Here is a 115,343-nt window from a genome sequence, read left to right as displayed (position 1 = left end):
TGGCGCGCATCGACTTGCAGCAAGGCCAGTGCGCCTTCGTCCCAGCCCAGTTGTTCGAGGTTGAACATGCCGGTGGCGGAGGCGATCGAGTAATCCACCAGCCATTCTCCGAACAGGCGGAACAAGACATATTCCTTGATGCCGACGAAGCGCGCAGCCTGCTTGAAGATGTCGGCTTTTTCGTGGCGCATCCACATCAGCTTGCACAGCGGCGACATCGGATGGATGGGCGTACCGGTGCGGCGGTAGATGGCCTGGCCGTCGAACTCGTTCTTGATGCGTTCGGCCCAGACGCTGGCGCGGATGTCGCCCCAGGTGATGCTGTTGCTGAGCAGGCAGTTGTCGCCGTCGAGCGCGATCAGGCTGTGCATGGCGGCGCTGAAGGAGACCAGCTCGATGTCGCCGGGCGCAGCCTTGGCGGCCGCGACGGCGCCGGCGATCGAGCCCAGCACGGCGTCGAACATCTGCAGCGGATCCTGTTCGGACATGCCCGGCTCGGTGCACAGCACCGGATATTCGACGGCATGCTGGGCCACCACCTGGCCGTCCAGCGTGAACACCACGGTCTTGGTGCTGGTGGTGCCGATATCGACGCCGAGCATGAAGTGCGACATGAGTATTTCCTTTACTGCGGGTCAGAACGTTACGCCGTTCAGACCACCAGATTGAGCAACATGATGAATACGAGGGCCACCACCGAGATGATGGTTTCCATCGCCGTCCAGGTCTTGAATGTTTCGCCGACGCTCATGTTGAAGTATTCCTTGACCAGCCAGAAGCCGGCGTCATTGACGTGCGACAGGATCAGCGATCCGGCCCCGGTCGCCAGCACCAGCAGCTCGCGATTGGTGCCCGGGATCAGCGTCACCAGCGGCGCCACGATGCCGGCGCCGGTGATCGTCGCCACCGTCGCCGAACCGGTCGCCACGCGGATCACGCCCGCCACGAACCAGGCCAGCAACAACGGCGAAATCTGCGCATGCACTGCCAGTTGGCCGATCGCGGTGCCGACGCCGCTGTTGACCAGCATCTGCTTGAAGCCGCCGCCGGCGCCGATGATCAGCACGATGGCGGCAGTCGGCGCCAGACTCTGATCAACGAACTTCAACACTTGCTGGCGCGTGAAACCGCGCGCCACGCCAAAAGTGTACAGCGACAGCAGCAGCGCCGCCAGCAAGGCCACGATCGGGTTGCCGATGAAGTCCATCAGGTCGCGCATGGCGTTGCCTTCCGGCAGGGTGACGTCGACGAAGGTTTTCAGCAGCATCAGGAACACCGGCGACAGCACCGTCACCAGCGTGATCGCAAAGCCGGGCAAGTCCTTGGTTTGCGGTTCGCGCGCCAGTTGCTCCATCAGCTCGTCCGATGGCTTGATGTCGACATACTTGGCGATGAAGGCGCCGAACATCGGACCGGCGATGATCACCGTCGGCAAGCCGACCACCAGGCCGTAGAAAATGGTCTTGCCGATATCGGCGCCGAAGATGCCGATCGCCAGCAACGGACCCGGATGCGGCGGCACCAGGCCGTGCATGACGGACAGGCTGGCCAGCATCGGCATGCCGATCTTGAACAGCGGCACGCCCGAGCGGCGCGAGACGATGAACACCAGCGGGATCAGCAGCACGAAGCCGATTTCAAAGAACAGCGGGATGCCGACCAGGAAGGCGCCGATCATCATGGCCCAGTGCACGCGCTGCTTGCCGAAGGCGCGCACCAGCGTTTGCGCGATCTGGTCGGCGCCGCCCGATTCGGCCATCATCTTGCCGAGCATGGTGCCCAGCCCCAGGACGATGCCGACGAAACCGAGCACGCCGCCGAAGCCGTCCTGGAACGATTTGACGATCTTGACCAGGGGCATGCCGGAGATCAGGCCGAGGAAGCCCGAGGTGATGATCAGTGCGATGAAGGGGTGGATGCGCAGGCGGGTGATCATGACGATCAGCACCACAATCGCCAGGAAGGCGTTCAACAACAGGCTTGCTTCGTTACTCAATCCGAACATGTGGATGTCTCCAGGGTCGATAGCGCACACAGCATGCGGCGGAAGGAAACCGCATCGCCGCGCCGTCAACACCATGCCTGCCATCCGTTGCGGAGTCTTTACATTGTCTCGACGAGGCGTCCCGGTGCATGCAGAACATTGCAAACAAGATTGCATATGCGGCTGCTTCGGGACTGCCGTGCCCACTATCTGCGTAGTGTTTATGAAAGGGAATTTTTGTTTTACGCCAAAATGTTAGCGTTAACATCGGCAGCGATGATAACGCTACCAAATTTTGCGTGTCAAATCATTTGTATGAATATCTCGGGCATGGAAAACCCCGGGGAGGCCGATGCGGCGGCGCAGCATGGTTTTGTATGCGTGATTATCCGGGCGCTGAGGGTATGATGTCGGCAATCGAAATTTCCGTCCCGCCATGAGCAAAACCGTCGCCGCCGAAAAAACCGCCAAGCCAGTCAGATCCGCCGCCAAAACGGCCAAGGGAAGCCGCGCCACCGGCCGCGTCACCATCGTCGACGTGGCCGCTGAAGCACGTGTCAGTCCGATGACGGTATCGCGCGCGCTGAAGTCGCCGGAGCTGGTCCAGCAGGAGGCGCGCGACCGCATTGCGGCGGCCATCGGCAAGCTCGGCTACGTGCCCAACCAGGCCGCCAGCACCCTGGCGTCGGCGCGCTCGCAGGTGATCGGCGTGCTGGTGCCGTCGCTGACCAACGCGGTGTTCATCGAGACCCTGAGCGGCATCCGCGACTACCTGTCGCAAGCCGGCTATCAGTTCCTGATCGGTGAAACCGGTTACTCGAAGGAAAAGGAAAGCCGGCTGATTTCCACCTACCTGGCGCACGCGCCCGACGGCTTCCTGCTGTCGAGCTCGGACCAGCACGACATCCTGCGGCGACAGCTGGCGGCTGCGAATATCCCGGCCGTGCGCATGTTCGATCTGGGCAAGAGCAACAGCGACATGTCGGTCGGCTTCTCGCAGACCAAGGCCGGCTACGCGGCGGCGCGCCACCTGATCGAGCGAGGTTATCGCCGCCCCGCTTTCCTGGCGGCGCAGCTCGATCCGCGCATGATGAAACGGCGCGAAGGCTTCCGCAAGGGACTCAGCGAAGCCGGTCTCGATCCGGACGTGGAAGTGCTGCTGCCGGCGCCGACCACGGTCGACATGGGCGCGCAATTGCTGGCGCGCGTGCTGGAAATCGCGCCCGACTGCGACGCCGTGTTCTGCTGCAACGACGACCTCGCGCTGGGCGCCCTGTTCGAATGCCAGCGGCGCGGCATCAAGGTGCCGCAGCAGATGGCGATCGCCGGCTTCAATGATCTGTCGTGGGCCGCCTGCGCCACGCCGTCGATCACCACCATTGTCACGCCGCGTTACGACATCGGCTACAAGGCGGCGGAGATGTTGATTCGTCAACTCAAGGGCGAACCCGTGGAGAAGGCGCGGCTCGATCTGGGCTTTGAGCTGGCGGTGCGCGAGAGCACCTGAATCCCTGGCGGTACAGCGTATTTCACCAATACGCCGGACTACCCTGCGATTGATGAAGCGCCCTCGACGCCCCGCTCGCAAGCCGGAAATGGGGGAGCAGATTTCTGGATTTTTCTATGGACATCGAACTTCCAGGGACTACAATCGTCTGATGCGAAAGCATGCGTTTCACCATAATTACAGACAACCTCAGGAGAACCCCCATGCGGAAAATCAACGGCTTGTTCAAGCCGGCTTCCATGGCATTGCTGCCGCTCTGCACTTCCCTCGCCTTCCTGCCTGCCCATGCACAGACTGCCGCACCTGCAGCTACACCCGCAGCTGCGCCGGTGGTCAAGTACGACCTGACCTACGACATCATCAGCCCGGTGCAAGCCAGGAACGGCATGGTCGCGTCAGAACAGGAACTGGCGACGCAAGTCGGCCTCGACATCCTGAAACGCGGCGGCAACGCGGTTGACGCCGGCGTCGCGGTCGGCTTCGCACTGGCGGTGGTGCTGCCGAATGCAGGCAACATCGGCGGCGGCGGTTTCATGATGATCCACGATGCCAAGACCGGCAAGAACGTCGCGCTGGACTTCCGCGAGATGGCGCCGGCCAAGGCCAGCCGCGACATGTACCTGGACGACAAGGGCAACGTCGCACCGGGCCGCTCGCTGTACACCCACCTCGCGGTCGGCGTTCCCGGCACGGTCGCGGGCCTGACGCATGCGCTGCAAAAATACGGCACGATGAAGCTGTCCGACGTCATCGCGCCCGCCGTCAAGCTGGCGGAAAAAGGTTATGAAGTCAGCCCCAGCCTGGCACTGATCCTGGCTGCGGAACGCGACCACCTGGGCCAATGGGATTCGAGCAAGGCGATCTTCTTCAAGGACGGCCGTCCGTTGCAGGCCGGCGAAAAGCTGGTGCAGAAGGACCTCGCCAAATCGCTCAAGCTGATCGGCAAGAAAGGCCCTTCGGTATTTTACGAAGGCGAGATCGGCAAGAAGATCGTCGCCGAAATGGACAAGCACAACGGCCTGATCACCGCCGCCGACCTGAAGAACTACAAGGTCGTCGAACGTGAACCGGTGGTCGGCAATTACCGCGGCTACCAGGTCATGTCGATGCCGCCGCCAAGCTCTGGCGGCATCCACATCATCCAGATGATGAACATCCTGGAGCGCTATCCGCTGAAGCAATACGGCGCCGACAGCGCGCAGACGATTCATCTGATGGCTGAAGCGATGAAGCTGGCGTATGCCGACCGCGCCGAATATCTGGGCGATCCGGATTTCAACAAGGTGCCGGTCAAGGGCCTGACCTCGCGCGCGTATGCCGACGAGCTGGCGAAGAAGATCAATCCTGATCGCGCCACGCCGTCTGCGGAAATCAAGCCGGGCAAGCCGCAGCCTTACGAAAGCGACCAGACCACGCACTTCTCGGTCGCCGACAACAAGGGCAACCTGATCGCCACGACCTACACGCTGAACCTGAACTTCGGCAGCGGCATCGTCGCCGGCGGCACCGGCATCACGCTCAACAACGAGATGGACGACTTCTCGGCCAAGCCGGGCGTGCCGAACGCCTTCGGCCTGGTGGGCGGCGAGGCCAATGCCGTCGGTCCGGCCAAGCGTCCGTTGAGCTCGATGTCGCCAACCTTCGTGCTCAAGGACGGCAAGCCCTTCCTGGTGACCGGCAGCCCTGGTGGGAGCCGCATCATCACGACCACGATGCAGACCATCCTGAACGTGATCGAGCACGACATGAACGTGGCCGAAGCAACCGTCACGCCGCGCGTCCATCATCAATGGGCGCCGGACCAGTTGCGCATCGAAAAAGGCATCAGCGCCGATACGATCAAGATCCTGCAGGACAAGGGTCAGAAGATCAGCGTGCAGCCTTCGATGGGACGCACGCAGACCATCCAGATCAAGGATGGCATGTTCTACGGGTATTCGGATCCGCGTAATCCGGACGGACGTACGCTGGGGTTCTGATGCGCGTCTAGCAGCGCTTCATCGTTTCAGACGAAAGGCCAATGCAAAATGCATTGGCCTTTTTCATTGCGCGGTCCGGAACGGTGAATAGCTAAACCTGCGATGTCAGCCGAGACGCTGCATCTTGTCGCGCGCGCCGTTGACATGCGTCACCAATGCGTCGATGCAAGCGAGGAAATCATTGGAGAATCTTGGTTCATGCCGGATGCGATCAAGAAAATCGTCGGCGAGTCCCAACGCGCGAACCCAGGTGCCGGCATCCACGCAAGCGCGCAGATTGGCCGGCGCCAGCGTATCCGGCAAACCGCCCCCGGAACGCGGCGCAAAAGCCATCGGCAACATGTCGTAAGCTGGCGCCAGGCCGTAAGGACGGCCGTGCTCGCTGGTAAAGGACAGATTGCCGTTATGCATGTCGGTGTTGCCGACCAGCGTCCCGAACGCATACAGCAGCGCGGCGCCGTCGGCAGCCTCGCGTGTGATGTGTCCGTCGGCTGCCAGTCGCGTGGCGATCACCGGCCATGGAGAGCTTGCATCACCGACGAACTCGGCCTCGACTGCCGTCAGCGAAAACATGCCGCGTCGACCCAGTGCGCCAACGCGATCGAACCGCTCGACTTCAAGGAAGCGCTGCCCTCCATGGTCGATGACGGACGAGCCTGCGGCGTCGACTCCCGCTGCGGCAAGTGTATTGAGGGCGTGATGCTCGGCCAGCAGCAGATCGCGCCAACGGGCGGTCACGGGATTGACGTCGGGCAGTGAAAACTTGACCAGAACATGCCGCGGACCGTCCGGCGTTTCAGCGAAGGTAAGGAATTTTGGCTGTTCGCCCCCGGCGGAGGATCCGGGAATATCTCCTCTGGCGGCGTCTTGCGCCATCCGCGCGTAGGCCGCGCCTTTGGCATGCATCGCAACCGGTTCGGGCGCCGGCGTTTCCATGAAGCGATCACGCGCTGCATCGCCAAGCAACAGATTGCCCACGGCATCATGGCCATGCGCCATCAGCGCTCGCAATACGTCCGTGTCGCTCCATTCGGCAAGTTGAACAGGCAGGCCCAATGTGTTGGCATACCTGGCGGCATAAGCACGTCCGATGAATCCTTGCGGACGCATGTCCAGCAACCACCAGGGCAGGCTATCGCTGTGCAGCATGACGCCATCCGCCTGACGCATCACGAATCCATCCTGGCAAACCGGGATGAGTATTCCCAAATCCCTTATTTTGCCGTCGGCACCAACGCGATATATGGGAACATCGCCCAATCCGCGTCGGCCGTCTCGCAAGGCATATTGAATAGATCTTGCGGCACCAAGGCGTATGATTTCATTGCCCATTGCCGAGATGGAACGAGACAGAGTCGGCTGGCTAATCTCAATATTTTCAATGAGTTGCCGAGCATTTTTAACACCTTGAGCCAGCTGGAGCCGGACTTGATCAGTGTGATCCGCCATGAACTTGAATAGATACTTGAATAGATATATGAATAATTAAATATAGCATGAAATTATCAACATCCACGACTCTTCCTCTACTCCAGCTTCCGTGTTGCTCAACAGGCAGATTCCCTCAGGACTTGTCGTCCTTGCTTATTGGGCGTCGGCGTCAGGCCGCTCCACAATCTTCCTCAACACAAACCCCGCCGCCACCAGTCCAAACGATGCCGTCACCACCATCGCCGATCCGAATCCGGCGCAATTGAGTCCGGTCACGCCGGCATCCTGCTTGCGTCCATCGGCGTCGACGGTGTCCAGCCCATCCGCAGCGTCGTCCGTATCGACCTCGCACACCTCCCCCTCGGGAAAGCGCAGCGGCTCGGTCGAAAACACCGCATCGATGCCGAACTTGTTCTTGGTCCCGCGCGGAAACTTGTGCCACGCGCGCAGGCGCTTGCGCACCTTGGCCAGCAAGGGTTCCTGCTCGGTGCGGCACAGATCGCGGATCTCGATCCTGGTCGGATCGATCTGGCCGCCGGCGCCGCCGCTGGTCAGCAGAGGCACCTTGTGCTCGCGGCAATAGGCGATCAGCGCCACCTTGGCGCGCACGTTGTCGATGGCGTCGACGACGTAGTCGAAACGTCCCTCGCCTATCATTTCGGCCACATTGTCGGGTGTCAGGAAGTCTTCGATCTCGGTGACCTGGCAATACGGATTGATCTGCATGATGCGCTCGTGCAGGGCGGTGACCTTGGCCTTGCCCAGCGTGTCGGTCAATGCGTGGATCTGGCGGTTGACGTTGGATTCGGCCAGGTTGTCGAGGTCGATCATGGTGATCTTGCCGATGGCGCTGCGGGCCAGTGCTTCGACGATCCAGGAGCCGACGCCGCCGACGCCGACCACGCAGACATGCGCCGCGCGAAAGCGCGCCAGGCCTTGTGCGCCGTACAGGCGGGCGATGCCGCCGAAACGGCGGTCGAAATCGATATCGGCGTCGTTGGCAGCAACGACAGGTTCAAGCTTGGACATGATGGTTATCCAGATAACAAAATAAAACAGGCTGTTTCCTGGGAAACAGCCTGCGGCAGTACAAACCTTACGCGTGGAAAACTTATACCACGGCGCCGTCGGTTTCGTCTTTTGGCTTGGCCGGCTTGATCAGGTCTTCGCGCTTGACGCCCAGCCACATGGCGATGGCGGCGGCGACGAACACCGACGAATAGATACCGAACAAGATGCCGATGGTCAGCGCGACGGCAAAGTAATGCAGCGTCGGGCCGCCGAAGATCAGCATCGACAAGACCATCATTTCAGTGCTGCCGTGGGTGATGATGGTGCGCGAAATGGTGCTGGTGATCGCGTGGTTCAAGACTTCCGGCGCGCTCAGCTTGCCGTAGCGGCGGTCGCGGAATGCTTCGCGCACCCGGTCGAACACCACCACCGATTCATTGACCGAATAGCCCAGCACGGCCAGCACCGCCGCCAGCACCGTGAGCGAGAACTCCCACTGGAAGAAGGCGAAGAAGCCGAGGATGATCACCACGTCATGCAAGTTCGCGATGACGGCGGCGACCGCGAATTTCCATTCGAAGCGGAAGGCCAGGTAGATCACGATGCCGATCACCACCATGCCCAGCGCCATCAGGCCGTCGTGCGCAAGTTCGTCGCCGACCTGCGGGCCGACGAATTCGACACGCTGCAACTGGACGTCAGGATCCTGCGCCTTGAGCGCGGAGATTACCTTCTCGCTTTGCTGTGCCGAGTTGACGCCGTGCTGCGCCGGCAGGCGAATCATCACGTCCTGCGCAGTGCCGAAGCTCTGCACCTGCGTATCGGTGAAGCCGAGGCCTTCGACCGACTTGCGGATGTTCTCGATGTTGGCCGCCTTCGGATAGGCGACTTCCATCACCGTGCCGCCGGTGAATTCAATCGAGAAATGCAAGCCGCGCGACAGCAGGAAGAACACTGCCAGCACGAATGTCAGCGCCGAGATGACGTTGAATATCAGCGCATGGCGCATGAAGGGGATATCTTTTTTGATGCGGAAAAATTCCATCACATACCTTTCTGTTCTGCGCCTTGTCCGGTCATCCGGTCAAGGCGCATTGGATCATGTCGATCGCTCTTGTTGGTTCTGCTGCGCTTATTTGGCGTCGGCCGCTTTGCTGTCGGTCTTGGCGCCAGGCTTGCTGCCGGCATCGCCCTGCGGCTTCCAGATCTGGCCGATGGCCAGGCTGGTCAGCTTCTTCTTGCGGCCGTACCACAGGTTGGCCAGGCCGCGCGAGAAGAACACGGCCGAGAACATCGACGTCAGGATGCCCAGGCAGTGAACCACCGCGAAACCGCGGATCGCACCGGAACCGAAGATCAGCAGCGCCAGGCCGGCGATCAGCGTCGTCACGTTGGAGTCGAGGATGGTTGCCCATGCGCGGTCGAAACCAATCGAGATCGCCGCCTGCGGCGAATTGCCGTTGCGCAGTTCTTCGCGGATGCGCTCATTGATCAGCACGTTGGAGTCGATCGCCATACCCAGCGCCAGGGCGATCGCCGCGATCCCGGGCAAGGTCAGCGTGGCTTGCAGCGTCGACAGCACCGCGACCAGCAGCAACACGTTGACCGACAGCGCCAGTGCGCTGAACAGGCCGAACAGCTGGTAGTACACGATCATGAAGACGGCCATCGCGGCGAACCCGTACAGCGTCGCGTCGAAGCCCTTGCGGATGTTTTCAGCACCGAGTTGCGGGCCGATGGTGCGTTCTTCGATGATGTCCATCGGTGCGGCCAGCGAACCGGCGCGCAGCAGCAGCGCCAGGTCGCTCGACGATTCGGCCGAACCCATGCCGGTGATCTGGAAGCGCGAGCCGAGTTCGGAGCGGATGGTTGCCACGGTCAGGACTTCGCCCTTGCCTTTTTCGAACAGCACGATGGCCATGGCCTTGCCGACTTTTTCACGGGTGGCGTCGCGCATCTTGCGGCCGCCGTCGCCGTTGAGGTCGATGCTGACCGAAGGCTGGTGGTTTTCGTCGAAGCTGGCGGAGGCGTTGGAGATGTAGTCGCCGGTCAGGACCGGTTCCTTGTACAGCACCACCGGAGCGCCCTTGCCGATCTTGAACAGTTCGGAGCCGAACGGCACGGCGGCGGTTTCTTCGGTGCCGCGGGCAACCGAGTCGTCGACCATGCGCACTTCCAGCGTGGCGGTGCGGCCGATGATGTCCTTGGCGCGCGAGACGTCCTGCACGCCCGGCAATTGGACCACGATGCGGTCGGCGCCCTGGCGCTGGATGATCGGCTCGGCCACGCCGAGTTCGTTGACGCGCTTGGACAGGGTCGAGATGTTTTGCTTGACGCCGTCTTCCTGGGTCTGCTTGAGTGCTTCCGGACGCAGTGTCGCGATCACCTTGAGGTCGTCGCCGCTGCCGCTGTCCGCCAGCGCCAGTTCGGACACGTCGGCAGCCAGGGCGCTCTTGGCCTTGTCGCGGGTGTCGGCGTCGCGGAACAGGATTTCGATACGGTCGCCGTTGCGGTTGATGCCGTTATGGCGGATGTTCTTGTCGCGCAGCACGCTGCGCACACTTGATTGCAGGCCTTGCAGGCGCTTGTTCAGCACCGCCTTGACGTCAACCTGCATCAGAAAGTGCACGCCGCCGCGCAAGTCCAGGCCGAGGTACATCGGGAAGGCGTGCAGGCTTTGCAGCCATTGCGGCGTGTTCGGCAGCAGGTTGAAGGCGACGATGTAAGTCGGATCGACGGGATCGGTGTTCAGGTCTTTTTCCAGCAGGGCCTTGGCCTTGAACTGGGTATCGGTATTAGCGAACCGGGCGCGCACGGAAGGCGCGCTGCTGTTGTCGAATGCGACGCTCTCTGGCGCAAGGCTGCCTTGTTGCAGGATCTGTTGCACGCGCTCGGCGACGGCGCTGTCGACCTTGATGGTGGACTTGGCGCTGCTGATCTGCACGGCAGGCGATTCACCGAAGAAGTTGGGCAGCGTATAGAGCGTGCCGAACAGCAAGGCGATGACGATTAAGACGTACTTCCAGAGAGGATAACGATTCATAGTGATTCAGCGTTGATGATGAACGTCCGGATGGACAGGTTCAAAACAAGGGCGCATCCGCTCGCGGCAAGATGCGGCAGAATGCGCCCTGTCAGCCGTAGGGCCGTATTACGGAATTACAGACCCTTGAGGGTGCCCTTGGGCAGCAGCGTGGTGATCGCGGCTTTTTGCACGACGACTTCATTGCCTTCGGATACTTCAACGGTGATGTAGGCATCGCTGACCTTGACGATCTTGCCCAGCAGGCCGCCGGAGGTCACGACTTCGTCACCCTTGGCGAGTGCTTCCATCATGGCCTTTTGTTCTTTTTGACGCTTCATCTGAGGACGGATCATCAGGAAGTACAACACAACGAACATCAGGATGATAGGCAGGAAGCTGGTCAGATTGCCCATCAGGCCGCCTGGGCCTGCAGCAGTAGTTTGTGCAATTGCATCGGTAATAAACACGTGGCGCTCCAAATGGTTGTTTAAAAAATAGCCCCGCATTTTAGCATTGCGCCGGGCGCATACCCCATTCCGCAGCGGCCGAAACAGGTGAAAGCGCCTTCAACAGGGAGAAATAGGCTTGCCGCAAGGAAAAAATTGCCATAACGGCATCGCCAACATGGGGGCGTGGCGTTACATTAACAAGCAAACTTACAAAAATCAGGAGACTGCCTCATACCATGCTGCCCATCAATCCACGTCCCTATCAGGACATCTGCAACGCCTTTCGCTGGGACATTCCCGAGCACTACAATATCGGCATCGACGTCTGCGACAAATGGGCTCTGCGCGAACCCGGCAAATTGGCGCTGATCCACGTCGGCGCCGATGGCGCCAGCCGCGATTACAGCTTCGGCGAAATCAAGGACAGCTCGGACCGCCTCGCCAACCTGCTGCTGTCGGCCGGCGCCAGCGTCGGCGACCGCATCGGCATCCTGCTGCCGCAAGCGCCCGAAACCGCCATCGCGCACGTCGCCGCCTACAAGATCGGTGCGATTGCGATCCCGCTGTTTGCGCTGTTCGGCGCCGAAGCGCTCGAATACCGGCTGCACAACAGCGGCGCGCGCGTGGTGGTCACCAACGCCGTGGGCGCCGCCAAGCTGGCTGGCATCCGTGACCGCTTGCCGGCGCTGAAAACCATCTTCACGATCGACGGCGCCTTCGACGGCACGGTCGATCTGCATCAGGCGCTGAAGCACGCCAGCAGCGATCTGACGCCGGTGCTGACCAAAGCCGACGATCCGGCCGTCATCATCTACACCTCCGGCACCACCGGCCAGCCCAAGGGCGCGCTGCATGCGCATCGCGTGCTGCTCGGCCATCTGCCGGGCGTGGAGATGTCGCACAATCTGTTCCCGCTGGAAGGCGACCGCATCTGGACGCCGGCCGACTGGGCCTGGATCGGCGGCCTGCTCGACGTGCTGCTGCCGGCCTGGCATCACGGCGTCGCCGTGGTGGCGCATCGCTTTGAAAAATTCACCGGCGAAGCGGCGTTCCAGTTGCTGCAGGATCAGGGCGTGCGCAACACCTTCCTGCCGCCGACTGCGCTGAAGATGATGCGCACCGTCGCCGATCCGGAAACGCGCTGGCGCTTCCAGTTGCGTTCGGTCGCCAGCGGCGGCGAATCGCTCGGCGTCGAGTTGCTCGACTGGGGTCGCAAGACGTTCGGCCTCACCATCAATGAGTTCTACGGCCAGACCGAATGCAACATGACGGTCTCGTCGAACGCCGCCGTCATGGCATGCCGCCCCGGCGCCATCGGCCGCGCCGCACCCGGACATACGCTGGCCATCGTGGACGCCGACGGCCGGGTGCTGCCGCCGGGCAGCGACGGCAACATCGCGGTGCAGCGGCCCGATCCTGTGATGTTCCTGCAGTACTGGAACAACCCGCAAGCCACCGCCGCCAAGTTCATCGGCGACTGGCTCCTGACCGGCGACACCGGCTGCATGGACGACGAGGGTTATATCCGTTTCGTCGGCCGCGACGACGACGTCATCACCTCAGCCGGCTACCGCATCGGCCCCGGCGAAATCGAAGACAACATCCTGCAGCACGCTGCCGTCAAGATGGTCGCGGTGATCGGCTCGCCCGATCCGCAGCGCACCGAAATCGTGGTGGCCGTGATCGTGCTCAACGACGGCGTCACCGGCGACGACAGGCTCAAGCGCGAAATCCAGGATCACGTCAAGGTGAAGCTGGCCGCACACGAATATCCGCGGGAAATTTTCTTCGTGGATGAATTGCCGATGACGACCACCGGCAAGGTGATCCGGCGCGAGCTGCGAGCGCAGGTCGGGGAATGGCGCAAGCTGGGCGATGCGGCATAAAAAAACATCCGGCGGGCAGGACCCGGCCGGATGTTAACCTCAAGCTTCAGGGGATGTTGACCTACAAAAAATCTACTGAGGACTCGGCGTCGAATCCAGCTTAGAACAGGTGACGGAAACCAACCATCAGCACAGTCTGGTTGCGTCCCGACGATGGCGAACCGTTTTGCGAATCGCCGACCACGGCCACGGCATCGACGATGCTGCCGGCCGTTTTACCCAGGGTCTTGCCGCGCGCCAGCTGATACGCTTCCAGCAGGTAGATCGCCGAACGCTTGGAGAACGAGTAGGTCTGCTCCAGCGCGACCTGATGGTATTTCGCCGCATCGCTGATGCCGTTGGCCGACTTCTCGAAGGTGTAGCTGTAACCGCCGGCCAACGCCACTTGCGGCGTCAGCTGATAGGTCGTGATCAGGCCCAGCGTCTGGAACGTTGCCTTCTGCGTGAACAGCGATCCGTTACCCGGCTTGTATTGCGCGTTGGCGTAGTTGGCGCCGAACATCCATTTGTCGATGGTGTAGCGCATCGCGCCGGCGATCATCTGCACGTTGTCCGAAGACACATAGCCGTTGTTGACCGCCGAGGTCGAGAAGCTGCCGGAGGCCGTGGAGTTCCACGCGTTGGCAGGACCGGAACCGTTCTTCAGGCGTTGATAGCCCAAGGCGAAGTTCCAGGCGCCGACGTCGTATTTGGCTGCAAGGCTGTAGGTATTCCCGGTCGATGTGCTGCCTGCTGTTTCGCCGAAACCGTACAAGGCGCTGACTTGCGCGCCACCGAACACCGGCGACGAGTAGGTCACCGAATTGCTGATGCGCACCGTGGTGTCGAGGCCGTCAACGTCGCCCGGGTGAGCGCCGGTGGCGCCGGTCAGGACGCTGGTCGGGCCGATCGCGCCGACATACAGGAAGTAAGGCGTGTACTGGCGACCGGTTGTAACGGTGCCGTAGCTGCTGTTGGTCAGGCCGACGAAGGACTGGCGGTTGAACAGCGTGTTGGCCGAACTCATGGCGCCGGTGTTGATGTCAAAACCGTTTTCCAGCGTGAAGATCGCCTGCGAACCACCGCCCAGGTCCTCAGCGCCCTTGAAGCCGATCTTGCTGGCCGCCAGGTTGCCGGTGCGCAGGTACAGATTGTGCAAGCCGCCCTGATTGTTGGTGTAGACCAGCGCGTTATCGAGCGCGCCGTAAATCGTCACGCTACTCTGTGCGGATGCCTGCATCGAAGCGCCGGCGGCGGCGATGACCAGTCCTCCCATTACCCAACTGCGTCGTAATTTCATTTCCTCTCCTCTTCTTGGATGATTGCGGTATTGCTCCGCCCTAAATTGATTCCGGCCTGCGGGGCGAGACCGGATTCAAAACTGTTGCGCGGCCCGACACACAGGGCCGCAAACGTCGATCGCAGACGCACAAACTCCCCCTTGCGGCAGGGGCGAACCTGCTGCAATGCTTGCGTAGTCAAAGGGGAACGCCGCTGGCGCGGCGCTGATCAGTTCAGGCCGCGTCCTATGTGAAGGGCGGGAATGCGCACAAGGCTGTGCAGATGCTGATTGTTTTCATCGCTGTCTCCGTCATGTGTGACGTCCTCTGCGGGACGCTGCGTCAACATGGCGATGAAACAGGTTCTATCGCCATGCTTTCTTGAATTCGTTCATCACCCGTTCCAGGTGCTCGCGCATCGCATCGCGCGCGGCCACCGGATCGCGCGCCACCAGCGCATCGAACACCTTCTGATGTTCTTCGAGCGAGGCTTCGCGCAATTGCGGCGTGTGGAAATGTTCTTCCAGCTTCTTCCACAACACGCCGCGCAACTGGTCCCACAATGCCGTGACGACTTGCGCCATCACGCTGTTGCCGCTGGCTTCGGCGATGCGGATGTGGAACAGCCGGTCATCCGCTTCATTGGCCAGCTTGTCGTTGAAGTTGCGCCCCATCGCCGCCAGCTGCGCATAAATCCTGTCGATGTCGGCGTCGGTGCGGTTCTGCGCCGCCAATGCCGCCACTTCCGATTCGATCACCCAGCGCGCGCGCAACAATTCGAACGGGCCGGCGCCGCCATCGGGAATGAAGCCGACCGGCTTGGTCGCCGCGTCGCACACATAGATCCCCGAACCGCCGCGCACTTCCACCAGTCCCTGCACTTCCAGCGCGATGATCGCTTCGCGCACCGAGGTGCGGCTGATTTCAAACCGCTCCGCCAGGCTGCGCTCGGAAGGCAGGCGTTCGCCGACCTTGAACTCGCCCTGCAGGATCAGATCTGCAATCTGCTCCGCCAGCCGCTGATACGAGCGCTCCGGCGCTGAAACTGGTTCCAACAATTCTGAACGCGCTGCTTTTTTAACTGCCTTTACTGCCGTATCCACATTTGCGGCTGATGATCGACTCTGACGATCTGCCATAAACACCCTCTTTTTTTACTTTAAATTGGTCTATCCACTGTATAGAAAAGCAGCGTTCAAAGCAAACAGTGGCTTACCAATTTCAGCGATACTCTCATTTTGGTCTAACCATGTCAACGATTATGCAGACCAATCTGTGGCTTAAAAACAAACGCCGGCGGGCGATCCCACTGACACCGGTATTGCAACAAGCAAATTGGAATGCCATAATCAATATTGGTTAGACCAAATTTATTTTTCACCCAGAACAGCGGGGCGCCCGGCACACACCGGACCGTTCCACACCGAGACAAGGAAATCGCATCCATGAAGATCCTCAGCGCCAAGGTCATCGTGACCTGCCCGGGCCGCAACTTCGTCACACTCAAAATAGAAACCGACCAGGGCATTTACGGTATTGGCGACGCCACCCTCAATGGACGCGAACTCGCGGTCAAATCCTATCTTGAAGACCACATCATTCCCTGCCTGATCGGTCGCGATGCCTCGCGCATCGAAGACACCTGGCAATACCTGTATCGCGGCGGCTACTGGCGCCGCGGCCCGGTCACCATGACCGCGATCGCCGCGGTCGACATGGCGCTGTGGGACATCAAGGGCAAGGCCGCCAACCTGCCGGTCTACCAGCTGCTGGGCGGCAAGAGCCGCGACGCCGTGATGGTCTACGGCCACGCCAACGGCCGCGACCATGCCGAGGCGCTGGACGCCGTCGGCCACTACATCGACATGGGTTACAAGGCGATCCGCGTGCAATCGGGCGTACCAGGGCTGGACAAGGCCTACGGCGTCGGCAAGGGCAACATGTACTACGAGCCGGCCGACAAGGGCCTGCCCGACGAAGAAATCTGGGACACGCCGCTGTACCTGCGCCACACGCCCGACCTGTTCGAGAAGGTGCGCGTCAAGTACGGCAGCGATCACCATCTGCTGCACGATTGCCATCATCGCCTCAAGCCGATCGAAGCGGCGCAGCTGGGCAAATCGCTGGAGCAGTTCAAGCTGTTCTGGATGGAAGACGCCACCCCGGCCGAGAATCAGGAAGCGTTCAAACTGATCCGCCAGCACACCAGCACACCGCTGGCCGTGGGCGAGATCATGAGCTCGATCTGGGATTGCAAGGACCTGATCCAGAACCAGCTGATCGACTACATCCGCACTACCGTGGTTCACGCCGGCGGCATCACGCATCTGCGTCGCATCGCCGATCTGGCCTCGCTGTACCAGGTGCATACCGGCTGCCACGGCGCCACCGATCTGTCGCCGGTGAGCATGGCGGCGGCGCTCAACTTCAATATGTGGGTGCCGAATTTCGGCATCCAGGAGTACATGCGCCATACGCCGGAAACCGACGCCGTGTTCCCGCACGGCTACTACTTCGACAAGGGTTACCTGGTGCTGCCGGATGCGCCGGGCCTGGGCGTGGACATCGACGAATCGGCTGCGCTCAAATTCCCGTATGAACGCGCCTATCTGCCGACCTGCCGCCTGCGCGACGGCACGGTGTGGAACTGGTAAGCACGATTTGCTCCCTGCAATGCCGCACGCCGTGCGGCATTTTTATTGTCCTGAAAGATCAACATGACGACACCGCAAGCCTGGTTCATCGGCGAATGCATGATCGAACTGCGACCCACCCACCTCCTGCAGCCGCCGCATGATGCACAACACATGCCGCGCGCGATGGCGCAATCGTTTTCCGGCGATGTCTACAACACGGCCGTGTATTTCCGTCGTCGCAGTCGGCAAATCGGGAGCCAATTCATTTCGGCCGCAGGCAACGACAGCATCAGCGCCTCGTTGCGCGACGAGGTAACGCGACAAGGCATCGGCGTCAGCCTGATGGCTGTCCATCCCGACGCCCTGCCCGGCTTGTACTGGATCGAAACCAATGCCGCCGGTGAACGCTCCTTCCTGTATTGGCGCCAGCAATCCGCTGCGCGCCACATGCTCGACGAAGCCCATGCCGATGCATTGATGCAGCAGGCGGCCCACTGCAGCTTGTTGTATTTCTCAGGCATCACACTGGCCATCCTCGACCGCGCGCGCCGCCGGCGCCTGCTTGATCTGGCGCAGGCGGTGCGGGCTCACGGCGGCTGGGTGGCGTTCGACAGCAACTACCGTCCGCGCCTGTGGGAGTCGCGCGACGAAGCCTTGCACTGGACCCGGCTGGCGCTGGCGCAGGCCAGCCACGCGCTGGTCACGCTCGATGACGAAAGCGCCCTGCACGGCGACGCCGACGCGCAAGCCTGCCTGCAGCGCACGCGCGCCGCCGGCGTCGGCGAAGTGGTGGTGAAGCTGGGGGAGCAAGGCTGCCTGGTGCAGGCGGTCGGCATGGACGCGGCACAAGCGGTGACTACGCAAAAAGTGACGGCGATCGATACGACTGCGGCCGGGGATTCCTTCAACGCCGCTTATCTGGCGGCGCGCCGACAGGGCGCCACCGCCATCGCTGCAGCCGAGGCGGGTTGCGCGCTGGCGGGCTGCGTGGTGATGCATCCCGGCGCGATCATGCCGCCGGAAGCAATGCCACCGTTGTGATTACGCGCCGCGCGCGCGATCTTCCTTGAACTTGACGACGAACTGCGCGAACTGTCCGACCTCGATGGCGGCACGGATTTCCTTCATGATCTGCAGGTAGTAATGCAGGTTGTGAATCGTGTTCAGGCGCGCGCCGAGGATTTCGCCGGTGCGGTGCAAGTGATGCAGGTAGGCACGCGAGAAGTTCTTGCAGGCGTAGCAATCGCAGGTTTCATCGAGCGGCTTGGTGTCTTCCTTGTAGCGCGCGTTCTTGATCTTGATGTCGCCGAAACGCGTGAACAGCCAGCCGTTGCGCGCATTGCGCGTCGGCATCACGCAGTCGAACATGTCGACGCCGCTGGCCACGCCCGCGACCAGATCTTCCGGCGTGCCGACGCCCATCAGGTAATGCGGCTTGTCGGCCGGCAGGCGCGGGCCGATGTGTTCCAGCACGCGCATCATGTCTTCCTTCGGCTCGCCGACCGACAAGCCGCCGATGGCGATGCCGTCGAAATCGAGTTCGTTCAGGCCAGCCAGCGATTCGTCGCGCAGGGTTTCGAACATGCCTCCCTGGACGATGCCGAACAGCGCGTTGGGATTCTCGCCCTTCTGGAATTCATCGCGCGAACGCTTGGCCCAGCGCAGCGACATGCGCATCGACTGCGCCGCCTCCACTTGCGTGGCAGGACGACCGTCGATTTCATACGGCGTGCATTCGTCGAACTGCATGACGATGTCGGAATTGAGCACGCGCTGGATCTGCATCGACACCTCCGGCGACAGGAACAGCTTGTCGCCGTTGATCGGCGAGGCGAAGTGCACGCCCTCTTCCGTGATCTTGCGCATGTCGCCCAGCGAGAACACCTGGAAGCCGCCCGAGTCGGTCAGGATCGGTTTGTCCCAACCCATGAACCCGTGCAAGCCACCGAACTTGGCCATCACCTCCAGCCCCGGGCGCAGCCACAGGTGGAAGGTGTTGCCGAGGATGATGTGGGCGTCAATCTCTTTCAATTCCAGCGGCGACATCGCCTTGACCGAACCGTAGGTGCCGACCGGCATGAAGATCGGCGTCTCGACCACGCCGTGGTTCAGTTTGACGCGACCGCGACGGGCGTTGCCGTCGGTTTTAAGGAGGGTAAATTCAAGCATAGTTAGGCGTTAAAAGCGTCACAAGTTAAAAGCATGGCGTCGCCATAGCTGAAGAAACGATATTGCTGCGCGATGGCGTGCGCGTAGGCAGCACGGATATTGTCGTAGCCGGCGAAGGCCGAGACCAGCATCAGCAGCGTCGACTTGGGCAGGTGGAAGTTGGTGATCAGGCGATCCACCGTCTTGAAGGTGTAGCCCGGCGTGATGAACAGCTTCGTGTCGGCGCTGCCGGCTTCCAGCGCTCCTGCCTGCGATGCCGACTCCAGCGCACGCATGCTGGTGGTGCCGACGGCGACGATCTTGCCGCCCGCCGCCTTCACCGCGCGCACCTTGTCCACCGTCTCTTGCGCGATGGTGTACCACTCGCTGTGCATCTTGTGTTCGGACAGGTCTTCCACGCGCACCGGCTGGAAGGTGCCGGCGCCGACGTGCAGCGTGACGAAGGCGGTATCGATGCCTTTCGCCTGCAACTGCGCCAGCAAGGCTTCATCGAAATGCAGGCCCGCTGTCGGCGCGGCGACCGCGCCCGGTTCCTTGGCGTAGACGGTCTGGTAGCGCGTTTCGTCGAACTCGTCGGCTGCGTGCTCGATGTAGGGCGGCAACGGCAAGCTGCCGTATTGCTCCAGCAGCGCGAACACGTCGGATGGAAACTGCAGCGTATAGAACTCGCCGTAGCGCTCGCCGACGATCACATCGAACGCATCGGCCAGATGAATGCGCGACCCCGGCGGCGGCGATTTGGAGGCGCGCACCTGCGCATGCACGCTGCGGTTGTCGAGCACGCGCTCGACCAGCACCTCGACCTTGCCGCCGGTTTCCTTGATGCCGAAGAAGCGCGCCTTGAGCACGCGGGTATTGTTGAAGACAAGCAGGTCGCCGGGCGCCAGCAGGTCGACCACGTCGGCGAAGCGGCGGTCGGTCAAGGTCGCGCCGTCAACCTGCAACAAGCGCGAGGCGCTGCGCTCGGCCAGTGGAAGCTGCGCGATCAAGCCGGGCGGCAAGTCGAAATCAAAATCGGAAAGTGAATACATAAAAATAGCCAATGAAAGCGGCAAAGCAGAAATACTGTGAAAAATACTGTAAATAAGCACAGTAAAAGCACAGTAAAATAGCGCCGAACCCTCTATTTTACGCTTTCTCGACATAGAAACCCTCTGCATGCCAGCACCGAAGAAGAAAGCTTCTGCCGACAGCACGAAGACGGCGACGGCAACGGCGACCGCGGCCAAGGCCGCCAAGAGCGCGCCGCCGTTGAGCAACGCCCAGAAAGCCCTGAACAAACTGGCCAAACTGGGTCTGCGTTCGGACATGGACCTGGCGCTGCACCTGCCGCTGCGCTACGAGGACGAGACCCAGGTCATGAGCATCCACGACGCCAGCCTGCGTGGCACGCAAGTGGTGCAGGTGGAGGGCGTGGTCAGCAAGAGCGACGTCCAGTTCCGCCCGCGCCGCCAATTGGTGGTGACGATTACCGACGACAGCGGTCCGCTGGTGATGCGCTTCCTCAACTTCTACGGCAGCCAGGCCACGCAACTTGCCGAAGGCGTGCGCGTGCGCGTGCGCGGAGAACTGCGCCACGGCTTCTTCGGCGCCGAGATGGTCCATCCTGCTTATAAAGTCGTGCTGGAAGGCGCGCCGTTGCCGACCGCGCTGACGCCGGTCTATCCGGCCGGCGAAGGCCTGTCGCAGGCCTACCTGCGCAAGGCCATCGGCGGCGCGCTGTCGCGCCTCGACTGGCGCGACACGCTGCCGCCGGCGATACTGGCCGAACTCAAGCTGGATGGTTTCGAAGCCTCGGTGCGCCAGCTGCACAACCCGCCGACCGACGTCGATGAGTACGCGCTGGAAGAGCGCTCGCATCCGGCCTGGATCCGCATGAAGTTCGACGAACTGCTGGCGCAGCAGTTGTCTCTCAAGCGCGCCCAGGCTGCGCGGCGCGCGCGCAACGCCAGTGCGTTGCCGACCATCGGCAAGATTTCCAAAGCCTTCGTCAAACAACTGCCGTTCAAGCTGACCGCTGCCCAGCAACGCGTGCTGGAAGAGATCCGCCACGACCTGCAGGAGTCCTTCCCGATGCAGCGGCTGCTGCAAGGCGACGTCGGCAGCGGCAAGACCGTGGTCGCCGCCATCGCGGCCGCGCAGGCCATCGACAGCGGCTTCCAGGCGGTGCTGATGGCGCCGACCGAAATCCTGGCCGACCAGCATTTCCGCAAGATCGCCGCGTGGATGGAGCCGCTCGGCGTCAAGGTCGCCTGGCTCACCGGCAGCCTCAAGAAGAAAGAAAAAGCCGCCGCCAATGCCCTCATCGAATCCGGCGAAGCGCGCCTGGTGATCGGCACGCATGCGCTGATCCAGGACAACGTGCAGTTCCGGAAACTCGGGCTGGTGATCGTCGACGAGCAACATCGCTTCGGCGTCGGCCAGCGGCTGGCGTTGCGCAACAAGGCGCGGGATAACACTGCGGGCGATGCCGACATCGACGCCGCGCCGCAAACCGTCCCGCATCAGCTGATGATGTCGGCCACGCCGATCCCGCGCACGCTGGCGATGACCTATTACGCCGATCTGGAAGTGTCGGTGATCGATGAACTGCCGCCCGGCCGCACGCCGATCGTCACGCGCACCATCGACCAGAACCGCCGCGACGAAGTGATCGCGCGCGTCCATGCGGCGGCGCAGGAAGGCCGCCAGGTTTACTGGGTCTGTCCGCTGATCGAAGAGTCCGAAGCCCTGCAGTTGCAGACCGCCACCGATACCTATTCCATGCTGGCCGAAGCGCTGCCCGACCTGCGCATCGGCCTGGTCCACGGCCGCCTCAAGCAAGCGGAAAAGCAGGACGTGATGGACGCCTTCAGCCGCGGCGAGATCCATGTGCTGGTCGCCACCACCGTGATCGAAGTCGGCGTCGACGTGCCGAACGCCTCGTTGATGGTGATCGAACACGCCGAACGATTCGGCCTGTCGCAGTTGCACCAGTTGCGCGGCCGCGTGGGTCGCGGCGCCGCCGCCAGCGCCTGCATCCTGCTGTACCAGAGCCCGCTCGGCGGCACCGCCAAGCAGCGCCTGATGACCATGCGCGAAACCGCCGACGGTTTTGAAATCGCCCGCCGCGACCTCGAAATCCGCGGCCCCGGCGAATTCCTCGGCGCGCGCCAGTGGGGCGAAGCGTTGCTGCGTTTCGCCGATCTCGCCACCGATCAGTGGCTGGTGGAAAAGGCGCGCAACCTGGCGCAGACGCTGCTGCAAAATGACGACGCCATCGTCGATGCGCATTTGCAGCGCTGGCTGGGCGGCAAGGAAGACTTCCTCAAAGTTTGACGATATCAGGCGTTTTTCCATCGGGCCCTCCGCCGACGCATTTACAAGCCGGTCGACTTCAACGACATTAGCGTTTTCCAACGGAGCCATCATGTCCACTGCCCTGCCCAACAACGCACCGCCGGATGACAACGACGTCCTGCACTCTCCGGCAAGCATCCTGTCCGGCCGCCTGCGCGTCGCGCTGGGTGTGGCGCAAGGCGTGCTGCTGTATGCACTGTATTCAAGCTGGAATGCCAAGACCGGCCTGGCGACGCAGCCGCTGCTGTTCGTTCCCGCGCTGATGCTGGCGGGATTCCTGCCGATCATCGCGGTGTCCGGCATCGGCCATCTGTCGCGACGCAATCTGCTGATCTGGCTGGCCGCGCTGGCCGTCATCCTGTCCGGCCTGGGCGTCTACGATGCCTGGCGCGCCGACCTGTCGTCGCTGCTGCCATCGGCATCCACCGGCAGTGGCATGGACGGCCGGCCGGAGCTCCTGCCTTCCGCCACGCTGTTCCTGCTCGCCGTGGCCGGCCTGTTCATCGCGCAAGCCATGATGCTGGCCGGCGATGCCGACGGCAGGCGCATCGCGACCTACCGCAGCTATTTTGAAATGGCGTGGAAGCTGCTGGTGCAGCTGCTGTTCGCGACGCTGTTCACTGGCCTGTTCTGGCTGGTGCTGGAAACCGGCAACGCGCTGTTTTCGCTGATCAAGCTCGACTTCCTCGGCAAGCTGCTGGAAAGAAGCTGGTTCAACATCCCCGTCACCACGCTGGCGTTCTCCTCGGCGCTGCACCTGAGCGACGTCCGCCCGCAGATCGTCGCCGGCATCCGCAAGCTGCTGCTGACCTTGCTGTCGTGGCTGCTGCCGATCGCGACCATCGTGATCGGCGCCTTCCTGCTGAGCATTCTTGCCACCGGCCTGGAACCACTATGGCAGACACGGCGCGCCACGCACGTGCTGCTTGGCGCCGCCGCACTGCTGGTAGTGCTGATCAACACGGTCTATCAGGACGGCAATCACCTGACGACACGCTCGCATCGGTTCTTCACGGCGTGCCTGCGCGTCGCTTGCCTGCTGCCGGCGCCACTGGTCTTGCTGGCGGTGTATTCGCTGGGATTGCGCGTGGCCGAATACGGCTGGACCGTAAGCCGCGTGGCGGCGGCGACGTGCGCGCTCGTGGCCGCCATGTATGCCGCCGGCTATGCGCTTGCGGCCCTGAGCGCGCGTGACAAGCTGCAGCGCATCGCCTCGACCAATGTGCTGGCGAGTTTCGCCATCCTCATTGTGTTCCTCGCGCTGCTGTCGCCGCTGGCCGATCCGGCGCGCATCGCCGTGGCCGACCAGCTGCATCGCCTGGCAATCGGGAAAACCGTTCCGCAACGTTTCGACTTCCACTTCCTGCGTTTCGACGGCGCACGTTTCGGCGTGCAGGAACTGAAACGCTTGAGCGAACAAAAGAACGGCGCCTATCCCGTTGCGGTGGAAGAAAAAGCAAGGTCGGCGCTGGCCGGCACCAACCGCTGGGACAGGGAGGAGTTCGACGAAATCGCGCCCGACGCGGCGAAGAACATTCGCGTACATCCCGCCGGCAGGCAATTGCCTAAAGAATTCATCGCGCAAGACTGGCGCAGCGACAAGCAAAGATGGAGTTTGCCGGCCTGCATGACGCGCGGTGATCGCCAGTGCGATGCCTACCTGGTCAAACCCGATCCGTCCGGCACGGAACAGGTGCTGGTGTTCGACGGCAACAGCATGCCGGCTCTGTTCGCATGGTCCGGCGTCGGCGCCTGGCAATTGGCCGGCAAGCTGATGGCGACGCCCTCCTGCATCGATGAATTGAAGAAGACGGCAGAACGTGGCTCCCTGAACTGGCAGCCGCCGTTACAGCACGACATCGACATCAATGGCGTGCACCTGCGCATGCAGGTCGAGCAGACGGTGACGAAATGCGCGCCTGACGAACTCAAGAAATAGACGTCAGGGGAAGCTTTTCATGTATGCCAGCAGGTTGTTCAGCTCCTGCGCGTTGCTGATGCCCCAAAAGCGCATCCTGGTCCCCGGCACCACGTCGCCGGGGGATTTCATGAAGGCCCGCAGCTTGTCTTCGGTCCAGACGATGTGTGAATTCTGCATCGCCGGCGAGTATCGATAATCTTTGGTCGCCGCCGCAGGACGGCCGACGATACCGTTGAGTTGCGGTCCGAAGCCGGCGCGCGCCGACGGTCCGATCTGATGACAACTGGCGCATTTGGCGAAGGCCGCCTTGCCGGCGGCGACATCACCTGTGACGGCGTGCGCTGGTCCGGATATTCCCATCCAGACAGCCGTCGCCAGCAATGCCAAGGCGGCTGCCTTACCTGCGTCATTGCCTTGTTTGTGATCTTCTTTGTTACCCGATTTCATCCCTGCAAATCCCATGATTGCCTCTGTCATTGGCGGCAACTTTAGCACGCGGCGCCTACCCTGCATGCGGCCCGCAAATGAGCTATAGTCTGCGGATACCAGCTCGCAGAAATCGTATGACACTCACCGAACTCAAATACATCGTCGCCGTCGCCCGGCAAAAGCATTTCGGTCATGCCGCCGAAGCCTGTTTCGTGGCGCAGCCGACCTTGTCGGTCGCCATCAAGAAACTGGAAGATGAGCTCGGCGTGGTCATCTTCGAACGCGGCGGCACCGAAGTATCCGTCACGCCGCTCGGCGCCCAGATCGTCGCCCAGGCCGAACGCGTGCTGGAACAGACCGCCGCCATCAAGGAAATCGCCAGCCAGAACAAGGATCCGCTGTCCGGCCCGCTGCGCCTGGGCATCATCTACACCATCGGCCCCTATCTGCTGCCCTCGCTGGTCAAGACCATGATCGAGACCGTGCCGCAGATGCCGCTGATCCTGCAAGAGAATTTCACCACGCGCCTGATCGAATTGCTGCGCCAGGGCGAACTGGACGCCGCCATCATGGCGCTGCCGTTTCCCGAGCACGGCCTGATCGTGCAACCGCTGTACGATGAAGAATTCGTCATTGCGCTGCCCAGGAACCACAAGTGGGCCGAGCGCAAGGAGATCACCGCGCAGGATCTCAAGACCGAAACCATGCTGCTGCTCGGCAACGGCCATTGCTTCCGCGACCAGGTGCTGGAAGTCTGCCCCGAAATGTCGCGCTTCTCGACCGCCGGCGACGGCATCGCGCGCACCTTCGAAGGCTCGTCGCTGGAAACCATCCGCCACATGGTCGCCTCCGGAATCGGCATCACCGTGCTGCCGCGCGCCTCGGTAACCGACATGCACACCAAGGACGGCACCGTGCGCTATGTGCCGTTCACCAAGCCGGTGCCGTCGCGCCGCGTGGTCATCGCCTGGCGCAAGAGCTTCACGCGCCACACCGCCATCGATGCCGTGCGCAAGGCGGTGTTGTCGTGCGCCCTGCCGGGCGTCGACATGCTGCATGAGGCCGAATTGACCGAAGGCTGATCCGTCGGGGCCCGCAAAGGAGCAAGCGCCGCGCACACCGTGCAGTGGATCGTCTGCGGGGCCCGTGATTTTTGCCGGCAAATGCATACGCAATAAACCATCGCAGGAGAATTCGTTTGAGCCAGTCGCCCTTCGCGCTGTACGTCGACGCGCAATTCATCAGCCCTTACGCCATGTCGGCCTTCGTTGCGCTGACCGAAAAACAGATCGACTTCACGCTGCACACCGTCGACCTGACGCTGCAGCACAACCATCTGCCGCAATACGCGCAATGCTCGCAGACGCGCCGGGTACCGACATTGGGCGATGGCGATTTCCACCTGTCGGAATCGTCTGCAATCGCCGAGTATCTGGAAGAGCGTTTCCCCGCGCCCGGCCATGTCTCGTTGTATCCCGCCGCCCTCCAGCACAAAGCCAAGGCGCGCGAAATCCAGGCCTGGCTACGCAGCGACCTGATGCCGATCCGGCAGGAACGTCCGACCGAAGTGGTGTTCCTCGGCGAAAAGCGCGCGCCGCTGTCGACCGCCGGCCAGTTCGCCGCCAACAAGCTGATCGCCGCCGTCGACATCTGGCTGAGCGAAGGCGCAGAACACCTGTTCGGCACCTGGAGCATCGCCGACCTCGACCTCGCCGTCATGCTCAACCGCCTCGCGCTGCATGGCGACGCGCTACCGTCCAAGCTGTCCGACTACGCTGCGCGCCAGTGGCAACGGCCGTCAACGCAACAGTGGCTTGCCTTGCAACAGGCGGCGCGCTGAACCTGCATTGATTTGCTTCAACAACATAACTACATCTCAGGGAACGCCATGAACATTGCTGGATTTTTCACTCTTCGCCGCACGGCATTCGCCGCTATTGCCGCAACGCTGCTGGCCGCCGCGCCGGCCTTCGCGCAAACCGCCTCGCTGCACCTGATCAATGAATATCCGGCGACGTCCGTCACCGCCAGCGCCGACCTGCAATTCGCCGCCGCCGTGAACAAGCTGTCGGGCGGCGACGTCGTCGTGGCAACCCTGCAGGAAGCCGCCAATCCCTACAAGGGCAAGGACCAGGTCAGCGCCGTGCGCGACGGCAAAGCCGAAATCGGCACCCTGTTCGCCGGCATACTGGGCGGCGCCGATTCGTTCTTCCTGCTGTCTTCGCTGCCGTTCGTGGTCGACGATTTCGAGCAGGCGCAAAACCTGTTTACCTGTACCCGTCCCGAACTGGAACGCCATCTGGCGGCGCTCAACATGCGCTTGCTGTACGCCACGCCGTGGCCGCCATCCGGCATCTGGTCGGCCAAACCGGTGGCCGGGGTCGGCGACGTCAAGGCGCTCAGCATCCGCACCTATGACGACAACAGCCGCGGCGTCTTCCAGCGCGTCGGTGCGCAAAGCGTCAACCTGCCGTTCTCGGCCGTCGGCGCCAAGCTGACTTCCGGCGAACTCAACGCCGTACTGTCGTCAGGCGACGGCGGCGCCGGCAATCGCCTGTGGGATTACCTGCCCAATTTCACCGCAATCAGCTACGCCATCCCGCTGAGCTACACGGTCATCAACAACGAAGCCTGGAACAAGCTGACGCCGGCGCAGCAGAGCACGCTGACGCAAGCGGCGAAGCAGACCAATGAGGCCAGCTGGGCCACCGTCAAGAGTCGCATCCAGGACAACTACACCCGCATGAGCGAGCACGGCATGCGCCTGAACCTGCAACCGGCCGCAGCGGTCCGCGTGGCGTTGCGCCAGGCCGGCCAGGAACAGGCCGACAGCTGGTGGCAGCAAGATAAAAATAATGAAATCCGCGCGCGCTGCGTGCCGCCGGTGCAGGCAAAATAGGCGTTGAGCAGTACACACCGAACACACTGAGGAGACCGCCATGCCCACCAAGGAAACCCTGGAAAAATTCATCGCCCGCGTCGAAGCCAACGCGCACATCGAGGCGGTGGAAGAGTTTTATACCGAAGATTCGACCATGCAGGAAAACACCGAGCCGCCGCGTTTCGGCCGCGACGCCCACGTCGCCAATGAACGCAAGGTCATGGCGCGTGTGAAGTCGTTGAAATCGAAATGCGTGCGCCCGGTATTCGTCGAGGGCGACAAGGTGGTGGTGCGCTGGATTTTTCGTTTCGAATGGCTGGACGGCACCGTCACGAACATGGAAGAGCTGGCCTACCAGCGCTGGGAAGGCGAACGCATCGCCGAAGAGACGTTCTTCTACGACCCGGCGCAACGCCTGCCGCGCGTAGAAGAAAAATACTGACCAAACCTGTTCACGATCTGTAGCGAGAGGCCATCAGCCGGTGTCGAGCACTGATCGGCGCCGGATCATGGCCTCGCAGTATGATCGTGGACAAGTTTCAGAACAGATCGATTTCGCCGCCTACAGGTTTCTTTGCGAGTTTGCCGGCGTAATCGCGTTCCTTCATTTCCGTTGCGGCGTCGGTCGACTTCAGCTTCTTGACCAGCACCTTGCCCGAACGCGGGAAGTAGTGCACCTTGCGCGGCCAGATGTCGTTGAGGTCTTCGGCGACCACGCGAATGCCTTCGGTGCGCAGGTACGTGCGGACGAAGGCGGCGTTTCGTTCACCCACGTTGATGGCGTTGAAGCCGCGCAGCACGGCGCCGCCGCCGAACACCTTCGACTCCAGATTTTCGCGCTTGGCGCCGGACTTCAAGATTTCATTGATCAGGATTTCCATGGCGTAGGTGCCGTAGCGCATCGACGAGGAAATCGGGCTGTCGGCGTCGTTGCCGCCGTCAGGCAGCATGAAATGGTTCATCCCGCCGATGCCGCTGACACGGTCGCGGATGCAGGCCGATACACATGATCCCAGTACCGTGACGATCATCATGTCGTGATGCGTGTGGTAATACTCGCCGGGAAGAATTTTTGCCGTATCGCAATTGAAGTTGCGGTCGTGATACACGTGGGAGGCAAACTGCTCGATATTCTGGCTCATTGTTTTTGTCCATTTCTGGCGTGGGGGCCGCCTTTACCGACCGCGATCTCATGATCACATCTTCTCCGGTATGTTGAAACGATTTTAGATAAACCGGACCGGCCGCGATATAAGGGAATACCTTATAGGCCTGTGGAAACGGCGCGTCTCGCTGCCGCTGTGTTCCATACTCCGCAAGGCTTTGCGGAGCACGTTGAGATTGGATTTGCCGGGATGCAAGAGACTGGTAGAAATACGCTGTGCTGACGATACAACAATAATTTTCGCAAACGGACGTCGATCTTGCCAGTTCAGCCGATGACGCCATTCCAGAACTGCCGGTCCGCTTCGCATTCCTGCAGCAACCAGTTGGAGAAGGCGGCGATATTGCCGGCGGTTTCCCCTTCCTGCGGATGGACCAGCCAGTACGCCTGCGCAAGCGGCAGGCTCAGCGACACCGGTGCGACCAGACGACCTTGCTGCAACTCGCGCACCACCAGCGACGAACGCGCCAGGGCCACGCCTTGTCCGGCCAGCGCAGCGTCGACGGCGGCGCTTTCCTGATTGAAGACAATGCCGGGGCGCTCGTTCAGCGACAGTCCGTGCGAGGCAAACCAGTCGCGCCAGGATTGCCGGTCATGGCTATGCAGCAGCGGCGCGGTGCACAGCGCCGCGATGCTGTCGACATCCAGCGCCGGCGCGCACACCGGCAACAGGAATTCGTCACCCAGCCGCGTACACGACAAACCGGACCACGGGCCGTCACCGTAACGGATCGCCAGATCGATGTTCTCGCGCAGGAAATTGACCTGGCGCTCGCTTTGTTCGACATGCAGGTCGAGGTCAGCATGGCGCGCAGAAAACCCGCCCAGACGCGGCGCCAGCCATTTGGCGCTGAAATTGGGCGAGGTGGAAATAGTCAGGCGCGCGCGCTGCGGCCGCTCCAGCAATTGGCGGGTGCCGCTTTCAATGCGATCGAAAGCCTCGCCGGCGACGACCAGGTAGCGCTGCCCTGCCGCAGTCAGCCGCAGCTGATTGGACAGCCGCTCGAACAACGGCACACCAAGTTCTTCCTCCAGCGCCTTGACCTGGTGGCTGACGGCGCCTTGCGTGACGTGCAATTCCTGCGCGGCCAGCGTGAAACTCTGGTGCCGCGCGGCCGCCTCGAAGGCGCGCAAGGCGTTGAGCGACGGAAGTGTGCGAGCGGTCATGGCGATATGAGGAACGGGCTGAGAAACGGGCTGAGAAACGGATCGAAAAATACTGGGGCTGGCCTGAGAAAAGATGCTTTGCCGCGCAGGCAGACGGGAATTTATTATAGACCCCATCCCCGGCAACTCCGCCCAACCATGACAAGGAAGCTCCATGAATCTCGACCAACGCCTGACCGAATTAGGTATCGTGCTGCCCGCCTCCGCCGCACCCGGCGCCCAATATGCAACCGGCGTCGTGCATCAGGGCCTGGCCTGGATCGCCGGCCAGTTGCCGCGCGACGGCGACCGCGTGCTGGTGTCGGGCAAGCTGGGCCGCGAAGTCTCGATCGAGGACGCCAGGATGGGCGCCCGCGCTGCATTGATCCGCGCATTGGCGGCCTTGCGCGACACCGTCGGCGACCTGCAGCGCATCGACAAGATCCTGCGCCTGAACGTCTACGTCAACAGCACCGAAGACTTCAGCCAGCAGAGTGCGGTGGCCGATGGCGCCTCGGCGCTGATCTATGAATTGTTCGGACCGGAACAGGGCCGCCACGCGCGCACCAGCGTCGGCGTCGCTCAATTGCCGCGCAATGCGGCGGTCGAGCTGGATATCGTGGTGGCGCTGGAGAGCTGAACCCTGCGGACAAAAAAACAGCCGGCAACGATATGCCGGCTGTTTTTGTTTGCAACGTAAGGGTCGATATCAGTCGATACGATGCGTGGTCTGCGGATCGAACCAGTGCAGCAGGTTCGCATCGACGCCGGCCGTGACCTGCTGGCCCATCGCCACTTCGGTGCCGGCCGCGCAGCGGATCACCATGGACTGGCCGCCGCAACGTGTATGCACCAGCAGTTCCGCGCCCAGCGCTTCCACCAGTTCGACTTCCATGTTCAGGCCGGGACGTCCCAGTTGCAGATGTTCCGGACGAATGCCGAGGATGCGCGCGCCGCCGCCGATCTTGGCCGGCGTCGACAGATCGAAAACGGAGCCGTCGTCGAAAGTGAAACGCGCGCCGTCGTCGCCGAGCTTGCCGTTGAGCAGGTTCATCGGCGGCGAGCCGATGAAGCTGGCGACGAAGGTGGTGGCCGGCTTGCCGTAGACTTCCGCAGGCGTGCCGATCTGTTCGGCGCGGCCCTTGTTCATCACGATCATGCGTTGGCCCAGGGTCATCGCTTCGACCTGGTCATGCGTCACATACAGGCTGGTGGTGCGCAACGAGGCGTGCAGCTTCTGGATTTCCAGGCGCATCTGCACGCGCAGCTTGGCGTCGAGGTTCGAGAGCGGTTCGTCGAACAGGAACACTGCCGGCTTGCGCACGATCGCGCGCCCCATCGCCACACGCTGGCGCTGGCCGCCGGACAATTGACGCGGCGTACGGTCCAGCAATGCGCCCAGTTCCAGGATCTCGGCCGCGCGCTGCACGCGGGTGTCGATCTCGGCTTTCGGCAAGCCCTGGATCTTGAGGCCGTAGGCCATGTTTTCGTACACGCTCATGTGCGGATACAGCGCGTAGTTCTGGAACACCATCGCGATGTCGCGTTCTTTCGGCTCCAGGTTGTTGACCACGCGGTCGCCGATCATGATGTCGCCGGAACTGATTTCTTCCAGTCCCGCCACCATGCGCAGCAATGTCGACTTGCCGCAGCCGGACGGACCGACCATGACGATGAACTCGCCGTCGGCGATGTCGATGTCGATGCCGTGGATGACGTCGACTGCTTTCGGCGCTTTGCCGTAGGTCTTCTTGACTTGCTTGAGATGAATTTTTGCCATGTTATTTCTCGGAATCGACCAGACCTTTAACAAACCATTTTTGCATGACCACGACGACCAGCCCCGGCGGCAACATTGCCAGGATCATCGTTGCCATCACCATATTCCATTCCACCGCCGAGTCACCGCCCGAAATCAGCGTCTTGATGCCGATGCCGATCGGGTACATGGTTTGCTCGGTGGCGATCATCAGCGGCCACAGGTACTGGTTCCAGCCGTAGATGAACATGATCACGAACAGCGCAATCACGTTGGTGCGCGACAGCGGCCACAGCACGTCCTTGAGGAAGCGCAGCGGCCCGGCGCCGTCGATGCGCGCCGCTTCAGCCAGCTCGTCGGGCACCGTCAGGAAGAATTGCCGGAACAGGAAAGTGGCCGTGGCCGAGGCGATCAGCGGCACCGTCAGGCCGGCATAGGTATTGAGCATGCCGAAGTCGGACACCACCTGGTAGGTCGGCGTGATGCGCACCTCCACCGGCAACATCAGCGTCACGAAAATCATCCAGAAGAACAGGTTGCGTCCGCGGAAGCGGAAGTACACCATCGCGAAGGCCGACAGCATGGAAATCGAGATCTTGCCGATCGCGATCACCAGCGCCGTCACCAGGCTGATCCACAGCATGCGCGACACCGGCGGCGACGAGACGTTGCCGGAAGCGCCCTGGGTCAGGACGGTCTTGTAGTTGGCGACCAGCTCGGTGCCGGGCAGCAGCGACAGCGGCGACATGGCCGATTGCTCGGCGGTCTGGGTGCTGGCGATGAAGGCGACGTACAACGGGAAGATCACGATGATCGCGCCGATGATCAGCACCAGATGGCTGACGGCGTCGAGGATGGGGCGACGTTCAATCATGCCGGCGCTCCCTTCTGCATTGATGAAGCCTTGTGCGACTTAAGCATATTGCACCTTCTTTTCCACGTACTTGAACTGGACCACGGTCAGCAGGATCACGATCACCATCAGCACCACCGACTGCGCCGCGGCGCTACCGAGATCGCCGCCCTTGAAGCCATCGCTGAAGACCTTGTAGACCAGGATCTCGGTGTCCTTGCCGGGACCGCCGTGGGTGGTCGCCTCCACGATCGCAAACGTATCGAAGAACGCGTACACGATGTTGACCACCATCAGGAAGAACGTCGTCGGCGAAATCATCGGGAAGATGATGGTGAAGAAGCGCTTGACCGGACCGGCGCCATCAATGGCGGCCGCTTCGATCAGCGATTTCGGAATCGATTGCAGGCCGGCCAGGAAGAACAGGAAGTTGTAGCTGATCTGTTTCCAGATCGCCGCGATGACAATCAGCGTCATGGCCTGGTTGCCGTTGACCATGTAGTTCCAGTTGATGCCGAGCCATGCCAGCACATGCGAGAGCAGGCCCAGCGAAGGACTCAGCAGGAACATCCACAGCACGCCGACCACCACCGGCGACACGGCATACGGCCAGATCAGGAAGGTCTTGTAGATCGCCGCGCCCTTGACGACGCGATCGGCGAACACCGCCAGGATCAGCGACAGCACCATGCCGCCCACCGCCACCAGCACCGAGAAGATGGCCGTGGTGCCGAACGCCGCCAGATAGCTCGGGTCGCCGAACAAGGCGGCGAAATTGTCGAACCAGACGAATTCCGAATAACCGCCGAAGGCGTCCTGCAGCAGCACCGACTGGTACAGGGCCTGCACCGCAGGCCAGAAGAAAAACAATATCGTGATCAGGATCTGCGGTGCGACCAGCGCATACGGCAGCCATGATGAAGTGAAGCGAGCGCGTTTTTCCACGATAGCTTATGTCCCTAAAAGCGGTGTTTGAGAGGATGCGTGATAACGATTACATCCGGCACCGGTGAGTTTTCCGAGCAGCTGAAAAATACATCGCCCCGGAGAACCGGGGCCAAGTGTCTTGCACAGGTCTTTCCTGAAGCGGCAGCACGGCAAATCGATCTTGCCGCGCTGCGTTCAGCAGACTTCTTATTTGTTTGCTTTTTCGAAGCGGGCGAGCAGTTCGTCGCCACGTTTCACGGCGCTGTCGAGCGCTTCTTTCGGCGCCTTCTTGCCGGTCCAGACGTTTTCCAGTTCTTCGTCAATCACGGTGCGGATCTGTGCGTAGTTGCCCAGGCGGATGCCGCGCGACTTGTCTGTGGTCTTGACGATCATCTGCTTGACGGCGACGTCGGTGCCCGGATTGCGCTCATAGAAACCGGACTTCTGGGTGATTTCGTAAGCCGCCTTGGTGACCGGCAGGTAACCGGTTTCCTGATGCCACTTGGCTTGCACTTCAGGCTTGGAAAGGTAAGTGAAGAACTTCGCCACGCCCTTGTATTCGTCAGCCTTCTTGCCGCCCATGACCCACAGCGAAGCGCCGCCGATCACGGTGTTTTGCGGTGCGCCCTGCACATCGCTGTAGTAAGGCAGCGGCGCCACGCCGAACTTGAACTTGGCGTTCTTGCGGATATCGGCGTACGCGGACGAGGAACCGGTGATGATGGCGCACTCGCCTGCGTTGAACTTGGCGTTGGCTTCATCCTTGCGGCCGGCGTAGATGAAGTAGCCTTGCTTGGCCCAGTTGGACATGTTTTCGATATGGCGCACTTGCAGCGGGCCGTTGATCTTCAGGCGTGCGTCGAGGCCGCCGAAGCCGTTGCTCTTGGTTGCCGTCTCGGTGTTGTGCCAGGCCGAGAACGATTCCAGGTGCACCCACGATTGCCATGTGGTGGTGTAAGGACAGGTGATGCCGCTGGCCTTCATCTTGGCGGCCATGCCGACGAAATCCTGCCAGGTTGCCGGCGGCTTGTTCGGATCCAGGCCGGCCTTGGCGAACAGGTCCTTGTTATAGAACATGATCGTGGTCGAGCTGTTGAACGGGAAGGACATCATGCCCTTCGCGGTCGAGTAGTAACCGGAGACTGCCGGCACATACGCGTTCTGGTCGAACTTCTCGCCGGCTTGCTGCATCACTTCATAGACCGGTTTGATGGCGCCCTTGGAATACACCATGGTGGCGGTGCCGACTTCAAAAATCTGCAGGATGTTGGGAGCGTTCCCTGCGCGATAGGCGGCGATCGCAGCGGCCATCGATTCGTCGTAAGTACCCTTGTAGACCGGCGTCACTTTGTAATCGGACTGGCTCTTGTTGAATTCGTCGGCCATGGCGTTGACGCGTTCGCCCAGGGCGCCGGTCATGGAATGCCACCAGGCGATGTCGGTAACCGCGAAGGCCGAAGTTGTCATTGTCGCCAGCAAAGCCGCAGCGGCAAAGGTTTTCACAGGGTATTTCATTAGGCAAATCCTCCCAAAAAGGTGACCGATGTTATCAAGTCATTGTGACTGTCTCGTTACACCGGTCGTACATTAGCGTCTAATGCCCGCCACGGCAAATAATTTCGCCTTTTTGAGCAAAAATTCACAAGGCATGTTACATCCGTTCACGGAGATGCAAATTGCATGAAAAAAAATTCTGCAAAAGAGCGCGTCAATTCCGTCAAAAATATCCCATTCATCCACCCAGGCGAGTTTTTTGAGCGCGCCTTTATAATGGCGCTTTCCTTTTTGTCCGCCTGACATGAATCGCCTTAATCTCTATTTCCACCTTGTGCGCCTGCACAAACCGATCGGCATCCAGCTGTTGCTGTGGCCGACGCTGATGGCGCTGTGGTTTGCCGCCGACGGCCGGCCGGACTGGCATATCGTGGCGATCTTCGTGCTGGGTACGGTGCTGATGCGCTCGGCCGGTTGCGCCATCAATGATTACGCCGATCGCGATTTCGACAAGCACGTCAAGCGCACCGTCGACCGTCCGCTCACGGCCGGCAAGATCCACGGCTGGGAGGCGCTGATGGTGGCGGGGGTGCTGGCGCTGGCGTCTTTCCTGCTGATCCTGCCGCTTAATACACTGACCAAGCAGATGTCGGTGCCGGCGCTGATCGTGGCGGCCAGCTATCCGTACTTCAAGCGCTTCTTCGCGATTCCGCAGGCGTACCTGGGCATCGCCTTCGGCTTCGGCATCCCGATGGGTTTTGCTGCGGTACAGGGCCAGGTGCCGGCGGCGGCGTGGCTGATGCTGCTGGGGAATGTGTTCTGGTCGGTGGCCTACGACACCGCCTACGCCATGGTCGATCGCGACGACGACATCAAGCTCGGGATGAAGACCTCGGCGATCACCTTCGGCCGCTTCGACGTGCTGGCGATCATGCTGTGCTACGTGGCGGCGCTGGGAATTTTCTGGGCGGTGGGCTGGCATTTCGGCCTGCGCACCTGGTTCACGCTGGGCATGCTGGCCGCAGCGGGCTGCGCTATATATCACTACACCCTGATCCGCACGCGCGACCGCGCCGGTTGTTTCAAGGCGTTCGTGCACAACAACTGGCTGGGCGCACTGATGTTCGCAGGCGTCGCCGTGGATTACGCGCTGCGCTAGTCTGCTAGTCTTTTAGCTGCGTGGCTTCGGCAGCAGCGGCACCGGGTTGAGCGCCTTGCCGTTGCTGCGGATTTCGAAATACAGCTTGACCGTGCGGCTGTCGGTGTCGCCCATCTCGGCGATCTGCTGCCCGCGGTTCACGGTCTGCCCTTCCTTGACCATGATCGATTTGTTGTGCGCATAGACCGACAACAGCGTGCGGCTGTGCTTGACGATGATCATGTTGCCGTAGCCGCGGATGCCGCGCCCGGCGTAAGTCACCTTGCCGGCTTCGGCCGCCCACACCGGCTGGCCCGGAGTGCCGGTGATGTCGATGCCCTTCAGGTTGCGGTCGGTGGTGGCGGTGAGCTTGCCTTGCGCAGGCCACATCCAGTCGAGGCGTTCGGCCTCAGTCGCTGACGGCGCTGCCGCTTCACGCTCTGTCTTCGGCTCCGCCTTGCGTTCATGCACTGCAGCTGCCGGCTTCGCGCGCGAGACGGGGGCTGCTGCTACAGCGGCGGTCGCCGGCGGCTTCAGGCGCAAGACGTCGCCGGGATAGATTTCATTCGCGTCGGAAAGCTTGTTCCATGCGGCGATGTCGTGATGATCCTTTCCGACCGTGCGGGAAATGCTCATCAGCGTGTCGCCCTTCCTTACCGTATAGGAGTCGCCCTGATACGGCGCACTCGCGCACGCCGTCAGCGCTGCAACGCCAACAGCCGTGGCGACAATCGAAATATAACGCAGCACTTGCAAACTAATCCTTGCCAAACTCCTCCCCCAATTCTTTCCCTCTTGCGGCGGCAGCCTTGACTGCCGTCACGATGTGTTCAGCCACGCCGGCGCCTTGCATTGACGTCAAGGCGGCATAAGTGGTTCCGCCCTTCGATGTCACCCGTTCACGCAACAGCGACAGCGGCTCCGGCGAACGGATCGCCAGCTCAACCGCGCCGGCAAAGGTCGCCTTGGCCAACTCGACGCCTTGTTCGGCGCTCAGTCCCAGTTCGACGGCCGCCTTTTGCATGGCTTCCATGAAATAAAACACGTAGGCCGGGCCGCTGCCCGACACCGCCGTCACCGGATCGATCAGGTCTTCGCTATCAAGCCACACGGTGGCGCCGACGGCGCGCAGAATGGCGTCGGCAGCGGCGCGCTGCCCGGCGCTCACGCCGTCCAGCGCCACCATGCCCGAGATGCCCTTGCCGATCAGCGCCGGCGTGTTCGGCATCGAGCGCACGATGGCCGGATGATTACCGAGCCAGCGCGACAGGTCGGCGCTGCGGATGCCGGCGGCGATCGACAGCACCAGTTGGGCGCCGATGAACGGCTTGAGGCTGTCGGCCACCTGGCGCATCTGCTGCGGCTTGACCGCCAGCACGATGACGTCAACCTTGGCCAGCATCTCGTCGACTTGCAGCGCGGTGGTGACGCCGAAGCGCTGGTTGAGTTTTTCCAGCGACTCGGGATTGAGGTCGACCACGTGGATGTTCTTGCCGTCGGTGAGCTTGCCTGCCAGACCGCCGATCAGTGCCGCGGCCATGTTGCCGCCGCCGATGAAACCTATCTTCAACATATGTTTTCTTCCTGTAGAGGACTACGGATAAAGCAAAAATCAGTGCGTCCGACGTTGTCCGAAAATGGCCGTACCGACGCGCACGATCGTGGCGCCTTCAGCGATGGCGGCGTCCATGTCGGCCGACATGCCCATCGACAAAGTGTCGCAGGCAATGCCGCCCTTGGTCAGCTGTTCCGCCAGTTCGCGCAAGCGCCGGAACGCTGCGCGCTGTTCTTCTTCCACCTCGGTCGGCGCCGGAATCGCCATCAGTCCGCGCAAGCGCAGACCGGGCAAGGCGGCAACCGCCCGCGCCACCGGCAGCAATTCGTCCGGCGACAAGCCGCTCTTGCTGTCTTCGCCGCTGATGTTGACTTGCAGGCAGATGTTCAGCGGCGGCAGCCCGGGCGGACGTTGTTCGGCCAGGCGGCGAGCGATCTTTTCGCGATCGACCGAATGCACCCAGTCGAAATTTTCCGCGATCTGGCGCGTCTTGTTGCTCTGTATCGGTCCGATGAAATGCCATGCGACCTGCGCTTCGGGCGCCGCCAGCTTCAGCGCGGCGATCTTGTCGAGCGCTTCCTGCAGGTAGTTTTCGCCGAAAGCGGTCTGCCCGGCGCGCACGGCGTCCAACACCGACGCCGCGTCAAAGAACTTCGACACCGCCAGCAGCAGGATGTCTTGCGGATTGCGGCCGACGGCTTGCGCGGCGGCCGCAATGCGCGCGTTAACAACTTGCAACTGTTTTGCGATTGACGACATAATTCTTTGGTTCAGGGAGGGACAACGCTGTTTTTTCAGTCAGAGATTATAAATGGACATTCCCGACCTGCTCGCCTTTTCCGTCAAGAATCAGGCTTCGGACCTGCATCTTTCCACCGGTTTGCCGCCCATGCTGCGACTGCGCGGCGATATGCGGCGCGTCAACTTGCCGGTATTGCTGGCGCAAGACGTCGACGACATGCTCAACGCGATCATGGAACCGGCCCAGGCCGAGGCGTATCGGCGCGACCTGGAGTGCGACTTCGCGATCGATATCGCAGGACTGGCGCGCTTCCGCATCAATGCCTTCCAGCAGGCGCGCGGCCCGGCGGCGGTCATCCGTACGATTCCCCACAGCATCCGCAGTCTGGCCGACCTCGACGCACCGCCGGTGCTGGTCGAACTGGCGCTGCGCCGGCAAGGCCTGATCCTGGTCACCGGCCCCACCGGCTCGGGCAAATCGACCACGCTGGCGGCCATGATCCGGCATATCAACGAGCAGCGCCCGGCCCACATCCTGACCATCGAAGATCCCATCGAATTCATCCACGCGCCGGACAAGAGCCTGATCAGCCAGCGCGCCGTCGGCGCCCATACGCACTCGTTCGCCAATGCGTTGCGCTCGGCGCTGCGGGAGGATCCGGACGTCATCCTGATCGGTGAATTGCGCGACCTCGACAGCATCCGCCTGGCGCTGACGGCGGCGGAAACCGGCCACCTGGTGCTGGCGACGCTGCATACGTCCTCGGCCGCCAAAAGCATAGACCGCATCGCAGTTAGGTAGTGAGGCAGTGTATGTATGTAACCAATGCGCAACTTATCATGGCTCGCTCACGTTATCGCGAGAATGAATGTTAGCTCTGCTAGACGATCAAACTAATGATTTCCCCCCGTACCATATGTTCGATAGTGCTCCTGACATGGCAGTAGGATCATCAAGACTGCTGTAGTCACATCTCCATGGTGAGAAAAATGGTTGGCTGTTTATGACCATCAGCATCTCTCGAAACGTTTTTCCACTGAGATGATCTGCAGCTAAAGTCAGCAACGCTGTCGCACCTATTACATTTGCTGACGGCATCCGAACTCTTGTATGAAGATTAGGAATCGGCAAAATTTCTGGAATTCCCGTATTAAAAACTTTCACGGCGTCGCCGTTCAAAGTTCCTGCTTCTAACTGAGCGTGAAAGATTGGATGTGCCTCATAGGCCTTTGCGTAGTCATAGCGAACGCATAAAAGCGTTTGCCATTTATCCTTTATTCTTTGGTAGTAGCCGACCCTAACCGTCGATTTCCATAAAAAACTAGTATCAGCACTAACTTTTCCACTAAATTTAAAAATTTCTTCTGAATTCAGTAGTACAGAAATTCCTCGATCCTGCGCAGCCGAATTCTCATCCCTCCGTCGATACGGAAGACGATCTATTATTAAGCCACCTCGTATTTCAACTGAATTCTTATGAGGAGCTGGACTTTGATTGACCGAAAAATACTCACCGCTCAATGCCGGCTTCAAGGCCACACTTTCTAAAAGAGCCTTACGATAAAAGTTCTCATATACGTTTTTATGCGCGAGTTTTGCACGGTCCATGAAGACCTCAATTGCAGTGCGTTTAGCCATTTCAGGCCCCAATCCATGGAGCCAATTTTCGATAAGTCTTTTTAGTTAGCCGAGCCAAATCTGCACCAGGTGGAAACCAACTAACCCGCCCTGATGAATTTTCCGCACTTATCGGAGCATCTGTCGCCATGCAGTAATATCCCGCGTGGAGTTTGTCATCCACAGAGCATGGGCAAAAGCGAAGTCTTTTGATACCTTTTGAAGAACACAACTCCAGCCCAGAAGTCACACCAACCTCATTAATGAGGTCATCCAAACTGTGTCTCCACCACATTGGTTGTTGTGGATTGGCAAATGGAAGATTTTTGTATTCGGCTTCTTTGAAGATATTCCGGACAGCTTCTTTTCTAAAATCCGTTGGATGTATGTCCAAATAGCTTGCTGCAGCAATTTCATTTAACAGAACACCGGGATATTGCATAACAAGATCGGCAATCCAAACACCTAGTGCAACAATTAGCACTCGTTGATCGTTCTTATTGAATTGCGCTTTGTCCTCGGCAGACATTGTCAGTATCTCAGCAATAGCTCCTTGGTCACCGCAGGCATAAGTGTCAAAATGACTGGCGGCCTCTGGATGCTGCAGTATTTCTGCGAGCAACATACCTGGCGACTGATGATCTGCAATTGCAACCTTACTCCCCTTCTTCCCTGTTTTCGGGCGCAAACGTAGCATGTCTTCAAGCTGCACAAATCCTTCGGCTAGAAGCACTACCTGACGAGCCAGTTCTTCCTGATCGTTTATTGGCAATTCGATGCGACCATCGCCTGGAATTCGTCGCAAGCGTTCTTCTGGTACAAGTTTAGCCTGACGATAGCATGCAACAGGCAGACCAAACTCCTGAGCGGCTCTTGTGACAGCTGCCTCCGAAAGACCACCCCATTGCTGAGTCGACAAATCGCGGTCTGTCACGATAAGGACAACGTTCTTGTAGACGTCATCACGCATGGCTGACACCAAGCGATCCTCGAAAGGACCACTATTTTTTTTCGGTTTTTCGTTCAAAGGAAACACCAAAAGCTCAAACGTCGCGCCAAGATTTTTCTCAATCTTAGCGCTCAAGTTTCTGATAACGGTCTCGTCATCCTCAAACAGTAAGATCGATTTTTTATTTGTATTATTTTTCATTGGAGCCCCTGGGTATAGCAATACGAATTGAAGTTGAAAAAGGTGTCGGAGATTCGATGATCTCAGCACGACCGCCAACTCTTTGTACTAAATCTTTTACAAGTGAGAGGCCTAATCCCATTCCGGTTCCTAAAGGACTATTCACTCGAGATGTCGTCGTGAAAAATGGGTCCCAAATACGGCGACGTAATTGAGGAGGAATCCCGACACCGGTATCGTGGACCGTTAGATAGTGAAAGCGACCATCATTCTTAGCAGCGATAAGAATTTGTGGAGGGACTCGGTCGTCCCCTCGCGCAATGATTGCTTTAGTTGCATTGCTGTATAAATTTAAAAGTACCGCGCTATACATTGCGACAGGAATAGAGGGCGCCAACAACTCATCATCGCAGTCAATATTTGTCTTGATCCCTCGACTTTCTGCGATTCGTCCAAAGTTATCGATTACCCATTCGATCTGTCCCAACGCAGAGAATGATCTAAGCTCATCACTCCGCAAAGAATCTGTATAAAGTCTCGTATAGCGAATGTAACCATCCAATCTATCTCGAGCCTCCTGGATTTCACTGATGTCTGAGTGAAGCGCCTTTTCAGTTGAGGCTTTGAGTTTCAGTTTCTTGATAACAGAGTCAAGTGCCAAGAATAGTTTTTCAGCTTCATGGGTCATGAAGCCCGCGACCACGCCTAATCCGGCAGCAATCTCAAGACGTTGCCGCGCATTTCGGTCGTATTCTTCTTGTTCGACGACCCTGACAGCCAGTTGACTGTAATGATTGACTAACGCAGCCTTTTCTTCTGAGGCAAGTCTAGGATCATTTTCGATTGCATCGACGGTCTCGGCCAAATCCTCTCGTAACTCCGCGCGATTCTGAATTGCCAGCGTTTCCTCGATTTTTAGCAGGCGCTCTTTGTCAGCTTTCGCTAGAAATTCAATGCCACCCCGAACAATTTCTACCATCTGATGGTACGCGAGATTGATAAGAAAACCCTCACGATCCATAGCGGGAATCAAATCTATCTCATGCTGCTCGGCTGGCGCTCGCGACGATACATTTACCGCACCAATAACTTGATAGCTCGTTGGAACATTCAAGGCAGGATTTAGTCCTGGCCGTGCTTGTTCCATTTCGCTTAACGAGAAGTTTTCTTCAGCAATGAGTGAACGCCATGTACGGCGATTGTGAGCGCCATCCTGATTAAGATAGAGCCAATCGTCATCGGTAAATCCATATGGTCGAATTCGGAACCCGTTGTCGATAATACCAATGCCAGAATTCTTACGAATCCAAGTCCAGACTTCTCTTCGATCTACTGCTATGCCGTGAAATGCGTCTTTTCTTTTAGGCGCGAAAACGATGTCGGCATATAAGCCGCTTTTAATTTCATTCGGATAATCGAATTCCAATTCGACCTTCTCCGGATCGTCACGAAAGGTGACGATATACTTTACTTTGGAATTAGTAGCCTTAATCTTTAAACGAGCCCATGCATGTCCAATTACTGCCTTGGCTAAGTCAGGTTCGTCATCAGATTGAGGGAAACCATAGAAATTGACAGAGAATCCCGGATCGCTTTCTTCACCGTTACCAGCAAGTCGCGCAAATGGGCCTGCATCAAACGCAGAGATAGGAGAGACAATCTGCAAGACGCGGGTCAAAAGAGCCTTACTAAATACACCACCCAAGTCTCCCTTGAGTCTGGTGACCGTAAGTTTGGTTCCTGTAACGGAATCGGATGGAGCAATGGTGACTCTAAAAGGGACCTTCGCATCTCGCAAATTAACGTTACGATCCAACCGCCGCCAGTCAAAAATTGCTTCCAGTTTTTGCTTTTGGCCTGTGGCTGGATCAACGCTTATTGAATCCAAGCGGACAGCTGCCCCCAAAAACCGGATCGCAAATCGACCAATTCCTTTCTGGCCAGTTACCGCTCGACCGTATTTTTTCGTAGTCGGATTCCGTTTGCTATCCGCGGCAATTCTCATCCACCGTGTACGAAAGTCGTCCTCACTCATCCCCGCGCCATTGTCAGCGATGACTAGGGCAGCCCGGCCTTTCTCGGAAGTGAGCGACACTCGACACTCAGGTGCATCAGCATCGCTCGCATTTTTTACTAATTCAAGTATGGCGACTTCGGGGGAGGCAACAAGCCGCTCACCAAGCTCTTGTAATAGACGCGCCTCCACATCAAATACGACGCTACCTTGAGAGAGAACCGTACGTGCGGCCCATGTCTGCATCGCGGTCATACAAATTCCTTTGTTTTTGCTTATATATTTTTGGAGCAACCAATCACGTCGACGCCACTTATAGCTAAATTAAGTATTTACGGGTGCATATATTTAATTACGAGGATCAAGCGATAATCGACCTAAGCAAGCCATTCATCTGATTCACCTCAATTTTTGTAAAGCCTCTAGAAAGGGCGACCACCTTCGTCTGCAATTCCGTCGCTAATAAAGATTTCAAGACATGTGATGCCTTAACTGCAGTTGGCGTGTAAATTCCACATACAGAACCAACTGCAATTGCTCCGATAGTATTTAGCATTAGCTTGGGCCTGGGCCCGCGAAACCCCGACGCATATAAAATTCTAGGGGCCACTGGCAACTCATATTTCCACCACACAGCACGCTTACTACACGTAGAGTTATTTTTGCATCGACCACCTACGTCGTTCAGATAAGACATAAGAGATTTACTCGGTGTGTCTGTAGGTCTAACCAACCAGCAAGATTCCCCTGCGTCGACGAAATTGCGTTTGAAGAAAGCTTCCGTCAAATTACTATTTTCAAGACTCACCTCTCGCAACGAGGAAACCGCCGCGACGACATCCTCACCAATTTCCAGTCCGTGATGCAATCTCTGACTTTCTGTCAAAAGAAATACTGTTTGATCCCCCGAGCTAAAGCCTCGCTGCGCGTACACATCGGCATCCTTACGCACATACTCAAGCGGCGGGTTAGATGAGAGAGTTGGGTTATCTATCCGAACCGCGTCGCCATTGTCAGGCAACCGATAATATTGAATAGATTTTCTTTTTTTCTGCTTATCAACGATGACAATACAAGCAGTAGTTAACACGCCTGGGAATGGCTCTGTATCAAATCTATAGATATCTAATTGCCATTCATTATTCGCGATAAATTCCCTCAATGTTCTTGCAGCGGGGCGTGTTACCCAGTCGAACGGTACTAAGTAAGCGACAAGTCCGTCGTTCTTTGTAGTGATAAGCGCCAACCAAAGAAAATAAAGATAAGCATTCGACCATCCATTGGGGGTAACGCCGGTTTGTTCTTTGATCCATTTAGAGATACGTTCACGCCATGTATCACTTAAGTCATGATGCCTTACATAAGGAGGGTTTCCGATCGCCAAATCAAATGCCTTTGGCAAAGCTTGCGCGAATGCGCAAGCCCTCAATATCGTGGCATTTTCTGGCAAAGGTGCAATAGGAATGCGCTTAGAATCCAGCTCATAGCCAATGTACTGGTCATATACGCCACCCACAGAAAAACGGCCATCGCCTGCTCCGGCATCAAATACGTTTTTACTTTTTGTTCGATACTTGCGAACTATTTCCCACACACGCTTCACGATTTCCGGAGGTGTATCCACCTGACATTTCTCAAGATAGTTACTGTTTGCTGCAAGACCATAACCATCAATTCGATGCGTGGCCGTCCTGACTGCGGATGCCGCATCAGTGAGTTCGCGTATAAGTACTTGGATTAAGTCGGTGGGAGTTGATGTAACCGCGCGTTTATTAGCTGCTTTTTTGTCGGCTCGCATCATTTTTTTCACTTCACGTTAGCTCTGGACCACTTCATTGGCTGGCTGCGCATGACGCGCCAACTACAATGTTTAGGTTGGTTTATTACTTTTTGCCTCAGCTGAAGGCTCTACATACGACCCTGCAGCGTTCTTAGGAAAGAGCTGGATCCCCCCAGCCGTTCGCCACTACTCCCCCTCTCTTGGCAAGTTCAGAAACTAATTACAAGAGCTTTTTTGCCTTTGCAAAAGAGAAAGATTTTGCAGAATACCATAAAAAAACTCCCGTTAAATGTGGGCAGGCCTTGTAGGCCTTGACATTTCAGGCAATCAAAACAATAATCCGTATTACACCTACGAAAATAAAAATAGAGTTCCATCAATCATCTAATTTCAGTTATGGCCACAAGTACCCAACAGCGGATTAAAAAACAAAGAGAAGCTCGATTTAAAGAGGGGTGGGCCGAAGTCCGAGTATGGGTGCCCACTAAAGAAGACGCGGAAAAGGTTCAGCAATTTGCAGAATCGCTTCGCAAACACGTAATGGAGCTAGAAGGGTTTAACGAACTTAAAGGGGTTAAAAAAATGCCGTTTAATAACCGAGAGAAAATTAAGGAGGCCATTGCTATGCAAGGTTCCGCAGCCTTTTCCACTCCCTCTGGCGCTGTTCAGACACTTTTGTCCGATTTCGCCCGGGATGGATACCTAGAGGATTTTTCGAAAGCCTTCACTATATTTGCTAGGGCTTATCCGAGCAATGCCGTTTACGTTGAAGAAAGCGTGCCGGCCAAGATCATGAATCACTACTGGATCCGTAATCAGGATATTGAGGTGAACAAATTCAGCGCTTGGGAAAAGAAGAATCCAAATTGGGGAGATGTCTTAAAAGACACTCTTCGCGATGCAGATGCATTTGAACGGCAAGTGAAACACATGTGCCAGCAAATGAAGGCGTAGAACCTTGAAGCGGAGCACCTTTTTCCATCGAAATCCGCCTTGGAAACTACGCCAGATTCTTTCTGCCAGGCAGCCATGTTAACTATCGAGTCTTCTCTTTTTTTGAGACAGTAGGATATGTGGATGCTGTCGATCGAAGCACTCGAATCGTTTTACTGGAATTTTTAGCACGAGATATCCGTGAAGAAAAAATTCGGCCGAGCCATACTTTTTTCGGCACCGACGTGACAGTGATTGCGCCGCCTTGCACGGTGAAAAAGACTCGCTGCCCGGTCTTCCAAGAATTCATCGGGCTAGGAATCATGACTATTCCTCGTCTCAACAATGTACTACTTATCGATGCCGGCTGTTTTCTTTTTAAGTTCATATACTTGTCGACGCAAAACACCCAGTCGCCTGTTTTTCCGTAATAGATAGTTTATTTTTGGATCTTAAGTTCTAGCTTCTTTCTCAATGCTATGACCTCGGCATTTAATTCGATGCATACTCCAAGCAGCGCTTGATATTTCTCCTCAGTTTCTTTTAACTTCTGAGTGACATCATCATTGCCATGGACTTTCTTCTTCCGCTCCTTCGCCTCTGCATTCCTTCCAATTGCCTGCCGTAATTCACTAATCAATTCGGGATGACTAGAATAGAGATTTGCACGATTGATCCCTGCCGTCCGACACACTTCGGCAATGGAAAGTGAGTGCAGGCCTTGCTCACTCATTCGAATTCTAACGGCGGCCCGGAACTTTTCCGTTACTGTTAGCAGGTCTTGAGGATTTTCCTTCTTCATGTTGCATCAGTTGAGAGCTTAACTATCAACGTAGCCAGAACCTGATGAGATTTTTTTAATCGCTCTTTTGCTAAAATTTTGGCTTGTTCCGAAACCTGCGGATTAAGTATAAATCGCTCTTCTCTCTTTACTCGCTCTTCCCACCATGGCCGATGTTCCACGGTTGCTACAAAATTCTTGCAGCTCGAACATACGCCGGGAGAACGAGCGACTTCGTTGGGCCCAGTTTGGTCGCCCCCACATGCTGAATATACTTTGGAGTAAATGCAATATCCCCAATCGCACGGAGCCAGCATTACTCCCTGTCCAATTAATTTGTCGACCAGACTTTTAAGAGCATTTTTACCTTTAAAAGACGACACATCGTTGCGAATCTTTTGAATAGTCGGTGCTGCAGCACCGCCGATATTGGCACATTCCAAAAGGTGCCTCAATCTTATCGCTAACTCCTTTCTATCTGCGATTGCCAACATCCTCGACAACTCATGGTCGCTCCCGACATAGCGATCATCGGTAAATTGCTTGTAAGCGTGGCCAAACTGAGCGGCAACAGGGCCCAGCATACTTTTATTACGGAGAACTGCCAGCTGAGCAAAAGACTTCCGTGTCATATGAGGATGAAATTTATCAATATAGACGTCACCCTTTCTATATTGGGAGGAAACGAACTTCCGAAGCTTGCTTCTCAGCGATTTTTGCGACCATCGAATTGCACAGGATTCTTCCGGAAAAAAAGCTCCGGACTGCCGCAGCAACAGTAATGGTCTATCCGAACCTTCTTTGTAACCATCAGTCGTGGCTATGGAAGCTACTTCTTTGAGAAATTCCACAACTTTCACTAGCATCTTACCGGCAACCCATTTTCTTTCTTCTCCGTTTCGTTTCGCTGCGATCCCGCATATAAAAGTCTGCACTTCTCCAGGCTCTTGCTCGACGTACTCTGTGCAATTCACATTGAGCGACAACAGTTCGCTAACTCGCATACCAGACAATATCAGTACTAGATAAGCACAAGCCCCTTCCAGCACCGTAAATCCTGCTGTTAAAACTTTTTTAATCGATCGTGAATCCCGTAGTTTCAGTTCAGCTTTAAGTCCTAGATAGAGATCGCTCTTCTCAGCTTCCCTGTAGAGCCCAACTAACGCCTTATTTCTAGTCCCATATGATCTGCCGTTGACAGTGCCGCATTCTCGATCGGATCGGATCAAGCGGAGATAAGATGGACCATAATGCTCTAACCAATTGATTGCCTGACCAATCAATTGAATAGCCTTCTTCTCATCAATTCCCACCCACGGACGATCTTGCCTCGTGCGCACGAACAGTTTAAGTTCTTCAAAATGCGCGCCTATATTGAATCGTATAGGTCGCTCATATCTGGCACGCGAATCCCAAAGTAATTGAAAGAGAGTATATAAATTATGGAAGTGCTTCTGCGAAATTGCTTTTCCAGATGCACTTCGAGGGCGTCTAGACTTGAAAAACTCTAAGACATCCTCAATCAAGAGATCCGAAAAATTCCAAAGCTGACGTGCGGTCATCCAACGACAAATCGAACCAAGCATTTCAAAAGCCACCCTCATTGCATTCGGAGAGAGGCACCATGCTTGGTCAGTTCTCTCTCCCCAATTGGCTAGAAAGAAGTTTTGCGCCGACAAAGTGAGATTCCTTCTTTCCTCCTCACATCCCAATGTAGGGTGAAGTAACTTCGTCCAGTCTAATTTGAATTCTTTATCTGGATATAAACGACTAGTATTTAAACTCCATGTTCGTACGCCGACATAGTTCGAGCTGTAATCCATAGTCGTCACTCTAGCTCTAATGTTGGGTAACGCATCGCAAGGTCTCGCGCCTTTACAACGACGCTCTCCGGAACAAACGGAAGAATAGAATTATTTATAGTTAGTAAAGTGTCCGCATAAAGGGCCTGAAAGCGCGCGCCCCAACCTTCAATATCCGCACTATTTTTTGCTTTTTCTAGCGTAGTTTTTGCGCTCAGAATTCGAGCAATAACATGTACATCATCCAGAGTAATCACCGCACCAGGACAAGTGCAACACTTTGTAAAACTCAAACAGCGCTGACCGGATTCTGTAATGCCGTCTAATCCAGAAAAAGGATCTCTACACGAAAATCCGAATACTGTTTCTTGACGTCCTTTTCCTGAAATTTCTTTATGCAGTTCTTTATCTGGAGATGTCCCCCTCGCTTTCTTCTCCAAGCTTCCCTGAAACCAATGAAGAGCTCGATATTCAGTTTCACTGAATTCCTTCGAGCTAATATAGCGAGAAGTTGTTTTTACAGACTGATGATTAAGGCGTTGTTGAGAAACTTTTACATTTCCAGTTTTTTTAAAATGCAATTCCGCATTGGTATGACGCCAGTCCGCGAAGTCAAAGTCTGATAGATGGCTTTCTGAAATAAAATCTGCCAACGCATTGTGCAGTGTCTGCCTGCTCGGTACAGCAGCAACTTGGCTTATTGATCCGAGCGCAAGAAATGCCTTACTTTGTTCACTTGACTCTGCCAATGAACATAAATTCTCATTGAGCTGAATTAGCTTCCTAAGCACATTCGGAGCTGACCAATGTTTATCTTTGGGAAAATCAACTCGTTGTTCTCTTCTGACTTTTAATTTATTCCAGTCCAAAAACTCTAGGTCATCGCGCAAAGGATGCTGCCGAATACTATCCCTGTCCATGCTGATGATAGACGCGGCATTTCCTGCGGATTGAATGAGTACAACCAGATAGAACGGCAATATGTCTTCCAAACAAATTGCAAATAGTTTTCTATACCTTTTTAATCCTCCGGTATTTCGGACCAACCCTAGTAGCTTAATACCCGGCCTATTAATATCGTCGATTTGGGGAACCAACCCTGAGCCCACCCTCAATAGGGATTTAAATATATAAGATATTTTTTGATCTTCTTCGGAAAGATCAGATCTTTCTAGAAGTGCTCTGCCGTATAAAATGCGGATTTCTATGGCTTCTATTTTTTGGTAGCAAATAGCAAGAACCTGTTTAACAAAGATTTCATCCAGGCGTTTCCGATGACTAATCGAGTCTTTATTTAAACTAATTTCAGGTACTTTAAAATCCATATCAAGTGCCACTATCCTTGAGAAATTTCTATGGCACCAACGCAATACTGCTAATACTTCATTTTGAATCGCTCTCTGCGTCGTATTCATTAGATGTGTTTTACAGAGCCATCTATGAAATTCATGCATAACATCATTGGGAAGAGACTCGCGGGAAGACAAGCCTGATTTTTCTAAGAACGAAACAAAATAGCGCAATCGATATAGAGTCGCGACCTGGGACTTAACCGTAGAGTGTCCGTGCAACGCGGCTATAGCTCTTAAAAATCCGGTAGCTAAATTTGATGAAAGCAGAGTATTTGATAAATCAATTTTTGCGACAGTCCTCCCACTTTTATCGACAAGAAGGTCACACCTATTTTCGCTTACTCGGATTATGGAAGAAATCACAATGACGCTCCATAGAGGTAGTCCAACGCAGCGACAACAGTAGGACTGGTTATCTTCATCGAGGACAAATAGATTTCTGTTGTAGCCGAATTTGAATGACCGAGCAACATCTGTAAGGTCTTCAAACTATTTATTTTTTCTTCGGATGAATCTGCACTCTCATTTTCTAAAAATCGTAGAACATTTGTGGCATAAGTGTGGCGCAGATGGTGCAAAGTCGCCTTGCTTCCGATGCTGTCAGCAGCTTTACGAAACTTATTACTCATTGACCATTTTGAGATCGGTCTTCCGTCTCTATTGAGAAAGATGAAATCTGAAAATTTTTCTTCGGCCGGCTTCGGTCGTATTGAAAACAAATACCACTGTGTTTCTTCAATAAGCGGAACTGGAACATATACTGAGACCTCCTTTCCTCCTTTACGTCTTATGACCATATCAATCAGACCGCTCTCGTTAAACGCAACAGTTTCGGGAGAAGGAAGGTCCGTGCGGCGTAGAGATGCAACCTCCATTCTCCGCATGCCTGTAGCTATTGCCCATCGAAAGGCGAGTCGATATGGATCTTTGACATATTTAAACAGGCACGATATTTCCTCCCCGCTCAACACTTTTGGATGTCGCTTCACTACTCGTACGGAAAACACTCGTGGGCACTTGCGCTCTGTGAGAAATCGCCCCAACGATGAGACTTCTCCATGACGCTGACACCAGTTATAAAATTGCTTCACGACAGTAACGCGTAAATTTACAGTTGCACTGGAAATCGGTTCTCCGCTTTCAGTCAATCCGTGATTTTGGCTTGAACGATATAGTTGCAGAATTTCCTCATCCGCCCTATCAGCATCAACAGAAGAATCAGCTAAAAATCGAAACCAAGAAACAAGGCTTTCACCGTATGTCCTCTGTGTATCCGCCGTATAGCCTTTATTAACAATCGCTACATATATTAAAAATCTTGTGGCGGTCCAAATTGGAGTTCCGTCGCGTCCCACCAGTACATACAGCATAAGATTTTGAAACTTACGCAAAGAGCTAAATTGGTAACGTTCGACGTCAGCAATACGAATCAGATCCTCGGAAGTTAATCCTTGAATTTTCGCCAACGAAATTAATTTGATGCCAGTTGCTTGGGATGAGAGCATATGATTCACTCCACTAATAGATAGGCCGTGATCGGGGAAACATAGAGGACTTTATCTACTACTGATACATACATACAGTTTTCATCACCTAATCATCGACGTGTTCCCCGGCGACGAGAAGGACATGGTGCGCAGCATGCTGTCCGAGTCGCTCAGCGCGGTGGTCTCGCAAATCCTGCTGAAAACCAAAGCCGGCGACGAGCGCATCGCCGCCCACGAAATCATGCTCGGCACGCCCGCCATCCGCAACCTGATCCGCGAAGGGAAAGTGGCGCAGATGGTCTCGGTCATGCAGACCTCCGGCGGCGCCGGCATGCAGACGCTGGATCATTGCCTCGGCGACTTGCTGCGCAGGGATCTGATCACGTCGGAGACCGCACGCGCAGCATCCCGCACGCCCGGCCAGTTCGCCTGAAGCATGGGCTATGATGGATGCCATTCCCATCCACTTCGACGAGGCCATCATGCCCAGCATCTACGACTTCCATCCTGCCCTGCCCGACAACACGCCGGCGGCGCTCGACCAATACCGCGGCAAGGTCGTCCTGATCGTCAACACCGCCAGCAAATGCGGCTTCACGCCGCAGTACCAGGGGCTGGAAAAGATTTATCGCGAGTTCAAGGACAAGGGCGTGGAAGTGCTCGGTTTCCCCTGCAACCAGTTCGGCGGCCAGGAGCCCGGCACGGCGGAAGAGATCGGCGCCTTCTGCGAAAAGAATTACGGCGTCAGCTTCCCGCTGTTCGCCAAGATCGACGTCAACGGCGACCAGGCCGATCCGCTGTTTGCCTACATCAAGGCGGAAGCCCCCGGCCTGCTCGGCAGCAAGGCGATCAAATGGAATTTCACCAAATTCCTGGTGCGTAAAAACGGCAGCGTGTTCAAACGCTACGCACCGGCCACCAAGCCGGAAGACATGGTGGCCGATATCGAGAAATTGCTGGCGGAGTAAGCTGGGTTCAGTGCACGTTGCAAATGCCGTCGCCATACGGTGCGGCGGCAAATTCGGGCAACTTTTCGGCCGCTGCCGACAAGGCCGCCAGCGCCGGATAACGATCTGCCGGGACTACGTCGGCCACCAGTTGCCGGCTGAAATACCAGGCTACCGCCGTCGTCAGCGTGGCCTGGTCGATAGTTGCACTGGTCACACCGGTCACGACTTTCGGCCGCTTGACGAACTCTTCTTCCAGCGCCTTGTAAGCCTCCAGCAATTGACCCGACACGCGCGCCAGCCAAGGTTCATGCAACTTCTCGGCCGGACGCAGCTTATGCTCATAGACAATCTGCACACTCTTCTCACAGGCCGTCATCGCCAGCCCGATGATGCGCAGCGCGCGCTGCAACTCACCCAGGTCGGTCGGCAGCAGACTGCGCTTCTTCTGTGGGAACGCTTCGGCGTATTGCGTGATCAGTATCGAATCCATCAGCACCGTGCCGTCGTCGCAGATCAGCGACGGCGCCTTGACCAGCGGATTGATTTCGCGGAAACGATCAAAGGCGCTGAACACCGAGATCGACTGGTGTTCGAACGGCAGGCCGAGCAATTGCAGGGAAATGGCGGCGCGGCGGACATAGGGCGAATCGAGCATGCCGATGAGTTGCACTGGGTTCTCCTTGATGGGCGAAGTGGCGGCGGTGAAGCCTCGGGACGTAAACATACCGCGAAATAAAAAAGGACGCCTTGGCGTCCTTTTTGTCATCGACAAATAGTCGATTAGTTCTTGGTCTGATCGACCAGCTTGTTGGCCTTGATCCAAGGCAGGCTGGACGGGGTTTCGCAAAGCAACGCTTTGCGCCGTCCTGCCCAGGGCACGCATGCTTGCGTGTCCTGTGATGATGCCTACGATCGCGGTTCGTGGTCGTATTAGTTCTTCGACTGGTCCACAAGTTTGTTGGCTTTAATCCACGGCATCATCGCGCGCAGCTTCTCGCCGACGATTTCGATCTGGTGTTCGGCATTGATGCGACGACGCGACAGCAAGGTCGGTGCGCCGGCCTTGTTTTCCAGGATGAAGCTCTTGGCGTATTCGCCGGTCTGGATGTCGTTCAACACCTGCTTCATGACCTTCTTGCTCTCTTCGTTGATGATGCGCGGGCCGGTGACGTATTCGCCGTATTCCGCATTGTTCGAGATCGAGTAGTTCATGTTGGCGATGCCGCCTTCATAGATCAGGTCGACGATCAGTTTCAGTTCGTGCAGGCATTCGAAGTATGCCATTTCAGGCGCGTAGCCGGCTTCCACCAGGGTTTCGAAACCGGCCTTGATCAGTTCGACGGCGCCGCCGCACAGCACTGCCTGCTCGCCGAACAGGTCGGTTTCGGTTTCTTCGCGGAAGTTGGTTTCGATGATGCCGGCACGGCCGCCGCCGTTGGCGGTAGCGTACGACAGAGCAACGTCACGCGCAGTGCCGGACTTGTCCTGGTACACCGCGATCAGATGCGGCACGCCGCCGCCTTGGGTGTAGGTCGAACGCACTGTGTGGCCCGGGGCCTTCGGCGCGATCATGATGATGTCCAGGTCGGCGCGCGGCACGACCTGGCCGTAGTGGATGTTGAAGCCGTGGGCGAAAGCGACTGTCGCGCCTTGCTTGGCGTGCGGCGCGACGTTTTCTGCATAGACCTGGCCGATGTTTTCATCCGGCAGCAGGATCATGATGACGTCGGCGCCCTTGACCGCTTCGTTGACTTCGGCAACGTTCAGGCCGGCGTTCTTGGCCTTGTTCCACGAAGCGCCGTCCTTGCGCAGCGCAACGGTGACCTTGCAGCCGGAGTCGTTCAGGTTTTGCGCGTGGGCGTGGCCTTGCGAACCGTAACCGATGATGGTCACGTTCTTGTTCTTGATCAGGGACAGGTCTGCGTCTTTGTCGTAAAAAACTTTCATGGTCTTCCTAAATTCCTCAATGTGAGCGGAGCTCTTTTATTTTGTCATGGGCGCCGCCCGAAAGCGGCACGATGGGTTTCGATCAGGCCGCGTACGACGCGAAATGCGTCGGCATGGCCTGGTCGCGCACGTGCGGAATATCCAGCTGGCGCAATTTGCGATACAGCGAGGCGCGGCACATTCCCAGTTGCCGCGAAGCGGCGGAAATGTTCCAGCGACTGCCGACCAGCGCATCGATAACGCGCGTGCGCTCGTCCCCGAGCGGGCCGCCTGATGGGCGCGGGAGGATATCGGCAGCACCGGCTTGTGGCACGATGCTGCGGACGTTGGAGGCCGGAGAAATAGCCGGCCCCTCGTAGTGAATGGCGTGCGAAGTTGATGACGCGAACGTCTCCATCAGCTCCTCCGGCAGATCGCCGGCTTCGATGCGATCACCGTTCATGACGGCGCAGCAGTAGCGGATCACGGCGTGCATCTGGCGCAAATTGCCGGGCCAGGAATAGGCCAGCATCTGCTGCAGAGCGGCCGGCGCAATGATGCCGTCGTCAACATCTGCGCCGGACATTTCGTCGGCGATCATCTGCATGATCAACGCGCGGCGGTCGGTACGGCTGCGCAGCGACGGCAAACGCAGCACGCCGCCGGCGATGCGGTAATACAAATCTTCGCGGAAGCGCCCTTGCGCCACCAGCGTTTTCAGATCCTGGTGCGTGGCGCAGATCAGATGCACGTCGACCGGCACCGGATGCGCCGCGCCCAGCGGAATCACTTCGCGCTCGGACAGCACGCGCAGCAGGCGCGTCTGCAACGCGAACGGCATGTCGCCGATTTCATCGAGGAACAGCGTGCCGCCGTCGGCCTGCTGCACCTTGCCTTTCATGCCGCCCGGCAGCGCGCCGGAAAACGCGCCCTTGCAATAGCCGAACAGTTCGCTCTCGGCCAGGCTCTCAGGAATCGAAGCGCAGTTGACGGCCACCCAGTTGGCGGCGCGGCGTTCGCTGTAGGCGTGCAGCGCGCGCGACAGGTATTCCTTGCCGGTGCCGGTTTCGCCGAGGATCAGAATGGGGATGTTGCGGTCGATCAGGCGCTTGCCGCGCGCGATCAGGTCTTGCATCTGCGGATCGCCGCCACAGAGTTCATCGAGTGAGCGATAGCGTGCGCTGCTGACATATCTGCGCGCCGTAGCGAGGTCTACCGTGGATGTCGGCATGATTTGTCTCCTGTCCATGAACTGCTTTTTCTTATGTGGCGGCGAGGCCGGCTCGTGGCCGGATTGCCTGGGAGTCAGTCGCAAGTAAGCTGACTCTGCGGCAAAGAATAGCCAGCTTGTTTGATAACTTCCAATACAATATAGGCACACAATTAATACCTTAAAGGTATCAAATGATCGAACTGCGCCATCTCACTTATTTCCGCACCGTAGCAGAAACCCTCCATTTCGGCCGTGCCGCCGACTTGTTGCATATCTCGCAACCGCCGCTCACGCGCCAGATTGCGGCCTTGGAAAAGGAGCTCGGCGTGCAGTTGTTCGACCGCAGCAAACGCAGCGTGCAGCTGACCGAAGCGGGCAAACATTTCTACCGGGACACTGCTGAAATTTTTCATGCGCTGGAGCGCGCCCGGCGCAATGCCGTCAGCACCGGGGCCGGCAACAGCGGCGCGCTGCTGGTGGGTTTCATGATGTCGACCGCCTATAACATCCTGCCGTCGGTGACGCGCCACTATTCGGCGGCCTATCCCGAGGTCGACATGCGCCTGACCGAGCACGTGCCGAACCTGCTGGCGATAGATATCAGGGAAGGGAAACGCGACGTCGGCATGATGTACCGGCCTGAAGATTGCAGCGGGCTGGACAGCCGAACGATCTTTTCCGAACCGCTGGTGGCGGTGCTGCCGAAAAACCATCGCCTGGCGACACGTGAAAAAATTTCAGCCAGGGATCTGGCCGACGATCCCTTCGTCAGCATCCCGCGCGCGATTGCGCCGGTGGTCTACGACCTGATCGTCAATTGCTGCCTGGCCGCGGGCTTCCGTCCGCGCATCAAGCTGGAAGCCAACCTGCAGCAGACCATTGTCAATCTGGTCGGGGAAGGCCTGGGGGTGGCGATGGTGCCGGACTCGATGCAGGCCATGCATCTGGAAACCACCGTCTTCAAACCGCTGGTCGATGCGCCGGTGGTGGAAGTGGCGGTGATCTGGAACAAGGACAATCGCAATCCCTGCATCCAGACCTTTGTGCAGACGGCGGAAGAAGTGTGGAACGGCCTCAAAAATACCCAGCCTGCGCCGCTGCCTTCGCCGCCAACGGGGCGCACGCGACGACCCGCCCTCAGCCGTTTTTCAAAGAACTGAGCGCCAGCCGCAGACGTGCGTTATTGCCGCTGCCGAGGCGAGGCGAGGCGAGGCGAGGAAATCCTACACGCACTTGAGGCTGAGGCCGCCGTCCACGATCAGGTCGACGCCGGTCACGTAACGCGCCGCATCCGACGCCAGGAACAAGGCCGCATGCGCCACGTCCCAGGCATCGCCCATGTGGCCCATCGGACATTGCGCATGGCGCTTGCGGCGCATTTCTTCGATGTCGCCGCCATAGGATGCTTTCAGCGGCTCGCGGATCATCGGCGTGTCCATCAGTCCGGGCAGCACGCAGTTGGCGCGGATGCCCAGCGGTGCGTATTGCATCGCGATGTTCCTGGTCAGCGCCAGCATCGCCGCCTTGGACGCCGAATAGGCGACATACGGAAAGCCGACCCAACGGATCGCCGCCAGCGACGAGATGTTGACGATGGCGCCCTTCTTCTGTTTTTCCATCACCGGCAGCACGTGCTTGCAGGTCATGAAGACGCTGGTCTGGTTGATGGCGATGACGCGGTTCCAGCTCTCTTCGCTGGCTTCGACCGGGCCGCCGGTTTCAGCGATGCCGACGTTATTGTGCAAGACGTCGATGCGGCCGAAATGATCGAGCGCGGCTTGCACCATGGCTTCGATGTCCGGCGTCTTCGACACGTCGGCGGCGACCACTTCACAGGTGCCGCCTTCGCTGCGGATCAGGTCGCAGGTTTCCTGTGCGGCCTGCAGGTTGCGGTCGACCGCCAGCACGCGCGCACCTTCGCGCGCATACAGCACCGCCGCCGCCTTGCCGTTGCCCCAGCCCTCGCCGACCGAACCTGCGCCGCTGACGATGACGACCTTGTCTTCCATTGCGCGTGCCATGAAGTGCTCCGGTCAGATGTCGAGGATGCCGGCGGCTACGAAGCCGCCGTCCACCGGCACCACGTGACCGGTGATGTAGGACGAATCGTCGGCCGCCAGAAACGACACTGCCGCGGCGATTTCGTCGGTGCTGCCGTAGCGGTGCATCGGCACGCCGGCGGTGAAGCTCTTGCGGGTTTCCGGCGAGTGCACGGCCTGCGTCAGCGGCGTATCGACCGGGCCCGGCGCGACGCTGTTGACGGTGACGCCATGCTCGGCCAGCTCGATCGCCATCTGGCGCGTCAGGCCGATCACTGCCGCCTTGGAAGTGCCGTAGGCGGTGCGGCCGGAGCCGGCGCGAATACCCGAGATGGAAGAAATATTGACGATGCGGCCCCACTTGCGACGCACCATCATGCGCGCGGCATGCTGGCCGCACAGCATCACGCCGGTGACGTTGATGTTCATCGTCAGCAGCCAGTTGTCGATCGGATAATCGAGGAAGGGGAAGGTCTTGGCGACGCCGGCATTGTTGACCAGCACGTCGCAGCGGCCGTAGTCTTTTTCGACGTCGGCGAAGGCTTTCCCGATGGATTCGGGCTTGCTGACATCCATTGCCAGCGGCGCAGCTTTGCCGCCATCGGCATTGATCTTGTCGGCGGTCGCGGTGGCCGCTTCCAGGTTGATGTCCGAGACCAGTACGGTGTAGCCGTCGCGCGCCAGACGCTGGGAAATTGCGGCGCCGATACCCATGGCTCCGCCCGTCACGAGCGCCACGCGGGCGCCGCTGTCATTTTGGTTCATGTTGTCTCCGTGAGGATGGCGGCTTGCGGAGGAAAGGTGCAAGCCGCCGTTTTCAGATGTTGTTAATGCGCTTTAATGTTCCAGGAAGCCGATCGAAATCCACGGCACCGCAGCCACCACCAGCAGCGCAATCACCAGCGCGGCCAGGTAGCCCCATACCCGGTTGAAGACCTTGTCCGGCGACACCTTGCCGATCGCGCAGGCGGCATAGAAGCCGACGCCGAACGGCGGTGCGAACAGGCCAATGCCCATCGCCAGGATCACCACCATGGCGTAGTGCACGTCGTGGATGCCCAGCGAACGGGCCACCGGGAACAGCAGCGGTCCGAACAGCACGATCGCCGGGATGCCTTCCAGGATGCTGCCCAGCACGATGAAGATCACGATGGTGATCAGCAGGAAGCCGAATCCGCCGCCCGGCACACCCTGCATCAGCGACACCAGCTTGGCCGAGAAGCCCGACTGCGTCAGCGCCCAGGCCATCGAAGTGGCCATGCCGATGATCAGCAGGATCGCGCCCGACAGGGTTGCCGCTTCCACCAGCATCGGGTAGATGCGCCTGAAGTCGAGATGCTTCATGAAGGCGTGCATGACCAGGCCGACCACAATCGTGTACGCGACACCGATGGTGGCGACTTCGGTTGCAGTAGCCACACCTTCGATCACGGCCACTCGAATCAGCATCGGCAAAGCCAGCGCAGGTATCGCCGCAATCAGGGTCTTGCCGATCACGCCGATGGTGGCGCGCTTCACATCCGGCATCGGTTCGCGACGGGCGCGGAACCAGCAGACGATACCGATCGCGATCGTGGCGATCACGGCAGGCATCAGGCCGCCGATGAACAAGGCGGTGATCGACACGCTGCACACCGCGCCGATGGTGATCAGTACCAGGCTCGGCGGAATCGTTTCGGTCATGGCGCCGGAGGACGACAGCAAGGCCACCAGTTCTTCCGGCTTGGAGCCGCGCTTCTTCATTTCCGGGAACAGCGCCGGCGCAATCGCTGCCATGTCGGCCGCCTTGGAGCCGGAGATGCCCGAGACCAGGAACATCGCGCCCAGCAGCACGTATTGCAAGCCGCCGCGTACGTGGCCCAGCAAGGCCGCCATGAAGTCGATCAAGGTACGTGCAAGGCCGCTGATTTCCAGCAGCGAACCGAGCAAGACAAACAGCGGCACCGACAACAGGATCAGGCTGGACATGCCTTCATCCATGCGGCTGACCACGATCATCATCGGCGCGCCGGTGGCAATCGTCAGATAGGCCATCGTCGCCGTACCGAAGGCGAACGCAATCGGGATCCCGCCTGCGACACACGCGCCGATCAGCACCACGAAGAACACGATCAGGTTGTAGTTGCCCATGGCCAGCAAGGCCGGCTTGCAGATCCACAGCACGGCGCCGATCACGGCCACGACGGCAACGGCGGAGAGCACCTGCCTGACGCTGGAGCGGCTCGCCATGCGCGCAATCGCCGCCAGGAACATCAGGATGGCGCCGACCGGCAACGCAGCCGCGCGCAGGCCGTCGGGGATTTCCAACGCAGGCGTCGTGATCGCCATCTGCTCCGACGCATGGTCGACCGCGGGATGGATGATCATCAGGACAAAGATGCAGACGATCAGGGCGGCGACGGTTTCCAGCCAGACGCGCCATTTGTCGGAGAGCTTGTTGACGATGGCGGTCAGGCGCATGTGTTCGCCCCGGTCCAGCGCCAATACCGCGCCCAGCATCGACAGCCAGATGAACAGCGTCGAGGCCAGCTCGTCCGACCAGATCAGCGGGTCGTGCAAGGCATAGCGGTAGATCACGCCGGCCAGCAGCACGCCGGTTTCCACCACCACCAGCGCCGCAGCAACCGCGGCGACAACGTGCATGACGCCGCGATTGACGCCCGCCAGCAAACGCGCCAGCGGGTTGGTCGGCAATGGCGTGGCGTCAGCGTAGTTCATTGCTGCTTCCATTTACGCGAGCTTCCCGGTGTACTTCTCCAACAGCGCCCACGCCTCGGGACCGAACTTTTTGTGCCACTCGGTGTAGAAGCCGGAAGCGCGCAGCTTGGTGCGGAAGGCTTCGTTGTCGGTGTCGTTGAACTGCATGCCCTTGCCCTTCATGTCGGCCACCAGCGATTCATTCAAGGCCTTGACGTCGACACGTTGCTTGAGACCTGCTTCGTTGACGTTGCGCGTAACGATCTCTTGCAGCTCTTTTGGCATGCGTTCAAACGACTTCTTGTTGCCCATGAACCAGAAGCCGCTCCATACGTGGTTGGTCATCGAGCAGTATTTCTGCACTTCATAGAACTTGACGGTGGAGATCACCGCCAGCGGGTTCTCCTGGCCTTCGGCGATCTTGGTCTGCAGCGCGGAATACACCTCGGCGAAATTGATGCTGGTCGGCGCCGCATCGAACGCGCGGAACAGCGAGGTCGCCAGCGGGCTTGGCGGCACGCGCAGCTTCATGCCCTTGAAGTCCTCGGGCCTGGTGATCGGACGCGTGCTGGTGGTCACCTGGCGATAGCCGTTGTCCCAGCAGCGCTCGAACGCGAACAGCGACGTCGTCGCGGCGATCTGCTTGCGCACATAGGCGCCAAGGTCGCCGTCCATCGCAGCCCAAACCTGGTTGTAATCCTTGAAGGCGAAGCCGACGCCGCTGATCTGGCCGGCCGACACCAGCGTGCCGAGCACTTCCGGCGAGATGGTGAAGAAGTCGATGGCGCCGGCGCGCACCTGCGACAGCATGTCGGTGTCGGTACCGAGCTGGCCGTTGGGATAGACCTGGAAGTCGACGCGGCCCTTGGACTCGGCGGCGATCCTGGCGGCCATTTCCTTGGCGCGCACATTCATCGGATGCGTCATCGGCAGGTTGTTGCCGTACTTCAGCGTGAATTCAGCGGCGGCACTGGCCGAGCCTGCATACAGTCCGGTTGCGGCAGCGGCCGAGGCGACGGAAGCGGTCTTCAGAAAGTGGCGGCGGGTCATGGCGTGCATTGCGTATCTCCTGGATTTTTATAGGTCGTAGAGGGCTGCAGATTCTGTTCGGTCAGCGAAGATCAGCGCATCGATGCAGCGAAAAAGGTTTTCCGCCGATGCTGTCTCCTTGTATATTCTTGATGTTATTTGATTTGTCTAGATTGCTTTTTGCAGAGAATAGGCTTTGAATTCAGACAGGTCAAAGCAGATTCATGATGGTTTTTGATGTAAACATAAAATATCCAGCCATGGCATTTTCTCCCGATCCCCGCCCGCCGGTCGATGGCGCCGGCGAAGGCAACAACGAAGGCTGCCGCGCCCGCGTGACCGACATCGCACGCGCTGCCGGTGTGTCCACCGCGACGGTCGACCGCGTACTCAACCAGCGTCCCGGCGTGCGCGCCGCGACCATGCAAAAAGTCCTGAAGGCCGCCGCCGCGCTCGACTATCTGCCGGAAGCCGATCTGTACAAGGCAATGCAACCCAAGCCGATGCGACTGGTGTTCTTGCTGCCGCCGCAGAGCAACCGCTTCATGCAGATGCTGGGCGACTACATCGCGTTTTCCGAGGAGCAGCTGGCGCCGTTCAACGTGAAATGCAAATGCCACCACATCGAAGGCTTCAACCCCAGCGTGCTGGCCAAGCGCCTGCTGCACTACGGCCGCCAGGCCGACGGCGTGGCCTTCATGGCGCTCGAGCATCCGCTGGTGCGCGAAGCGGTCAATACGCTGGTAGCCGAAGGCATCCCGGTGGTGACGCTGATTTCGGACCTGTCGAATTCGCGCCGCGCGGCTTACGTCGGCATGGACAATCGCGCGGCGGGACGTACCGCCGGTTACCTGCTGGGGCGTTTTCTTGGCGGCGCAGGTAATGCCAAAGCCAAGCCGATGAAGGTGGCGATGATCGCCGGCAGTCTCAGCTATCGCGGTCATGAAGAGCGCGAGATGGGATTCCTGCATGTGCTGGAAGAGATGTTCCCGCATCTGCAGGTAGTCGGCCTGCGCGAGGGGCACGATGACGCCGACACCAACTACAAGCAGGCGCGCACGCTGCTGGAGCAGTATCCGGATCTGGTAGGCATGTACAACATCGGCGGCGCCTCGGATGGCGTGGGCCGCGCGCTCAGGGAGAGCGGGCGCGAGCAGAAGGTGGTGTTCATCGGGCACGGCCTGACGCCGGATACGCGTGGGTTGCTGATCGACGGGACGGTGGATGCGATTTTGACGCAGCATCCGCAGAACATGATCATGAATTGTGTGCGGATATTCGGGAATTTGCGGGAGAAGAAGGAGGCGTTGGCGGGGGTGGAGGCGGTAAGGATCAGTGTGATGTTGCGGGAGAATTTACCTTAAGGTTTTGCACTTGTCCCGACTTCTGTTTGCCGATAGCTTCTGCTTTCCTTTCGTCGATCAACCCTTCGCCGGGGGTAGCCCGGCAGCTACTCACTTTTCTTGCTTCGCCAAGAAAAGTAAGCAAAAGAAGGCGACCGCAAGTTCGTAGCCCCCTTCGGGGGTTCCCGGCGTCGGCAGGCACAAATCGGGAGAGGAAACAAACTCGCTGCGCTCAGACAAGTTTCCCCTCTTTATCCGATTTGCACCTGCCGCCACCGGCTACTCGCAAGCGGACTTCCAGACTGGCTCGCTGCGCATCGCCAGGGTACAGAGATAAAGCAACGGTCGCAGTTCTCCGCTACCAATAAAACCAAGAATGAGAATCACGATGCCGCAGGCGAGCCACCCAAGGCAATGCGAAGCGAGCCGAAAAAAGAATTCCGCTTATGAGTCGCCGTTGGCGNCGTGCTCAAATCGGATAAAGAAGGGAAACTTGTCTGAGCGCAGCGAGTTTGTTTCCCTTCCCGATTTAAGTACGGCGCCAACGAGAACCCCGCGCAGCGGGGCGGCGAATCGCGGTCGCCTTTCTTTGCTTACTTTCTTTGGCGAAGCAAAGAAAGTGAGCGGCTGCCGGGCCGCCCCCGGCAACCACGGTCGTCCGAAGAAAGAACAGCATCAGCAACACAAACAAACAATCAACCAAACACACCCAAATCCGAAACTGACAGAAATGTCATATTTCCGTCAGCCTCAAGTTGACCTCCTGTCTATAAAGTGAACACCGTAGAAAAAGGTGTCGACGGCCGTCCGCAATTTCCGCCCGTCAACATGTACATTTTGATCGCCAGCCCAATGCAATGCCGTCCACCATGCCGCCAAACCCACCCATGACAGCGACCACCAAATCGCCACCCCGCCCGACCGCATTCCAGCCAGCCCTGCTCTTGTCCGCCATCGCGACCGCCCTGCTGCTCGGCGGCTGCGCGGTCGGTCCTGACTACGTCCGCCCGCAACTCGACCTGCCCACCGCCTACAAGGAGCAAGGGCCATGGAAGAAGGCCGAGCCCGGCCAGATCGACAGCAACCAGCGCTGGTGGGAAGCCTATAACGACAGCGTGCTCAACGGCCTGATCGAGCAAGCCAACCAGGCCAACCAGAATATCCGCCTTGCCGAAGCGCAATATCGCCAGGCCCAGGCCACCGCCGCCATCGCGCGCGCCAGCCTGTGGCCGTCGATCGGCGCCTCGGCCGGCGCGACGCGGGCGCAGACCAACAGCCCGACCGCCGGCAGCCGGTTGACCGACACCTATTCGGTCGGTCTCAATGCCTCGTGGGAAGCCGACATCTGGGGTCGCGTGCGACGCTCGGTGGAAAACGGCGACGCCGCCAGCCAGGCCAGCGCGGCCAGCCTGGGCGCGGCACGCCTGAGCATCCAGGCGACGCTGGCGCAGAATTACCTGCAATTGCGCGTGACCGATCTGCAAAAGGATTTGTACGCGCGCACCGTGGCTGCCTATACGCGCTCGTACCAGCTGACCCAACATCAATATGACGCGGGCGTGGCGCTGCGCTCCGATGTCGCGCAGGCGGAAACGCAATTGCGCTCGGCGCAGGCGCAACTGATCGACCTCGACGCGACGCGCAACCAGCTTGAACACGCCATTGCCATCCTGCTCGGCAAGGCGCCCGCGGCTTTCTCGCTGGCGCCGCTGACGACCGACGCTGCGGCGTTGCAAGCCAGCATGCCGGCGACCCCGACCGGGTTGCCGTCCGATCTGCTGGAGCGTCGTCCCGACATCGCCAATGCGGAACGGCTGGCCGCAGCAGCGAACGCCAACATCGGCGTGGCGCGCGCGGCATATTTCCCGGCGTTGACCTTGAGCGCATCCGGCGGCTACAGCGGCGTGTCGTTCTCCCAACTGTTCGATACGCCTAGCCGCGTGTGGTCGCTGGGCAGCACGCTGGCGGCGGTGCTGTTCGACGGCGGCGCACGCAGCGCGCGCAACGACCAGGCCACTGCGGCATTCGACGGCGCGGTCGCCACCTACAAACAAACCGTGCTGGGCGGCTTGCAGGAAGTCGAAGACAACCTCTCGACGCTACGCGTGCTCGACCAGGAAAGTCGGGTGCAGGACCAGGCGGTGAAGGCGGCGCAATTGTCCGAACGGTTGGCGCTGAGCCAGTACCAGGCCGGCACCACCACCTATCTCTCGGTCGTGACGACGCAGGCGACTTCGCTGACCAACCAGCGCACCGCCGTCACCCTGCTGGGTCGCCAACTGGTGGCCAGCGTGGCGCTGATCAAGGCGACCGGGGGCGGCTGGACCGTGGCCGACATCGACAAGGTTGCTGCGTCCGGTAAAGCCGACAAATAAGCCGCCCCATAAGCCGACAAATAAGCCGACCAATAAAAACAATTTCGCGAGTGAAAGCATGACTACTTCTTTGACACCCAAACGTTCCACCCTGTTGATTTCCGTTGCCGTGCTGGTCGCCCTCGGCGGCGGCGCCTGGTCATTGTTCCATCGCGCCGACGCAGTCGCTGCGTCCAAGGAACAGGCACAGCAGGCGCCGTCGATTTCCGTCACCACCGTGCAGGTGCAGGAGCGCGACATTCCGCTGTACCTGTCGGGCGTCGGCACCGTGACCGCCAACGCCAGCGTCGTCGTCAAGGTGCGCATTGACGGCCAGCTCGACAAGGTGGGCTTCACCGAAGGCCAGGACGTCAAGGCCGGCCAGTTGCTGGCGCAGATCGATCCGCGCGCGCTGCAGGCGCAACTGGCGCAGGTACAGGCGCAACAGGCGCGTGACCAGGCCCAGCTGACGAATGCAAAAATCGACTTGCAACGCTACACCACGCTGCGTCAGCAAGACGCCGCCACGCAACAGCAACTGGATACGCAAAAGGCCCTGGTGGCGCAGCTCGAAGCCGCCGTCAAAACCGATGAAGCGCAGATCAGCTACGCCAAGGTCCAGCTCGGCTACACCACCATCAACGCGCCGATCAGCGGCCGCGTCGGCGCGCGCCTGGTCGATCCGGGCAATATCGTTCACGCCTCCGACGCCAACGGCCTGGTGATCATCAACCAGATCGATCCGATCACCGTGCAATTCACCTTGCCGGAAGAAGCCGTGCCGGCCATCAACCGCGCCCAGCTCGCCAGCCGCAAGCCGCTGAAGGTCACCGCTTACGCACGCACCAGCAACGAGCCGCTGGCGACCGGCACGCTGATCCTGCTCAACAACCAGATCGACACCGCCAGCGGCACCGTGCAGCTCAAGGCGCGCTTCACCAACCAGCAGCACGTGCTGTGGCCGGGCCAGTACGTCAACGTCAACCTGCAGATGGACGACCACGCGCCGGCGCTGACCCTGCCTGCCGCGGCGATCCAGCGCAACCAGCAAGGCACCTACGTGTACATCGTCAAGGCCGACGAAACGGCGGCGATCCAGCCGGTCAAGGTCACGCGCATCCAGGACGGCGTCGCAGTGCTGAGCCAGGGTCTCGAGGTCAATCAACGTGTTGTGCTGGACGGTCAGTACAAGCTCAAGCCCGGCAGCCACGTGATTGAGAACAAGGCTGCCGCCAACGGCGCCACTGCTTCTGCTAATGCGCCTGCTAATGCTCCTGCTGCGAAAGGATCCGCAAAGTGAGTGTGTCCGCTACCTTCATCAAGCGTCCCATCGGCACCACGCTGCTGGCGCTGGCGATCCTGCTGGTCGGCATTGCGGTCTGGCCGTTGCTGCCGGTCGCGCCGCTGCCGCAGGTCGACTTCCCGACCATCCAGGTTTCCGCCAGTTTGCCCGGCGGTAGTCCCGAAACCATGGCCTCCAACGTTGCGCAACCGCTGGAACGCCAGTTTTCGCTGATTGCCGGCCTGTCGCAAATGACGTCGCAAAGTGCGCTGGGCAGCACCCAGATCACCTTGCAGTTCGATCTCAACCGCAACATCGACGCTGCCGCGCTCGACGTGCAGGCGGCGATCAATGCGTCGACCGGGCAACTGCCGTCCAACCTGCCGAATCCGCCGACCTTCCGCAAGGTCAATCCGGCCGACTCGCCGATCATGATCATGTCGGTGCAGTCCGATGCACTGCCGCTGACGCAGGTCAGCGACTTCGCCGACAACATCCTGGCGCAGCAAATCTCGCAGATCTCCGGCGTCGGCCTGGTCAACGTCAACGGCGCGCAGAAACCGGCCGTGCGCATCCAGGTCGATCCGGCCAAGCTGGCGACGCTGAACCTGAGCCTGGAAGACATCCGCGGCGTGATCGCCACCACCACCGTGAACCAGCCCAAGGGCACGGTCGACGGCACGCATCAGAGCTTTACCGTCTACACCAACGATCAGTTGCTGAGCGCCGATCCGTGGAACGACATGGTGCTGGCTTACCGCGCCGGCGCACCGATCCGCGTGCGCGACATCGGCGTGGCGATCGACGCGCCTGAAAACATGAAGATCGCCGCGTGGGCGTTCTCCGGCGCTGCGGCAGAAACCGATACGACGCTGACCAATGGCCGCTCCATCGTGCTGGCGATCACCAAGCAGCCGGGCGCCAACGTGATTGAAACGGTCGACCGCATCAAGGCCGCGATGCCCCGCCTGCGCGCAGCGATCCCGGCCAGCGTGCACGTCAATACGCTGATCGACCGCACCCAGACCATCCGCGCTTCGGTGGAAGACGTCGAGTTCACGCTGGTCCTGACGATTGCGCTGGTGGTGATGGTGATCTTCGTGTTCCTGCGCAACATCGCGGCGACGCTGATCCCGAGCATCACGGTGCCGCTGGCGATCATGGGTACCGCCGCCGTGATGTACCTGGTCGGCTACAGTCTCGACAACCTGTCGCTGATGGCGTTGACGATCGCGGTCGGCTTCGTGGTCGACGATGCGATCGTGATGCTGGAAAACATTTACCGCTATGTCGAAGAAGGCATGTCGCCGATGGAAGCGGCGTTGAAAGGCTCCAGCGAAATCGGATTCACCATCATCTCGATCTCCGTGTCGCTGGTGGCGGTGTTCATCCCGCTGCTGCTGATGGGCGGCATCGTCGGCCGCCTGTTCCGTGAATTTGCCGTGACCGTGACGCTGACCATCGGCGTGTCGGTGATCATTTCGCTGACGCTCACGCCGATGCTGTGCTCGCGCTTCCTCAAGAACAGCCACGCCGAACAACACGGCAAGATGTATCAGTTGTTCGAGCGCTTCTTCGACGCCTTGCTGAACGGCTACAAGCGCGGCCTCGATCTGGTGCTGCGCCACCAGTTCATCACGCTGATGAGTTTCCTCGCCACCGTTGCGGTGACCGTGGCGCTGTTCATCTTCATCCCGAAGGGATTCTTCCCGCAACAGGACAACGGCGTGATCGCCGGCTTTGCCGAATCGGCGCAGGATATCTCGTCGAGCGCGATGCATCGCCGGCTGTTGCAAGTGGCCGACGTGGTGCGCAAGGATCCGGACGTGACCGGTTTCGCGATGAGCGCGGGTTCGACCACCTTTAATACCGGCAACTTCTTCATCGCGCTGAAACCGAAGAGCGAAGGCCGCACGCTGGACGCCAGCGAAATCATCACGCGCCTGCGACCGCAAGTGGCGAAGATCCAGGGTGTCAATCTGTTCATGCAGGCCAGCCAGGACATCAACGTCGGCGGCCGTCTGTCGCGTACGCAATATCAATACACGCTGACCGACTCCAACCTGGATGAACTCAACGTCTGGGCGCCGAAACTGGTGGATCGCCTGCGTCGCCTGAAGCAACTCACGGACGTCGCCTCCGATCAGCAAAACTCGGCGGCAACGGCAACCATCACGATCGACCGCGCGCGCGCATCGAGCTTCGGCATTTCGCCGGCGCTGATCGACGCCACGATCTATGACGCCATCGGCCAGCGCCAGGTCGCGCAGTACTTCACGCAGGTGAACAGCTATCGCGTGATCCTGGAAGTCACGCCGGAGCTGCAGAAGGATCCGGCGCTGTTCAACAAGCTCTACCTGACCTCGCCGCTGACCGGTCAGCAAGTGCCGCTGTCGACCTTCATCAAGGTCGACACGACCAAGACCGCTTACCTGTCGATCAGCCACCAGAGCCAGTTCCCGGCGGTGACGATTTCGTTCAACCTGGCGCACGGCGTGGCGCTGGGCGAGGCGGTCGACGCCATCAACCAGGCCCAGGCCGAGATGGGCGTACCGACCACCTTGACGGGCGCGTTCCAGGGCACGGCCAAGGCGTTCGGCGATTCGCTGTCGTCGCAGCCTTACCTGATCGCGGCGGCGCTGATCGCGGTGTACATCGTGCTGGGCCTGCTGTATGAGAGCTACATCCATCCGCTGACGATCCTGTCCACGCTGCCGTCGGCCGGCGTGGGAGCATTACTGATCCTGATGGCGGGCGGCTACGACCTCAGCGTGATTGCGCTGATCGGCATCATCCTGCTGATCGGCATCGTCAAGAAAAACGGCATCATGATGATCGACTTTGCGCTGACCGCCGAACGGCAACACGGCATGAAACCGGAAGAGGCGATCTATCAGGCTTGTCTGCTGCGCTTCCGCCCGATCATGATGACCACCATGTGCGCGCTGCTGTCGGGACTGCCGCTGATGCTGGGCCATGGCGCCGGCTCCGAACTGCGCCGTCCGCTCGGTTACGCGATGGTCGGCGGCCTGGTGCTGTCGCAAGCGCTGACGCTGTTCACGACGCCGGTGGTGTATCTCTACCTGGATCGCGCGCATTACTGGTACATGAACAAGAAGGAAGCACGCGCGGCGCGCAAGGCGGCACGCAAGGGCGGCGCCGCTCCTGTAATAGAATCGCACTAGTTGATGTCCATGCACGCGGTACCTGGAGCAGGAATGAAAATTCTGATTGTCGAAGACGAGCACAAGATGGCGGAGTACCTCTGCAAAGGGTTGACTGAGCAGGGATGCACCGTGGATCTGGCCGCCAACGGCATCGACGGCCAGCATCTGGCGATCCAGCACGATTACGACGTGATCGTGCTGGATGTCATGCTGCCGGGGCTGGATGGCTTCTCGGTGCTGCGTTCGCTGCGCACCGTCAAGCAGACGCCGGTGATCATGCTGACCGCGCGCGACCGCGTGGAAGACCGCATCAAGGGCTTGCACGACGGCGCCGACGATTACCTGATCAAGCCGTTTTCCTTCCTCGAACTGCTGGCGCGTTTGCAGGCATTGACGCGTCGCGGCCGTGCGCAGGAACCGGCGCAGCTGCGCATCGGCGACCTGCAGATCGACCTGCTGAGCCGCAAGGCCTACCGCAGCAACACGCGTATCGACCTGACCGCCAAGGAGTTCGCGCTGCTGGCGATCATGGCGCGGCGCCAGGGCGAAATCCTGTCCAAGACGGCGATTGCCGAACTGGTGTGGGACATGAATTTCGACAGCAACACCAATGTCGTCGAGGTCGCGATCAAGCGCCTGCGCGCCAAGATCGACGCGCCGTTCGACCAGAAGCTGCTGCACACGATACGCGGCATGGGCTACGTACTGGAGCCGCGCGCTTCGGAGGCGCCGGCGCCGGAGCATGACGAATATGATGAACATGACGGGGAACACGGATGAGGCATTCCATCATCGCGCGGCTGGTCATGATGTTCGCGGCCGCCGCGCTGGTCATTTTTTCGCTGATCGGCGGCGTGCTGTACGCCGTGGTCAAGAACGAGCTGCTGCGCCATGAGCGCGACGGCCTGGTGACGACCTTCAACGATATTGAATACATGGTCTCGCGCGTCGGCACGGTGGAGCGCTGGGCGCGCGTACAGACCAAGCTGGACACCCTGACCCCGGCCGACGGCAAGGTGCGTTTCTGGGTGTTCAGCGACGATCCGCAATTCAGCTACGGCAAGGACCTGGCCGAACTGCACGACTTCGATTACGACCCCAACAACATCGGCCGCCTGCGCATCAAGGGCAAGGAATTCCCGATGCACACGCTGACCAAGGTGTTGCCGGCCTACCTCGACCGCCCCGCCATCCGCCTCACCATCGGCGTCGACACCGAACCTTATTTCGAGACGCTGCGCACCTTCGTGATCGCCATGATCGGACTGTCGCTGGCGGGGATTTTCCTGGTGATCCTGTTCGGCTACTGGATCGCGCGCGCCGGCTTGCAACCGCTCAAGAAGATGTCCGACAAGGCGCAGACCCTGAGTCCGCAAACCCTGTCGGAACGCCTCACGGTGTCGGCGCTGCCGGATGAATTGTCGGATCTGGCGCAAGCCTTCAACGGCGCGCTGGATCGCATGGAAAACGCCTATAAACAATTGGAAGCCTTCAACGCCGATGTGGCTCACGAGTTGCGTACGCCGCTGGCCAACCTGATCGGCGAGACCCAGGTGGCCTTGTCGCGCGAACGCAGCGCGCCGGAGTTCGAGATCGTGCTGCAATCGAACCTCGAAGAGCTGGATCGTCTGCGTTCGATCATCAACGACATGCTGTTCCTGGCCCGCTGCGATCAGGGCGAAGCCGCCACCAGCCTGGTTTACACGGCGATTGCCGACGAGGTGCAAAAGACCATCGAGTTCTTCGAGTTCGTGCTGGACGAGATGCAGATGAGCGTGGAAGTGGTTGGCGACGTCGATGCGAAGTCGATGATCGAGACCGCGCTGTTCCGTCGCGCCTTGACCAATCTCCTGCAAAACGCCATCCAGCATTCACCTGCCGGCGCGCGCATCACGGTGTCGATCGATGCGCAGCAACAGGATGTGCAGGTTGCCGTTTCCAATCCTGGGGAACCGATCGAACAACGCCATTTGCCGCGCCTGTTCGACCGCTTCTATCGTGTCGACAGCGCGCGTCGCGACTTCGACGGCGTGCATGGCCACGGCCTCGGCCTGGCGATCGTCAAGGCGATTGCGCTGATGCATGGCGGCACTGCGTTCGCCAGCAGCAGGGGCGGCAAGACCACGATAGGTTTCACCGTCGGCGGCAAAGCGGCCTGACTGCGTTGAATTCTTGGATTTGAAACCGGAGGTCGGAGGTCGGCGACTGAATGAACTGCGTCGTCGTCGACTGCTGTTGAATACTTCCTGAGAAAAACTGAAGGAAGAGGCGAGCCTTGTCTGCGGCACTTGCAGGAAATGGCTGTGGCTGCTTCGTTCCCGACCTGACCAGGTTGACCATGCCACAATGCGCAGGGGCCCGCCGGCAGGAATTGTACCTCATCTGTGCAGCCGGCGCGAGCGCTGTTCGCGCAGACAGGATAATTGCAGCGCACACCAATGCGCCGCAACGCAGACAAATTAAATTCCCAGCTCGTCCCAGATGCCGTCCACGCGCTTCTTGACGGCGTCCGTCATGGCGATGGTCGTGCCCCATTCACGGTTGGTTTCACCAGGCCACTTGTTGGTGGCGTCAATCCCCATCTTGCTACCGAGGCCGCTGACCGGCGAGGCGAAGTCGAGGTAATCGATCGGCGTGTTGTCCACCATCACAGTGTCGCGCACCGGATCGACGCGCGTGGTGATGGCCCAGATCACTTCCTTCCAGTCGCGGATATCGACGTCTTCATCGACCACCACGATGAACTTGGTATACATGAACTGGCGCAGGAAACTCCATACGCCGAACATCACGCGCTTGGCGTGGCCGGCGTAGGACTTCTTCATCTGCACCACCGCCATGCGGTAGCTGCAGCCTTCCGGCGGCAGGTAGAAATCGGTGATTTCGCTGAACTGCTTTTGCAGCAGCGGGATGAACACTTCATTGAGCGCCACGCCAAGCACGGCCGGTTCGTCGGGCGGTTTGCCGGTATAGGTGGAGTGATAGATCGGATCGCGGCGCATGGTGATGCGGTCGATGGTGAAAACCGGGAACCAGTCCTGCTCATTGTAGTAACCGGTGTGGTCGCCGTAGGGACCTTCGAGCGCATGTTCGTAGCCGGAAGGATGAGGGTTTTCAGCGCTATCCGGGTAGATATGCCCTTCCAGCACGATCTCGGCCGAGGCCGGCACGCGCAGTTCGCTGCCGATGGCCTTGACCAGCTCGGTGCGGCTGCCGCGCAGCAGGCCGGCGAACTGGTATTCGGACAGGCTGTCCGGCACCGGCGTGACTGCGCCTAATATGGTAGCGGGATCGGCGCCGAGTGCGACCGCGATCGGATACGGTTTGCCGGGGTTGGCGATGCAATGTTCGCGGAAATCGAGCGCGCCGCCGCGATGGGCCAGCCAGCGCATGATGACCTTGTTGCGGCCGAGGACCTGCTGGCGATAGATGCCGAGATTCTGGCGCTTCTTGTTGGGGCCTTTGGTGATCACCAGGCCCCATGTAATAAGAGGAGCGACGTCGCCCGGCCAGCAGTGCTGGATCGGCAGGCGGTCGAGGTCGACGTCGTTGCCTTCCCACACGATGTCCTGGCACGGCGCCGAACTACGCTCCTTGGGGGCCATGTCCCACAGCGACTTGACCAGGGTGCCGAGACCCATGACGTCCTTGAAGCCTTTCGGCGGCTCGGGCTCTTTCAGCTTCGCCAATAAATGGCCGATGCGTCTTAATTCGCCGACATCTTCCGCCCCCATGCCCAGCGCCACGCGACGCGGCGTGCCGAAAAGATTCGCCAGCACCGGGATATTTTTGCCCTCGACCTTGTCGAAAATCAGCGCCGGACCGGAGGCGCGCAAGGTGCGATCGCAGATTTCAGTGATTTCCAGGTAGGGCGAAACGGGTGTCGAGATGCGTTTTAATTCGCCGGAAAGTTGCAACTGCGAAATAAAATCGCGTAAATCTGAATATTTCATTTTTTTTCGCTGGATTTCTGTAATACAGCCCTTAGGTGAGGTAGACCGGGCAAACGGTTGATTCTATTGATTTTTGGCGGCATACCCCTCCAAAAGTCAGACTTAAAAGTTATATTAAATCGATTTAATAGTATTGACTTGATATAAAGTGGCTTCTACAATTCGGCCACCTTGATTAAAGGAGCCGGGTCAGGAACCCGAATCAGCTCACAAGGTTTCACGGGAACGGGGTCCCACTGACATTTTAAGGAGTGTTGTCAAAAGGCGTCAGCCTTCTCCCCCGAACATGGTTGTCTTGCACTGCACAGGAGCCACCGGCCCTGCAGTAACCGCAAACAACCCCAAGCTTGCCGTAACGCCTTGCGACGGCAGTTTTTTGATTGTGATGCATGTAGCCAGTAATCCGGTTTTCACTCTTGGCCGGTTTTGCCCTATGTAATTTGCAATATTCAGGAGGTTCAATGTTAAACCAACCCATAGAGGCGCCGTTAAGCGCCGCCTCGGATATGGTTGACCAGTCGGCGCAATGGGCGAAGTCCATTCAAAGCCGCATCGGTCGCTTTTTTACCGCAGCGCACTATGCCCTGACCTTGGTCGGCATCGCTGCACTGTTCGTTCTGGGCATGATGTTCTTCAACCCGGATTTCGCCGACAAAATCATCGCCCTGTCGCCCTTCTCGGACGGCCAGGTTGAAGAAGCAGCGCCGGAAGCGCCGCCGCTGACCAACCTGATGGATACGCCGGCGCCTGCCCTGACCGGGGCGGCAGCAGCGGCCATCCCGCTCAGCGATGAAGAGCGCAAGATGCTCGGCACACCGCGTCAGCAGAAGCTGGTGACCAACTGGCTGTCGAAGCGTTACCGCGTTGCCGGCGACGCCACCGACATGCTGGTGTCCGCTGCGTACCTGACGGCACGCGACATCAAGCTCGATCCGTTGCTGATCCTGGCGGTGATGGCAATCGAATCGCGCTTCAATCCGTTCGCGGAAAGCCCGATGGGCGCACAAGGCCTGATGCAGGTCATGTCCAAGGTCCATCACGACAAGTTCCAGGAACTGGGCGGCGTCAAGGCGGCGCTCAATCCGGTCGCCAACATCAAGGTCGGTTCGCTGATCCTGAAGGAATACGTAACACGCGGCGGCTCGGTGGAAGCCGGCCTGAAGAGCTACGTCGGCGCAGCCGAGATGGACAACGACGGCGGCTACGGCCTCAAAGTCCTGTCCGAATATCAAAACCTGAAGGAAGTCGCGGTCGGCAAGAACATCTCGATCTTCACTACCGCGCTGATCAAGCCGGCACCGCGTCCCGCCGCACCGGCAGCGCCAGTGCAAGCCAAGCCGACCGCTGTCGGCGACATGGCTTCGGCAGCGCAAAAGAAGCAAGGTGCGAACGTGACCGAAGAAATCGCCGCGCTGTAAATACTGCAGCAACGCAAATGAAAAAGGAGCCGAGCGGCTCCTTTTTCATTTTCTGCGGATCAATGTCCTCGGCTAAATCTTCCTCGGATTACGCCGCCTTGCGCTCCGCCAGATATTTCTCAAGGCGCCGCACCGCTTCCTGCAAATTCTCCATCGACGTGGCGTACGACAAGCGGATATAACGATGCGCCGTAGCCGGACCGAAATCGAGTCCCGGCACCAGCACCACGCCTGCCTTGTTGAGCATGTCGATGGTGAAGGCGTCGGCGTCGTCGCTGAGCGCGCTGCAGTCGGCGTAAACATAGAACGCGCCGTCCGGCATCACCGGCACCGTGAAGCCGAGACGTTCGAGTTGCGGCACGATGTAATCGCGGCGGCGCTTGAATTCGGCCTTGCGTTCTTCGTACAGTGCAATCGACTCCGGCGCGAAGCAGGCGATGCCGGCGTGCTGCGCAATCGATGAAGCACAGATGAACAGGTTCTGCGCCAGCTTCTCGACTTGCGGCACCAGGCTTTCGGGCAGCACCAGCCAGCCGAGACGCCAGCCGGTCATGTTGAAGTACTTTGAAAAGCTATTGATGACGATGACGTCTTCGCCGAGCGACAGTGCCGAGAATGGCGCGCCTTCGTACGACAGGCCCTGGTAGATTTCATCGACGATGGTGAAACCATTTTTCTCGCGCACGACGTCGACGATCTTCTTCAATTCATCGGGCAGGATCGAGGTGCCGGTCGGATTCGACGGCGACGCCAGCAATACGCCCTTGGTTGCCGGCGACCAATGTTCCTGAACCATGCCTGCGGACAACTGGAAGCGATGTTCCGGTCCGCTTTCGATCAATTTGGCGCTGCCTTCGAAGGCGGCGACGAAATGGCGGTTGCACGGATAAGACGGATCCGGCATCAACACTTCAGCGCCCTTCTCCACCAGCGCCGCGCAGGCAAGCAACAGGGCCGCTGAGGCGCCCGCTGTGACGATAATTCGCGACGGCGCGATGTCCAACCCGTACACCCGCCGATAATGGGCTGAGATCGCTTCTCGTAAAGCCGGCAAACCGGTTGCCGAGGTGTATTGCATCTTGCCGTCGGCCATCGCTTGTGTCGCAGCGGCAACAACGGCGGGGGCGGCAGTGAAATCAGGCTCGCCGATGCCCATGTGGATGATGTGATGGCCTTGTTGCTCCATGGCAGCGGCCATCTTGGCCAGCTCCATCACATGGAAGGGCGCGATGTTTTGCAGGCGGGAGGCAAGATCGTGAAAGCTCATGGGATTGTGCGGTAGGACGAAGCGGAACGAACGAGAAGGAACAAGCGCGAAGGTCAGCAAGAACTTTGCCGGACGCTGCCATGGATGCATCAATGCATCAGCAGCGTCGGCTTAAACGAACGACGACAAACCAACGACGACGGATCAGCGGCGGCCGGCGCCCACTTCGACTTCGCGCGCCTTGGCGGCGAAACGGTCGAGCACGCCGTTGACGTACTTGTGACCGTCGATGCCGCCGAACGACTTGGTCAGTTCAACGGCTTCGTTGATGACCACGCGATACGGAATCTCGAGATTGTTCTTCAGTTCGAATGCGCCGATCAGCAGCGCTGCGTGTTCCACCGGCGACAACTCCGTGATGGAGCGGTCGATCAGCGGCGCCAGGTCGGTGCGCAGTTCCGGCGCCTGTTTGATCGCGCCGTACAGCAGCACGTCGAAATGCTCGGCGTCGGCCTTGTCGAAACCGTGCGCTTCGCGGATGTGCGCTTCGATCGCGCCGGCGTCTTCATTGTTGAGCAGCCATTGATACAGGCCCTGCAATGCGAACTCGCGGGCGCGGTGACGCGGCGTACGGTTCTTGCTCGGGTTGGCGTGTTGGATTTTATTGGTCATGATGAAAATGAGGAAACCGGGTCAATACAAAATCGAAACAGACGCGCAATCAACAATCGATTGCGCCGCCGGCCGTCGCTGCACATGCAACAACGACCGGCCGGCCTGCCTGCTTATTCTTCTTCAGCCACTTGCGCGAGTTCGTCCAGCGCCAGCGACAGGTTGGCCATCTCGACGGCGACGCGGGCGGCGTCGGCGCCTTTGACCGCCATGCGCGCTTCGGCCTGTTCGTCGTTCTCGGTGGTCAGCACGGCGTTGGCGATCGGGATGCCGGCATCGAGGCCAACGCGCGTGATCCCTGCGCCGGATTCATTCGAGACCAGTTCGAAGTGATAGGTCTCGCCGCGGATCACCGCGCCCAATGCGATCAGCGCATCGAACTGGTCGGTCTCGGCCATCTTCTGCAGGGCCAGCGGGATTTCCAGCGCGCCCGGCACGCTGACGTGGAGGATGTCTTCATCCTGCACGCCGAGATGCTTGAGCTCCGCCAGGCACGACGCCAGCAAACCGTGGCAGACGTCTTCGTTGAAACGCGCCTGGACGATGCCGATACGCAAGCCATCGCCATTCAGATCCGATTCGTATGTACCAATAGTCATGGCTTTTCCTTATACGCAAACTTGCGTTGTGTGAGTGTGATAGTGCCGCGATGCGTTGCGGTCGGTACTGTCGGTCAGGCGTCCGGCTTGGCGCGATAGCCGGTGACTTCGAGGTTGAAACCGGTCATCGACGGCATCTTGCGCGGGCTGGCCAGCAGCTGCATCTTGCACACGCCGAGATCCTTGAGGATTTGCGCGCCGATGCCGTAGGTGCGCAGATCGAGGCGGTCGGCGCGGGCCGGCTTGGCCGCCTGCACGTTATTGAGCGCAGTGAACTGGGCAAACATCTGGTCGGCCGATTCTTCGCAATTGAGCAGCACCACGACGCCGCTTGGCGCCGCCTTGATCGCGGCCATGGCCGAGGCCATGTTCCACGAGTGCGTCGTCGCTTTGGTTTCGAGCAGGTCGAGGATCGAGACCGGCTGATGCACGCGCACGAGTGTTTCTTCACCCGGACGAATGTCGCCATGCACCAGCGCCAGGTGGGCGCCGCCGCTTGGCGTGTCGCGGTAGGCGATGGCCTTGAACGACCCGTGCACGGTGTGCATCTCGCGCTCGGCGACGCGCTCGATGATGCTTTCGTGCTGGCTGCGGTAATGGATCAGGTCGGCGATGGTGCCGATCTTGAGCTTGTGTTCTTCGGCGAATTCGAGCAGGTCCGGCAGACGCGCCATGGTGCCGTCGTCCTTGAGGATTTCGCAGATCACGGCAGCCGGCGTCAGGCCCGCCATCTGGGTCAGGTCGCAACCGGCTTCGGTATGGCCGGCGCGCATCAGCACGCCGCCCTTTTGTGCGCGCAGCGGGAAAATATGACCAGGCTGCACGATGTCGGCCGGCGTCGCATCCTTGGCGGCCGCAACCTGAATCGTGCGCGCACGATCGGCGGCGGAGATGCCGGTGGTGACGCCTTCGGCGGCTTCGATCGAGACGGTGAAATTGGTGCCGAACTGGGTGCCGTTGCGGGTCGACATCATCGACAGGTCGAGACGGTCGCAATGCTCTTCGGTCAGCGTCAGGCAGACCAGGCCGCGCGCATGCTTGACCATGAAGTTGATGGCTTCGGGCGTGACGAAATCGGTGGCCAGCACCAGGTCGCCTTCATTCTCACGATCTTCTTCGTCGACCAGGATGACCATGCGTCCGGCGCGCAGTTCGGCGACGATTTCTTCTGTTGTTGCGATAGGCATAACGATTTCCTCAGTAGCCCCGTATTTTAAAGGATTTGCGGGCGATTTTTTGCCTGATTGCCGGCATGGGCAGGCAAGGACGGCCCGGATGCCGGCTTATTCCAGCGTCACCAGTTGCGTATGCGACAAGGCTTCCATCAGCAGCGCCGGATCGCCCAGCGCCAGCCGCCTGGAATCCGACAAGGTCTGGCGGAAGGCGCGCGCGCCCGGCAGGCCGGCCATCAGGCCCAGCATGTGGCGGGTGATGCTGTTCAGGCGCAGGCCCTTGCCGCCATCGCCGTGCGCCGCCAGTTGCGCGCGCGCGTATTCCACCATCGCCGCGATGACGTCGTTGCGCGTGGGCTGCAGGCCGCCGTCGAGCTGGCTGTAATAGCGCGCGTCGAAGCCGGCCATCAGGAAGGGATTGTGATACGCCTCGCGGCCGAGCATGACGCCGTCGACGTGCTGCAAATGAAGGTCGATTTCAGCCACGGTCTTGATGCCGCCGTTGATGAGGATTTCCAGCGCCGGGAAGTCTTTCTTCAGCCGGTAGGCGTACTCGTACCTGAGCGGCGGAATCTCGCGGTTTTCCTTGGGGCTCAGGCCCTTGAGGACGGCATTGCGGGCGTGCACGATGAAGGTCTTGCAACCGGCTTCGGCGATCGTGCCGACAAAGTCGCGCACGAAATCGTAGGACTCGACGTCGTCGATGCCGATGCGATGCTTGACGGTAACATCGATGTCGACGGCGTCGCGCATTGCCTTGACGCAATCGGCGACCAGTTTCGGTTCAGCCATCAGGCAGGCGCCGAATGCGCCCTTCTGCACGCGCTCGGAAGGACAGCCGCAGTTGAGGTTGATCTCGTCATAGCCCCATTGCCGGCCCAGCCTGGCGCTCTTGGCCAGATCCTCGGGCTCGCTGCCGCCGAGCTGCAGGGCGACCGGATGTTCTTCTTCATTGAAATTGAGATGGCGCGGCACGTCGCCGTGCAGCAAGGCGCCGGTGGTGACCATTTCGGTGTACAGCCAGGTGTGCCGCGTGATCTGGCGATGGAACAGCCGGCAGTGCCGGTCGGTCCAATCCATCATGGGCGCAACGCTGATTGTTCTTGGTCCGTAAGACATAACACCTATCCAAAATGAGCAACGACATGGGCCTGCGACGCTTTTTACGCTCCGCCGGCTGCACTAAAGCAATCCGCCCGAATACGCACCACGCGCCGCACGCCGCAAATAGAAAGCCCGCAACGTTTGCACGTTGCGGGCTGGTGTCCCCTCTATCCTCTGTGAGATAGGATTTTTATACTGCGGGGGTGATTCTGCACCACAAACCAGCATTCGTCATTTCGCAACGCACAATTTAAGTGCTTATCTGTTTTTCAGCGCTGAAAAACGTTTGCGGACGTTCCAATTTTGCAACGCTTCTTTCGCCTTCATCGCGCAAATGCATGTCGGCAGGCAAAAACAAGCAAAAAGATTCAGGTAAAAAAAAACCCGCTCACCTTTCGGTTGCGGGCTTAAATCCAATTCTTTAGGAGGAAATTGGAGGAGACAAGTGTAACTATATCGCACCGCATCATAGTCGTCCGCTTTATTGTGCTGATATCAGGTATTCACAAAACCAATATCAGCACGGCGTTACTGCTCCTGCATCTTCCTCATCGCTGACAGCAATTACGCGTCGCGCGATGCCTTCTTGCGCTCGTGTTCCTTCAGGAAACGCTTGCGCAGGCGAATGCTCTTCGGCGTGACTTCGACCAGTTCGTCGTCGTCGATGAATTCAACCGCGTATTCCAGCGACATTTCGATCGGCGGAACCAGGCGCACCGCTTCGTCGGTACCGGACGAACGGACGTTGGTCAGTTGCTTGCCCTTGATCGGGTTCACGACCAGATCGTTGTCGCGCGAGTGGATGCCGATGATCATGCCTTCGTAGACCGGATCGTTGTGGCTGACGAACATGCGGCCGCGGTCTTGCAGTTTCCAGATCGCGTAAGCAACGGCTGCGCCGTCGTCTTGCGAAATCAGCACGCCGTTGCGACGGCCGCCGAGTTCACCCTTGCTGTTGTCAACAGGAGCGTATTCGTCGAACACGTGGCTCATCAGGCCGGTGCCGCGTGTCAGCGTCATGAATTCGCCTTGGAAGCCGATCAGGCCGCGTGCAGGGATACGGTATTCCAGGCGGACGCGACCCTTGCCGTCCGGTTCCATGTTTTGCAGATCGCCGCGACGACGACCGAGTTCTTCCATCACGCCGCCCTGGCTGGTTTCTTCGACGTCGACAGTCAGGTTTTCATACGGCTCGTGGCGCACGCCATCGACCATCTTGAACACCACGCGGGGACGCGACACGGCCAGCTCATAGCCTTCGCGACGCATGTTTTCGATCAGGATGGTCAGGTGCAATTCACCGCGACCCGACACTTCGTAGGTCGAATCGTCGTTCTCGGCTTGCACGACGCGCAGCGCCATGTTGGCTTTCAGTTCGCGGTCCAGACGATCGCGGATCTGACGTGTGGTCACGAACTTGCCTTCTCGGCCGGCCAGTGGCGAGTTGTTGACCATGAAGTTCATGGTCAGGGTCGGTTCATCAATCTTCAGCATCGGCAGGCCTTCGGGCGTGTCCGGTGCACAGATGGTGGAACCGATGCTGATTTCTTCGATGCCGTTGATCAGGACGATGTCGCCGGCCAGCGCTTCGTCGACAATCACGCGATCCAGGCCGCGGAAAGTCAGCACTTGGTTGATGCGCGCCTTGGTTGGCTTGTCGTCGGGACCGTTCATCCAGATCACGTCTTGCAGCGCTTTGACGCGACCGCGCAGGATACGGCCGACGCCGATCTTGCCGACGTAGGACGAGTATTCCAGCGAAGTGATTTGCAATTGCAGCGGACCGTCCGGGTCATCTTCACGCGCAGGAACGTGTTCCAGGATCGCGTCGAACAGCGGCTCCATGTTGCCGTCGCGGACGGTGTCTTCGAGGCCGGCGTAGCCCTTGAAGCCCGATGCGTAAACGATGGGGAAATCCAGTTGCTCGTCGGTGGCGCCCAGCTTGTCGAACAGTTCGAACGTGGCGTTGACGGCCTTTTGCGGATCGGCGTTTTCGCGGTCGATCTTGTTGACCACGACGATAGGCTTCAGGCCCAGCGCCAGTGCCTTACGTGTCACGAAGCGCGTTTGCGGCATCGGACCTTCTTGCGCATCGACCAGCAGCAGCACGCTGTCGACCATCGACAGCACGCGTTCGACTTCGCCGCCGAAGTCGGCATGGCCCGGGGTGTCGACGATGTTGATATGGGTGCCCTTGTATTCAACGGCGCAGTTCTTCGACAGAATCGTGATGCCGCGTTCTTTTTCGATATCGTTCGAGTCCATCACGCGGGCGTCAACCTGCTGGTTGTCGCGGAAGGTGCCCGACTGACGCAACAGTTGGTCGACGAGAGTGGTTTTGCCATGGTCAACGTGGGCGATGATGGCGATGTTACGAATAGCGCGTTTATTGTTTGACATGATTGAATTGAGTTGGTCTGCCGAATCCGAAGGGCCTGGGGAGGCCCTGAAAGGCGCGCATTATAGCATGTTGCGACGCACGAACTTTAAAAAGCCTAATAATTTCAAAGAGTTGCTGTACACAATACAACTGGCTCGCACAGCGAAAATTGCGCTATTCCGACAAGGTCGAAATCAGCCGTTCCGGCGCCAGTATGCCGAATTCCTGCATCAGTCCGGTGCCCAGAAGGCGCCCGCTGCTTTCCTGATAAACCCTTGCCCGACCTGACTCTGCGGGCAATGCAATACCTTCTTTACCGAGCGCCAGACGCTGACCGTGCAGGAAGCGCTGAGTCAGCACGTCCGTCAGCATCACCGCCGGAAACGTCCTCAGCAATCCGTCTACCGGCAACAGCGCTTGCGTGCGTTGGCCGTCTTCCAGTGCGATGAATTCATCGAGCGTGACGCTGCCGTCCAGCGTCAACGCGCCCACGCCGGTGCGACGCAATTGCTGCAAATGGGCGCCGCAACCGAGCGCGGCGCCGATGTCTTCACCGAGCACGCGAATGTAGGTGCCTTTGCTGCACAACACGCGAATGCGCAGGAACGGCGCTTCATACGACAGCAGCTCCAGCTGATGAATCGTCACCGGCCGCGCCTCGCGCTCCAGCGTGATGCCGGCGCGGGCATATTCATACAGCGGCTTGCCGTCGCGCTTGAGCGCGGAATGCATGGGCGGCACCTGGTTGATCGGTCCGCGGAATTTTTCCAGCACGGCTTCGATCTGTTCCGGCGTGACGTCGACGGCCTTGGTGCTCAGCACTTCGCCTTCGGTGTCGCCGGTACTGGTGACGATGCCGAAATGGACCACGGCTTCATAGGTCTTGTCGGCTTCCAGCAAGTCCTGCGAAAACTTGGTCGCCTCGCCGAAACACAGCGGCAGCAAACCGGTCGCGAACGGATCCAGCGTGCCGGTATGGCCTGCCTTCAGGGCATTGAGCAAACGCTTGGCCTTGATCAGGGCATCGTTGCTGGACCAGCCGACCGGCTTGTCCAGCAACAGCACGCCATGCACGGGCACGCGCGGCGCTCTTGGCGGCCGGGATGATGGGGGCGATGATTGCGCCATGATTGTGTAGTCCGGGAATTTCCTGAATCGATGCGCTTGAATCAAGCAACGACGTTTTCCGGCGGGCGGGTGCGCGACGCACACGCGCCGCAATTTATCCCGCTTGCTCAGCTCTCGTCGGCATCCTTGGCGCGGGTGGCATTGGCCTCGTCGATCAGGCGCGACATTTCAATGCCGCGCGCCGTCGAGTTGTCATGCACGAAATGCAAATCGGGCAAGGTGTGGATCGTCAAACGACGTCCCAATTGGCCACGCAGGAAACCGGAAGCCTTCGAGAGGCCGGTCACCGTATCCTGGATCGCCTGCTTGTCGTCCTTCAGGGTCGTGAAGAAAACCTTGGCATGCGCATAGTCCGGCGTCACTTGCACTTCCGTGATCGTGACCATCCCCACACGCGGGTCTTTCAACTCGAATGCGATGATTTCCGACAGATCGCGCTGGATCTGGTCGGCGACGCGCAAGCCGCGCCCGGGAATGGATTTGCTGTGTTTTGCCATGCTGGGAAACTGACCTCGGCCGACGCGCCAAAGCGGGACGGCATAAAAATTCTGTGATGCTGTTGAATGAAACAAGGCGGGTGTTTGCTGCGCAGACACCCGCCCTCGTGACGACTGAGAGAATTACAAAGTACGCGCGACTTCCTGCACTTCGAAAATTTCCAGCTGATCGCCTTCCTGGATATCGTTGTAGTTCTTCAACGACAGACCGCACTCGAAGCCCGATTTGACTTCCTTGACGTCGTCCTTGAAGCGCTTGAGCGAATCCAGCTCGCCGGTCCAGAGCACCACGTTGTTGCGCAGCAAACGGACTTGCGAACCACGCTTGACCAGGCCTTCGAGCACGTAACAGCCGGCGATCGAGCCGACCTTGCTGACCACGAACACCTGGCGAATCTCGACCAGACCCAGGGCCTGTTCGCGCTTCTCCGGCGACAGCATGCCCGACATCGCCGCTTTCACTTCATCCACGGCATCGTAAATGATGTTGTAGTAGCGGATGTCCACGCCATTGGCTTCGGCCAGCTTGCGGGCGGACGCGTCGGCACGGGTGTTGAAGCCGATGATGACCGCCTTCGATGCCACCGCGAGGTTGACGTCGTTTTCGGAAATGCCGCCGACCGCTGCATGCACCACCTGAACACGCACTTCGGCGGTGGACAGTTTTTGCAGCGATTGCACCAGCGCTTCCTGCGAACCTTGCACGTCGGTCTTGATGATCATCGGCAGGTTCTTGACCTCGCCTTCGGCCATCTGGTCGAACATGTTTTCCAGCTTCGCTGCCTGCTGCTTGGCCAGCTTGACGTCGCGGAACTTGCCTTGACGGAACAGGCCGATTTCACGCGCCTTGCGTTCATCGGACATGACCACAACTTCTTCACCGGCGCTCGGCACTTCAGTCAGGCCCTGAATTTCAACAGGGATCGACGGACCGGCTTCGGTGATGCTCTTGCCGCTTTCGTCCAGCATTGCACGGACGCGGCCGTAAGCCGAACCCGCCAGCACGACGTCGCCGCGCTTCAGGGTACCGGACTGCACCAGGATCGTGGCGACAGGGCCGCGGCCCTTGTCGAGCTTGGCTTCGATGACCAGGCCCTTGGCCGGGACGTTGATTGCCGCTTTCAATTCCAGCACTTCGGCTTGCAACAGCACGTTTTCCAGCAACGAGTCGATGCCTTCGCCGGTCTTTGCAGACACGGAGATGAATGGCGCTTCGCCACCGTATTCTTCCGGTACGACGCCTTCGGCAATCAGTTCCTGCTTGACGCGGTCCAGATTGGCGCCCTGCTTGTCGATCTTGTTGATCGCCACGACCAGCGGCACGCCGCCGGCCTTCGCGTGAGCGATCGCTTCCTTGGTTTGCGGCATCACGCCGTCGTCGGCAGCCACCACCAGAATCACGATGTCGGTTGCCTTGGCGCCACGGGCACGCATCGCGGTAAACGCTTCGTGGCCCGGAGTGTCGAGGAAGGTGATCATGCCGCGCGGTGTTTCCACGTGGTACGCGCCGATGTGCTGGGTAATGCCGCCGGCTTCGCCGGATGCAACCTTCGCGCGTCGGATGTAATCCAGCAGCGATGTCTTGCCATGGTCGACGTGGCCCATGACGGTAACCACAGGCGCACGCGCCAACAGTTCCGCGTCAGGATGCTCAACGCCTTCTTCCAGCAATGCTTCCGGATCATCCTGCTTGGCTGCATGCGCGCGGTGGCCCATTTCTTCCACCACGATCATGGCGGTTTCCTGGTCCAGCACCTGGTTGATGGTGACCATCTGGCCCAGCTTCATCAGATGCTTGATGACTTCGGAAGCCTTGACGGACATCTTGTGGGCGATCTCGGCGACGGTGATCGTTTCAGGAACGTGGACGTCCTTGACGATCGCTTCGGTCGGCGCCTGGAAATTGCTTTCGTGGTCGTCGTGATGCGAATTGCGGCGGCCCTTCGGACCTGCACGCCAGCCGTCGCGACCACCGGTGCCGGTGTTGCCGCGCGTCTTCATGCCGGTGCCGCGCTTCTTGGCGTCGTCCTGCCAGGTCGACGAGACGTTGGCCGACTTGATCGACTTCTTGTCGACTGCAACCGGCGCCTTCTTGTCGTCTTTCTTTTCACCAGGCTTCTTGTCGGCAGGCTTGTGCAGCGTGCCTTCGGAAGTCTTGGTTGCAGCGACGGGTGCAGGCTCGGGAGCCTTGATCACGCGGCGCGGCGCATTCATCATGGCCTTGATCTGGGCGACTTCGTCTTCCACGACCTTGCGGGCGCGGTCGGCGGCAGCTGCGCGGTCGGCGGCTTCCTTGGCGACCTGGGCAACCTTCTTCTTGGCTTCCTCGGCGGCAGCGCGCTTCTTCTCGTCAGCGGCGGCGTCTTCTGCCGATTTCGCTACGGGAGCAGCAGCACCGGCGCTCGGCTTGGCCTTGTCGGCAGTTTCTGCAGCAGCCTGGCGGGCTTCTTCTTCCGCCGCCTGCTTGGCTTCCTGTTCGGCCTTCTGCGCTTCCAGTTCGGCCGCCCTGGCTTCCGCGGCGCGCTCCGCTTCGAGTTGCGCCAGACGTTCCTGCTTCTCGCGCAGTTCAGCTTCCTGACGTGCGATCAGCTCTTCCTGGTGACGCGCTTCTTCCGCGCTTGGCTCGGGTTCGACCTGATCGATCGAAGCGGTTGCCGGCTTGCCGGCTTCGTCCGCAGTCGGTTCGTCGCGCTTGATGAAGGTGCGCTTCTTGCGCACTTCGACCTGGATAGTGCGCGACTTGCCCGTGGAATCGGCCTGTTTGATTTCGGTCGTTTCCTTGCGGGTCAGCGTGATTTTCTTCTTCTCGCCTTCCGGAGCTGCGCCACGCACGCGGCGCAGATGCTCCAGCAAACGGTCCTTGTCTTCTTTTGACAAAGGATCGGACTCGGAGCTCTTCTCAACTCCTGCAGATCGCAGCTGGGTCAGTAGCAAATCCGCCGGCATTTTCAGCTCGGTGGCAAATTGGGCTACGTTGTTACTTGCCATTCAGTCCTCTTTTCTATGTGGCTCGGCGATGATGTGGTCCTGGACGCTTACTGCTTTGCTTCCACGGTGGCCCATGCTTTGGCTTGCAGTGCCTTGGCACGCTCGTCGTATTTAGCATCGATGAGCTTCATTTCATCGTCGGTCACATCTTCAAATTCATTCTCAATCAGTTGGCGCGCGCGTTCGGCCGAGAGGGCCAGAATCGCGCCGAACTCGTCGTACGCCAGTGCGGCGAAAGCAGGCACGTTCTTGACGCCCGCCAGGCCCAGCTTGCCGGCAACGACACGATCCATTTCTTCGAAATTGATCAGTTCCTCGTCCATGCCTTCCAGACCTTCTTCGGAGGCAATCGCCTCGGTCACCAGTGCATCGCGCGCGCGGTTGCGCAGCTCGTTGACGGTTTCTTCGTCGAAGGATTCGATCTCCAGCATTTCGTTGATCGGCACGTAGGCAATTTCTTCCAGGCTGGCGAAACCTTCTTCCACCAGGATGTCGGCGACTTCCTGGTCGACGTCCAGCTTTTCCATGAAGAGGATGCGGGTCGCGGCAGTTTCCTGCGCCGATTTGTCGGCCGATTCTTCCGCCGTCATGATGTTGATCTGCCAGCCGGTCAACTCTGCTGCGAGGCGCACGTTCTGGCCGCCGCGGCCGATGGCGATCGCCAGGTTTTCTTCGTCGACGACGACGTCCATGGCGTGTTTTTCTTCATCCACGACGATCGAGCTGACGTTGGCCGGGGCCAGCGCGCCGATGACGAATTGCGCCGGATCTTCCGACCACAACACGATGTCGACGCGTTCGCCGCCCAGCTCGCCGGTCACGGCCTGCACGCGCGAACCGCGCATGCCGACACAGGTGCCAATAGGATCGATGCGCTTGTCGCTGGTGAAGACCGCGATCTTGGCGCGTACGCCCGGGTCGCGTGCCGCCGACTTGATTTCCAGCGAGCCTTGTTCGATTTCCGGAACTTCCAGTTCGAACAGCTTCATGATGAATTCAGGCGCGTTACGCGACAGGATCACTTGCGGACCGCGTGCATTGCGATCGATGCGCAGGATATAGGCGCGGACACGGTCGCCGATACGCAGGTTTTCCTTTGGAATCGTCTGGTCGCGCGGCAGGCGAGCCTCGATCTTGCCGGATTCGACGATGGCGTCGCCGCGTTCCATGCGCTTGATCGTGCCGGTCACCAGCGAATCGCCGCGCTCAAGGAAGTCGGCGAGGATCTGTTCGCGTTCAGCGTCGCGGATGCGCTGCAAGACGACTTGCTTGGTGTCCTGGGCAAAACGGCGGCCGAATTCCACGGACTCGATCGGCTCTTCGATGTATTCATCGACGGCGATGTCAGGAATCTGTTCCTTGGCTTCGAAGTGCAAAACTTCCTGGTCGGGCAATTGCAAACCTGCTTCGTCAGGCACCACGTGCCAGCGACGGAACGATTCGAATTCGCCGCTTTCGCGGTCGATCGACACGCGGATGTCGACTTCGCCTTCGTAGCGTTTCTTGGTAGCTTGCGCAAGCGCGTGCTCCAGTGCTCCGAAGACCACATCCTTATCGACGTTCTTTTCGCGCGCCAGCGCATCGACCAATAACAAAACTTCGCGACTCATGCTTTGCGACTCCTAAAATCCACTTTCGGCACCAGGCGTGCCTTATCCACATCGGCGAGCGTAAAGTCCAACAACGCTGCCGACCCATCGTTTGCTTCAAATTCCAGTTTTAAATTCTCGCCCTCGGGCGCCCGCAAGATGCCTTGGAACGACTTGCGATTGGCTGCGCCCGGCATCGGCATGCGCAGCTTGACGATTGCTTCCTGATCGGCAAAGCGCACGTAGTCGCTGAGCTTTTTCAGGGGGCGATCAAGCCCGGGAGATGACACTTCCAGCCGTTCGTAGTTGACGTTTTCGACGGTAAACACGTGCAACAGCTGATGCGTGACTTTTTCGCAATCCTCGACCGTGATCGGGCCCTTGTCGGCGTCGGCGAACGGAAAATCGATAAACACGCGCACCAGACCGCGGTCCGCTTTCTCGAGGTCGACCAGTTCATAGCCCATGCCCGACAGGGTGGTTTCAATCAGATCCAGCAATTGCAAGGAAATCTCTCCGCGCTTCGTTCTGCGCATTTCAAACAACCAGCACAGACACGTCAATTTGTTCAGCAAAAAAAAAATGGGCAGATGCCCATCGTTCTTATCGTTTATTCAACTATGGACCGCTTCACGATGTATTTCACCGTGAAGACACCCCGTTAACTTGCGCATTATAACCGATTACGGTATGTCCGGCAATTCAAGATTGCCGGACATACCGCAGACACCCCGATATTCGCAAAAAAAATACCAGAGCAATCAAAGACTTATCCGCGGCGGCGGCGCTGCTGACCGCCCGCGCCCATGCCTTGACCGGGCATGCCACCGCTGCCGCCATTGCGTTGCGGACGATTGTGGCGACGCTGGCCGGCGTCCGGGAAACCCAGCGCGGTCTGCAACGGGTCAGGCTGACGCGGCTTGTTGCCCTGCGGACGGCCACCCTGGCCTTGACCTTGCCCCTGCCCTTGGCGCGAACCTTGACCCTGGCGCGGCCCCTGCCCCTGGCCTTGCCAGGACGGTTGCTGGTCGCGACGCGGACCACGTGGTTGCATGGGGTTGGCGTTGGCGTTGCTGCGCGGCTGACTGTCGCCGTTGACATTGCCATTGCGATTATCGCCGTTGCCATTGCGATTGCCGCTGTTGCCGCCTTTGGACTTGCCCGACGGCGCCTCGGCGCCGCCCGGTTTTTCCAGACCGCACACCGTCAGCAGAGTACGCACGGCGTTTTCTTCCAATTCTTCCCAACGACCGCGTTTCAGGCCTTGCGGCAGCGTCATGACGCCGTAGCGTGTACGGATCAGGCGCGACACGGTCAGGCCGATGGCTTCGAACATGCGGCGCACTTCGCGATTACGGCCTTCGCCGATGGTCACGCGGTACCATTTGTTGACGCCTTCGCCGCCGCCGTCGGCGATCTTGGAAAACTGTGCAACGCCGTCATCGAGCTCGACGCCGTGCAACAGTTTCTGGCGCATGCCTTGTTCCAGTTCGCCCAGCGTACGCACGGCGTATTCACGCTCGATGTTGTAACGCGGGTGCATCAGCCGGTTGGCCAGGTCGCCGGAAGTCGTAAACAACAGCAGACCTTCGGTGTTGAAGTCGAGACGACCGACGGCCAGCCATTTGGCTGCCTTCATGTTCGGCAGGCGATCGAATACCGAAGGGCGGCCTTCCGGATCGTTGTGACTGACAATTTCGCCGGCCGGCTTGTGATACACCAGCACGCGCGGAGGCTTCTTGCTGACCTTGCGCTGCAACAGCTTGCCGTTGATGCGGACCTGATCGGTCGGCAGGATGCGCTGGCCGATGTGAGCAGGCTCGCCATTGACCGACACCCGGCCGGCCACGATCAGTTCTTCCATGTCGCGACGCGAACCCAGGCCGGAGTCGGCCAGCACCTTGTGCAGCTTTGGTGCGTCGTCTTCCGACGTCAGGTCACGGCGGCCGTTCTTGCCGCGCAGCTGATGCGTGCCGCGCGCGCCGCTGCGAGCGCCGTCTTCCTTGTCATAGGCATCGGAGGTGACGAACGAAAATACGTCGTCGCCGGCGTCATGCGAACGCAAACCCAGTTGCGGCGCCTTCGGCTTGCCGCCCTTGACGAATGGTTTCTTGCCTTTTTGCTGGCGATTGCGATCCTGGCCCTGACCGTCGCGGCGCGATTCCGCCATGGCCTGGTCGGCCACCGGAACCGGCGCATTGGCATCCACCGAAAGCGGTTGTTCGTCGCCGGCAACGGCATGATGCGGCTCACCTTCGCCGGCTTCAGCGGCGCGCTGTGCGGCGCGATTGTTGCGCAAGGCGCGCGGACCGCGTACACCGCGGCGGGCCGGCTTGGTGCGCGCACTGTCGGTCGGTGCATCAAGCAGGACCGGCGCGGCAGTGATTTCTTCACCAATGGTGACAATGACCTTGGGCGCTTCCGCCGCAGGCGAAGCGGACTCGGCAACCGGGGCTGGAGCAGGCGCAGTATCAGCATCGGCATCGGCAACCACCTTCTTGGCGCGTGGCGCGCGCTTCTTCGGTGCGGGCGCATCGGCGGCGGCTTCAGCCGCGACCGGTGCAGGCGCGACCGTTTCAGCGGGCGCTTCCGCAGCGACCTTTTTGGCGCGCGGTTTGGCCGGCGCCTTGGCGGGCTTTTCGATCGGCGCAACTTCGGTGGCGACATCTTCCGCCGCGGCCTTCTTGACGCGCTTGCGAGCCGGCTTGACAGCGGTGGCATTATCGGCTGCGGCGCCGAGCAGATCTATCTGCTGATCATCATTGGAACTAGATGGTTTCATTATTTGAATCGCGGTTATTCAGACCGGGCGCGGCGTCACTTGCGTGGCCGGAGGCGAGGTCGTTGGTGTGAATGTCTTCAGCAGAAGCAGGGCTTTGAGCCGGCACTTCTTCGTGATTGGCGACGCTTGGTGCGATGGCATCCACGTCATTCTCGATGTCTTCCCCTGGAATTTCTTCCACGGCAGTTCCGGCAACCGGCTCTTCAGCCACATCGGCGGCTTCAGTTGTTGCATCCGTTGCATCTGTTGTACCCGCCTCGTCGACGGACTCAGCCGATTCGGCAACTTCTTCGGTCGTCAGTTCCGCTGCAATGCCGTCGGCAACTTCGGCAAGCTCGGCCACATCGACAGGTTCGCCGGCGGCTGCCTCCGCTTCGCCCTGCGCGAGCAGGTCGGCCTGCATGCCGGCTTCCAGCGCCTGCAATTCCAGCAGCGCGCCCGGATCGACTACGCCGTCCTTGGTCACGGTCTTCAGCGGCGGCAACTGATCCAGCGAAGTCAGGCCGAGGTCGTCGAGGAATTTCCTGGTCGTCGCAAACAGTGCCGGACGGCCGGGCACGTCGCGATGGCCGATGGCCTCAATCCAGGCGCGGTCTTCCAGCAGCTTGACGGTCTGGGTGCTGACCGTCACGCCGCGAATCTCTTCGATGTCGCCGCGGGTGACCGGCTGGCGATAGGCAATGATGGCCAGGGTTTCGAGCGTGGCGCGGGTGTATTTCGGCGGCTTTTCAGGATTCAGGCGATCCAGGTAGACTTTCATCTCGGCCCGGCTCTGGAAACGCCAGCCGGTCGACAGGCTGACCACTTCCACGCCCTTGTCGATCCAGTCTTCGCGCAGTTCTTCCAGCATTTGCCGGATGATGTCCGCAGTTATTTCACTGGCGGCATCGTCGCCTGAGACATAAAGCTTCTTCAGTTCGTTGATTGATAATGGCTCGTGGGCGCATAGCAATGCTGTTTCGAGGACTTTCTTGGCCTCAATAGTATTCATGTACGACTCGTGTGCGGCTTGTTTAATAAAAGTTCGCGGCTGACTATTCGGATATATCGGATATACGGACTATACGAAGCCTGGCTGCGCGGGTTGAGTTTCATCACAGCGCCAACGGTGCTGCCAGGTTGTCGAACCTGAATATGCTGCTGATGCTGTTGGTGCTGCTTCCCGGCGCTCGATTTATAGGAGGTTGAAGATGAGCGGGAAAATAAGGCTTGGTTGCGAACACAGAATCTTGAGTTCCCAGATTCTCGCACCATTTCAACTTTTGACCTTGCAGGCGGCGCCGAGCTGAGTTTTCGGGTGGCCGGAGGCAAAATGCAAAATATACTGCGCGGAGTTTAGCACAAAGGCCCGGACGGTTGTCGCCTCAATCGTGCATCGTTGCAGCAGTCAGACAGAATTTACAACGTGACTGCGAGGCAACAAATACCGGCTGCGGCATGCTCCCACGGCTGGCCGGATCAGCCGGCCGCCTTCTTTTCCAGCTCCAGCCGGCGCGTGAAATCCTCTGCCGGCATCGGCTTGCCAAGCAGATAACCCTGTACCTCATCGCAGCCGTTTTCGAGCAGGAAGTTGTATTGCTCCTGGTCTTCCACCCCTTCGGCAATGACCCGCAGGTTGAGGATGTGACCCAATGAAATCACTGCCTTGACGATCGCCGCACTGTCGGCGTCGCGGGCGATGTCGCGCACGAAGGATTTGTCGATCTTGAGTGCATCCACCGGGAAGCGGCGCAGGTAGCTCAGGCTCGAATAGCCGGTACCGAAGTCGTCCACCGACACCTGCAAACCCAGGCGCTTGAGCGCATTGAGCGTGGCGACGGTCTTTTCGGCATCCTTCATGACCACGTTTTCGGTGATTTCCAGCTCCAGCCAGGCGGCCGCGAGACAGCTCTCGGCCAGCACCTGGCGCACGAACTCGGGCAGATTCTGGTCGAGCTGGCGCGGCGACAGGTTGACCGCCACCGGAATCGGCGCCAGGCCCGCATCCTGCCAGGCCTTGTTCTGGGCGCAGGCGGTGCGCAACACCCATTCGCCGATCGGCACGATCAGGCCGGCTTCCTCGGCAAACGGGATGAAACGGTCCGGCGGCACCATACCCTGGTCCGGCGTGATCCAGCGGATCAGCGCCTCGGCGCCGATGATGCGGCCGCTGGCCAGACTGATCTTGGGCTGGTAGTACAGCTTGAATTCGTCGCGGTCGAGCGCGCGCCGCAGGCTGACCAGCATTTCCAGGCGATTGCTGACCTGCGCATCCATCCAGCCGGCGAAATACTGGAAGTTGTTGCGCCCCAGCTCCTTGGCTTTATACATGGCCGAATCGGCGTTCTTGAGCAGCGTTTCGACGTCGCGGCCGTCGGTCGGGCAGCGGCTTACGCCGATGCTGCAGGTGACATGGAATTCGCGATCGCCCACCACCCACGGCCGCGCCACGGCGGTGAGGATGCGTTGCAGCACTTCGGTGATGCGATTTTCGTCGGGTTGATTCTGCAGCACCAGCACGAATTCGTCGCCACCCTGACGCGCCACCATGTCGGTTTCACGCACGCACGACACCAGCCGCTGCGCCACGGTCTTGAGCAGCTCGTCGCCGACCTGGTGGCCGAGGCTGTCGTTGATGAACTTGAACTGATCGAGGTCGACGAACACCACCGCCGTCAGCGTGCCCTTTTGCCGCGTGCTCTGGATTGCGCGCTGCAAATGGTTGTGCAGCATGGTGCGGTTGGGAAGGCCGGTCAGCGCGTCGTGCGTAGCCTGATGGCGGATTTCGGCTTCATACAGCTTGCGTTCGGTGATGGCTTCGACGGTGCCTTCATAAAACATCAGGGTGCCGGCCTCGTCACGCACGGCGCGGGCATTTTCGGAAATCCAGATGATCTCGCCGTCACGCCGGTAGACGCGCGATTCGAAGTTCGACACCGAACCGAACTCGGCCATCATGCGCATGAATTCGGTGCGGCGCTCCGGCTCGACATACAACTGATGCTTGATGTCGCGCAGACTGACGATCAGATCATCCGCCGACTTGTAGCCGTAGATGCGCGCCAGTGCCGGGTTGACCGCGATGTAGCCGCCGTCCGGCGTCGATTGAAACACGCCTTCGATGGCGTTTTCAAAAATGCTGCGGTAGCGCCGTTCCGCTTCCAGCAAGGCCTGATCCGCTGTCTTGCGCGCGGTGACGTCCTGCACGTAGCCTTCCAGCGCATCCAGAGTCCCGGCGGCGTTGTAGATGCCGACGCCGCGCTCCCACACCCAGCGCACTTCGCCGTCGGCGCGCACGATGCGGTATTCGAGCTCGAAGCGGCGCTTGCCGTCCAGGCAGGACTGGATGGTCCGGCGAACCTTTTCGCGGTCTTCGGGATGGGTGATGTCTTCGTAAGAGATACGGTGATTGAACAGCAGTTGTTCCGGTTGATAGCCGGTCAGCTCAAGACATCCCTCGCTGACGAACTCCATGGTCCATTCTTCGTCGTCGCGGCAGCGATAGACCATGCCGTCCAGATTGGCCAGCAGGGTTTCCAGCAAACGCGGGGGCCTGGCGATGGACGTGATGGCGGCGGCGTTGTCTGGCGGAATCACGGAAGCGACGATCTTCATAGGTTCATCAATGGGGTTACACAATCCATGCCACACGGCAATAACGAAAGGGAATGAGCGGAGATTGCAACAGGTTCTGACGGGCTACATTGCGTCCAGGCAATGATGAGCGGCCACCCATTTTTTGATCACAATAAGCAATAACAATGCCATTCAACCATCTGGCCCGGTACGTCAAGCCCAGCCCAAACTCTTGAGTATGTATATCCACAAAGCAATACCTGTGCCGCTTTCCCGGCAGTTGTCCCTCCCACGCAACGCACCAATCTGGCGCAACCCTGAAGCCTCCGGTGATTGCCGTAAATACCATTCTTTTCGGCCCATGCCACTCCCCTGGCAGCAGTAGAATCCCAACACCGCCTGACAAACAACAAAAAGGACGCTGGTATGTGGGCAACTCGTTACATGATCTTGTGGTTCATGATTTTCCTGACGCTGGCGCTCGCCATCCTCGCCTCGGGCCATGTGGTCAGCTGGTGGTGGGCTGCAGCGCCGCTGGCGCTAAGCATGATCGGTGTGCGCGATATCGTGCAACGCCGCCATGCAGTACTGCGCAACTACCCGTTGATGGGCCATTTCCGCTTTTTGTTCGAAGCGATCCGCCCGGAAATCCGCCAGTACTTCTTCGAAGGTGAAAACGATGGCGCGCCGTTCACGCGCAAGAAACGCAGCGTGGTCTATCAGCGCGCCAAGGCCGACGTCGACAGCCGCCCGTTCGGCACCGAGCTCGACGTCAAGCTGGCCGGCTACGAATGGATCGGCCACTCGCTGTCGCCGACCAGGATCGCCAGCCATGATTTCCGCGTCGTCGTCGGAGAAGGCCTCGCGCAACCGTATGCAATGTCGGTCTTCAATGTCTCGGCGATGAGCTTCGGCTCGCTCTCGTCCAATGCCATCCGCGCGCTTAATCAGGGCGCCAAAAAAGGCAACTTCGCGCACGACACCGGCGAAGGATCGATCTCTACCTATCACCGCGAATTCGGCGGCGATCTGGTCTGGCAGATCGCCTCCGGTTACTTCGGCTGCCGCCATCCGGACGGCAGTTTCGACGAAGAGAAATTCGCCGTCCAGGCCAACGCGCCGCAGGTGAAAATGATCGAAGTGAAGTTGTCGCAAGGCGCCAAACCCGGCCACGGCGGCGTGCTGCCGGCGGCCAAGATCACGCCGGAGATTTCCGCCACGCGCGGCATCCCGATGGGCGTCGACTGCATCTCGCCGGCGGTGCATTCATCGTTCTCTTCGCCGATCGGATTGCTGCAATTCATTGAAAAACTGCGCACGCTGTCGGGCGGCAAACCGACCGGAATCAAGCTGTGCGTCGGCCATCCCTGGGAATTCTTCGGCATCGCCAAGGCCATGCTGGAAACCAACATCGTGCCCGACTTCATCACTGTCGACGGCGCCGAAGGCGGCACCGGCGCGGCGCCGCTGGAGTTCACCGACCACGTCGGCATGCCGCTGCAGGAAGGCCTGCTGATGGTGCACAACACGCTGGTCGGCATCGGCATGCGCGACCGCGTCAAGATCGGCGCCAGCGGCAAGATCATCACCGCCTTCGACGTCGCCCGCACGCTGGCGCTCGGCGCCGACTGGTGCAACTCGGCGCGCGGCTTCATGTTCGCACTCGGCTGCATCCAGTCGCAGAGCTGCCACACCGATCGCTGCCCGACCGGCGTGGCGACGCAAAATCCGACGCGCGCCCGCGCGCTGGTGGTGCCGGACAAGGCCGAACGCGTCTACCGCTTCCACCAGAGTACGCTGCATGCGCTGCAGGAACTGGTGCAGGCGGCCGGCTTGCCGCACACCTCGGCGCTGCGTCCGTTCCACATCGTTCATCGCATCAACGACCATGAAATACAACTACTGTCGGAGATGCTCAAATACCTGGAGCCGGGCGACCTGATCACCGGCAATTACCGCTACCAGGTCTACGAAAAATACTGGCCGATCGCACGCGCCGAAAGCTTCCATCCGGAAATCGGCAGCAGCTTCCATTGAGTTGTTTTACGTGACGCGGCCAGGACGGCGCGCCAATGAAAAACGCCCGCGATTGCGGGCGTTTTCATGCTGGTCTTCTACAGAAGCGGCGCGTGCGCCAAGGTAAATATTCTCGAAATTATTTACGCTTCATGAAGAAAATGAATTCCTGATTCTCTTGCGACTGCGACAGCAAATCGTTGCCGGTCTGCTTGGCGAATGCCTGGAAGTCGCGCACCGAACCGGTGTCGGTCGCCGTCACGCGCAATACCTGACCGCTCGACATGTCGGCCAATGCCTTCTTGGTTTTCAGTATCGGCAGCGGGCAATTCAGGCCCCGTGCATCCAGCTCTCTGTGAAATTCAATAACCATACTGTGAATCAAAAATTCCTAGTGATCGTTCGAGAATTCTACTCCAACCTGAACCGCCTTGGTGCGTCGCAACATACTGTGTTGTATTTCGCGCACTACTGTTGTGCAGGGGAAACTAGCGGGGTGGATGAGCCGGCAAATTCAACGAACTGGACCGGCAAATCGTGCCGCCGCATCCACTCCGCCACAGCGTATCCCGTCCCCGCCGGCCAAGGCCGCAAATCGGGTGGGGCCACCAGGCGATACTCCAGCAATTCCGGAGACAACCTGATCTGGCCCGAGGCTTTCACGTGATACGCAATGATCAGTTCATTCTTGCGCATGAACTCGTAAACGCCGATCAGGGTGATCTGGTTGGCATCCAGATCGGTTTCTTCTTTTATTTCTCGGGCGATGCCCTGCTCCGGCGTTTCATCGCGCTCCATGAAGCCGGTAATCAGCGCGAACCGGCCTTCCGGCCATGCCGCATTACGCGCCAGCAACATCTTGCCGTCGATCTCGACCAGGGCCGCCAGCACCGGCAAGGGATTGTCCCAGTGCGTCCAGTGGCCGTCGGGGCAGGCAAGCCGCAGCTTGCCCGCCTCTTGTTCGTCGGCGCGCATCACCAGCGAGGTGGCGCAGACGGGGCAGAACTTGAAATCGCTCATGGATGCGCTCGTGCTTACGCTTTTGCGCCGACCCAGGCGACGACGCCTTGCAGCGCCTTCGGCAAGCCGCTCGGATCGGTGCCGCCGGCTTGCGCCATGTCGGGACGTCCGCCGCCCTTGCCGCCGACTTGCTGGGCGACGAAGTTGACCAGTTCACCAGCCTTGACCTTCGATGTCGCATCGGCAGTGACGCCGGCGATCAGGCTGACCTTGCCGTCCTTGACCGATGCCAGCACGATGGCGGCGGTCTTGAGCTTGTCCTTGAGCTTGTCCATGGTTTCGCGCAGCGTGGCGACATCGGCGCCTTCCAGCGTCGCCGCCAGCACCTTGATGCCATTGACGTCAACCGCTTGCGCGAGCAATTCGTCGCCCTGGCTGGAGGCCAGCTTCGACTTCAATGCCGACAATTCCTTTTCCAGCGCCTTGACGTGATCCTGCACCTGCGCGATGCGCTGGGTCAGTTCTTCCGGCTGCGCCTTCAGCGCCGCAGCCGCTTCGGCGATGCGGTTGCTCAAGCTCTGCACCAGCGCCAGTGCGCCTTCGCCGCTGACGGCTTCGACGCGACGGATACCGGCGGCAACGCCGCCTTCCGCAACGATCTTGAACAGGCCGATATCGCCCGTGCGCGACACGTGCGTACCGCCGCACAGTTCACGCGACGAACCGATCGACAGCACCCGCACTTCGTCGCCGTACTTCTCGCCGAACAGCGCCATTGCACCGGCGCCGACGGCGTCGTCGTAGCCCATCAGTTTTGCTTCCGTCGCGGCATTGGCCAGGATTTCGCGGTTGACGATTTCTTCGACGCGACGGATTTCCTCGGCGCTCATCGGCGCATTGTGGCTAAAATCGAAACGCGTCTTGTCGGCGTCGACCAGCGAGCCCTTTTGCGACACATGGTCGCCCAGCACTTCACGCAGCGCCTTGTGCATCAGGTGAGTGGCCGAGTGGTTGCGCATGATCTGTGCACGTTGCTCTGCATCGACCTTGGCTTCCACGGCATCGCCCACCGACAGTGAACCCTTGATCAGGCTGCCGTGATGACCGAACACTTCCGGCTGGATCTTTTGCGTGTCGGCCACGGCAAACAGCGCGCCCGACGATTCCAATGCACCGGCATCGCCTGCCTGGCCGCCCGATTCTGCATAGAACGGCGTGGTGTCGAGCACCACGATGGCGTCCTGGCCGGCTTCGACCTTGGCGACGGCGCTGCCGTCGACGTACAGCGCAGTGACCTTGGCCTGCTGCGTCAGCGCGTCGTAACCGACGAACCTGGTCTTGCCACCGCTGTATTCGATGCCGGCGGCCAACTTGAATTTACCGGCGGCGCGGGCGGTCGATTTCTGACGCTCCATGGCCGTGGCGAAACCGGCTTCGTCCAGTTCGACATTGCGCTCGCGGCAGATGTCGGCGGTCAGATCCAGTGGGAAGCCGTAGGTGTCGTACAGCGTGAAGGCTGTCTCGCCGTCGAGCCTGGCGGCGTTCTTGGCCAGCGCGGCTTCGAGGATCTTCATGCCGTGCTCCAGCGTCTCGCCAAAACGCTCTTCTTCCTGTTTGAGGACTTGTTCGACACGCGCAGCAGCGGCCGGGAGTTCCGGATAGGCCGCGCCCATTTCGGCGACCAGGTCCTTGACCAGCTTGTAGAAGAACGGCTGGGTCTGGCCCAGCTTGTGGCCGTGACGCAGCGCGCGGCGGATGATACGGCGCAGCACATAGCCGCGGCCTTCGTTGCCCGGAATCACGCCGTCGACGATGAGGAAGGACGTCGCGCGGATGTGGTCGGCGATGACCTTCAGGGAATTGTTTTCCAGATCAGTGACATTGGTCTCGCGCGCGGCTGCCTTGATCAGCTTCTGGAACAGGTCGATCTCGTAGTTGCTGTGCACGTGCTGCAGGATCGCAGCCAGGCGTTCCAGGCCCATGCCGGTGTCGACGCACGGCGCCGGCAGCGGGGTCAGCGTGGCTTCGCCGGTCTTCGGATCGATCTGGCGGTCGAACTGCATGAACACGTTGTTCCAGATTTCGATGTAGCGGTCGCCGTCCTGCTCAGGGCTGCCCGGAGGACCGCCCCAGACGTCGGGACCATGATCGTAGAAGATTTCCGAGCAGGGACCGCACGGGCCGGTATCGGCCATTTGCCAGAAGTTGTCGGAAGCGTACGGCGCCCCCTTGTTGTCGCCGATGCGCACGATGCGTTCTTTCGGCAGGCCGATGACCTTGTGCCAGATGTCGTAGGCTTCGTCGTCGGTTTCATAGACGGTAGCCCACAGCTTTTCAGCGGGCAGGCCGTAGACCTTGGTCAGCAGCTCCCAGGCCCATACCAGCGAGTCGTGCTTGAAATAGTCGCCGAAGGACCAGTTGCCCAGCATTTCGAAGAAGGTGTGGTGACGCGCGGTGTAGCCGACGTTTTCCAGATCGTTGTGCTTGCCGCCGGCGCGCAGGCAGCGCTGCACGGAGGTGGCGCGCACGTAATTGCGCTTGTCGGTGCCCAGGAACACGTCCTTGAACTGGACCATGCCGGAGTTGGTAAACAACAAGGTGGGGTCGTTGCCCGGCACCAGGCTGGACGAACGGACGATGGTGTGTCCCTTGGATTCAAAGAATTTCAGAAACTTGTCGCGGATTTCGGCTGAGTTCATGTTCTAGGACTGTAAAGAAAACGGTGCAAAAATGAGTTGGCAGAGAAAGCTGCTGTAATCGGCTGCTGTGAACCGGTGATTATACGTGATTAGCCCTGCCGCAATCATGGTCGGCAAGGCCTGCAGCACGTTTGCCGCAAGTCAACACGTCCGATCGAAAAAAAGACGTAAAAAAACCCGTTCGGATTGCTCCCAACGGGTCAATGGCGATATCAACCTGCAACCTGAATCAGACCGGTCTCGGAATTCTCCGACCTATCCCCCTCACGACTTGCCTGGCCAAAATCCCCTCCGGTAAATCAAGCGCCTTGATACAGCTTGCCGTTCTTGCTCTTCTTGGCGTGTTTCTTGTGCTTTTTAGCGTGTTTCTTGTGCTTGGCATGCGGCGCCTTGGCTGCCGGTGCTGCGGGTGCGGCCGCTGCAGGAGCGCCAGGTGCTGCGGGAGCGTTCTGTGCCAGAACAGGCATGGCGAAAGCGGCGACGAGTACGGCTGCCAATAATTTATTCAGTTTCATCTTTTCCTCTTAAGTTGGTTCTTACAAGCTCGCTGACGATTGTTTGTCACGTCCCCCGTCAATTCGGCGAATCCGCTCTGACATGCGGCCTGTCTTTGCTGTAACGCCAGAATTCTGATTCGCGTTGACATAGTTTAAGCGGAGCGCACCAGAAATCCATTCAGGAATTACCTGATGTATTTCACCGCAGTTGTGCGGATCGGTTCGGCTTTTTTGGTGGCAGCGCGATCTTTCTTGCTCACCGCTTTGGCCGGCTGCTCCTTCACTGCAACCGCGTAGTGGGGCTTGGCGAGGTGATGGTTTTTTCCTCCATGCGTTTTTTGCGCTGCGTGCCGGGGATGCGGACTGGTCAATTGCCTGACGGGCGCCTTGTTTTTTTTCTTGAGGGCTTTACCCGGCTTTACCGGTTTGGCGGCGTGCGTCTTCCTTGCAGTCGCGCCAGTCTTTGCCGGAGTCGCCGGCAGCGTTGCGGCTGCCGCCTTTACCGCCGCATGATCGCGACGGTCTTGCAGGATTTGCGCCTCGCGCACCGTCAGCTTGCCGGCCTTGAGGTCGCGCACGATGCTGTCGTCGGTGTATTTCTTCTGGCTGCCGCCGGACTGAGCGCCGGCGTTGCTGGTGATGACGATGACGGCTGCTGCCGCCAGCATGCTGAGCATGCCCTTGGTTTTCATGTTCCTTGCTTCCCTGACTGGTTTCTCTTTGTTTCTCTTGTTGTGCTTATTCCGGACCGATCAGATCAATGCGGTCGGTGCAAAATCCATCCACGCCCCAGCCCAGAATCTCTTCTGCGCGGGCCGGATCGTTGACGGTGTAGCAGAATAAACCATATCCCGCCTGTTTCACCGCCTGCGCCAGCGCCGGCGTCAGATTCTTGTGACTGGTGTGCAACGCCACCGCCTCGAGCGCCTGCAAACGCGCTTCCCAATCCGCGGGAATGCGATCGACCAGGAAGCCGCGCGGGATACCCGGCGCGACCCGCTTGGCCGCCATCAGCGCGTCGAAGGAAAACGACGAAAACAGCGGCAGCGTGCGGTCGTTCCGTCCCGGCACGTGGGCAGCGATTTCAGCGGCGAAAAACCGCGCCGTCACCTCGCCCGCCACTTCGCCGGTGCGCACAGCCCAGGCGTCGCCGGCCGGCTTGATCTCAATGTTCATCCAGATGCCGTTGGCGCGGCTGAACTCCAGTACCTGTTGCAAGGTGCAGACCGCTTCGCCGGCATATTGCGGGCTGTGCCAGCCGCCGGCGTCAAGCTGCTGCAATTGCGCCAGCGTGTGCTCGGCGACCTTGCCTTCGCCCGGCAGCGTACGGCCGAATACCGGGTCGTGCATCAGGATGGCCTGCTCGTCGGCGGTCAGCATGACGTCGAACTCCACCGCGCGGAAACCGTGCGCCATGCCGCAGCGGAAGCCCGCCAGCGTGTTTTCCGGCGCCAGCGTGCCGCCGCCGCGATGCGCCGCTACTTTTGGATAAGGCCACATGTTTTTCTCCCGCATAATTTAGTGCCGACATTCTATGCCGGGCGGCGACGCGATAACAGCATTTCATCGCCCGGATTCGCCGCTTCGTCGCCGGCGGCTGGTGCAGCTGCCGAATCGGGTTACCATTCCCGAATTCGTAACCCAGTCGCAAATTCGAGAACTCACCGGATCCGCTCAGAACTTTTCATGACCATCCCCGCTTCACGCTTACGCCTCATCCCGCCGGAACTACTGCGCGGCCTGCTGCCGACCATGATCATCAACCTGCTGTGCGCGCTGGTGGTCACTTACCTCATGCGCATCGGCGCCGGCTTCGTTGAAAACCTGGTGTTCTCGATCTGCATCGGCACCACCGCGATGGTGCTGATCGACTGCGGCCGCCTGCTGCTATGGGGCGAGGACGAGCCGAACAAACCCGGCTTCCTGCTGATGCTGGTGATTTTCGCGCCCTTGTCGTTCGTCATCGGCAACATGATCGCCGGCGCCCTGCTCGGCTATCCGCTCAGGATTTTCAACACCGGCCAGGCCAACAACACCATCGGCGTGATCGTCCTGATCCTGCTGGCCTGCGTCGGCGCCACCCTGTTCTACTGGAACCGGGAAAAAATGGCCGCGCTCGAAGCGCGCAATGTCGTCATCGAGAAGCAAGCCTTGCAAGCCCAATTGCAGATGCTGCAGGCGCAGATCGAGCCACACATGCTGTTCAATACGCTGGCAACGCTGCAGACGCTGATTTCCAGCGAGCCAATACGCGCGCAGCAAATGCTCGACCAGTTGATCCATTACCTGCGCGCCACGCTGTCGACCTCGCGCAGCGAACAGACCACGCTGGGCCAGGAATTCGACCTGATCAAGGCCTACCTCGGCCTGATGTCGCTGCGCATGGGCCTGCGCCTGACCTACAGCCTGCAGTTGCCGGACGAGTTGCGACGCCAGCGCATTGCGCCGATGCTGCTGCAGCCGCTGGTCGAAAACGCCATCCGCCACGGCCTCGAACCCAAGATCGACGGCGGCGACTGCACCGTCAGCGTAACCCAACATCAGGAGTTGCTGATCATCAGCGTGTTCGACACCGGCATGGGCCTCAACAGCACTGCCAGCTACAATCGCCCGGACAGCACGCACCTTGGCCTGGAAAACATCCGCGCCCGCCTGTCAGTGCTGTACGGGCCGGAGGCCGAGCTGACCTTGACGCATAACATCCCCGAAGGCACGGTCGCGCAAATCACCATTCCGGTGTACGCCCTCAAGAAGTCCTACGTCGAGCCCAATTAATCCGTCAACCATGCCAGCCACGCCGCCTGTCCGCGCCCTGATTGCCGAAGACGAAGCCCTGCTCGCCGACACCCTGTCCGCACAGCTGCAACGATTGTGGCCCGGCCTCGACATCGCCGGCATCGCGTCCAACGGCATGGCCGCCGTCGAACAGGCGCTGGCGCTGCAACCCGACGTTCTTTTCCTCGATATCAGGATGCCCGGCCAGAGCGGCCTGGAAGCGGCACGCGAACTGGCCGACGAATGGCCGCACCAGCGGCCTTTCCCCTTGCTGGTATTTGTCACCGCCTACGACGACTATGCGATCCAGGCGTTCGAGCAGGCGGCGATCGACTACGTGCTCAAGCCGGCCAACGACGAACGCCTGGCGCTCACCGTGGCACGCCTGCAGGCGAGATTGAAGAAGACGAATGATCAGGGACTGGAACAGGTGCTGGCGCAGCTGCGCAGCCTGGCGCCAGGTGCACTGGCTTCACCCGTGGCGCAGGAGCGCCTTCGCATGATCCGCGCCGCCGTCGGCAACCAGGTCAGGCTGATTCCGGTCGACGACGTGGTGTATTTCGAAGCCACGGACAAGTACGTCAACGTCGTCACCGCAGACGGCGAAGCGCTGATCCGCACCAGCCTCAGAGAATTGATCCCGCAGCTCGACCCCGAGCGTTTCTGGCAGGTCCATCGCGGCACCGTCGTGCAAATTGCCGAAGTCGCCGCCGCGCAGCGCGACGAGGCCGGCAAGCTGTCATTGAAACTGCGTCAGCGCCCCGAGACGCTGGCCGTCAGCCGCCTGTTTGCGCACCTGTTCCGGCAAATGTAGACCCGCGACCATTAGCACCACGCCCAGCATATGGAGGGCCTTGAGGAAGCCGACAGACATGGAATTCTCCCGTTGATCCAATCAAATCAGGATTCCAGTATCTGCAGCCGTGTCGGGAAGAAACAGCGCAATGCGACGAAACGCCGCCCGCGAGGAGCGAATTGCAGCGGCGGATCAACGACCGCCGTAATAGCCGCCGCCACCGTAATACGGCCCATGGCGGTAATAACCACCGCCGTGCGGCGGGCCGACCGGGACCACGATGCAGGCGGACAGCGAGGTGGCGACCAATATGCCGGCAATGGCGAGTTTGAGCAGCTTCTTCATGACATCCTCCTTGGACTTGGCGATGGGCACAGCTTGCCAGCGAAGGAAAACGGCAGGTAATTCGCATCCGTATCAGGTGTAATCAATTATTTCCCGCCGTGCGCCTGCGGGCAGCACTTCCAATGCGCCGCAAAACCCCGTCAACACCCCTTGCTGCGGTAAAATGACTGTCTATACCTATATGTCTCCCCACAAAGCATCCATGAGCAACGAACTGAAAAACGGTCACACTCCGGCACCATCCACCAATTTCCTGCGCGGCATCATCGAAGCCGACCTCGTTTCCGGCACCTATGCCGAACGCAGCGACAAGCAGGGCCAGGCCCTGCCGCAGGTAGTGACCCGCTTTCCGCCCGAACCGAACGGCTACCTGCACATCGGCCACGCCAAGTCGATCTGCCTCAACTTCGGCCTGGCGCGCGACTACAACGGCCGCTGCCACCTGCGCTTCGACGACACCAATCCGGAGAAGGAAGACCAGGAATATGTCGACACCATCATCGACTCGGTCAAATGGCTGGGCTTCGACTGGGACCACGACGGCCAGCCGCACCTGTACTACGCCAGCAATTATTTCGACGTCATGTACGCCGGCGCGCAAGCGCTGATCCGCAAGGGCCTGGCTTACGTCGATGAACAAAACGCCGAACAGATGCGCGAAACCCGCGGCACGCTGACCGAACCCGGCACCGATTCGCCGTGGCGCAACCGCCCGGCCGACGAATCACTGCGCCTGTTCGAAGAAATGCGCGACGGCAAACACGCCGACGGCACGCTGATCCTGCGCGCCAAGATCGACATGGCCAGCCCCAACATGAATCTGCGCGACCCGGCCATCTACCGCATCCGCCACGCCACCCACCACAACACCGGCGACAAGTGGTGCGTGTATCCGATGTACAGCTACGCGCATCCGATCGAAGACGCGCTGGAAAGCATCACCCACTCGATCTGTACGCTGGAGTTCGAAGACCAGCGACCATTCTACGACTGGGTGCTGGAACGCCTGGCCGAAGAAGGTTTCTTCAAGAAGCCGCTGCCGCATCAATACGAATTCGCGCGCCTGAACCTGACCTACATCATCACCAGCAAGCGCAAGCTCAAGCAACTGGTCGATGAACACATCGTCAGCGGCTGGGACGATCCGCGCATGCCGACCATCGTCGGCCTGCGTCGTCGCGGCTACACGCCGGAAGCGATCCGCCTGATGTGCGACCGCACCGGCGCCTCCAAGAACAACAGCTGGATCGACTACAGCATCCTTGAAGGCGCGCTGCGCGACGACCTCGACCCGAAGGCGCCGCGCGCCGTCGCCGTGCTGCGTCCGCTGAAGCTGATCATCGACAATTTCCCGGAAGGCCAAAGCGTCGAATGCAGCGCACCGGTGTATCCGCCGGCGCACCCTCTGCACGACAGCGAGCATCGCCTGTTCCCGATCACCAGGAACCTGTGGATCGAAAAGGAAGACTTCATGGAAGTGCCGACCAAGGGCTACTTCCGCCTTTTCCCCGGCAACAAGGTGCGCCTGCGCTACGGCTACGTGGTCGAGTGCACCGGCTGCGACAAGGATGCGGACGGCAACGTCATCGCCGTGCATTGCAACTACTTCGAAGACAGCAAGAGCGGCACACCCGGCAGCGCCAACTACAAGGTCAAGGGCAACCTGCACTGGGTCAGCGCCGACCATGCGCTGGAAGCCGAAGTGCGCCTGTACGATCGTCTCTTCACCGACGCCCATCCGGACGCCGGCGGCAAGGATTTCAAGCTGGCGTTGAACCCGTCCTCCAAGGAAGTCATCACCGCCTACCTGGAACCGACGCTGAAGACCGCCGCAGCCGGCGCGATCTACCAGTTCGAACGCCACGGCTATTTCGTCGCCGACCGCGTCGACTCCGTCGCCGGCAAGCCGGTGTTCAACCGTGCCGTCACGCTCAAGGACAGCTGGGTCGCCAAATAATCAGTCCAATCATATTCTTCCCGCCGGCATCCCAGGACGTCGGCATTTTTTTGCGAGTCCATGATGTTTGAAACATTGCAAATCCAGCGCTTCTCGTTCGGCACGGTATACAAGATCCTGTTCGTCGCCGCCACTTTCTCGATGGTGCCGCTGGCTGTCCTGATGGGCTTGTTCGCCTTCTTCGGCGCCGAAACCATCGTCTGGAACGGCCAGCATCTGACCGGCCTGATGGGCCTGATCGCCTCGCCGTTCGTCGGCATCATGATGGCGCTGATCTTCACCGGCTTTCTCGGCACGCTGTTCGCCTGCGGCCTGTGGCTGTACTCGAAATTCCGCCCGCTTCATCTCAGCTATACAAAATAAACCCGGACATGCGCAGGTGCGCATTCAGGCAACTCCACCAAAGGACAGCAACATGACCATCTCTTTCTACAACGCTTCAGTACCCGTCTTCAAGCAAGGCCTGAACAGCCTCAAGGGTATCCTCGCCAAGGCGGAAGCGCACGCCACTGCGAAGAACATCGACGCCGACGCCTTCCTCAAGGCACGCCTGTTTCCCGACATGCTGAACCTGACCCGCCAGGTGCAGATCGCCGCCGATTTCGCCAAGGGTGTGCCCGCGCGTCTGGCCAATGTCGAGGTGCCGCCGTACGAAGACAACGAAGCCAACTTCGCCGATCTGCAAGCGCGCCTGGACAAGACCTTGGCCTTCATCGAAGCCCTCAAGCCGGAACAGTTCGACGGCGCCGCCGATCGCGAAATCGTGCTGCGTCCCGGCACGCCGAAGGAAAAGCGTTTCACCGCTGAAGCCTACCTGCTGCACTACGGCGTCCAGCACTTCCTGTTCCACGTCACCACCGCTTACGACATCTTCCGCCACAATGGCGTCGAAGTCGGCAAGAGCGATTACATCGGCACTTACTGATTTTCAGCAAGAAGCGCCCGCCGTTCATCACGGGCGATCAAATAGCACAGAGCGTATTGAAGATCCTTCCGTCGTTGTTTACGGAGGGATTTTTTTTGACCGGCGTATCCGGTACGGAGCTGAACTTCCGCTGAAGTCTCGTCAAGACCTGCTTGAGCTGAAACGATTTCAAATGTAATCAAATGCATTATCCGTTGGCGATCGAAAAATTCTCGGTATAGTGCGATTGTCCCAAAATCAAAAAGAGCCACCACATGAAACGCTATTTATACGCATCCGCACTCGCCCTCAGCTGCATGGCGGTGCTCTTGCCCGGTCAGGCCGCGGCACAAGTCAGCGTCAACATCAATATTGGCACGCCGCCGCCGGCGCCGCGCTACGAAGCGGTCCCTCCGCCACGCGGCGGTTATATATGGGCGCCCGGGTACTGGAACTGGGATGGATATCGCCATGTATGGGTGCAGGGGCATTGGGAACGCATGCGCCGCGGCTATGAATATGACCGCCCTGAATGGCGTGAGGGGCCACGTGGATGGGAACTGCATCGCGGCGGCTGGCGCCGGGGTGAAGAACGTCATCGCGAACATGACGACGACGATCGTCGCGACGGCCCCCGCTATCATTGCCCACCGGGACAGGCAAAAAAAGGAAATTGCTGATCCGGGCATCGTCAACCGGCAGTCGGCCGGTTGGATCGCACAAAGCGCATCACTGCGCTTTGTGCATCTTTGTGCATTTCTCCGCAGTCGCGTCGAATGCCAGGAATATTATTTGACGAAACGGGCAGCCGTCACCAGATCTTCAGCCATTTGAGCAAGCCCACGGTGGCCACGCCCAGGCCCATCATCACCCACATCACCATCGTGAACGAAGCCTCGTCGTGCAGTCCCGGCAAACCCGCCACGTTCATCCCGAAGATCCCCGACACCAGCGTTGCCGGCATCAGCAGCGCGGTCAGGATCGACAAGGCCATCAGGTTGCGGTTCATCTGCTCGGACATCTGCGAGGCGATCTCTTCCTGCAGCAGCTTGGCGCGTTCATACAGCGCTTCCAGCGTCAGGTGCAGTTCATTGAGCTCATCGAGCGCGTGGTTGAGTTCTTCCAGCGCGGCGGTCGGCACCCAGCCCGGGCGCAGGCGATTGAGCTGATTCAGCAGGCGCCGCTCCGGCGTGATGTGGCGCCGCAATTCCGCCAGCTGGCGACGAATCGCACTGAGTTCGCTGCGGTCTTCCGGTCGACGATCCGACAGCACCGACTCTTCGATGTCGTCCACCTTGTCGTTGAGCGAGGCCACGCGCGCGTCAAAACCGTCCGCCAGGCAGCGCAACAGCTCAGCGAACAATTCCATCGGATTGTCGAACAGCGCGCCGTCGAGCACCTTCTGGCGCAGCATGTTGGTCGAACACAGCGGTTGCGTACGCAAAGTCAGCAGACGGTTGCCGTCGAGGAAAAAATGCAGCGCGCCCTTTTCGGTGCCGGTGTCGCCGATTTCCATCTTGAGATCGGCCAGCGTGCCGTAGGCGCCGTTGGCGGTGGTGTGCAGGCAGGGGTGGGTGTCGCTGCTGAGCAGGAATTCCGCGATGTGTTCGGGAATGTCGTCGCTGGTTTCCATCCAGTGGCGCACCTTGACGTCGGCCGTCTTGACGTGCAGCCAGCTGAACGCCGGCGCCGCGACCTTGCCCGCCAGGACTTCATGCCACTTCAGCTGGGTGGCGCGCCCTTCGTCGAAACGGAACGCGCAAATGAAGCCTGCGGGCTCGTACAGCAAGTGCAGGGCCTGAGGCGTGTCCGGGGGATTGTGCATGGCGCGGCGCTATCGACGTGAAAACGCTGGATTCTACCGGCCGACTTTGACAATTTTGTGACAAGGCCGGCGCCATGAAGGCGCGCCAGCCCGATCAACACGATCAGTAGTTGTAGTTGCGGTTGGCGTAGGCGTCGCGGGCGGCATCGCATTGCGACATCTGCGCCTTGGACATGCCCGAGGTGCCGTTCATCTGGCATTGATCCGCCACCGATTTGGCTTCATCCAGATGCTGGCGGAAATAAGCGTAGTCCTTCTTGCCTGCCAAGGCGTCGCAACCGGACAAAAGAGGTGCAGCGGCGACGCACAACAACGCGAGGGAATGTGTCAGAGAGATCTTCATACGGCGTGTTCCTGTTTTTTTGAGTGATAAGCCGCTGCCGGCAAGAGGCAATTCCTTCGTGCGCATCGCAGTCCCCTTCCCGGTTCTGTCCGATGCAAAGCTATTGCCCCGCGTGAGTATAGTAAGTTCAGGAACATTGCTCAATGGAAATCTGGCAAGTAGTTGGCAAGTTCGAGAGTTTGAAACCGGTAAAGCCTTGCATATGAAAACGCGGCCATCAGGCCGCGTTTTCATTTCGACAACTTATGCGCCGCGCTTTCTCAGCAAGGCGTACAAGAGGATCGCACCGAACGTGGCGGTACCGATGCCGCCCAGCGCAAAGCCGCCCAGCTTGAGGGTGAAGTCGCCCGCGCCCAGCACCAGCGTCACCGCGGCCACGATCAGGTTGGTGTTGTTCGAGAAGTCGACCTTGTTCTCGACCCAGATGCGCGCACCCGATACGGTGATCAGGCCGAACACCACGATCGACACGCCGCCCAGCACCGCGCCCGGAATCGTCAGGATCACCGCGCCGAACTTGGGCGAGAAGCCCAGCACGATCGCAATCACCGCCGCCACCACGAACACGAGCGTCGAGTAAATCTTGGTCACTGCCATCACGCCGATGTTCTCGGCGTACGTGGTCACGCCGGTGCCGCCGACGCTGCCCGACAGGATCGTCGCCAGGCCGTCGCCGATGAAGGCGCGTCCCATGTACTTGTCGAGGTTCTGGCCGGTCATGGCGCTGACCGCCTTGATGTGGCCGAGGTTTTCCGCCACCAGGATGATGGCGACCGGCGCCAGCAACGCCATCGCCTCAGCCTTGAACACCGGCGCCGCGAAGCCCGGGATGCCGAACCACGCCGCATTGGCGACGCTGCTGAAATCGATCGGCTTGCCGAGGCCGGCGCCGTTGGTCAGGATCGCGTAGATCACGTACGCCAGCAGCAGCCCGATCAGGATCAGCAGGCGTTGCATCATGCCACGCGTGAACACCGCCACCAGGCCCACACACAACACCGTGCCCAGCGCCATCCAGGCGTCGAAGTTGTTGCCGGTCACGCCATTGACCGCGATCGGCGCCAGGTTCAGGCCGATCACCGCGACCACCGAACCGGTCACCACCGGCGGCATCAGGGTTTCGATCCAGCGCGTGCCGACGATGCCGACCAGCAAACCGATGAGCGTATAGACCACGCCGCAGGCGACGATGCCGCCGAGCGCAACGCCGAGGTTGGCGTTCGGACCTTGTCCGGCATAGCCGGTGACGGCGATCACCAGGCCGATGAAGGCGAAGCTGGAACCGAGATAGCTCGGCACGCGACCGCCCACCAGCAAAAAGAACAGCAAGGTGCCGACGCCCGACATCAGGATCGCCAGGTTCGGATCGAAGCCCATCAGCAGCGGCGCCAGCACGGTCGAACCGAACATCGCCACCACGTGCTGCACGCCCATGGCGACCGTCTGCGGCATCGGCAGGCGTTCGTCGGCTGCGATGACCTGTCCTTGTCCATCCGACGTGCCGCTGCGCACACGCCATTGTGGGAAATATGAACCCGCCATGAATTTCCTTCCGAGTTGAAGTTGTAGTTGTTATGAGGCGCCCATCGGCCGCCAGCCACCAGCCGCGATGGACCTTGTTGTTGAATGACCGCTAGTGTATTGAGGCAACGTCCAAATGACAATTGCCCGCAAGCCTTAAACGAGAGAAAAACGCAAAAAATTTGCACGCCCCGACCTGCTTGCGTTGTCGCGGTGCAGAATTCCCCGCCATGGGCCGGTGCTGCCCCAATTTGGCCGCGCCGACGTTGAAAGTTTTTCAGCCGAGGCTCGACCATGCTCACGCGATGCCGCCGGGAAAATGTAATAATCAAGCCCCGCTTCACCATACACTTACTTACACGCTCAAACGGAGACAACAATGATTCTGGAACTTGCCGACATCCGCATCCAACCGGGCAAACAGGCTGAATTCGACGAAGCCATCCAGCGCGGCATCGCGCAGACCATCGCCACCGCCAAGGGCTATCTCGGCCATCAGGTGCAAAAAGGCATCGAAGCGCCGGAACGCTACCTGCTGATGGTGCAATGGGCGACGCTGGAAAACCATACCATCGACTTCCGCGAATCGCCTGCCTTTACTGAATGGCGCGGCATCGTCGGCCCGTTCTTCGCCGGCGCACCGAATGTCGAACACTTTGCGCTGCTGGGCGGCTCTAAGTAAGAACCGGTAAAAACCAGTTAGAAATAGTTAAAAATAGTTGGAAACAGTCCACATGTCATTGCGGCAGGCGAGCCTGCCGCAATGTACAAACACCGGGAACGCAATGCCGATTGCCCGACCTAACTGATTAATGACATTGCACCTCCACATCGATACACCCGGACCACGCGCATGAAGATTCTTACCCGCCTCGCCGCTTTGTCGGCGGTCGCCTTCGCGGCCGGCTGCGGCGAACCGCCGGACGATACGCACTTGCAGGAGAAAGTGATTTCCGGGTTTTACCAGCAGCACCTGAAAACCCACAGTCCGGGCATTCCGAGCGCGGACGAGCTGAAACAATTGCAGCCGTTCGTCTCGCAGGCGCTGTTCAAGCTGCTGAGCCAGGCCTCCGAAACCGAAATCAAATACCACGCTGCCGCCACCGATCCGGTGCCGCCGCTGGTGGACGGCGACTTGTTTACTTCGCTGTTTGAAGGCGCCTCGACCTTCAAGGTCGACAGTTGCGAAAGCGACGACGCGCATGCCTCCTGCCAGGTCAGCTTTACCTACAAGGGCAGCAGCGGCAGCGGAGGCAAGGGTGACGAAGAAGAGAAGTGGAAGGACAAGCTGCTGCTGGTCAGGGAAGACAAGCAATGGCGTATCGACGACATCGAATTCCTCGGCAGCGATCAGTCGTCGCAACGTGAATATCTCACCGATACCCTCAGCAGCATCATCAACGAGTTCAACTGAGCAACCGGGACTCATCCCTCGCTGCCGGCGCATCCGATAACATCCCTGCAGACGGCTGCGACATACACGCAAAGTCCGACGTTTGATTTATCATGCTTGCTGCATTTCCCTGAGAAAAAACGGGAAAGCTGACAACATGACAACACAGCATTGGCTTTGCCGTGCGGGCAATCGTCCGTACTGCCGTCGCCCGACGGCGGCAGGCTGCATCGCCGGGGAGAGGAAGATCGTGAAGCAATTCGGCAAAATAATGATTCTGGCCGTGGCCCTGGCTGCGACTGCGTGCAGCGCCAGCCGCGAGCAGGAAGCCAAGGATCTGGTCAACAGCTTCTACCAGACCCACCAGTCGAATCGCCCCATCGGCGCGCTGTCGCTGAAGGAACTGATCACCTTCCGCCAATTCCTGTCGGTGCCGCTGTTCGACCTGCTCAAGGACGTCTCCGTGGCGGAAGAAGCCCACCTCGCCCAGACCGACAGCCAGACCCCGCCGCTGGTCGACGGCGACCTGTTCACCACCCATCCCAAAGGCGCCTCGACGTATCGCCTGCTGCGCTGTGAGATCAGCCAGAGCAGCACCGACAGCAACGGTGTCTGCACGGTCGAACTGATCTACAGCGACGCCAAACTGCAGGCGCCGTTCAAGTCGAATGACCGCGTCCTCCTCACGCGCGACGCGCGCGGCTGGGTCATCGACAACATCGAATACGGCGGTGCCGGCAACAACAGCACCGCCACGGTCCACACCGGCGACCTGCAAAAGACCCTGAAAGACGTCCTCAACAAGAACGAACGGCGCATCGTCCAGTAAGCAGTCGGCAAGAAGAGCGGCGCTATCGGTTAGAATCGCGGAAAGTTTTGCCGGCTCCGCCGGTGCCTCCGCGCTGCAACCACCGAACCGTCACTGTACTGTCACGATGTCCAATCACACCTTCCTCTGGCACGATTACGAAACCTTCGGCGCCCAGGCCCGTCGGGATCGTCCTGCCCAGTTCGCCGCAATCCGCACCGACGCCGACCTCAACGAGATCGGCGATCCGATCATGATTTACTGCAAGCCGGCGCCCGACTTCGTGCCCGATCCGCAGTCCTGCCTGATCACCGGCATCACGCCGCAAATCTGCCTGGAGCGCGGCATCCCCGAGTACCAGTTCGCGGCGCAGATCGAACAGGCCATGTCCGAGCCGGGCACCATCGGCGTCGGTTACAACACCATCCGCTTCGATGATGAAATCACGCGCTTCATGTTCTGGCGCAACCTGATCGATCCGTATGCGCGCGAGTGGCAAAACGGCTGCGGCCGCTGGGACTTGCTCGACGTCGTGCGCACCACTTACGCGCTGCGTCACGAGGGAATCGAATGGCCGAAGAAGGAAGATGGCGTCACGCCCAGCTTCAAGCTGGAACACCTGAGCAAGGCCAACGGCCTGCTGCACGAAGCAGCGCATGATGCGCTGTCCGACGTGCGCGCGACAATCGCTTTTGCCCGCCTGATCCGGGACAAGCAGCCGCGCCTGTTCGACTTCTGCCTGGCGCTGCACAAGAAGGATCGCGTCGCCACCGAACTCGGCCTGCCGCTGGCCAAGCCTTTCCTGCACGTGTCCGGCATGTTCCCCGCCGCGCAAGGCTGCCTGGCCGTGATGTGGCCGCTCGGCACGCACCCGACCAACAAGAATGAAGTGATCGCCTGGGACCTCAGCCGCGACCCGCGTGAACTCGCCGGCCTCGACGCCGACACGATCCGCACGCGCATGTTCAGCAAGACCGACGACCTGCCCGAAGGCGTCACGCGCCTGCCGGTCAAGACCATCCATCTGAACAAGTCGCCGATGGTGATCGCCAGCCTGAAGACGCTGACGGCGCAGCGCGCTGCCGAATTCAATCTCGACATCGACGCGGCCTTGCAGAACGCCGTGGCGGCGGCCGCACTGCCGGAGATGAGTGCGATCTGGACCAAGGTATTCCAGCGTCCCAAAGAAGCCCCCAACGATGTCGATGAAGATCTCTACGGCGGCTTTGTCGGTAACAACGATCGTCGTCAACTCACGCAACTGCGCGCCTTGACGCCGTTGCAGCTGGCGCAAACGAAGGTCAGTTTCGACGACGTGCGGCTGGAGGAATTGCTGTTCCGCTACCGCGCGCGCAACTTCCCCGAAACCCTGTCGCCGGAAGAAACCCAACGTTGGGAAGAGCATCGCGCCGCGCGCCTGTTCGACGGCAAAGGCGGCGCCCGCACGCTGGACGGCTTGTTCGAGGAAATCGATCAGTTGTCGGAGTCGGTCGATGAACGCGGCGAGGAGATTCTCGGCGCGCTGTATGACTATGCCGAAATGATTGCGCCTGAACGCAACTGAACAGGCCGTTCAGGCCGGCATGGGTCGCCGGGTGTCGGTACTCGCCTCACTGGCGCAGACGCGATTCCTTCCCGTCGATTTGGCCAGGTACAAGGCCTTGTCGGCCCTGCCGATGAGCGACTCCGCGAGATCGCCTTCGCTGACTGCATCCAGGACCGCGACGCCCGCGCTGACGGTGACGATTCCCGTGGCATTACCCTGATGCGGCAGCTGTAGGGCCCGTATGCGCTCCAGCGTTTCTTCCGCAATGGCCCGCGCATTGTCGCCATCGCAATCGGGTAGCAACAGCACCAGTTCTTCGCCGCCGTAGCGCGCA

99 protein-coding genes, 1 other RNA gene and 2 pseudogenes (2 of these 102 cut by a window edge) are annotated in these 115,343 nt (G+C 59.5%); 37 read left to right on the top strand and 65 right to left on the bottom strand.

Features of this window, described 5'->3' with window-relative positions:
• Positions 1-614, bottom strand: the 5' portion of a protein-coding gene (gene gntK / locus DXT88_RS04050) for a gluconokinase (RefSeq protein ID WP_265211722.1). Its footprint begins 925 nt before the window's first position; the window shows 614 of its 1,539 coding nt (coding positions 1-614); it begins with the start codon at positions 612-614; its stop codon lies off the left edge, out of view.
• Between the two features lie 38 nt (positions 615-652).
• Positions 653-2,005: a GntP family permease gene (locus tag DXT88_RS04045; RefSeq protein WP_265211721.1), complete on the bottom strand. Its 1,353-nt coding sequence runs from the start codon at positions 2,003-2,005 to the stop codon at positions 653-655.
• Between the two features lie 415 nt (positions 2,006-2,420).
• Between DXT88_RS04045 and gntR the strand changes: the two genes are divergently transcribed.
• Together gntR and ggt are read left to right on the top strand one after the other, a co-directional pair.
• Positions 2,421-3,491 carry an HTH-type transcriptional regulator GntR gene (gntR, locus tag DXT88_RS04040; protein WP_265211720.1) on the top strand — a complete coding sequence of 357 codons (1,071 nt, stop codon included), beginning with the start codon at positions 2,421-2,423 and terminating at the stop codon, positions 3,489-3,491.
• Positions 3,492-3,694: 203 nt separating this feature from the next.
• On the top strand, positions 3,695-5,470 hold the full coding sequence (gene ggt / locus DXT88_RS04035; protein WP_265211719.1) for a gamma-glutamyltransferase: 1,776 nt from the start codon (positions 3,695-3,697) through the stop codon (positions 5,468-5,470).
• Between the two features lie 105 nt (positions 5,471-5,575).
• Here the strand turns inward: ggt and yjjJ are convergent, their stop codons facing one another.
• From yjjJ to yajC, 5 genes are all read right to left on the bottom strand, one after another.
• Positions 5,576-6,919 carry a type II toxin-antitoxin system HipA family toxin YjjJ gene (gene yjjJ, locus DXT88_RS04030; protein ID WP_265211718.1) on the bottom strand — a complete coding sequence of 448 codons (1,344 nt, stop codon included), beginning with the start codon at positions 6,917-6,919 and terminating at the stop codon, positions 5,576-5,578.
• 135 nt (positions 6,920-7,054) lie between these two features.
• Complete coding sequence (gene tcdA, locus DXT88_RS04025) at positions 7,055-7,930, bottom strand: tRNA cyclic N6-threonylcarbamoyladenosine(37) synthase TcdA (protein ID WP_265211717.1); 876 nt, start codon at positions 7,928-7,930, stop codon at positions 7,055-7,057.
• A gap of 82 nt (positions 7,931-8,012) precedes the next feature.
• On the bottom strand, positions 8,013-8,957 hold the full coding sequence (secF, locus tag DXT88_RS04020; RefSeq protein ID WP_016836679.1) for a protein translocase subunit SecF: 945 nt from the start codon (positions 8,955-8,957) through the stop codon (positions 8,013-8,015).
• Positions 8,958-9,044: 87 nt separating this feature from the next.
• Positions 9,045-10,955, bottom strand: coding sequence for a protein translocase subunit SecD (gene secD, locus DXT88_RS04015; RefSeq protein ID WP_265211716.1), 1,911 nt, complete (start codon positions 10,953-10,955; stop codon positions 9,045-9,047).
• A gap of 116 nt (positions 10,956-11,071) precedes the next feature.
• A complete protein-coding gene (yajC, locus tag DXT88_RS04010; protein WP_029364038.1) occupies positions 11,072-11,404 on the bottom strand; it encodes a preprotein translocase subunit YajC in 333 nt (110 codons plus the stop codon).
• A 218-nt stretch (positions 11,405-11,622) separates the two neighbouring features.
• Between yajC and DXT88_RS04005 the strand changes: the two genes are divergently transcribed.
• The gene (locus DXT88_RS04005) at positions 11,623-13,272 is read left to right on the top strand and encodes an acyl-CoA synthetase (RefSeq protein ID WP_265211715.1); all 1,650 of its coding nucleotides are present in this window, start codon (positions 11,623-11,625) and stop codon (positions 13,270-13,272) included.
• Positions 13,273-13,372: 100 nt separating this feature from the next.
• On the opposite strand, the gene DXT88_RS04000 is transcribed toward DXT88_RS04005, so the two are convergent.
• Both DXT88_RS04000 and DXT88_RS03995 read right to left on the bottom strand, forming a co-directional pair.
• On the bottom strand, positions 13,373-14,551 hold the full coding sequence (locus DXT88_RS04000) for a porin (RefSeq protein WP_265211714.1): 1,179 nt from the start codon (positions 14,549-14,551) through the stop codon (positions 13,373-13,375).
• Between the two features lie 345 nt (positions 14,552-14,896).
• Complete coding sequence (locus DXT88_RS03995; RefSeq protein WP_265211713.1) at positions 14,897-15,670, bottom strand: FadR/GntR family transcriptional regulator; 774 nt, start codon at positions 15,668-15,670, stop codon at positions 14,897-14,899.
• Between the two features lie 306 nt (positions 15,671-15,976).
• On the opposite strand from DXT88_RS03995, the gene manD reads away from it, so the two are divergent.
• Together manD and DXT88_RS03985 are read left to right on the top strand one after the other, a co-directional pair.
• Positions 15,977-17,185, top strand: coding sequence for a D-mannonate dehydratase ManD (manD, locus tag DXT88_RS03990; RefSeq protein WP_265211712.1), 1,209 nt, complete (start codon positions 15,977-15,979; stop codon positions 17,183-17,185).
• A gap of 63 nt (positions 17,186-17,248) precedes the next feature.
• Positions 17,249-18,208 carry a sugar kinase gene (locus DXT88_RS03985; protein WP_265211711.1) on the top strand — a complete coding sequence of 320 codons (960 nt, stop codon included), beginning with the start codon at positions 17,249-17,251 and terminating at the stop codon, positions 18,206-18,208.
• Here DXT88_RS03985 and tgt read toward each other — a convergent pair whose 3' ends face one another.
• Positions 18,209-19,336: a tRNA guanosine(34) transglycosylase Tgt gene (gene tgt, locus DXT88_RS03980; protein ID WP_265211710.1), complete on the bottom strand. Its 1,128-nt coding sequence runs from the start codon at positions 19,334-19,336 to the stop codon at positions 18,209-18,211.
• Between the two features lie 2 nt (positions 19,337-19,338).
• Positions 19,339-20,367 carry a tRNA preQ1(34) S-adenosylmethionine ribosyltransferase-isomerase QueA gene (gene queA, locus DXT88_RS03975; RefSeq protein WP_265211709.1) on the bottom strand — a complete coding sequence of 343 codons (1,029 nt, stop codon included), beginning with the start codon at positions 20,365-20,367 and terminating at the stop codon, positions 19,339-19,341.
• A 127-nt stretch (positions 20,368-20,494) separates the two neighbouring features.
• On the opposite strand from queA, the gene recG reads away from it, so the two are divergent.
• Positions 20,495-22,654 (top strand): ATP-dependent DNA helicase RecG, encoded by a 2,160-nt coding sequence (gene recG / locus DXT88_RS03970; RefSeq protein ID WP_265211708.1) that lies wholly within the window; start codon positions 20,495-20,497, stop codon positions 22,652-22,654.
• A gap of 91 nt (positions 22,655-22,745) precedes the next feature.
• A complete protein-coding gene (locus tag DXT88_RS03965) occupies positions 22,746-24,614 on the top strand; it encodes a DUF4153 domain-containing protein (RefSeq protein ID WP_265211707.1) in 1,869 nt (622 codons plus the stop codon).
• Between the two features lie 3 nt (positions 24,615-24,617).
• On the opposite strand, the gene DXT88_RS03960 is transcribed toward DXT88_RS03965, so the two are convergent.
• Positions 24,618-24,956 carry a c-type cytochrome gene (locus DXT88_RS03960; protein WP_265211732.1) on the bottom strand — a complete coding sequence of 113 codons (339 nt, stop codon included), beginning with the start codon at positions 24,954-24,956 and terminating at the stop codon, positions 24,618-24,620.
• Positions 24,957-25,159: 203 nt separating this feature from the next.
• On the opposite strand from DXT88_RS03960, the gene DXT88_RS03955 reads away from it, so the two are divergent.
• The 4 genes from DXT88_RS03955 to DXT88_RS03940 all read left to right on the top strand — a co-directional run bounded on the left by DXT88_RS03955 (position 25,160) and on the right by DXT88_RS03940 (position 28,348).
• Entirely contained in the window at positions 25,160-26,107 is a 948-nt protein-coding gene (locus DXT88_RS03955; RefSeq protein ID WP_265211706.1) for a LysR substrate-binding domain-containing protein, read from the top strand.
• Between the two features lie 116 nt (positions 26,108-26,223).
• Positions 26,224-26,865, top strand: a complete 642-nt coding sequence (gene yfcF / locus DXT88_RS03950) for a glutathione transferase (RefSeq protein WP_265211705.1) — start codon at positions 26,224-26,226, stop codon at positions 26,863-26,865.
• Positions 26,866-26,913: 48 nt separating this feature from the next.
• Positions 26,914-27,924, top strand: a complete 1,011-nt coding sequence (locus DXT88_RS03945; protein ID WP_265211704.1) for a TRAP transporter substrate-binding protein — start codon at positions 26,914-26,916, stop codon at positions 27,922-27,924.
• Positions 27,925-27,964: 40 nt separating this feature from the next.
• Positions 27,965-28,348, top strand: a complete 384-nt coding sequence (locus DXT88_RS03940) for a nuclear transport factor 2 family protein (protein WP_016836663.1) — start codon at positions 27,965-27,967, stop codon at positions 28,346-28,348.
• A 97-nt stretch (positions 28,349-28,445) separates the two neighbouring features.
• Here DXT88_RS03940 and cheD read toward each other — a convergent pair whose 3' ends face one another.
• On the bottom strand, positions 28,446-29,048 hold the full coding sequence (gene cheD / locus DXT88_RS03935; RefSeq protein ID WP_016836662.1) for a chemoreceptor glutamine deamidase CheD: 603 nt from the start codon (positions 29,046-29,048) through the stop codon (positions 28,446-28,448).
• A gap of 290 nt (positions 29,049-29,338) precedes the next feature.
• Positions 29,339-30,238 carry a transcriptional regulator GcvA gene (gene gcvA, locus DXT88_RS03930; RefSeq protein ID WP_265211703.1) on the bottom strand — a complete coding sequence of 300 codons (900 nt, stop codon included), beginning with the start codon at positions 30,236-30,238 and terminating at the stop codon, positions 29,339-29,341.
• Positions 30,239-30,392: 154 nt separating this feature from the next.
• On the opposite strand from gcvA, the gene DXT88_RS03925 reads away from it, so the two are divergent.
• Positions 30,393-30,857 carry a RidA family protein gene (locus DXT88_RS03925; protein WP_265211702.1) on the top strand — a complete coding sequence of 155 codons (465 nt, stop codon included), beginning with the start codon at positions 30,393-30,395 and terminating at the stop codon, positions 30,855-30,857.
• Between the two features lie 69 nt (positions 30,858-30,926).
• On the opposite strand, the gene DXT88_RS03920 is transcribed toward DXT88_RS03925, so the two are convergent.
• From DXT88_RS03920 to DXT88_RS03900, 5 genes are all read right to left on the bottom strand, one after another.
• Positions 30,927-31,997 carry a sn-glycerol-3-phosphate import ATP-binding protein UgpC gene (locus tag DXT88_RS03920; protein WP_016836659.1) on the bottom strand — a complete coding sequence of 357 codons (1,071 nt, stop codon included), beginning with the start codon at positions 31,995-31,997 and terminating at the stop codon, positions 30,927-30,929.
• 1 nt (position 31,998) lies between these two features.
• The gene (ugpE, locus tag DXT88_RS03915; RefSeq protein WP_016836658.1) at positions 31,999-32,850 is read right to left on the bottom strand and encodes a sn-glycerol-3-phosphate ABC transporter permease UgpE; all 852 of its coding nucleotides are present in this window, start codon (positions 32,848-32,850) and stop codon (positions 31,999-32,001) included.
• A gap of 39 nt (positions 32,851-32,889) precedes the next feature.
• Positions 32,890-33,774 carry a sn-glycerol-3-phosphate ABC transporter permease UgpA gene (gene ugpA, locus DXT88_RS03910; RefSeq protein WP_265211701.1) on the bottom strand — a complete coding sequence of 295 codons (885 nt, stop codon included), beginning with the start codon at positions 33,772-33,774 and terminating at the stop codon, positions 32,890-32,892.
• A gap of 189 nt (positions 33,775-33,963) precedes the next feature.
• Positions 33,964-35,271: a sn-glycerol-3-phosphate ABC transporter substrate-binding protein UgpB gene (gene ugpB / locus DXT88_RS03905; RefSeq protein ID WP_040503922.1), complete on the bottom strand. Its 1,308-nt coding sequence runs from the start codon at positions 35,269-35,271 to the stop codon at positions 33,964-33,966.
• A gap of 72 nt (positions 35,272-35,343) precedes the next feature.
• On the bottom strand, positions 35,344-35,556 hold the full coding sequence (locus tag DXT88_RS03900; RefSeq protein WP_265211699.1) for a hypothetical protein: 213 nt from the start codon (positions 35,554-35,556) through the stop codon (positions 35,344-35,346).
• Between DXT88_RS03900 and ubiA the strand changes: the two genes are divergently transcribed.
• The gene (ubiA, locus tag DXT88_RS03895) at positions 35,555-36,409 is read left to right on the top strand and encodes a 4-hydroxybenzoate octaprenyltransferase (RefSeq protein ID WP_265211698.1); all 855 of its coding nucleotides are present in this window, start codon (positions 35,555-35,557) and stop codon (positions 36,407-36,409) included. The genes DXT88_RS03900 and ubiA overlap by 2 nt on opposite strands.
• Before the next feature lie 12 nt (positions 36,410-36,421).
• On the opposite strand, the gene DXT88_RS03890 is transcribed toward ubiA, so the two are convergent.
• The 3 genes from DXT88_RS03890 to DXT88_RS03880 are packed head-to-tail and all read right to left on the bottom strand — an operon-like array spanning position 36,422 to position 38,702.
• Positions 36,422-37,138 carry a peptidoglycan DD-metalloendopeptidase family protein gene (locus tag DXT88_RS03890; RefSeq protein WP_265211696.1) on the bottom strand — a complete coding sequence of 239 codons (717 nt, stop codon included), beginning with the start codon at positions 37,136-37,138 and terminating at the stop codon, positions 36,422-36,424.
• Between the two features lie 7 nt (positions 37,139-37,145).
• Positions 37,146-37,961 (bottom strand): pyrroline-5-carboxylate reductase, encoded by an 816-nt coding sequence (gene proC, locus DXT88_RS03885; protein WP_016832343.1) that lies wholly within the window; start codon positions 37,959-37,961, stop codon positions 37,146-37,148.
• 39 nt (positions 37,962-38,000) lie between these two features.
• Positions 38,001-38,702 (bottom strand): YggS family pyridoxal phosphate-dependent enzyme, encoded by a 702-nt coding sequence (locus DXT88_RS03880; protein ID WP_265211695.1) that lies wholly within the window; start codon positions 38,700-38,702, stop codon positions 38,001-38,003.
• Positions 38,703-38,754: 52 nt separating this feature from the next.
• Between DXT88_RS03880 and DXT88_RS03875 the strand changes: the two are divergent.
• Positions 38,755-39,474: pseudogene (locus DXT88_RS03875) on the top strand (type IV pilus twitching motility protein PilT); the annotation flags it as partial.
• 99 nt (positions 39,475-39,573) lie between these two features.
• On the opposite strand, the gene DXT88_RS03870 reads toward DXT88_RS03875, so the two are convergent.
• The 4 genes from DXT88_RS03870 to DXT88_RS03855 form a co-directional block, all read right to left on the bottom strand.
• Complete coding sequence (locus tag DXT88_RS03870) at positions 39,574-40,323, bottom strand: hypothetical protein (RefSeq protein ID WP_265211694.1); 750 nt, start codon at positions 40,321-40,323, stop codon at positions 39,574-39,576.
• 1 nt (position 40,324) lies between these two features.
• Entirely contained in the window at positions 40,325-41,452 is a 1,128-nt protein-coding gene (locus DXT88_RS03865; protein ID WP_265211693.1) for a hypothetical protein, read from the bottom strand.
• Positions 41,442-43,700, bottom strand: coding sequence for a sensor histidine kinase (locus DXT88_RS03860; protein ID WP_265211692.1), 2,259 nt, complete (start codon positions 43,698-43,700; stop codon positions 41,442-41,444). Before DXT88_RS03860 ends, DXT88_RS03865 begins: the two co-directional genes overlap by 11 nt.
• Positions 43,701-43,806: 106 nt before the next feature.
• Positions 43,807-45,246 (bottom strand): Eco57I restriction-modification methylase domain-containing protein, encoded by a 1,440-nt coding sequence (locus DXT88_RS03855; RefSeq protein ID WP_265211691.1) that lies wholly within the window; start codon positions 45,244-45,246, stop codon positions 43,807-43,809.
• Positions 45,247-45,621: 375 nt separating this feature from the next.
• On the opposite strand from DXT88_RS03855, the gene DXT88_RS03850 reads away from it, so the two are divergent.
• Positions 45,622-46,179 (top strand): hypothetical protein, encoded by a 558-nt coding sequence (locus DXT88_RS03850; protein WP_265211690.1) that lies wholly within the window; start codon positions 45,622-45,624, stop codon positions 46,177-46,179.
• 418 nt (positions 46,180-46,597) lie between these two features.
• Here the strand turns inward: DXT88_RS03850 and DXT88_RS03845 are convergent, their stop codons facing one another.
• The 4 genes from DXT88_RS03845 to DXT88_RS03830 are packed head-to-tail and all read right to left on the bottom strand — an operon-like array spanning position 46,598 to position 51,598.
• Positions 46,598-46,960, bottom strand: coding sequence for a hypothetical protein (locus tag DXT88_RS03845; protein ID WP_265211689.1), 363 nt, complete (start codon positions 46,958-46,960; stop codon positions 46,598-46,600).
• The gene (locus tag DXT88_RS03840; protein ID WP_265211688.1) at positions 46,957-48,762 is read right to left on the bottom strand and encodes a tyrosine-type recombinase/integrase; all 1,806 of its coding nucleotides are present in this window, start codon (positions 48,760-48,762) and stop codon (positions 46,957-46,959) included. The genes DXT88_RS03845 and DXT88_RS03840 overlap by 4 nt, the downstream gene beginning before the upstream one ends.
• 5 nt (positions 48,763-48,767) lie before the next feature.
• The gene (locus DXT88_RS03835) at positions 48,768-50,456 is read right to left on the bottom strand and encodes a hypothetical protein (protein ID WP_265211687.1); all 1,689 of its coding nucleotides are present in this window, start codon (positions 50,454-50,456) and stop codon (positions 48,768-48,770) included.
• Positions 50,453-51,598 carry a tyrosine-type recombinase/integrase gene (locus DXT88_RS03830; protein ID WP_265211686.1) on the bottom strand — a complete coding sequence of 382 codons (1,146 nt, stop codon included), beginning with the start codon at positions 51,596-51,598 and terminating at the stop codon, positions 50,453-50,455. Before DXT88_RS03830 ends, DXT88_RS03835 begins: the two co-directional genes overlap by 4 nt.
• 91 nt (positions 51,599-51,689) lie before the next feature.
• On the opposite strand from DXT88_RS03830, the pseudogene DXT88_RS03825 reads away from it, so the two are divergent.
• Positions 51,690-52,013: pseudogene (locus tag DXT88_RS03825) on the top strand (twitching motility protein PilT); the annotation flags it as partial.
• A gap of 49 nt (positions 52,014-52,062) precedes the next feature.
• Positions 52,063-52,548 (top strand): glutathione peroxidase, encoded by a 486-nt coding sequence (locus DXT88_RS03820; protein WP_265211731.1) that lies wholly within the window; start codon positions 52,063-52,065, stop codon positions 52,546-52,548.
• A 7-nt stretch (positions 52,549-52,555) separates the two neighbouring features.
• Here the strand turns inward: DXT88_RS03820 and DXT88_RS03815 are convergent, their stop codons facing one another.
• The 3 genes from DXT88_RS03815 to DXT88_RS03805 form a co-directional block, all read right to left on the bottom strand.
• Positions 52,556-53,200 carry a glutathione S-transferase family protein gene (locus DXT88_RS03815; protein WP_265211685.1) on the bottom strand — a complete coding sequence of 215 codons (645 nt, stop codon included), beginning with the start codon at positions 53,198-53,200 and terminating at the stop codon, positions 52,556-52,558.
• 260 nt (positions 53,201-53,460) lie between these two features.
• Positions 53,461-54,477, bottom strand: coding sequence for a ketol-acid reductoisomerase (gene ilvC, locus DXT88_RS03810; protein WP_016832337.1), 1,017 nt, complete (start codon positions 54,475-54,477; stop codon positions 53,461-53,463).
• Between the two features lie 82 nt (positions 54,478-54,559).
• Positions 54,560-55,687 (bottom strand): sigma-54-dependent Fis family transcriptional regulator, encoded by a 1,128-nt coding sequence (locus DXT88_RS03805; RefSeq protein WP_265211683.1) that lies wholly within the window; start codon positions 55,685-55,687, stop codon positions 54,560-54,562.
• Between the two features lie 173 nt (positions 55,688-55,860).
• Here DXT88_RS03805 and DXT88_RS03800 point away from each other — a divergent pair, with 173 nt between their 5' ends.
• On the top strand, positions 55,861-56,829 hold the full coding sequence (locus DXT88_RS03800) for a LysR family transcriptional regulator (RefSeq protein ID WP_265211682.1): 969 nt from the start codon (positions 55,861-55,863) through the stop codon (positions 56,827-56,829).
• 63 nt (positions 56,830-56,892) lie between these two features.
• Here the strand turns inward: DXT88_RS03800 and DXT88_RS03795 are convergent, their stop codons facing one another.
• From DXT88_RS03795 to DXT88_RS03780, 4 genes are all read right to left on the bottom strand, one after another.
• A complete protein-coding gene (locus DXT88_RS03795; RefSeq protein WP_265211680.1) occupies positions 56,893-57,690 on the bottom strand; it encodes an SDR family NAD(P)-dependent oxidoreductase in 798 nt (265 codons plus the stop codon).
• Between the two features lie 12 nt (positions 57,691-57,702).
• Complete coding sequence (locus DXT88_RS03790) at positions 57,703-58,473, bottom strand: SDR family NAD(P)-dependent oxidoreductase (protein WP_265211679.1); 771 nt, start codon at positions 58,471-58,473, stop codon at positions 57,703-57,705.
• Positions 58,474-58,545: 72 nt separating this feature from the next.
• The gene (locus tag DXT88_RS03785) at positions 58,546-60,426 is read right to left on the bottom strand and encodes a TRAP transporter large permease (RefSeq protein ID WP_407649265.1); all 1,881 of its coding nucleotides are present in this window, start codon (positions 60,424-60,426) and stop codon (positions 58,546-58,548) included.
• A gap of 12 nt (positions 60,427-60,438) precedes the next feature.
• Positions 60,439-61,464: a TRAP transporter substrate-binding protein gene (locus tag DXT88_RS03780; RefSeq protein ID WP_265211677.1), complete on the bottom strand. Its 1,026-nt coding sequence runs from the start codon at positions 61,462-61,464 to the stop codon at positions 60,439-60,441.
• 230 nt (positions 61,465-61,694) lie between these two features.
• Here DXT88_RS03780 and DXT88_RS03775 point away from each other — a divergent pair, with 230 nt between their 5' ends.
• From DXT88_RS03775 to DXT88_RS03745, 7 genes are all read left to right on the top strand, one after another.
• The gene (locus DXT88_RS03775; RefSeq protein ID WP_265211675.1) at positions 61,695-62,798 is read left to right on the top strand and encodes a LacI family DNA-binding transcriptional regulator; all 1,104 of its coding nucleotides are present in this window, start codon (positions 61,695-61,697) and stop codon (positions 62,796-62,798) included.
• Positions 62,799-63,270: 472 nt separating this feature from the next.
• Positions 63,271-63,555 carry a hypothetical protein gene (locus DXT88_RS03770; RefSeq protein WP_265211674.1) on the top strand — a complete coding sequence of 95 codons (285 nt, stop codon included), beginning with the start codon at positions 63,271-63,273 and terminating at the stop codon, positions 63,553-63,555.
• Between the two features lie 109 nt (positions 63,556-63,664).
• Positions 63,665-65,152, top strand: coding sequence for an efflux transporter outer membrane subunit (locus DXT88_RS03765; RefSeq protein ID WP_265211673.1), 1,488 nt, complete (start codon positions 63,665-63,667; stop codon positions 65,150-65,152).
• Positions 65,153-65,210: 58 nt separating this feature from the next.
• Complete coding sequence (locus DXT88_RS03760; protein WP_265211672.1) at positions 65,211-66,431, top strand: efflux RND transporter periplasmic adaptor subunit; 1,221 nt, start codon at positions 65,211-65,213, stop codon at positions 66,429-66,431.
• A complete protein-coding gene (locus DXT88_RS03755; protein ID WP_265211671.1) occupies positions 66,428-69,598 on the top strand; it encodes an efflux RND transporter permease subunit in 3,171 nt (1,056 codons plus the stop codon). Before DXT88_RS03760 ends, DXT88_RS03755 begins: the two co-directional genes overlap by 4 nt.
• A 33-nt stretch (positions 69,599-69,631) precedes the next feature.
• Positions 69,632-70,360 carry a heavy metal response regulator transcription factor gene (locus DXT88_RS03750; RefSeq protein ID WP_265211670.1) on the top strand — a complete coding sequence of 243 codons (729 nt, stop codon included), beginning with the start codon at positions 69,632-69,634 and terminating at the stop codon, positions 70,358-70,360.
• Entirely contained in the window at positions 70,357-71,739 is a 1,383-nt protein-coding gene (locus DXT88_RS03745; protein WP_016836162.1) for a heavy metal sensor histidine kinase, read from the top strand. Before DXT88_RS03750 ends, DXT88_RS03745 begins: the two co-directional genes overlap by 4 nt.
• Positions 71,740-71,844: 105 nt before the next feature.
• Here DXT88_RS03745 and ffs read toward each other — a convergent pair.
• An RNA gene (gene ffs, locus DXT88_RS03740) (signal recognition particle sRNA small type) lies at positions 71,845-71,943 on the bottom strand.
• Between the two features lie 96 nt (positions 71,944-72,039).
• Positions 72,040-73,533 (bottom strand): 4-hydroxy-3-polyprenylbenzoate decarboxylase, encoded by a 1,494-nt coding sequence (gene ubiD, locus DXT88_RS03735; RefSeq protein WP_016836163.1) that lies wholly within the window; start codon positions 73,531-73,533, stop codon positions 72,040-72,042.
• Between the two features lie 461 nt (positions 73,534-73,994).
• Between ubiD and DXT88_RS03730 the strand changes: the two genes are divergently transcribed.
• Positions 73,995-74,951 carry a lytic transglycosylase domain-containing protein gene (locus DXT88_RS03730; protein ID WP_265211669.1) on the top strand — a complete coding sequence of 319 codons (957 nt, stop codon included), beginning with the start codon at positions 73,995-73,997 and terminating at the stop codon, positions 74,949-74,951.
• A gap of 88 nt (positions 74,952-75,039) precedes the next feature.
• On the opposite strand, the gene DXT88_RS03725 is transcribed toward DXT88_RS03730, so the two are convergent.
• The 14 genes from DXT88_RS03725 to DXT88_RS03660 form a co-directional block, all read right to left on the bottom strand.
• The gene (locus tag DXT88_RS03725; RefSeq protein WP_265211668.1) at positions 75,040-76,218 is read right to left on the bottom strand and encodes a pyridoxal phosphate-dependent aminotransferase; all 1,179 of its coding nucleotides are present in this window, start codon (positions 76,216-76,218) and stop codon (positions 75,040-75,042) included.
• A gap of 144 nt (positions 76,219-76,362) precedes the next feature.
• Positions 76,363-76,830 (bottom strand): transcription antitermination factor NusB, encoded by a 468-nt coding sequence (gene nusB / locus DXT88_RS03720; protein ID WP_265211667.1) that lies wholly within the window; start codon positions 76,828-76,830, stop codon positions 76,363-76,365.
• A 113-nt stretch (positions 76,831-76,943) separates the two neighbouring features.
• Complete coding sequence (gene ribH, locus DXT88_RS03715; protein ID WP_016836167.1) at positions 76,944-77,429, bottom strand: 6,7-dimethyl-8-ribityllumazine synthase; 486 nt, start codon at positions 77,427-77,429, stop codon at positions 76,944-76,946.
• A 74-nt stretch (positions 77,430-77,503) separates the two neighbouring features.
• Entirely contained in the window at positions 77,504-78,616 is a 1,113-nt protein-coding gene (ribBA, locus tag DXT88_RS03710; protein WP_265211666.1) for a bifunctional 3,4-dihydroxy-2-butanone-4-phosphate synthase/GTP cyclohydrolase II, read from the bottom strand.
• 96 nt (positions 78,617-78,712) lie between these two features.
• Positions 78,713-79,720: a tRNA dihydrouridine(20/20a) synthase DusA gene (gene dusA, locus DXT88_RS03705; protein WP_265211665.1), complete on the bottom strand. Its 1,008-nt coding sequence runs from the start codon at positions 79,718-79,720 to the stop codon at positions 78,713-78,715.
• Positions 79,721-80,269: 549 nt separating this feature from the next.
• Positions 80,270-82,105 (bottom strand): translational GTPase TypA, encoded by a 1,836-nt coding sequence (gene typA / locus DXT88_RS03700; protein ID WP_016836171.1) that lies wholly within the window; start codon positions 82,103-82,105, stop codon positions 80,270-80,272.
• A 154-nt stretch (positions 82,106-82,259) separates the two neighbouring features.
• Complete coding sequence (gene truB, locus DXT88_RS03695; RefSeq protein ID WP_265211664.1) at positions 82,260-83,213, bottom strand: tRNA pseudouridine(55) synthase TruB; 954 nt, start codon at positions 83,211-83,213, stop codon at positions 82,260-82,262.
• A 107-nt stretch (positions 83,214-83,320) separates the two neighbouring features.
• A complete protein-coding gene (rbfA, locus tag DXT88_RS03690) occupies positions 83,321-83,710 on the bottom strand; it encodes a 30S ribosome-binding factor RbfA (RefSeq protein ID WP_265211663.1) in 390 nt (129 codons plus the stop codon).
• Between the two features lie 123 nt (positions 83,711-83,833).
• Complete coding sequence (infB, locus tag DXT88_RS03685; RefSeq protein ID WP_265211662.1) at positions 83,834-86,698, bottom strand: translation initiation factor IF-2; 2,865 nt, start codon at positions 86,696-86,698, stop codon at positions 83,834-83,836.
• Positions 86,699-86,745: 47 nt separating this feature from the next.
• A complete protein-coding gene (gene nusA / locus DXT88_RS03680; RefSeq protein WP_265211660.1) occupies positions 86,746-88,308 on the bottom strand; it encodes a transcription termination factor NusA in 1,563 nt (520 codons plus the stop codon).
• Complete coding sequence (gene rimP, locus DXT88_RS03675; RefSeq protein ID WP_116434890.1) at positions 88,305-88,793, bottom strand: ribosome maturation factor RimP; 489 nt, start codon at positions 88,791-88,793, stop codon at positions 88,305-88,307. The genes nusA and rimP overlap by 4 nt, the downstream gene beginning before the upstream one ends.
• Positions 88,794-89,056: 263 nt before the next feature.
• Positions 89,057-91,069: a 23S rRNA pseudouridine(2605) synthase RluB gene (gene rluB, locus DXT88_RS03670; protein ID WP_265211659.1), complete on the bottom strand. Its 2,013-nt coding sequence runs from the start codon at positions 91,067-91,069 to the stop codon at positions 89,057-89,059.
• The gene (gene scpB, locus DXT88_RS03665) at positions 91,056-92,060 is read right to left on the bottom strand and encodes an SMC-Scp complex subunit ScpB (RefSeq protein WP_265211658.1); all 1,005 of its coding nucleotides are present in this window, start codon (positions 92,058-92,060) and stop codon (positions 91,056-91,058) included. Before scpB ends, rluB begins: the two co-directional genes overlap by 14 nt.
• A 467-nt stretch (positions 92,061-92,527) precedes the next feature.
• On the bottom strand, positions 92,528-94,663 hold the full coding sequence (locus DXT88_RS03660) for a bifunctional diguanylate cyclase/phosphodiesterase (RefSeq protein WP_265211657.1): 2,136 nt from the start codon (positions 94,661-94,663) through the stop codon (positions 92,528-92,530).
• 387 nt (positions 94,664-95,050) lie between these two features.
• Between DXT88_RS03660 and DXT88_RS03655 the strand changes: the two genes are divergently transcribed.
• Positions 95,051-96,661: an FMN-binding glutamate synthase family protein gene (locus tag DXT88_RS03655; protein WP_265211656.1), complete on the top strand. Its 1,611-nt coding sequence runs from the start codon at positions 95,051-95,053 to the stop codon at positions 96,659-96,661.
• A 118-nt stretch (positions 96,662-96,779) separates the two neighbouring features.
• On the opposite strand, the gene DXT88_RS03650 is transcribed toward DXT88_RS03655, so the two are convergent.
• The 6 genes from DXT88_RS03650 to ugpQ form a co-directional block, all read right to left on the bottom strand.
• Complete coding sequence (locus DXT88_RS03650; RefSeq protein ID WP_007876134.1) at positions 96,780-97,013, bottom strand: sulfurtransferase TusA family protein; 234 nt, start codon at positions 97,011-97,013, stop codon at positions 96,780-96,782.
• Between the two features lie 95 nt (positions 97,014-97,108).
• Entirely contained in the window at positions 97,109-97,660 is a 552-nt protein-coding gene (locus DXT88_RS03645) for an NUDIX domain-containing protein (RefSeq protein ID WP_265211655.1), read from the bottom strand.
• A 14-nt stretch (positions 97,661-97,674) separates the two neighbouring features.
• Positions 97,675-100,299, bottom strand: a complete 2,625-nt coding sequence (alaS, locus tag DXT88_RS03640) for an alanine--tRNA ligase (RefSeq protein WP_265211654.1) — start codon at positions 100,297-100,299, stop codon at positions 97,675-97,677.
• Positions 100,300-100,598: 299 nt separating this feature from the next.
• Positions 100,599-100,814 (bottom strand): hypothetical protein, encoded by a 216-nt coding sequence (locus DXT88_RS03635; protein WP_029364021.1) that lies wholly within the window; start codon positions 100,812-100,814, stop codon positions 100,599-100,601.
• A 167-nt stretch (positions 100,815-100,981) separates the two neighbouring features.
• Positions 100,982-101,488 (bottom strand): hypothetical protein, encoded by a 507-nt coding sequence (locus DXT88_RS03630; protein WP_265211652.1) that lies wholly within the window; start codon positions 101,486-101,488, stop codon positions 100,982-100,984.
• Positions 101,489-101,534: 46 nt separating this feature from the next.
• The gene (gene ugpQ, locus DXT88_RS03625) at positions 101,535-102,296 is read right to left on the bottom strand and encodes a glycerophosphodiester phosphodiesterase (protein WP_265211651.1); all 762 of its coding nucleotides are present in this window, start codon (positions 102,294-102,296) and stop codon (positions 101,535-101,537) included.
• Between the two features lie 186 nt (positions 102,297-102,482).
• Between ugpQ and DXT88_RS03620 the strand changes: the two genes are divergently transcribed.
• Both DXT88_RS03620 and DXT88_RS03615 read left to right on the top strand, forming a co-directional pair.
• Entirely contained in the window at positions 102,483-103,571 is a 1,089-nt protein-coding gene (locus DXT88_RS03620; protein ID WP_016836590.1) for a sensor histidine kinase, read from the top strand.
• 10 nt (positions 103,572-103,581) lie between these two features.
• A complete protein-coding gene (locus DXT88_RS03615) occupies positions 103,582-104,385 on the top strand; it encodes a LytR/AlgR family response regulator transcription factor (protein WP_265211650.1) in 804 nt (267 codons plus the stop codon).
• 174 nt (positions 104,386-104,559) lie between these two features.
• Here DXT88_RS03615 and DXT88_RS03610 read toward each other — a convergent pair whose 3' ends face one another.
• Complete coding sequence (locus DXT88_RS03610) at positions 104,560-104,712, bottom strand: hypothetical protein (RefSeq protein WP_016836593.1); 153 nt, start codon at positions 104,710-104,712, stop codon at positions 104,560-104,562.
• 202 nt (positions 104,713-104,914) lie between these two features.
• On the opposite strand from DXT88_RS03610, the gene DXT88_RS03605 reads away from it, so the two are divergent.
• Genes DXT88_RS03605 through DXT88_RS03595 form a run of 3 tightly spaced genes read left to right on the top strand, consistent with a single transcriptional unit; the run spans position 104,915 to position 107,594 of the window.
• Entirely contained in the window at positions 104,915-106,669 is a 1,755-nt protein-coding gene (locus DXT88_RS03605; protein WP_265211649.1) for a glutamine--tRNA ligase/YqeY domain fusion protein, read from the top strand.
• A 60-nt stretch (positions 106,670-106,729) separates the two neighbouring features.
• Entirely contained in the window at positions 106,730-107,032 is a 303-nt protein-coding gene (locus DXT88_RS03600) for a hypothetical protein (RefSeq protein ID WP_016836596.1), read from the top strand.
• A gap of 52 nt (positions 107,033-107,084) precedes the next feature.
• Positions 107,085-107,594 (top strand): DUF1993 domain-containing protein, encoded by a 510-nt coding sequence (locus DXT88_RS03595; protein WP_265211647.1) that lies wholly within the window; start codon positions 107,085-107,087, stop codon positions 107,592-107,594.
• Here DXT88_RS03595 and DXT88_RS03590 read toward each other — a convergent pair.
• Complete coding sequence (locus DXT88_RS03590) at positions 107,588-107,776, bottom strand: hypothetical protein (RefSeq protein WP_265211645.1); 189 nt, start codon at positions 107,774-107,776, stop codon at positions 107,588-107,590. The genes DXT88_RS03595 and DXT88_RS03590 overlap by 7 nt on opposite strands.
• 72 nt (positions 107,777-107,848) lie before the next feature.
• Here DXT88_RS03590 and DXT88_RS03585 point away from each other — a divergent pair, with 72 nt between their 5' ends.
• A complete protein-coding gene (locus DXT88_RS03585; protein ID WP_083831051.1) occupies positions 107,849-108,253 on the top strand; it encodes a YXWGXW repeat-containing protein in 405 nt (134 codons plus the stop codon).
• Between the two features lie 131 nt (positions 108,254-108,384).
• Here DXT88_RS03585 and DXT88_RS03580 read toward each other — a convergent pair whose 3' ends face one another.
• From DXT88_RS03580 to DXT88_RS03570, 3 genes are all read right to left on the bottom strand, one after another.
• The gene (locus DXT88_RS03580; protein WP_016836599.1) at positions 108,385-109,398 is read right to left on the bottom strand and encodes a transporter; all 1,014 of its coding nucleotides are present in this window, start codon (positions 109,396-109,398) and stop codon (positions 108,385-108,387) included.
• Between the two features lie 103 nt (positions 109,399-109,501).
• Entirely contained in the window at positions 109,502-109,741 is a 240-nt protein-coding gene (locus DXT88_RS03575; protein WP_016836600.1) for an EexN family lipoprotein, read from the bottom strand.
• Positions 109,742-109,984: 243 nt separating this feature from the next.
• Positions 109,985-111,283, bottom strand: a complete 1,299-nt coding sequence (locus tag DXT88_RS03570) for a solute carrier family 23 protein (RefSeq protein WP_265211641.1) — start codon at positions 111,281-111,283, stop codon at positions 109,985-109,987.
• Between the two features lie 358 nt (positions 111,284-111,641).
• On the opposite strand from DXT88_RS03570, the gene DXT88_RS03565 reads away from it, so the two are divergent.
• The 4 genes from DXT88_RS03565 to sbcB all read left to right on the top strand — a co-directional run bounded on the left by DXT88_RS03565 (position 111,642) and on the right by sbcB (position 115,027).
• Entirely contained in the window at positions 111,642-111,944 is a 303-nt protein-coding gene (locus tag DXT88_RS03565) for an antibiotic biosynthesis monooxygenase family protein (RefSeq protein ID WP_265211640.1), read from the top strand.
• A gap of 171 nt (positions 111,945-112,115) precedes the next feature.
• Entirely contained in the window at positions 112,116-112,676 is a 561-nt protein-coding gene (locus DXT88_RS03560) for a DUF3828 domain-containing protein (RefSeq protein WP_265211639.1), read from the top strand.
• Between the two features lie 136 nt (positions 112,677-112,812).
• Positions 112,813-113,484, top strand: a complete 672-nt coding sequence (locus DXT88_RS03555) for a hypothetical protein (protein WP_265211638.1) — start codon at positions 112,813-112,815, stop codon at positions 113,482-113,484.
• Positions 113,485-113,590: 106 nt separating this feature from the next.
• Positions 113,591-115,027 (top strand): exodeoxyribonuclease I, encoded by a 1,437-nt coding sequence (gene sbcB, locus DXT88_RS03550; RefSeq protein WP_265211637.1) that lies wholly within the window; start codon positions 113,591-113,593, stop codon positions 115,025-115,027.
• Positions 115,028-115,036: 9 nt separating this feature from the next.
• Here sbcB and DXT88_RS03545 read toward each other — a convergent pair whose 3' ends face one another.
• On the bottom strand, positions 115,037-115,343 hold the end of the coding sequence (locus tag DXT88_RS03545) for a sensor domain-containing diguanylate cyclase (protein ID WP_265211636.1). The gene runs 1,247 nt beyond the window's last position; 307 of the gene's 1,554 nt are visible here — the last part of the coding sequence; its start codon lies beyond the right edge, outside the window — the gene reads right to left on this strand; its stop codon occupies positions 115,037-115,039.

Source organism: Herbaspirillum lusitanum (assembly GCF_026127345.1).
GTDB classification, from domain to species: Bacteria; Pseudomonadota; Gammaproteobacteria; order Burkholderiales; family Burkholderiaceae_D; genus Herbaspirillum; species Herbaspirillum lusitanum.
This window is presented reverse-complemented; position numbering and strand designations above follow the sequence as displayed.

Coding starts and splice junctions, on each gene's coding strand:
- typA (WP_016836171.1), bottom strand. CDS start 82,105: ATGTCAAACAATAAACGCGCTATTCGTAACATCGCCATCATCGCCCAC.
- DXT88_RS03870 (WP_265211694.1), bottom strand. CDS start 40,323: ATGGCTAAACGCACTGCAATTGAGGTCTTCATGGACCGTGCAAAACTC.
- DXT88_RS03775 (WP_265211675.1), top strand. CDS start 61,695: ATGGCATTTTCTCCCGATCCCCGCCCGCCGGTCGATGGCGCCGGCGAA.
- DXT88_RS03850 (WP_265211690.1), top strand. CDS start 45,622: ATGGCCACAAGTACCCAACAGCGGATTAAAAAACAAAGAGAAGCTCGA.
- DXT88_RS03565 (WP_265211640.1), top strand. CDS start 111,642: ATGATTCTGGAACTTGCCGACATCCGCATCCAACCGGGCAAACAGGCT.
- DXT88_RS04000 (WP_265211714.1), bottom strand. CDS start 14,551: ATGAAATTACGACGCAGTTGGGTAATGGGAGGACTGGTCATCGCCGCC.
- DXT88_RS03985 (WP_265211711.1), top strand. CDS start 17,249: ATGACGACACCGCAAGCCTGGTTCATCGGCGAATGCATGATCGAACTG.
- DXT88_RS03600 (WP_016836596.1), top strand. CDS start 106,730: ATGATGTTTGAAACATTGCAAATCCAGCGCTTCTCGTTCGGCACGGTA.
- DXT88_RS03965 (WP_265211707.1), top strand. CDS start 22,746: ATGTCCACTGCCCTGCCCAACAACGCACCGCCGGATGACAACGACGTC.
- DXT88_RS04005 (WP_265211715.1), top strand. CDS start 11,623: ATGCTGCCCATCAATCCACGTCCCTATCAGGACATCTGCAACGCCTTT.
- cheD (WP_016836662.1), bottom strand. CDS start 29,048: ATGAGCCAGAATATCGAGCAGTTTGCCTCCCACGTGTATCACGACCGC.
- DXT88_RS03780 (WP_265211677.1), bottom strand. CDS start 61,464: ATGCACGCCATGACCCGCCGCCACTTTCTGAAGACCGCTTCCGTCGCC.
- nusA (WP_265211660.1), bottom strand. CDS start 88,308: ATGAGTCGCGAAGTTTTGTTATTGGTCGATGCGCTGGCGCGCGAAAAG.
- DXT88_RS03745 (WP_016836162.1), top strand. CDS start 70,357: ATGAGGCATTCCATCATCGCGCGGCTGGTCATGATGTTCGCGGCCGCC.
- DXT88_RS03555 (WP_265211638.1), top strand. CDS start 112,813: ATGACAACACAGCATTGGCTTTGCCGTGCGGGCAATCGTCCGTACTGC.
- recG (WP_265211708.1), top strand. CDS start 20,495: ATGCCAGCACCGAAGAAGAAAGCTTCTGCCGACAGCACGAAGACGGCG.
- infB (WP_265211662.1), bottom strand. CDS start 86,698: ATGGCAAGTAACAACGTAGCCCAATTTGCCACCGAGCTGAAAATGCCG.
- DXT88_RS03960 (WP_265211732.1), bottom strand. CDS start 24,956: ATGGGAATATCCGGACCAGCGCACGCCGTCACAGGTGATGTCGCCGCC.
- DXT88_RS03635 (WP_029364021.1), bottom strand. CDS start 100,814: ATGAAACTGAATAAATTATTGGCAGCCGTACTCGTCGCCGCTTTCGCC.
- secF (WP_016836679.1), bottom strand. CDS start 8,957: ATGGAATTTTTCCGCATCAAAAAAGATATCCCCTTCATGCGCCATGCG.
- DXT88_RS03575 (WP_016836600.1), bottom strand. CDS start 109,741: ATGAAGATCTCTCTGACACATTCCCTCGCGTTGTTGTGCGTCGCCGCT.
- DXT88_RS03615 (WP_265211650.1), top strand. CDS start 103,582: ATGCCAGCCACGCCGCCTGTCCGCGCCCTGATTGCCGAAGACGAAGCC.
- DXT88_RS03790 (WP_265211679.1), bottom strand. CDS start 58,473: ATGAACCAAAATGACAGCGGCGCCCGCGTGGCGCTCGTGACGGGCGGA.
- ugpE (WP_016836658.1), bottom strand. CDS start 32,850: ATGATTGAACGTCGCCCCATCCTCGACGCCGTCAGCCATCTGGTGCTG.
- DXT88_RS03730 (WP_265211669.1), top strand. CDS start 73,995: ATGTTAAACCAACCCATAGAGGCGCCGTTAAGCGCCGCCTCGGATATG.
- DXT88_RS03830 (WP_265211686.1), bottom strand. CDS start 51,598: ATGCTCTCATCCCAAGCAACTGGCATCAAATTAATTTCGTTGGCGAAA.
- ribBA (WP_265211666.1), bottom strand. CDS start 78,616: ATGCCTATCGCAACAACAGAAGAAATCGTCGCCGAACTGCGCGCCGGA.
- DXT88_RS03760 (WP_265211672.1), top strand. CDS start 65,211: ATGACTACTTCTTTGACACCCAAACGTTCCACCCTGTTGATTTCCGTT.
- DXT88_RS03585 (WP_083831051.1), top strand. CDS start 107,849: ATGAAACGCTATTTATACGCATCCGCACTCGCCCTCAGCTGCATGGCG.
- gntR (WP_265211720.1), top strand. CDS start 2,421: ATGAGCAAAACCGTCGCCGCCGAAAAAACCGCCAAGCCAGTCAGATCC.
- DXT88_RS03725 (WP_265211668.1), bottom strand. CDS start 76,218: ATGAGCTTTCACGATCTTGCCTCCCGCCTGCAAAACATCGCGCCCTTC.
- alaS (WP_265211654.1), bottom strand. CDS start 100,299: ATGAACTCAGCCGAAATCCGCGACAAGTTTCTGAAATTCTTTGAATCC.
- DXT88_RS03840 (WP_265211688.1), bottom strand. CDS start 48,762: ATGGATTACAGCTCGAACTATGTCGGCGTACGAACATGGAGTTTAAAT.
- manD (WP_265211712.1), top strand. CDS start 15,977: ATGAAGATCCTCAGCGCCAAGGTCATCGTGACCTGCCCGGGCCGCAAC.
- DXT88_RS03925 (WP_265211702.1), top strand. CDS start 30,393: ATGAATCTCGACCAACGCCTGACCGAATTAGGTATCGTGCTGCCCGCC.
- DXT88_RS03865 (WP_265211693.1), bottom strand. CDS start 41,452: ATGAAAAATAATACAAATAAAAAATCGATCTTACTGTTTGAGGATGAC.
- ilvC (WP_016832337.1), bottom strand. CDS start 54,477: ATGAAAGTTTTTTACGACAAAGACGCAGACCTGTCCCTGATCAAGAAC.
- DXT88_RS03620 (WP_016836590.1), top strand. CDS start 102,483: ATGACCATCCCCGCTTCACGCTTACGCCTCATCCCGCCGGAACTACTG.
- DXT88_RS03920 (WP_016836659.1), bottom strand. CDS start 31,997: ATGGCAAAAATTCATCTCAAGCAAGTCAAGAAGACCTACGGCAAAGCG.
- DXT88_RS03955 (WP_265211706.1), top strand. CDS start 25,160: ATGACACTCACCGAACTCAAATACATCGTCGCCGTCGCCCGGCAAAAG.
- tgt (WP_265211710.1), bottom strand. CDS start 19,336: ATGCTTGAATTTACCCTCCTTAAAACCGACGGCAACGCCCGTCGCGGT.
- ribH (WP_016836167.1), bottom strand. CDS start 77,429: ATGACTATTGGTACATACGAATCGGATCTGAATGGCGATGGCTTGCGT.
- DXT88_RS03645 (WP_265211655.1), bottom strand. CDS start 97,660: ATGAGCGATTTCAAGTTCTGCCCCGTCTGCGCCACCTCGCTGGTGATG.
- yjjJ (WP_265211718.1), bottom strand. CDS start 6,919: ATGGCGGATCACACTGATCAAGTCCGGCTCCAGCTGGCTCAAGGTGTT.
- proC (WP_016832343.1), bottom strand. CDS start 37,961: ATGTTGAAGATAGGTTTCATCGGCGGCGGCAACATGGCCGCGGCACTG.
- rluB (WP_265211659.1), bottom strand. CDS start 91,069: ATGAAACCATCTAGTTCCAATGATGATCAGCAGATAGATCTGCTCGGC.
- DXT88_RS03580 (WP_016836599.1), bottom strand. CDS start 109,398: ATGCACAATCCCCCGGACACGCCTCAGGCCCTGCACTTGCTGTACGAG.
- DXT88_RS03595 (WP_265211647.1), top strand. CDS start 107,085: ATGACCATCTCTTTCTACAACGCTTCAGTACCCGTCTTCAAGCAAGGC.
- ubiA (WP_265211698.1), top strand. CDS start 35,555: ATGAATCGCCTTAATCTCTATTTCCACCTTGTGCGCCTGCACAAACCG.
- DXT88_RS03860 (WP_265211692.1), bottom strand. CDS start 43,700: ATGACCGCGATGCAGACATGGGCCGCACGTACGGTTCTCTCTCAAGGT.
- DXT88_RS03800 (WP_265211682.1), top strand. CDS start 55,861: ATGATCGAACTGCGCCATCTCACTTATTTCCGCACCGTAGCAGAAACC.
- sbcB (WP_265211637.1), top strand. CDS start 113,591: ATGTCCAATCACACCTTCCTCTGGCACGATTACGAAACCTTCGGCGCC.
- scpB (WP_265211658.1), bottom strand. CDS start 92,060: ATGAATACTATTGAGGCCAAGAAAGTCCTCGAAACAGCATTGCTATGC.
- DXT88_RS03660 (WP_265211657.1), bottom strand. CDS start 94,663: ATGAAGATCGTCGCTTCCGTGATTCCGCCAGACAACGCCGCCGCCATC.
- DXT88_RS03820 (WP_265211731.1), top strand. CDS start 52,063: ATGCCCAGCATCTACGACTTCCATCCTGCCCTGCCCGACAACACGCCG.
- truB (WP_265211664.1), bottom strand. CDS start 83,213: ATGGCGCAATCATCGCCCCCATCATCCCGGCCGCCAAGAGCGCCGCGC.
- DXT88_RS03785 (WP_407649265.1), bottom strand. CDS start 60,426: ATGAACTACGCTGACGCCACGCCATTGCCGACCAACCCGCTGGCGCGT.
- DXT88_RS03845 (WP_265211689.1), bottom strand. CDS start 46,960: ATGAAGAAGGAAAATCCTCAAGACCTGCTAACAGTAACGGAAAAGTTC.
- DXT88_RS03900 (WP_265211699.1), bottom strand. CDS start 35,556: ATGTCAGGCGGACAAAAAGGAAAGCGCCATTATAAAGGCGCGCTCAAA.
- DXT88_RS03945 (WP_265211704.1), top strand. CDS start 26,914: ATGAACATTGCTGGATTTTTCACTCTTCGCCGCACGGCATTCGCCGCT.
- DXT88_RS03650 (WP_007876134.1), bottom strand. CDS start 97,013: ATGGTTATTGAATTTCACAGAGAGCTGGATGCACGGGGCCTGAATTGC.
- rbfA (WP_265211663.1), bottom strand. CDS start 83,710: ATGGCAAAACACAGCAAATCCATTCCCGGGCGCGGCTTGCGCGTCGCC.
- secD (WP_265211716.1), bottom strand. CDS start 10,955: ATGAATCGTTATCCTCTCTGGAAGTACGTCTTAATCGTCATCGCCTTG.
- DXT88_RS03630 (WP_265211652.1), bottom strand. CDS start 101,488: ATGAAAACCAAGGGCATGCTCAGCATGCTGGCGGCAGCAGCCGTCATC.
- DXT88_RS03655 (WP_265211656.1), top strand. CDS start 95,051: ATGTGGGCAACTCGTTACATGATCTTGTGGTTCATGATTTTCCTGACG.
- DXT88_RS03610 (WP_016836593.1), bottom strand. CDS start 104,712: ATGAAGAAGCTGCTCAAACTCGCCATTGCCGGCATATTGGTCGCCACC.
- ugpB (WP_040503922.1), bottom strand. CDS start 35,271: ATGAAATACCCTGTGAAAACCTTTGCCGCTGCGGCTTTGCTGGCGACA.
- DXT88_RS03855 (WP_265211691.1), bottom strand. CDS start 45,246: ATGATGCGAGCCGACAAAAAAGCAGCTAATAAACGCGCGGTTACATCA.
- queA (WP_265211709.1), bottom strand. CDS start 20,367: ATGTATTCACTTTCCGATTTTGATTTCGACTTGCCGCCCGGCTTGATC.
- DXT88_RS03880 (WP_265211695.1), bottom strand. CDS start 38,702: ATGTCGTCAATCGCAAAACAGTTGCAAGTTGTTAACGCGCGCATTGCG.
- DXT88_RS03995 (WP_265211713.1), bottom strand. CDS start 15,670: ATGGCAGATCGTCAGAGTCGATCATCAGCCGCAAATGTGGATACGGCA.
- gcvA (WP_265211703.1), bottom strand. CDS start 30,238: ATGACCGCTCGCACACTTCCGTCGCTCAACGCCTTGCGCGCCTTCGAG.
- nusB (WP_265211667.1), bottom strand. CDS start 76,830: ATGACCAATAAAATCCAACACGCCAACCCGAGCAAGAACCGTACGCCG.
- DXT88_RS03750 (WP_265211670.1), top strand. CDS start 69,632: ATGAAAATTCTGATTGTCGAAGACGAGCACAAGATGGCGGAGTACCTC.
- ggt (WP_265211719.1), top strand. CDS start 3,695: ATGCGGAAAATCAACGGCTTGTTCAAGCCGGCTTCCATGGCATTGCTG.
- DXT88_RS04045 (WP_265211721.1), bottom strand. CDS start 2,005: ATGTTCGGATTGAGTAACGAAGCAAGCCTGTTGTTGAACGCCTTCCTG.
- ubiD (WP_016836163.1), bottom strand. CDS start 73,533: ATGAAATATTCAGATTTACGCGATTTTATTTCGCAGTTGCAACTTTCC.
- DXT88_RS03805 (WP_265211683.1), bottom strand. CDS start 55,687: ATGCCGACATCCACGGTAGACCTCGCTACGGCGCGCAGATATGTCAGC.
- ugpQ (WP_265211651.1), bottom strand. CDS start 102,296: ATGTGGCCTTATCCAAAAGTAGCGGCGCATCGCGGCGGCGGCACGCTG.
- dusA (WP_265211665.1), bottom strand. CDS start 79,720: ATGTCTTACGGACCAAGAACAATCAGCGTTGCGCCCATGATGGATTGG.
- DXT88_RS03795 (WP_265211680.1), bottom strand. CDS start 57,690: ATGGCACGCGCAATGGAAGACAAGGTCGTCATCGTCAGCGGCGCAGGT.
- DXT88_RS03570 (WP_265211641.1), bottom strand. CDS start 111,283: ATGGCGGGTTCATATTTCCCACAATGGCGTGTGCGCAGCGGCACGTCG.
- DXT88_RS03940 (WP_016836663.1), top strand. CDS start 27,965: ATGCCCACCAAGGAAACCCTGGAAAAATTCATCGCCCGCGTCGAAGCC.
- DXT88_RS03560 (WP_265211639.1), top strand. CDS start 112,116: ATGAAGATTCTTACCCGCCTCGCCGCTTTGTCGGCGGTCGCCTTCGCG.
- DXT88_RS03765 (WP_265211673.1), top strand. CDS start 63,665: ATGACAGCGACCACCAAATCGCCACCCCGCCCGACCGCATTCCAGCCA.
- tcdA (WP_265211717.1), bottom strand. CDS start 7,930: ATGTCCAAGCTTGAACCTGTCGTTGCTGCCAACGACGCCGATATCGAT.
- DXT88_RS03605 (WP_265211649.1), top strand. CDS start 104,915: ATGAGCAACGAACTGAAAAACGGTCACACTCCGGCACCATCCACCAAT.